At 61.0% G+C, this 115,343-nt stretch carries 82 protein-coding genes and 1 pseudogene (2 of these 83 only partly in view); 47 read left to right on the plus strand and 36 right to left on the minus strand.

Features of this window, described 5'->3' with window-relative positions:
• The 5 genes from IPJ76_04075 to rsmG form a co-directional block, all read left to right on the plus strand.
• Window positions 1-821, plus strand: the 3' portion of a protein-coding gene (locus IPJ76_04075; GenBank protein QQR87411.1) for a DUF11 domain-containing protein. 1,426 nt of this gene lie to the left of the window's left edge; the window shows 821 of its 2,247 coding nt (coding positions 1,427-2,247); its start codon lies beyond the left edge, outside the window; it ends in the stop codon at window positions 819-821.
• Window positions 822-915: 94 nt separating this feature from the next.
• Entirely contained in the window at window positions 916-2,343 is a 1,428-nt protein-coding gene (locus IPJ76_04080; protein ID QQR87412.1) for a hypothetical protein, read from the plus strand.
• 107 nt (window positions 2,344-2,450) lie between these two features.
• Window positions 2,451-3,560 carry a glycosyltransferase gene (locus IPJ76_04085; protein QQR87413.1) on the plus strand — a complete coding sequence of 370 codons (1,110 nt, stop codon included), beginning with the start codon at window positions 2,451-2,453 and terminating at the stop codon, window positions 3,558-3,560.
• Window positions 3,551-4,159 carry a sigma-70 family RNA polymerase sigma factor gene (locus IPJ76_04090; GenBank protein QQR87414.1) on the plus strand — a complete coding sequence of 203 codons (609 nt, stop codon included), beginning with the start codon at window positions 3,551-3,553 and terminating at the stop codon, window positions 4,157-4,159. Before IPJ76_04085 ends, IPJ76_04090 begins: the two co-directional genes overlap by 10 nt.
• Before the next feature lie 108 nt (window positions 4,160-4,267).
• Window positions 4,268-4,945 (plus strand): 16S rRNA (guanine(527)-N(7))-methyltransferase RsmG, encoded by a 678-nt coding sequence (rsmG, locus tag IPJ76_04095; GenBank protein ID QQR87415.1) that lies wholly within the window; start codon window positions 4,268-4,270, stop codon window positions 4,943-4,945.
• 133 nt (window positions 4,946-5,078) lie between these two features.
• Here rsmG and IPJ76_04100 read toward each other — a convergent pair whose 3' ends face one another.
• The 4 genes from IPJ76_04100 to IPJ76_04115 form a co-directional block, all read right to left on the minus strand.
• Window positions 5,079-6,941: an ATP-binding cassette domain-containing protein gene (locus tag IPJ76_04100; protein ID QQR87416.1), complete on the minus strand. Its 1,863-nt coding sequence runs from the start codon at window positions 6,939-6,941 to the stop codon at window positions 5,079-5,081.
• A 107-nt stretch (window positions 6,942-7,048) separates the two neighbouring features.
• Entirely contained in the window at window positions 7,049-7,555 is a 507-nt protein-coding gene (locus IPJ76_04105) for a gliding motility-associated C-terminal domain-containing protein (protein QQR87417.1), read from the minus strand.
• 18 nt (window positions 7,556-7,573) lie between these two features.
• A complete protein-coding gene (locus IPJ76_04110) occupies window positions 7,574-7,975 on the minus strand; it encodes an SRPBCC family protein (protein QQR87418.1) in 402 nt (133 codons plus the stop codon).
• Window positions 7,976-8,039: 64 nt separating this feature from the next.
• Complete coding sequence (locus IPJ76_04115; protein QQR87419.1) at window positions 8,040-8,696, minus strand: orotate phosphoribosyltransferase; 657 nt, start codon at window positions 8,694-8,696, stop codon at window positions 8,040-8,042.
• Between IPJ76_04115 and IPJ76_04120 the strand changes: the two genes are divergently transcribed.
• Complete coding sequence (locus IPJ76_04120) at window positions 8,695-9,348, plus strand: NUDIX domain-containing protein (GenBank protein ID QQR87420.1); 654 nt, start codon at window positions 8,695-8,697, stop codon at window positions 9,346-9,348. The genes IPJ76_04115 and IPJ76_04120 overlap by 2 nt on opposite strands.
• Window positions 9,349-9,396: 48 nt before the next feature.
• Entirely contained in the window at window positions 9,397-11,277 is a 1,881-nt protein-coding gene (locus tag IPJ76_04125) for an ABC-F family ATP-binding cassette domain-containing protein (GenBank protein QQR87421.1), read from the plus strand.
• Here IPJ76_04125 and IPJ76_04130 read toward each other — a convergent pair whose 3' ends face one another.
• The 3 genes from IPJ76_04130 to IPJ76_04140 are packed head-to-tail and all read right to left on the minus strand — an operon-like array spanning window position 11,278 to window position 18,381.
• Entirely contained in the window at window positions 11,278-12,279 is a 1,002-nt protein-coding gene (locus tag IPJ76_04130; protein ID QQR87422.1) for a type IX secretion system membrane protein PorP/SprF, read from the minus strand.
• The gene (locus IPJ76_04135) at window positions 12,269-13,864 is read right to left on the minus strand and encodes a PD40 domain-containing protein (GenBank protein QQR87423.1); all 1,596 of its coding nucleotides are present in this window, start codon (window positions 13,862-13,864) and stop codon (window positions 12,269-12,271) included. Before IPJ76_04135 ends, IPJ76_04130 begins: the two co-directional genes overlap by 11 nt.
• Window positions 13,861-18,381 (minus strand): PKD domain-containing protein, encoded by a 4,521-nt coding sequence (locus IPJ76_04140; protein ID QQR87424.1) that lies wholly within the window; start codon window positions 18,379-18,381, stop codon window positions 13,861-13,863. The genes IPJ76_04135 and IPJ76_04140 overlap by 4 nt, the downstream gene beginning before the upstream one ends.
• Before the next feature lie 139 nt (window positions 18,382-18,520).
• On the opposite strand from IPJ76_04140, the gene IPJ76_04145 reads away from it, so the two are divergent.
• Entirely contained in the window at window positions 18,521-20,002 is a 1,482-nt protein-coding gene (locus tag IPJ76_04145) for an NAD(P)/FAD-dependent oxidoreductase (GenBank protein ID QQR87425.1), read from the plus strand.
• A 6-nt stretch (window positions 20,003-20,008) separates the two neighbouring features.
• Here IPJ76_04145 and IPJ76_04150 read toward each other — a convergent pair whose 3' ends face one another.
• Genes IPJ76_04150 through IPJ76_04165 form a run of 4 tightly spaced genes read right to left on the minus strand, consistent with a single transcriptional unit; the run spans window position 20,009 to window position 23,654 of the window.
• Window positions 20,009-21,142, minus strand: coding sequence for a cytochrome-c peroxidase (locus tag IPJ76_04150; GenBank protein ID QQR87426.1), 1,134 nt, complete (start codon window positions 21,140-21,142; stop codon window positions 20,009-20,011).
• Window positions 21,139-22,149, minus strand: a complete 1,011-nt coding sequence (locus tag IPJ76_04155) for a cytochrome-c peroxidase (GenBank protein QQR87427.1) — start codon at window positions 22,147-22,149, stop codon at window positions 21,139-21,141. The genes IPJ76_04150 and IPJ76_04155 overlap by 4 nt, the downstream gene beginning before the upstream one ends.
• 3 nt (window positions 22,150-22,152) lie before the next feature.
• The gene (locus IPJ76_04160; GenBank protein ID QQR87428.1) at window positions 22,153-22,905 is read right to left on the minus strand and encodes a hypothetical protein; all 753 of its coding nucleotides are present in this window, start codon (window positions 22,903-22,905) and stop codon (window positions 22,153-22,155) included.
• Window positions 22,902-23,654: a hypothetical protein gene (locus tag IPJ76_04165; GenBank protein QQR87429.1), complete on the minus strand. Its 753-nt coding sequence runs from the start codon at window positions 23,652-23,654 to the stop codon at window positions 22,902-22,904. The genes IPJ76_04160 and IPJ76_04165 overlap by 4 nt, the downstream gene beginning before the upstream one ends.
• 235 nt (window positions 23,655-23,889) lie before the next feature.
• On the opposite strand from IPJ76_04165, the gene IPJ76_04170 reads away from it, so the two are divergent.
• Genes IPJ76_04170 through IPJ76_04180 form a run of 3 tightly spaced genes read left to right on the plus strand, consistent with a single transcriptional unit; the run spans window position 23,890 to window position 29,727 of the window.
• The gene (locus tag IPJ76_04170) at window positions 23,890-26,634 is read left to right on the plus strand and encodes a hypothetical protein (protein QQR87430.1); all 2,745 of its coding nucleotides are present in this window, start codon (window positions 23,890-23,892) and stop codon (window positions 26,632-26,634) included.
• Window positions 26,635-26,688: 54 nt separating this feature from the next.
• Window positions 26,689-28,365, plus strand: a complete 1,677-nt coding sequence (locus IPJ76_04175) for a formate--tetrahydrofolate ligase (protein ID QQR87431.1) — start codon at window positions 26,689-26,691, stop codon at window positions 28,363-28,365.
• Window positions 28,366-28,392: 27 nt separating this feature from the next.
• Window positions 28,393-29,727, plus strand: a complete 1,335-nt coding sequence (locus IPJ76_04180) for a Fic family protein (protein ID QQR87432.1) — start codon at window positions 28,393-28,395, stop codon at window positions 29,725-29,727.
• A gap of 5 nt (window positions 29,728-29,732) precedes the next feature.
• On the opposite strand, the gene IPJ76_04185 is transcribed toward IPJ76_04180, so the two are convergent.
• The 6 genes and pseudogenes from IPJ76_04185 to IPJ76_04210 all read right to left on the minus strand — a co-directional run bounded on the left by IPJ76_04185 (window position 29,733) and on the right by IPJ76_04210 (window position 34,441).
• Complete coding sequence (locus IPJ76_04185; protein ID QQR87433.1) at window positions 29,733-30,911, minus strand: hypothetical protein; 1,179 nt, start codon at window positions 30,909-30,911, stop codon at window positions 29,733-29,735.
• Window positions 30,912-31,035: 124 nt separating this feature from the next.
• Window positions 31,036-31,170 (minus strand): annotated as a pseudogene (locus IPJ76_04190) (acyl-CoA dehydrogenase).
• 39 nt (window positions 31,171-31,209) lie between these two features.
• On the minus strand, window positions 31,210-31,569 hold the full coding sequence (locus IPJ76_04195) for a hypothetical protein (GenBank protein QQR87434.1): 360 nt from the start codon (window positions 31,567-31,569) through the stop codon (window positions 31,210-31,212).
• Between the two features lie 42 nt (window positions 31,570-31,611).
• Window positions 31,612-32,727, minus strand: a complete 1,116-nt coding sequence (locus IPJ76_04200; GenBank protein ID QQR87435.1) for an acyl-CoA dehydrogenase family protein — start codon at window positions 32,725-32,727, stop codon at window positions 31,612-31,614.
• A 35-nt stretch (window positions 32,728-32,762) separates the two neighbouring features.
• Window positions 32,763-33,299, minus strand: a complete 537-nt coding sequence (locus IPJ76_04205; GenBank protein QQR87436.1) for an adenine phosphoribosyltransferase — start codon at window positions 33,297-33,299, stop codon at window positions 32,763-32,765.
• Window positions 33,300-33,412: 113 nt separating this feature from the next.
• The gene (locus IPJ76_04210) at window positions 33,413-34,441 is read right to left on the minus strand and encodes a helix-hairpin-helix domain-containing protein (protein ID QQR87437.1); all 1,029 of its coding nucleotides are present in this window, start codon (window positions 34,439-34,441) and stop codon (window positions 33,413-33,415) included.
• Between the two features lie 138 nt (window positions 34,442-34,579).
• Between IPJ76_04210 and purE the strand changes: the two genes are divergently transcribed.
• A complete protein-coding gene (purE, locus tag IPJ76_04215; GenBank protein ID QQR87438.1) occupies window positions 34,580-35,083 on the plus strand; it encodes a 5-(carboxyamino)imidazole ribonucleotide mutase in 504 nt (167 codons plus the stop codon).
• A gap of 26 nt (window positions 35,084-35,109) precedes the next feature.
• Window positions 35,110-35,499, plus strand: coding sequence for a DNA-binding protein (locus IPJ76_04220; protein ID QQR88391.1), 390 nt, complete (start codon window positions 35,110-35,112; stop codon window positions 35,497-35,499).
• 1 nt (window position 35,500) lies between these two features.
• Here IPJ76_04220 and IPJ76_04225 read toward each other — a convergent pair whose 3' ends face one another.
• The 3 genes from IPJ76_04225 to IPJ76_04235 form a co-directional block, all read right to left on the minus strand.
• The gene (locus IPJ76_04225; protein QQR87439.1) at window positions 35,501-36,010 is read right to left on the minus strand and encodes a L,D-transpeptidase family protein; all 510 of its coding nucleotides are present in this window, start codon (window positions 36,008-36,010) and stop codon (window positions 35,501-35,503) included.
• 210 nt (window positions 36,011-36,220) lie between these two features.
• Window positions 36,221-36,817, minus strand: coding sequence for a type 1 periplasmic binding fold superfamily protein (locus tag IPJ76_04230; protein ID QQR87440.1), 597 nt, complete (start codon window positions 36,815-36,817; stop codon window positions 36,221-36,223).
• A gap of 80 nt (window positions 36,818-36,897) precedes the next feature.
• Window positions 36,898-39,240: a TonB-dependent receptor gene (locus IPJ76_04235; protein ID QQR87441.1), complete on the minus strand. Its 2,343-nt coding sequence runs from the start codon at window positions 39,238-39,240 to the stop codon at window positions 36,898-36,900.
• Between the two features lie 847 nt (window positions 39,241-40,087).
• Between IPJ76_04235 and IPJ76_04240 the strand changes: the two genes are divergently transcribed.
• From IPJ76_04240 to IPJ76_04270, 7 genes are all read left to right on the plus strand, one after another.
• Window positions 40,088-40,921, plus strand: coding sequence for a hypothetical protein (locus IPJ76_04240; GenBank protein ID QQR87442.1), 834 nt, complete (start codon window positions 40,088-40,090; stop codon window positions 40,919-40,921).
• On the plus strand, window positions 40,902-41,768 hold the full coding sequence (locus tag IPJ76_04245; GenBank protein QQR87443.1) for a methyltransferase domain-containing protein: 867 nt from the start codon (window positions 40,902-40,904) through the stop codon (window positions 41,766-41,768). The genes IPJ76_04240 and IPJ76_04245 overlap by 20 nt, the downstream gene beginning before the upstream one ends.
• Entirely contained in the window at window positions 41,741-43,171 is a 1,431-nt protein-coding gene (locus tag IPJ76_04250) for a hypothetical protein (GenBank protein ID QQR87444.1), read from the plus strand. The genes IPJ76_04245 and IPJ76_04250 overlap by 28 nt, the downstream gene beginning before the upstream one ends.
• Window positions 43,168-44,670: a B12-binding domain-containing radical SAM protein gene (locus IPJ76_04255; GenBank protein QQR87445.1), complete on the plus strand. Its 1,503-nt coding sequence runs from the start codon at window positions 43,168-43,170 to the stop codon at window positions 44,668-44,670. Before IPJ76_04250 ends, IPJ76_04255 begins: the two co-directional genes overlap by 4 nt.
• A 5-nt stretch (window positions 44,671-44,675) precedes the next feature.
• Window positions 44,676-45,332 carry a methyltransferase gene (locus IPJ76_04260; GenBank protein QQR87446.1) on the plus strand — a complete coding sequence of 219 codons (657 nt, stop codon included), beginning with the start codon at window positions 44,676-44,678 and terminating at the stop codon, window positions 45,330-45,332.
• A gap of 62 nt (window positions 45,333-45,394) precedes the next feature.
• Window positions 45,395-45,790 carry a hypothetical protein gene (locus tag IPJ76_04265; GenBank protein ID QQR87447.1) on the plus strand — a complete coding sequence of 132 codons (396 nt, stop codon included), beginning with the start codon at window positions 45,395-45,397 and terminating at the stop codon, window positions 45,788-45,790.
• A gap of 62 nt (window positions 45,791-45,852) precedes the next feature.
• Window positions 45,853-47,079, plus strand: coding sequence for a hypothetical protein (locus tag IPJ76_04270; protein QQR87448.1), 1,227 nt, complete (start codon window positions 45,853-45,855; stop codon window positions 47,077-47,079).
• Between the two features lie 65 nt (window positions 47,080-47,144).
• Here IPJ76_04270 and IPJ76_04275 read toward each other — a convergent pair whose 3' ends face one another.
• Together IPJ76_04275 and IPJ76_04280 are read right to left on the minus strand one after the other, a co-directional pair.
• Complete coding sequence (locus tag IPJ76_04275; GenBank protein ID QQR87449.1) at window positions 47,145-55,151, minus strand: T9SS type A sorting domain-containing protein; 8,007 nt, start codon at window positions 55,149-55,151, stop codon at window positions 47,145-47,147.
• Between the two features lie 224 nt (window positions 55,152-55,375).
• Complete coding sequence (locus IPJ76_04280; protein ID QQR88518.1) at window positions 55,376-61,582, minus strand: thrombospondin type 3 repeat-containing protein; 6,207 nt, start codon at window positions 61,580-61,582, stop codon at window positions 55,376-55,378.
• A 266-nt stretch (window positions 61,583-61,848) separates the two neighbouring features.
• On the opposite strand from IPJ76_04280, the gene IPJ76_04285 reads away from it, so the two are divergent.
• From IPJ76_04285 to IPJ76_04295, 3 genes are read left to right on the plus strand one after another with little or no spacing between them, the layout of a single operon-like run.
• On the plus strand, window positions 61,849-68,376 hold the full coding sequence (locus IPJ76_04285) for an amino acid adenylation domain-containing protein (protein ID QQR87450.1): 6,528 nt from the start codon (window positions 61,849-61,851) through the stop codon (window positions 68,374-68,376).
• Complete coding sequence (locus tag IPJ76_04290; GenBank protein ID QQR87451.1) at window positions 68,376-72,329, plus strand: amino acid adenylation domain-containing protein; 3,954 nt, start codon at window positions 68,376-68,378, stop codon at window positions 72,327-72,329. Before IPJ76_04285 ends, IPJ76_04290 begins: the two co-directional genes overlap by 1 nt.
• A gap of 1 nt (window position 72,330) precedes the next feature.
• Window positions 72,331-73,179 carry a 4'-phosphopantetheinyl transferase superfamily protein gene (locus tag IPJ76_04295; protein ID QQR87452.1) on the plus strand — a complete coding sequence of 283 codons (849 nt, stop codon included), beginning with the start codon at window positions 72,331-72,333 and terminating at the stop codon, window positions 73,177-73,179.
• On the opposite strand, the gene IPJ76_04300 is transcribed toward IPJ76_04295, so the two are convergent.
• The gene (locus IPJ76_04300; GenBank protein QQR87453.1) at window positions 73,145-74,650 is read right to left on the minus strand and encodes an AAA family ATPase; all 1,506 of its coding nucleotides are present in this window, start codon (window positions 74,648-74,650) and stop codon (window positions 73,145-73,147) included. The two genes, IPJ76_04295 and IPJ76_04300, sit on opposite strands and share 35 nt — an antisense overlap.
• Window positions 74,651-74,704: 54 nt before the next feature.
• Here IPJ76_04300 and IPJ76_04305 point away from each other — a divergent pair, with 54 nt between their 5' ends.
• Genes IPJ76_04305 through IPJ76_04325 form a run of 5 tightly spaced genes read left to right on the plus strand, consistent with a single transcriptional unit; the run spans window position 74,705 to window position 79,637 of the window.
• Window positions 74,705-75,775 (plus strand): NAD-dependent epimerase/dehydratase family protein, encoded by a 1,071-nt coding sequence (locus tag IPJ76_04305; GenBank protein QQR87454.1) that lies wholly within the window; start codon window positions 74,705-74,707, stop codon window positions 75,773-75,775.
• Between the two features lie 10 nt (window positions 75,776-75,785).
• Window positions 75,786-76,853: an NAD-dependent epimerase/dehydratase family protein gene (locus IPJ76_04310; GenBank protein ID QQR87455.1), complete on the plus strand. Its 1,068-nt coding sequence runs from the start codon at window positions 75,786-75,788 to the stop codon at window positions 76,851-76,853.
• Window positions 76,850-77,497, plus strand: coding sequence for a class I SAM-dependent methyltransferase (locus tag IPJ76_04315; protein ID QQR87456.1), 648 nt, complete (start codon window positions 76,850-76,852; stop codon window positions 77,495-77,497). Before IPJ76_04310 ends, IPJ76_04315 begins: the two co-directional genes overlap by 4 nt.
• Complete coding sequence (locus IPJ76_04320; protein QQR87457.1) at window positions 77,494-78,228, plus strand: glycosyltransferase family 2 protein; 735 nt, start codon at window positions 77,494-77,496, stop codon at window positions 78,226-78,228. Before IPJ76_04315 ends, IPJ76_04320 begins: the two co-directional genes overlap by 4 nt.
• Window positions 78,225-79,637 carry a glycosyltransferase family 39 protein gene (locus tag IPJ76_04325; protein QQR87458.1) on the plus strand — a complete coding sequence of 471 codons (1,413 nt, stop codon included), beginning with the start codon at window positions 78,225-78,227 and terminating at the stop codon, window positions 79,635-79,637. The genes IPJ76_04320 and IPJ76_04325 overlap by 4 nt, the downstream gene beginning before the upstream one ends.
• Before the next feature lie 4 nt (window positions 79,638-79,641).
• On the opposite strand, the gene IPJ76_04330 is transcribed toward IPJ76_04325, so the two are convergent.
• Together IPJ76_04330 and rdgB are read right to left on the minus strand one after the other, a co-directional pair.
• On the minus strand, window positions 79,642-80,805 hold the full coding sequence (locus tag IPJ76_04330) for a hypothetical protein (protein QQR87459.1): 1,164 nt from the start codon (window positions 80,803-80,805) through the stop codon (window positions 79,642-79,644).
• A 40-nt stretch (window positions 80,806-80,845) separates the two neighbouring features.
• Window positions 80,846-81,427, minus strand: a complete 582-nt coding sequence (gene rdgB / locus IPJ76_04335; GenBank protein QQR87460.1) for an RdgB/HAM1 family non-canonical purine NTP pyrophosphatase — start codon at window positions 81,425-81,427, stop codon at window positions 80,846-80,848.
• A 160-nt stretch (window positions 81,428-81,587) separates the two neighbouring features.
• On the opposite strand from rdgB, the gene IPJ76_04340 reads away from it, so the two are divergent.
• From IPJ76_04340 to IPJ76_04350, 3 genes are read left to right on the plus strand one after another with little or no spacing between them, the layout of a single operon-like run.
• Entirely contained in the window at window positions 81,588-82,316 is a 729-nt protein-coding gene (locus tag IPJ76_04340; GenBank protein QQR87461.1) for a class I SAM-dependent methyltransferase, read from the plus strand.
• Window positions 82,313-83,539 carry a glycosyltransferase gene (locus IPJ76_04345; protein ID QQR87462.1) on the plus strand — a complete coding sequence of 409 codons (1,227 nt, stop codon included), beginning with the start codon at window positions 82,313-82,315 and terminating at the stop codon, window positions 83,537-83,539. The genes IPJ76_04340 and IPJ76_04345 overlap by 4 nt, the downstream gene beginning before the upstream one ends.
• Before the next feature lie 12 nt (window positions 83,540-83,551).
• Window positions 83,552-84,886, plus strand: coding sequence for a polysaccharide biosynthesis C-terminal domain-containing protein (locus IPJ76_04350; protein QQR87463.1), 1,335 nt, complete (start codon window positions 83,552-83,554; stop codon window positions 84,884-84,886).
• A 35-nt stretch (window positions 84,887-84,921) separates the two neighbouring features.
• On the opposite strand, the gene IPJ76_04355 is transcribed toward IPJ76_04350, so the two are convergent.
• Together IPJ76_04355 and IPJ76_04360 are read right to left on the minus strand one after the other, a co-directional pair.
• Entirely contained in the window at window positions 84,922-85,782 is an 861-nt protein-coding gene (locus IPJ76_04355) for a class I SAM-dependent methyltransferase (protein QQR87464.1), read from the minus strand.
• A gap of 1 nt (window position 85,783) precedes the next feature.
• Window positions 85,784-87,277: a hypothetical protein gene (locus IPJ76_04360; protein ID QQR87465.1), complete on the minus strand. Its 1,494-nt coding sequence runs from the start codon at window positions 87,275-87,277 to the stop codon at window positions 85,784-85,786.
• Between the two features lie 308 nt (window positions 87,278-87,585).
• Between IPJ76_04360 and IPJ76_04365 the strand changes: the two genes are divergently transcribed.
• The 8 genes from IPJ76_04365 to IPJ76_04400 all read left to right on the plus strand — a co-directional run bounded on the left by IPJ76_04365 (window position 87,586) and on the right by IPJ76_04400 (window position 94,653).
• The gene (locus tag IPJ76_04365) at window positions 87,586-88,545 is read left to right on the plus strand and encodes a polysaccharide deacetylase family protein (GenBank protein QQR87466.1); all 960 of its coding nucleotides are present in this window, start codon (window positions 87,586-87,588) and stop codon (window positions 88,543-88,545) included.
• A complete protein-coding gene (locus tag IPJ76_04370) occupies window positions 88,542-88,901 on the plus strand; it encodes a hypothetical protein (GenBank protein QQR87467.1) in 360 nt (119 codons plus the stop codon). Before IPJ76_04365 ends, IPJ76_04370 begins: the two co-directional genes overlap by 4 nt.
• Complete coding sequence (locus tag IPJ76_04375) at window positions 88,898-89,581, plus strand: hypothetical protein (GenBank protein QQR87468.1); 684 nt, start codon at window positions 88,898-88,900, stop codon at window positions 89,579-89,581. The genes IPJ76_04370 and IPJ76_04375 overlap by 4 nt, the downstream gene beginning before the upstream one ends.
• A 66-nt stretch (window positions 89,582-89,647) precedes the next feature.
• A complete protein-coding gene (locus tag IPJ76_04380) occupies window positions 89,648-90,955 on the plus strand; it encodes a hypothetical protein (GenBank protein QQR87469.1) in 1,308 nt (435 codons plus the stop codon).
• A 35-nt stretch (window positions 90,956-90,990) separates the two neighbouring features.
• A complete protein-coding gene (locus tag IPJ76_04385; protein ID QQR87470.1) occupies window positions 90,991-91,623 on the plus strand; it encodes a PIG-L family deacetylase in 633 nt (210 codons plus the stop codon).
• A 6-nt stretch (window positions 91,624-91,629) separates the two neighbouring features.
• Window positions 91,630-92,523: a UDP-3-O-(3-hydroxymyristoyl)glucosamine N-acyltransferase gene (locus IPJ76_04390; protein ID QQR87471.1), complete on the plus strand. Its 894-nt coding sequence runs from the start codon at window positions 91,630-91,632 to the stop codon at window positions 92,521-92,523.
• Window positions 92,524-92,662: 139 nt separating this feature from the next.
• Window positions 92,663-93,481: a glycosyltransferase family 2 protein gene (locus IPJ76_04395; protein QQR87472.1), complete on the plus strand. Its 819-nt coding sequence runs from the start codon at window positions 92,663-92,665 to the stop codon at window positions 93,479-93,481.
• A complete protein-coding gene (locus IPJ76_04400) occupies window positions 93,478-94,653 on the plus strand; it encodes a glycosyltransferase (GenBank protein QQR87473.1) in 1,176 nt (391 codons plus the stop codon). Before IPJ76_04395 ends, IPJ76_04400 begins: the two co-directional genes overlap by 4 nt.
• A 36-nt stretch (window positions 94,654-94,689) precedes the next feature.
• Here the strand turns inward: IPJ76_04400 and IPJ76_04405 are convergent, their stop codons facing one another.
• Window positions 94,690-96,111, minus strand: coding sequence for a hypothetical protein (locus IPJ76_04405; GenBank protein ID QQR87474.1), 1,422 nt, complete (start codon window positions 96,109-96,111; stop codon window positions 94,690-94,692).
• 171 nt (window positions 96,112-96,282) lie between these two features.
• On the opposite strand from IPJ76_04405, the gene IPJ76_04410 reads away from it, so the two are divergent.
• Together IPJ76_04410 and IPJ76_04415 are read left to right on the plus strand one after the other, a co-directional pair.
• Window positions 96,283-97,038 (plus strand): hypothetical protein, encoded by a 756-nt coding sequence (locus IPJ76_04410; GenBank protein QQR87475.1) that lies wholly within the window; start codon window positions 96,283-96,285, stop codon window positions 97,036-97,038.
• A 36-nt stretch (window positions 97,039-97,074) separates the two neighbouring features.
• Complete coding sequence (locus IPJ76_04415; protein ID QQR87476.1) at window positions 97,075-97,950, plus strand: class I SAM-dependent methyltransferase; 876 nt, start codon at window positions 97,075-97,077, stop codon at window positions 97,948-97,950.
• Here the strand turns inward: IPJ76_04415 and IPJ76_04420 are convergent.
• The gene (locus IPJ76_04420; GenBank protein QQR87477.1) at window positions 97,944-98,405 is read right to left on the minus strand and encodes a 23S rRNA (pseudouridine(1915)-N(3))-methyltransferase RlmH; all 462 of its coding nucleotides are present in this window, start codon (window positions 98,403-98,405) and stop codon (window positions 97,944-97,946) included. The genes IPJ76_04415 and IPJ76_04420 overlap by 7 nt on opposite strands.
• 85 nt (window positions 98,406-98,490) lie before the next feature.
• Here IPJ76_04420 and IPJ76_04425 point away from each other — a divergent pair, with 85 nt between their 5' ends.
• The 3 genes from IPJ76_04425 to IPJ76_04435 are packed head-to-tail and all read left to right on the plus strand — an operon-like array spanning window position 98,491 to window position 100,725.
• Window positions 98,491-98,892, plus strand: a complete 402-nt coding sequence (locus tag IPJ76_04425; protein ID QQR87478.1) for a DUF4783 domain-containing protein — start codon at window positions 98,491-98,493, stop codon at window positions 98,890-98,892.
• Entirely contained in the window at window positions 98,879-99,736 is an 858-nt protein-coding gene (nadC, locus tag IPJ76_04430; protein QQR87479.1) for a carboxylating nicotinate-nucleotide diphosphorylase, read from the plus strand. The genes IPJ76_04425 and nadC overlap by 14 nt, the downstream gene beginning before the upstream one ends.
• A gap of 2 nt (window positions 99,737-99,738) precedes the next feature.
• On the plus strand, window positions 99,739-100,725 hold the full coding sequence (locus IPJ76_04435) for a YihY/virulence factor BrkB family protein (GenBank protein QQR87480.1): 987 nt from the start codon (window positions 99,739-99,741) through the stop codon (window positions 100,723-100,725).
• Here the strand turns inward: IPJ76_04435 and IPJ76_04440 are convergent.
• Window positions 100,722-101,642 (minus strand): polysaccharide deacetylase family protein, encoded by a 921-nt coding sequence (locus IPJ76_04440; GenBank protein ID QQR87481.1) that lies wholly within the window; start codon window positions 101,640-101,642, stop codon window positions 100,722-100,724. The two genes, IPJ76_04435 and IPJ76_04440, sit on opposite strands and share 4 nt — an antisense overlap.
• A 56-nt stretch (window positions 101,643-101,698) precedes the next feature.
• Here IPJ76_04440 and IPJ76_04445 point away from each other — a divergent pair, with 56 nt between their 5' ends.
• From IPJ76_04445 to IPJ76_04455, 3 genes are read left to right on the plus strand one after another with little or no spacing between them, the layout of a single operon-like run.
• On the plus strand, window positions 101,699-104,896 hold the full coding sequence (locus IPJ76_04445; protein QQR87482.1) for a M1 family peptidase: 3,198 nt from the start codon (window positions 101,699-101,701) through the stop codon (window positions 104,894-104,896).
• Window positions 104,897-104,900: 4 nt separating this feature from the next.
• Window positions 104,901-105,326: a DUF2147 domain-containing protein gene (locus IPJ76_04450; protein QQR87483.1), complete on the plus strand. Its 426-nt coding sequence runs from the start codon at window positions 104,901-104,903 to the stop codon at window positions 105,324-105,326.
• 1 nt (window position 105,327) lies between these two features.
• Entirely contained in the window at window positions 105,328-106,389 is a 1,062-nt protein-coding gene (locus IPJ76_04455) for a glycosyltransferase family 4 protein (protein QQR87484.1), read from the plus strand.
• Here IPJ76_04455 and IPJ76_04460 read toward each other — a convergent pair.
• The 6 genes from IPJ76_04460 to IPJ76_04485 all read right to left on the minus strand — a co-directional run.
• The gene (locus IPJ76_04460) at window positions 106,386-107,888 is read right to left on the minus strand and encodes a polysaccharide biosynthesis protein (protein QQR87485.1); all 1,503 of its coding nucleotides are present in this window, start codon (window positions 107,886-107,888) and stop codon (window positions 106,386-106,388) included. The genes IPJ76_04455 and IPJ76_04460 overlap by 4 nt on opposite strands.
• 3 nt (window positions 107,889-107,891) lie before the next feature.
• Window positions 107,892-108,818, minus strand: a complete 927-nt coding sequence (locus tag IPJ76_04465; protein QQR87486.1) for a GNAT family N-acetyltransferase — start codon at window positions 108,816-108,818, stop codon at window positions 107,892-107,894.
• Window positions 108,819-108,827: 9 nt separating this feature from the next.
• Window positions 108,828-109,736 (minus strand): polysaccharide deacetylase family protein, encoded by a 909-nt coding sequence (locus tag IPJ76_04470; GenBank protein QQR87487.1) that lies wholly within the window; start codon window positions 109,734-109,736, stop codon window positions 108,828-108,830.
• Window positions 109,737-109,889: 153 nt separating this feature from the next.
• Entirely contained in the window at window positions 109,890-111,122 is a 1,233-nt protein-coding gene (locus IPJ76_04475) for a hypothetical protein (GenBank protein ID QQR87488.1), read from the minus strand.
• A gap of 27 nt (window positions 111,123-111,149) precedes the next feature.
• Window positions 111,150-112,412: a glycosyl transferase family 1 gene (locus IPJ76_04480; protein ID QQR87489.1), complete on the minus strand. Its 1,263-nt coding sequence runs from the start codon at window positions 112,410-112,412 to the stop codon at window positions 111,150-111,152.
• A gap of 121 nt (window positions 112,413-112,533) precedes the next feature.
• A protein-coding gene (locus IPJ76_04485) for a hypothetical protein (GenBank protein ID QQR87490.1) crosses the window boundary here: on the minus strand, window positions 112,534-115,343 show its 3' portion. It continues 4 nt past the right edge of the window; the window shows 2,810 of its 2,814 coding nt (coding positions 5-2,814); its start codon lies off the right edge, out of view — the gene reads right to left on this strand; it ends in the stop codon at window positions 112,534-112,536.

Raw genomic sequence — 115,343 nt, forward strand, 5'->3', positions numbered from 1 at the left:
TCGGCGAGCAACGGGCCATTGATCTGCTGCTCTACACCCCGGTCGGCACCCTGCTGAGCACGGTGGTTTCGCACACAGCTGTTGTCGACCCATCGCCAACCGACGAAACACCATCGAACAACAGCAGTTCTTCCGTCACCGATGTCGTCGGCAGCTACGACCCCAACGACAAGGCCGTCTCCCCGACCGCCCTCACGCCTGCCCAAGTCGCGGCAGAGGAGCGCCTCACCTACACCATCCGCTTCCAGAACACCGGCACCTGGCCGGCTACGCGCGTGGTGCTAACCGATACCCTGAGCACCGACCTGCAATGGAACACGATGCAAGAGATAGCTGCCAGCCATGCGCACACGTGGCACATCGCCGATGGTGTGCTGCACGTGGTGTTCGACAACATCATGCTGCCCGACAGCAACGCCAACGAGCCCGGGAGCCACGGCTTCTTCAAGTCCAGCATGAAGCCGGTGAGCACCCTGATGCTGGGCGATGCCGTGAGCAACATCGCCAACATCTACTTCGACTTCAACGAGCCTGTCATCACAAACGCGGCCGTCTTCACCGTGGACAACAACGTGGCCGTGGCCGAAGTGCCTCACAACGGCTTGCACCTGAGCCCCAACCCCACGAGCGATGTGCTTACCGTACGGCTGGACGAACCCGCCGACCGCGCCGCCGTGCATGTGATGGACGTGACCGGTCGCACGGTGCTGAGGGCCACCATGAGCGGCACACGATTGCTATTGGACGTGGAGACGTTGCGGGCAGGGAGCTACACCGTGCGGGTGGGGGAAGGGATGGTGGGGCGTTTCGTGAAGAGGTGAGGATGTGAATGAGCGCTTGCGGATCTTCGGACGTGTATAGAACGGCACCACGCTCGAAGAGATCCAACGCGCCTCCCCTGCTAGACTTGGCATCATGTGCAAACAACTCCGCAACATCGCTTTCGGTCTGGTATTCATGGCGGGGCATGCGGGAGTGGCGCAGTGGTCGCGCACGTACGGCACCGGGCTGGGCCTTAACGGCCTTGTGCTGCGAGCGGATACAGAGATCGTTGTGGCTGGTGCTTGGGCCCCGTACCAAGGCCCATTGCTGATGCGCCTCGATGCGCAGGGTGACACCTTGCAGACCACTGCATATCCATGGTATTGGACGCCGGGTCGTACCAGCACGCTGGTGCCCGCACCCGATGGCGGGTTGCTGCTTGCAGGCAGCATGTCCAATGCGGGCAATGACGTCACCGTTGCGCACTTTTCGCCAACGCTGGACAGCATCCGTGCCGGATACTCGAATGATGCCTGGAGCTGGCATGCCATCAACCTGACGGTTGCCCCGGACTCGACCATCTTGGTTTTCGGGGAAGCGGGGCCTGCTTGGGACTTGGGCATCCAACGCTTTTCGCAACAACTGCAGCTTCTGGCGTCGTACCGCTTTCTGAGCCCCACGAACGAGACTTGCGGCAACGGCATTACGACCTTTGAGGGTGGTTTCGCCGTGGCTGGCATACGTGTACTATCCGGGGCGGATTGGAACATGCACGTGGTGAAGTCCGACGCCCAAGGCAACATCCAGTGGGAGCGCAGCATCGGCGATGACTGGTACGAGCTCGGCGGTTTCATTGCGCAAGCACCCGACACGAACTACTACGTGGCTGGAGGCTACCGCTGGCCGAACGTGCTGTTCGCGCGCAGCACCTTGGTGCAGTTGAACAGCGCTGGTGTTCCGCTGTGGTACTGCGTGGTGCCGACCGTCGGCTCCAGCTGGTTGTTAACCAAGCCGGTCATCACCGACGATGGCCGCGTGCTGGCAGCCGGCAAGAGCATCATGAACGCTTACTACCGGGGCCAGTTGATGTGTGCCGACACGAGCGGCGCGCTGCTGTGGGAGCGCACCTACGCGACGGATACAATGGCCAACAATGCCTTCCTTGACATGCAGCAAGACCCCGACGGTGGGTTCGTTCTGGTGGGCCAAGCCACGGACCCGCTAACAGGGGACGACCGGCCGTGGGTGGTGCGTACCGATAGCGTGGGTTGTTTGGTTCCCGGCTGCGATGTGATCGATGGGATACAGGACCAGCGCACAGATCTGGGCAGCGCATTGATCATTGCACCGAATCCAGTGACCGATCACGCACTGGTCACCGTGCGACTACCGTCAGGCATCAATTATGGAGCCTTGCAACTAACACTCACAGATGGTTTAGGCCGCCGACTGCACTCGCAGTATGCCCTTAACCAGAAGACCGTGGAAGTCAGGCTCGAACATCTGACTGATGGGACCTACTATCTGCACCTCACGAATGGGCCACACTGGTTGTCGGGTGGAAAGCTCGTTAAAGAGTAATCCCCACCCCACCCCCGCTGTTCATAACTGCCCTGCCTGCACCGGCCCCGCGCAAGGCCCCCCGGTAGCTTCGCCGCAAAGCCGCCGTAGTTGGTGCGGCGTTGTGCATGTCCCTGCTGCCTATCGTCCTGTGGATCCTCGTGGGTGCCGTTGTGGTGCTCCTCTTCTTCCATGCCGCCATCTTCAGCCGCCTGGCCTTCCGCACCAAGTGGCCCGCCCCCGACCGCACACGCCCGGTGAGCGTGGTGATCTGCGCCCGCAACGAGGCCCGCAACCTGCAAGGGCTCATCGACATGCTCATGGAGCAGGAGCACGACGAGTTCGAGGTGGTGATCGTGAACGACCGCAGCGACGACGACACCCTGGAGGTGCTCAACTGGCTGAAGCCGAAATACGAGCGCCTGCGCGTGGTGAACATACAGGCCGACGAGAAGTTCAGCTACGGCAAGAAGATCGCCCTGGGCGTGGGCATCCGTGCCGCCAAGCACCCGCACATCGTCCTCACCGATGCCGATTGCGTGCCCGCCAGCCGCCAATGGCTCTCGCTCATGTGCGCGGGCTTCAAGGACGGCCGGCAGATCATCATCGGCCACAGCCCATACGCGCACACGGGCGGCCTCACCAACGTGCTGGAGCGCTACGACGGCACCACCAAGGCCATGCAGTACATCAGCTTCGCGCTGGCGGGGCTGCCGTACATGGGCGTGGGCCGCAACCTCGGCTACACGCAGGAGCTCTTTTTCAGCGCCCGCGGCCCGCGCCGCCACGCCCACATCATGAGCGGCGACGATGACCTCTTCATCAACGAAGTGGCCCGCGTGAAGAACACCACCGTGATGGCCGACCAGCGCGCCTTCATGACCACCGCCGCCACCGCCGACATGGCAACGTGGATCCGCCGCAAACGCCGTCACTTCACCACGGCGCAGTACTACCGCTTCGGCCACCAACTGCTGCTGCTGCTGCTGCCCGCCGCGCGCCTGCTCTTCTGGGCCTGCGTGGTGGCGCTGTGCGTAATGGGCCAGTGGTGGTGGGCCCTGGCCGCGCTGGGCGTGGAGCTGCTGCTCTTCTACCCCGTCGTAGCGTTGGCCCTGCACCGCCTGAAGGCCGGTGCCCTCCTCATCGTACTAACACTGCCGCTCGAATGGCTGTTCCTACTACTGGACCCGCTGCTGTACACCAGCACGCTCATCATCAAACCACGCCGATGGAAGTAAGCGAGAACCTCAGTGACAAGGCCCGGTACGACCTGGTGCTCGTGCGCCGCGCCGTGGACAAGAAAGACCAGAAGGCCTACGCCGAACTGATGAGCCGCTACCGCGACTCCATCTACTTCATGTTGTTGAAGATGATCAACAACAAGGACGACGCGGAGGATCTTACCATCGAGGCGTTCGGTAAGGCCTTCAATCGGCTGCACCAGTACACGCCGAACTACGCCTTCAGCACCTGGCTCTTCAAGATCGCGTCGAACAACTGCATCGACTGGATCCGCAAGCAGAAGAAGAAGATGCTCTCCATCGACCAGCCCTTCGGCACGGAGGACGGCGATGAGATGACCATAGAGCTGCGCGGCCACGGCCCCGATCCGGTGGACGTGGTGATCAAGGACCAGAAGGCCGAGGTGATGCGCGAAGTGGTGGACAAGCTGAAGCCGCGCTACCGCACCCTCATCGAGCTGAGGTACTACAAGGAGTACAGCTACGAGGAGATCGCCGAGGAACTGGACCTGCCGCTGGGCACCGTGAAAGCGCAGCTCTTCCGCGCACGCGAGTTCATGATGAACGTGCTGGGGGCGCGGAGGGATACTATCTGAGGGGAAAAGCAAGTGTCAAGGTCCAAGGCTCAAGTGACAAGGTCCAAGTAAGTGCTACCTGTCGGTTCTTGAATTTTGACACTTGTCACTTGGGCTTTGACACTTGGAATGGAACGCCTGCTCCACTACTTCCCTGACCTGTCCGCCCAGCAGCGCGAGCAGTTCGCGGCATTGGGCCCGCTTTACAACGAGTGGAACGCCCGCGTGAACCTCATCTCACGCAACGATATCGTGCACCTCTACGAGCGGCATGTGCTGCACTCGCTGGGCGTGGCGATGGCGTTGGAAGGGGCAACGCAGGATCGCTCGGCGTTGAAGGGTTTGTCACTTCGAGCGCAGTCGAGAAGCGACTTGAAGTTCATCGACGTCGGCACCGGCGGCGGCTTCCCCGGCGTGCCGCTGGCCATCCTCTACCCGCAGTGCACCTTCCACATGATAGACGGCATCGGAAAGAAGATCGCTGCGGTGAAGGGCGTCATTGAAGGATTGGGCCTCACCAACGCCACCGCCGAGCAGGTGCGCAGCGAGGACCACCGCCAGAAGTACGACGTGATCGTGAGCCGTGCAGTGACCACGCTGCCCGAGTTCATCAGGGCTACGAAGCATCTCGTGCCTCACCCCCAACCCCTCTCCAAAGGAGAGGGGAGCCGCATCCTCTATTTGAAGGGCGGCGAGTTGGCCGACGAGATCCTGCCGGTGAAGCAGCCCGTGCGCGTGCACGAACTGGCGTCCGTTTTCCAGGAGGAGTTCTTCGCCACGAAAAAGGTGGTGGAAGTCGCGCTGTAGCGCTACAGACTGCCGTCACACGGCAATGCTCGAACCTCACCCCTGCAATCTCCGAAGGAGAGGGAGGAATGCGTGCAAGCGACTACCGCCATGCACCTCGGCAGGAACTGTAGCGCTCGCAGCGAGCGATAGACTAGCCCAGCGCGCTCTGACCCTCTCCTTCGGAGAGGGCAGGGTGCGGTCGATCGCTCATCTGCGTGCGGCTCAGGTTGTAGTACAACCCGCCCGTGTCGGCGATGAGCTCATCGTGCGTGCCGCTGCTGGCAATGCTGCCTTTGTCGAGGACCAGGATGCGGTCGGCATTGCGCACGGTGCTCAGGCGGTGCGCGATGACGATGCTCGTGCGGCCCTTCATCAGTTCGTCCAAGGCATCCTGCACCAGCTTTTCGCCGGCGGTGTCCAGTGAACTGGTGGCCTCGTCGAGGACGAGGATGGCAGGGTCCTTCAGCACCGCACGCGCAATGGCGATGCGCTGGCGCTGACCCCCGCTCAGTTGGATGCCGCGCTCGCCGACGATGGTGTTGTAGCGCTCTGGAAATCGCTCGATGAACTCGTGCGCGTTGGCCTTGCGCGCGGCTGCCTCTACCTCGGCATCGGTGGCGCCGGGCTTGCCGTAGGCGATGTTCTCGCGGATGCTGCCACCGAACAAGAGCACCTCCTGCGGCACGATGGACATGCGATCGCGCAAGGCGCTCAGCGGGTAGTCCTGCGCATCCTTGTCGTCGATGCGGATGCAGCCTTCGTTCGGCGTGTAGAAGCGCAACAGCAGCGATGCGATGGTGCTTTTGCCCGCCCCGCTCGGGCCCACTAGCGCCACGCGTTCGCCCGGCTCGGCCACGAACGACACGTCCCGCAGCACTGGCATGTCCTCGCGCGTGGCATACCGGAAGCCGACGTGCTCGAAAGCGATCCGGCCCTTCAACGAAAGTGGCGCGTGCGACTTATCCAAGCTCACCGGTTCTGGCTTCTCTTCTTGGATGTCGAGCAGGCGCTCAGTGGCACCGATCGCTTTCAGCACCGTGCCGAACATCTCGGGGATGCTCGCGAAACCAGCGGCGATGAAGACGGTGACCATGATGAACGTGATGATCTGTCCGGGGTCGAGCGTACCGGCCTTCTTCAACAAAACAGCCTTGTACACCACCAGAACCACCGCACCGAACATGCACAGGATGATGAACGACACGAAGGCCCCACGCCAGCGGGCGCCTTTCAATGCCATACCGCGCGCAGCCTCCACGCTCTTGCCGTAGCGGACCACTTCCCACGCCTCGTTCGCGAAAGCCTTCACGTTCTGGATGCCTTGCAAGGTCTCGTCCACGATGGTGCCACTGTCGGCAATGCTGTCCTGTACCTGTTTGCCGAGTTTTTGGATGAACCGCCCGAAAAGCATGGCCACCACCGCTACCACCGGAATCACTGCGAGCATGGTGTACATGAGTTCACGACTGAGCACGAACAGCAGGATCATGCCCAGCACGATGATGATGGTCTGCCGCACCAGCTCAGCCGTCACCGTGGTGAACAGGTCCTGGAGCAGTGCCACGTCAGCACTGATGCGGCTGTTCAACTCCCCCACCCTGCGCTGCGCGAAGAAGGTCATGGGCAGCCGCAACAAATGGCTGTAGGTGTCCTTGCGCAGCTGCGTCAGCGCGTGTTCGCTCACATAACCGAAGAGGTAGATGCGCCCGAAGCCGAACAACGCTTGCAGGATGAACGACAGGCCCAGCAGCTTGGCCACCGACGAGGTGTCGGTAAGGTCGAGCAGCGTGCTGTCCATGAAGCCTGCGGTCACCGGCTTGGCGTCCATGAGCTTGCCCAACAGCACAGGGAACACCAAACTGAGCAAGCTGGTGATGACGAGGAACACGAAGCCCAGCGCGAAGTGCCCACGGTAGGGCCGCATGTAGCGGAAGATCCGCGCGGCCTTGCGCAGGGTCGTCTTGTTCAGTTTCGCCTTAGGGGCGTCGTGGTCCTTGAAGCGGCCGCGTGCCATGGTGGTTGATCGGGGCGCGAAGCTATCCGACGCTACGGTGGTGCACTACCGTTCGTGGATCCCATCATCGCAAGGGCCGCGTAGGGCCCGAAGCGATCCAGCGGCATCTACTGCACGCAGACCAAGTCGTTGGTCGCGTAAGAGATCCCGCACAAACGCGGGTCGAACTGATCGCCGAAGACGGGCACAACATCCGTGCTGAAGCAAGGGCGCTCGTGGTCCAGCACCATGTAGAACGAACGTGTGACATTGATCGTGGTCCCGTTGTCCAGTTCCGCTATCAAGTGGTAGAAATAGCGGCCGGAGAACCGACGCTGGTCCTCTGGAAGACCGGTCCTGCCATCCCAAACAGGATTGAAAACGTCGGTCTCCATCACGGAACCGCCACCAGAGGTCGTTATCTCGAAGTAGGTGATCGTGCCATTGTAGACGAACGGGTAGAACACGTCATTGATCCCGTCGCCGGTCGGTGTGAAAAGGTTGGGCACGTTCACGTTGATAGTGTCATCACAGTACAGGAACGCTGGCTCCAGGTCGATCCTGGCCGCCTTCTCCTTCTTGCATGCCGTAAGGCCAACAGCACCATTGAGGACCATGACAAGGACCAGCCGCATGGAACGAATGTAGGCTCCCTACCCGTGCACCGCCTTCATCTTGTCGGCGATGTGGTTGAAGAGGTTCGTGAGCGGCTTCTCCACCATCATTTTCAGGAAGGTGTTCAGGTCCGCCTCGAAGACTTGTCCCAGCTTGGTGAGGCCGCCCTCCTCGTTCAGGTGCACATCCAGGGTGAACGGGAACGGGCTGCGGTCCGTGGCCTTCAAGCGCACATGGTTCGGGGCTGTGCCGCCGTCGAGCATCAAGCCGATGGTCGCCGCACCCGCCACTTTGAACGAGCACGACTTCCCGTCGCTCTGCCAATCGCTGATCTTGTCCTGCGGCAACAACTGCTTGAAGTTGTTCATGTCCTGCAGGAAGTTGTAGAGGTCGGCCGCGGGCTTCGCGATCTCCACTTGCTTGCTCTCGATGCGGGTCATGGGAAAACTGGAAATAGGAACGTTGAAAGATGAAAAAGGAGAGCGGTGGCTGGGATCAGGCGTTTCAGCTTTCAGCCTTCACTTTTCCCCATGTCGCCGGGCTCTTGCGCCATTCGTTCAACGGCAGCAGGTCCTTCTCGGTGATGTAGCCGCTGTGAAGCGCTTGATCCAGCAGGATGCTGTAGTTGGTGAGCGAGAACAGCTTCACCTTGGCCGTGTCGAAGGCCTCACGTGCTTCATCGAACCCGTAGGTGAAGATGCTCACCATGCCTTTGACCTCAATGCCTTCCTCTCGCAACGCCGCGGCCGCCATCAAGCTGCTCTTGCCGGTGCTCACCAGATCCTCCACCACCACCACGTTGCGGCCGGTGCCGATGTCGCCCTCCACCTGGTTCTTCATGCCGTGCTCCTTCGCGCTGCTGCGCACGTACACGAAAGGTAGTCCCATGTCGTGCGCTACAAGTGCACCATGCGCGATACCGCCCGTCGCAACACCGGCGATCATGTCCGGACGACCGAACTCGTGCTCGATGGCCTGCACGAACTGCTGCCGGATGTAGGTGCGCACGGCGGGGTACGAAAGCGTCTTTCGGTTGTCGCAGTAGATCGGGCTCTTCCAACCACTGGCCCAAGTGAACGGTTTATTCGGGCTCAACTTCACCGCTTTGATCTGCAGCAGGAACTCGGCTACTTTCAACGCGGGATCAAGACGTGCATCCATGCAGCGAAAGTATGTGGTTTGGTCAGGAGGGCGCAGGTTGGAGTTGGTGGCTTCAGGCCACCGGGTGATGGATGTGGACAATGAGGATGCGCTCGTCGTGTCCGTGAAGAACGAGGCAGACCTGCAGGCGGCGCTCCACGGCATTGGGATGTCGTCCACGAGCAATGTTGTTCTGCATTCACCCTCACTTGACGAACTGTGGACCTGGTACCGGTCACGCTTCACCTTCGTGCAAGCCGCAGGCGGTGCAGTCACCGATGAGAACAACCGACTGCTGGTGATGCACCGCCGTAACATGTGGGACCTGCCCAAAGGCAAGGTGGACGAGGGTGAAGCGATCCCCGTGGCCGCAGTGCGCGAGGTGATGGAAGAATGCGGGTTGAAGTCTGTGCGCATCGACCCGGTGTTCAACGCGACAGGTCACGGACTACTGTGCAGTACCTGGCACACGTACGACCACAAGGGCAAGCAGTTCCTCAAGCGCACCGATTGGTTCCTGATGCGTTCCACTTCCGGGGAAAAGCTCATCGCCCAGGAAGAGGAGGACATCACCGAAGTGCGTTGGATGAGCGCCGCCGAACTGGACGCCAGCCGTGAAGGATTCTACCCCACGCTGCACGAGGTCATCGAGGCGTGGCACACGGCGCGCTGAGCCCCCTCCGGCACTGATCTACATTCGCGCGCCTTTTTCACCGGCCGCATGAACTACCTCTCCGTCGAACGTGTCAGCAAGCGCTTCGGTCCGCGCCAACTGTTCGAGGACGTGAGCTTCGGCTTGGAGCGCGGCCAGCGCATGGGCCTGCTCGCGCGGAACGGTGCCGGCAAGAGCACCCTGCTCAAGTGCATCGCCGGTGAAGACAAGCCGGACAGCGGCATCATCACCTTCCGCAAGGACATCCGCGTGGCCTACCTCAGCCAGGACATGCAGATGCACGGCACGCGTACGCTGGTGGATGAAGTGCTCGACAACAACGATCCGATCAGCACGGCCATCCGCGCATACGAACACGCCCTGGCCAAGCACAGTCCCGACTTGCAGAAGGCCATCGATCGCATGGAAGAACTTCATGCATGGGACCATGAGGCGCGCATCAAAGGCATCCTGCACCTCTTCGGCCTGCACGATCTGGAGCAGCCGGTGAACACCCTCAGCGGTGGACAACAGAAGCGCTTGGCGCTGGCCAAAACGCTGGTCACCAAACCAGACCTCGTCATCCTCGACGAGCCCACTAACCACCTCGATCTCGACATGATCGAGATGCTCGAGGACGAGCTGGACACGCCGGGCATGACGTTGCTCCTTGTCACACACGACCGTTACTTCCTTGACCGCGTGTGCGACGAGATCGTGGAACTGGAGGGCGGGTCGCTGCACCGCTTCAAGGGCAACTACAGCTACTACGTTGAGAAACGCGCACAGCTCGACGAGGTGCGCGATGCCACGCAGGACAAGCTGCGGAGCCTCATGCGCCACGAACTGGAGTGGATCCGCAAAATGCCCCGTGCACGCGGCACCAAGAGCAAGAGCCGCGTCGACGCGTTCAAGAACCTGAAGGAAGAAGCCACCCGGAAGTTCGACAAGGAGGAGGTGTCGCTGGAGATCATCGGCAACCGCCTCGGCGGCAAGGTGATCGAAGCGCGCAACCTCACCAAGAGCTTCGGGGAGAAGATCATCGTCAAGGGCTTCAGCCATTCGTTCAAGGCCGGCGACCGGTTCGGCATCGTGGGGAGCAACGGCATCGGCAAGAGCACCTTCATCGACCTGCTCATCGGGCGCCAGCAGCCCGATGCCGGCACCACCAGCATGGGCGATACGGTGGTGCTCGGCTACTTCGACCAGAAGGGCTTGCAACTGAAGGAAGACAGGCGCGTGATCGACGTAGTGCGCGACATCGCCGAGATCATCCCCATGAGCAAGGGCCGCAAGATCACGGCCAGCCAGCTGCTAGAGCGCTTCCTCTTCACCAAGGAGCAACAACAGCAATGGGCCAGCCTCCTGAGCGGCGGCGAACGACGGCGCCTGCACCTCTGCACGGTGCTCATGGCCAACCCCAACGTGCTCATCCTCGACGAGCCCACCAACGATCTCGACATCCCAACGCTCAACGCCATGGAGGACTTCCTGGCCGAGCTCAACGTATGCCTGTTGGTGGTGAGCCACGACCGCTTCTTCATGGACAAGATCTGCAGCCGCCTGCTGGTCTTCGAGGGCGAAGGCCGCATCAAGGAGTTCGTTGGCAACTACACCGAGCTGCGCGACCGCAAGCAACAGGAGAAAGCACGGCTTTCGGCCGCGCAATCGCAGCAGCGCGCCGCCGAGGCTGCCGCAACCGCAGTTGCGACTTCCACGGCCAAGGCAAAGAAGATGACCTACGCCGAGCGACTTGAGCTGGAGAAGCTGGACCAGGAAATGCCGCAGCTGGAGACACGCAAAGAACAGCTGACCGCCTCGTTCGCGGAAGCTGGCATCAGCCATGATGAAATGATGAAGCGCAGTGCCGAGCTGGAAGCGCTCATCAAGGAACTCGACGCGAAGAGCGAGCGCTGGCTGATGCTGATGGAAAAGGCGGAGAACGCCTGATCAGAACTTGGCGCACGGCACCACGCGGCGCTTGGCCATGCTCTTCTTCTTGCGCTTGTCGGCCAGTTCGTAGCTCAAGGTGAGCTCGTGCGCACCACCGGACCGGCTGGCCAGCTTGCTGATCGTCAGATCATAGCTGTAGCCGATGCGTAGATCGTTCACGGAAACGCCGAGCACGATGGCGATCGCATCGCTGTTGCCGTAGCCCGGCGCATAGGCCTTGAACAACGGCAACCCGCGGTACCACAAGCCCATGAAGAAGGGCTCGCGCTCGTAGTAGGCCCCAAGGTCGAGCTGGTCGTACTTCCCCTGCGCGCGGTAATTGAACGCAGCGATGACATACTGGTGCTTCTGCTTGATCAACCGCGTCTTCAATTTCATCCGGCGTCCACCATGCAGGCTGAACTTCCCGGGCACCGCGCTCTCGCTCTTCAGCAGCGATTGGTTCGGTCTGTTCATGTGGTGCCATGACATTCCGAGCCAGGTCTTCGGGGTGAAGTAGAGCAAGCCACTGCTGAAATCGGTCCAGTTCGCCGAACGTCCCTCCAGGCTCTCGTACGTACCCACATTGCCACCCCGCGCCAGTTGGTCACCGAACACCAAACGCCCCCAATCCACACTGTGGTTCACGTAGCCGAACTGCAGTGCAGGCCGCAAGAAGACCTTGCGCTTCAACTGTATCTCATACGCGTACTGGACGTTGACGGCGGTATAGCGCAAGGCACCGCTGCCTGCACGGTCATGCATCACGTTCACACCTATGCCGCTGTTCAGCTCGCGCAGGTAGTGGTCGAAACTTGCGAAGGCGGTCGTGAACGTTCCCGGGATCGATGGCCACTGGTCGCGGTAAGCCAGCGCAAAGCGCGTTTGCGCCGAGGTACCGGCGAAGGCGGGGCTCAAATAGGTGGGGCTCGCATAGAACTGCGTGAAATGGGCGTCTTGCGCATGCGACACACGCACACACAACCCCAACAGCAGCACCAGCGCGCCCCTACTTGCCATGCGCGGCGGGGGCCGTTTGCGCCACGGCGCGCGTCATGCGCACGTCCATCAGCAGTTCGCGTTGTCCGTTCGTCATCACCGGCTTGAACTCACCGGTGTAGGCGGTGCATCCATCACTTTCCACCAGCATGCGGTAGGTGCGGCCGGGTTCCACCACCATCAAGTAGCGACCGGTCGAAGCGTTCGTGTTGTAGATGCCGTGGGTCTCCGACCGCGACATGTCCACCAGCGTGATCCGTGCGCGGAGCGGCTCATCCAGCGGATCGGTGACCACGCCCATCACGGCAACGAACTCCAGCTGGTTTTCGGGGAACCGCACTTCGTAGATGTCCTGGGCGCCGAACCCCTCCGGCCGTTCACTGCTGAAGTAGCCCGTCCGTCCGTCGTCGCTCAAGCAGAAGTAGATGTCGTCGTTCACCGTATTGAGCGGACTGCCCATGTTCTCGGGCTCCGTCCAGGTGTTGCCCTCGGGTTCCAGCAGCGCGCTCTTGAAGATGTCGTAGCCGCCCATCGTTCCGTGGCCGTTGCTGCTGAAGAACATGGTCTGCCCATCCGCGTGCATGAACGGTGCATCCTCATCGTACGCACTGTTGATGGTCGGACCGAGGTTCAGCGGTAGGCTCCACTCACCGTTGGGCAGGCGCTTCACGCACCATATGTCACGGCCACCTTGACCACCCTCGCGATCGCTGGTGAAATAGATGCTCGTTCCGCCAGGGCCCAAACTGGCGCTGGGTTCATGGTCCCCGCTGTTCACGTGCTCGGTGAGCAGTTCGGGAACGGTCCAACCCACGGGCGTGCGGCGTGTCATGTACAGGTCGCCACCGTTCAGGTCGGCGTCGCTGCGGTAGATGATGAGCGTATCGCCGGTCGGGCTCATGCCCACTGTGGCGTCCATCGCCTCGGTGTTCAGGGGTGCACCGATGTTCTGCGCAGGCATCCAGCTGCCGTTCATGCGGTTGCTGCGCCAGATGTCCTCGTACCACTGGCCGTTCTGGTCCCGCTTTTCGCCCATGGTGCCTTCGCGCCGGCTGGTAAAGAACATCTTCGACCTGTCAGCCGTCACCAAGGGGCAGTAGTCGTGCGCCTTGCTGTTCACCGTCGCCCCGAGGTTGATGATCACTTGATCCTCGGGCGTGCGCGTTAACGTGCGGGCCACCATGCTCATGGCCGCGTGGCGGTCAACGTCGGCATCAGGTACCGAGCGCCCCTCCAGATGCTTATAGGTCGCGAAGAGTGCAAGCGCCTCTTCGAAACGCTGTTGACGATGGCGGCACAGCGCCAGCATGTAGTGCGCCTCGACACTGCCATTGCGCACCGCTTGCGCAAAATGGCCTGCCGACTGCGCCCATCGGCCCGGTAGCCTCCACTCGCACATGCCAAGGTTGTAGCTCACCTCGGCGAACGTGGTATCAATGGGCAGCAGGCGCCGGTAGATCTTCGCGGCATCCGCAAAGGCCTCGGCTTGCATGAGCAGCTCTGCTTCATCCAGCATGCGCGTCTGCGTTCGCTTGAAGCCTTCCTGTGCCACGGAAGCGTGCGCCAGGATCGTTCCTGCAAGGATCAGTGCGGTCTTCTTCATCATCGGATCAGTGTTACATCGCCGCTCTGCACGGCTTCACGCCCATCACTGAAGCGCGCGAAGGCTTTCCATGCATAGACGTCCTGTTTGGCGGGCTGCCCACGGTAGAAACCGTCCCAGCCCCTGGTGATATCGGTGGTCTCGAAAACAAGCTCGCCCCAGCGGTTGAACACTTGGAGACGATAGTCCTCCACCCCTTTGTAAAGCGGGAAGAAGAAGTCGTTGTTGAAGCTCTGCGGATCGTACGTGCCGTCCGTTGGCCCACCGCTTCCCGGCGTGAACGCGTTCGGGAACGCGAGTTCCCCAGCAGCAGTTCCAATGGCAGCAGCAGCCATCAGGAACGTATCCGGGCAGTTCCACTGGTTGTTCGCCACCAGCATCACATCGAAGGTGTCCGGATAGGTGTAGTAGTGAACGGGGTTGGTCTCCGTAGTGTTGGTGCCATCACCCAAGTCCCACCAGTAGGTCTCGGCATTGCCGCTGAGGTTGTAGAAGAACACCGGCTGATTGGGCACCACGACTTCCGTGGGCTGCGCCGTGAAGAAGGCCTGCGCCCGAGGGTGCACCACGACGATGTTCTGCTGGGTCACGGTGTTCACAGTTCCACCCACACCGAACGCGGTCATGGTCACCGTGTAGGTGCCCGGCAGGTTGTAGGTGTACAGCGGATGCTCTGCTGCGCTGGTGCCGCCATCGCCGAAATTCCACTGGTAGCTGACACCCTGCAGGCTGGTATTGGTGAACGCAACGGTCAGCGGTGCGCATCCCTCGCCACCCCCGATGAACGACGCGGTGGGGATCGGCGGGGTGATCTCCACCATCTGGACAGCAGTGTCGCTGCAGAACGCACTGCTCACCACGAGCACGACATTGAATTGTCCCCAAGTGGAATAGGTATGGTCCGCCGGGAACTGGTCCGCGCTTCCAATACCGTCGCCGAAGTCCCAGTTGTAGATCCAATTGCCTGGGCCGCTCGTGTTCGAGAAGGTTACCGTGCTCGCTGGAAACTGCTGCGTGAACGGCGTGGCAACGAAAGCCGCATTGGGTAACGGATGCACCGTCACCACCTGGCTCGTCGTATCGCTGCAACCGAAAGCACTGGTGGCGATGAGGGTGATGGTGTACTGGAGGTCCGCCGTGCCGTTGTTCACGTAGGTGTAGGCCGGCGTTGTTCCCGTGAGGACAGTGCCATCGCCCATGTCCCACATGTAGCTCACGGCCCCGATGCTCGTGTTGGTGATGTTGGTGGCCATGGGTGCGCAGCCACTGGCGGGTGTGTTGAAGCCAGCGATAATGTCGGGGAACAGCTGAACCTGCACCGTGGCGGTATCGGTGCAACCGAGCACGGTGCTGGCCACCAGCTCCACATCGTACGTGGTGAGCGCGGTGCCCGGGTTGCTGTACGTGTGCTGCACATCCCCAGGGGCTTGGGTGAGGAAGGTGAAGTCGCCGAAGTCCCAAGCGTTGCTTGCACTGCCGATGGTCAGGTCATCGAACGAAACGTCCAACGGACCACAACCAGCCAAGGTGTTGGGCACGAACTGGGCGATCGGCGCCGGATGTACCGTCACCGCACCATAAGCAGTGTCTGAGCAGCCAAAACCGTTCGTCGCCACCAGCGTCGGCACCCATGACTGGTCCGCAAGGGACTGATTGATGTACGTGTGCGACGGTGCGGGCAACGCGCTGAAGCTGCCATCACCGAAGTCCCAGAAGTAGCCCGTGGCACCCTGGCTCACGTTCGTGAAGTCGGCATCGAACGGCGAACAACCGATGGAGTCGTTCACGAAAGCCGCAGTGACGCCCGGGAATACCTGCACCGTTGCGTTCACTGTGCTGGAGCAGCCATTGTTGCGGAGCGCGGTGAGCGACACGTTGTAGGAGACCGTGCCCGGCCCCAGGTAGTTGAACCACGTGTAGCTGTGCACTGGGGCCATGGTCGTACTGGTTGTTCCATCACCGTAGTTCCAACTATAGCTGTCCGCACCAGAGCTCATGTTCTGCAGATCAGTGGTGAAAGCATGGCATCCGTCCGGATCGGCAACGAGCAGTTGGGCCACCGGAGCACCGAACACGGTAACCGTGCTGGTGGCAGTGTCGATGCAGCCGAAGGCATTCGAGGCCACAAGCGTCACGGTGAACACGGTGTCCGTGATGTTCGGATTAAGGTAGGTGTGGGATGGCGATGCGCCTTGACCGGTCGTACCATCGCCGAAATCCCAGTCGTAGCCTACCGCACCCACCACCGCAGGAATGGTCACGGTCAATGGACTGCAGCCGCTGTCGGGAAGCGCGCTGAACGTAAAATCGGCCGTTGGGTATACAAGAATGTTGGCGAAAGCGGTGTCGCTGCAACCAGCTGGCGAAGTGGCAATGAGCGATGCCGTGTTGGTGGCCAGGAAGAACGTGTTGTTCACGTACTGGTGGCTCGGGTTCGTCGCATTGCTCGTCGGGGTTCCGTCCCCGAAATCCCAGGTGTACGTGCTCGCACCAGTGCTGAGATTGGCAAAGTCCACATCGAAGGGCGCACAGCCCGGCATGCCATTGTGCGTGAACTGGGCCACGGCCGCTGGTGCAACCGTGATCGCAACCACCATCGTGTCGCTGCACCCGAAAGCGGTGCTGGCGATCAGCGTCGCTTGGAAAGTCGTGTCGGCGGGTCCGGCATTGAAGTAGGTATGCGTAGGCGCGAACGAACTGTCCACCGATCCATCACCAAAATCCCAGGCGTAGTTCACCGCACCCGAACTTGCATTGTTGAAAGTGATGGGCAAAGGGGAGCAACCCAGCGTTGTGCTCGGCATGAACAAAGCCGTCGGCTTGGCCTCCACGGTCACCATCTGCGCCCCGGTATTGCCGCAGTAGGGTGTCGTCACGGACAATGTCACGAGGTAATTGCCTGCGTTCGCATACAAGTGTGTCGGATCCTCGAGCGTGCTCGTGTTGCCGTCGCCGAAGTCCCAAGCCCATTGAATGACCGGGTTCCCGGGGGCTGTTACACTATTGTCGGTGAACTGGGCCACGTTGCCTACGCACACGTTCTGTGCTCCGATGGCTACCGTCGGCGGAGCGTACACATGCACGACGATGCTCATTGCGTTCGTGCAACCGTCGGCGTTGGTGGTGGTAAGCGTAATGGTGTAGTCGCCGACCGTCCCGTAGGTGTGCGGCGGAGGCGTAAGGCTGTTATCGGAGGTCCCATCACCGAAGTCCCACACCTGGCTCACGGCGTTCAGACTGTTGTTGGTGAAGCTCACGACAAGGCTGTTGCACGCGGCCGTGCTGTCCACACTGAAGAGCGATGTCGGCGCGGGCAGCACCACTACTGGCACGCTTGCCGTGTCCGCACAACCTGCAGTGGCTCCCTGGATGCTCGCTGCGTAGCTCGCCGTGTAGTCGCCCGCAGTGATGTAGGTATGCGCTTGGTTGCCGGCACCGGTGTTCTGCCAACCGGCGCCGTCACCGAAGTTCCACTCGTAGTAGTTGGCGCCACCGCTGTTCGTCTGGAAGAAGTTCACTGTCTCGCCAGCGCAAATGGTGTCCGGGAAGCTGGCCAGCGTGACATCCGGCGGAGGCACGATGTTGATCGTGACGTACGCCGTGTCGATACCGCAGTAGTTACTGTCCAGCAGCATCACGTTGTACGTGCCGATACCGGGGTAAGCGATCGTGCGCGGGAACGTGGGCGGCCACGGCGTCCAGTCGATGATGCTGTCCTGTCCCTGGCCCCAGTAGTTGCCGAAATTCCAATACTCGAACCGCTGGTAGATGTTGCCCTGCATCAAGCAGTTGCGGTCGGTGGTGTTCAGGAAGGTCACCACCGTGTCAGGGTAGCACAGCAACGTTGCGCTGGGCGCAATGGCCGCTTCGTCCAGGTCCCATACGCGGATGGGGTTGAACGTGGCGAAGCTGGGTCCTCCCTGCAACGTGTTGCAGTAGTTCTCTGCTTCCAGTCGCACGGTGGTCTCGCAGTTCACCGTGCCTTGCAAGTAAGTGTGCGAGATCGTCTGGCCGAGGTTGGTGTGATCGTAAACCTCTAACGGGCTTCCATCACCGAAGTCCCAGGTGAAGACCGTGTTCGGGGAAACGTTCGTGGAACTATTGATGAACTCGATGGATTGCGGCGCACAGATCTGCGTAAGGCCGCCCACGGGGATCTGGATACTGGCGCTTGTGCTCTCCTCCATCACCAGCACACCTTGCACTACACAGCCGGTAAGGGTCTCGGTGAAGGTCACGATGAACGTGTCCACCGCGGCGGTATAAACGTGGCTGATGCTGCCCGGGGGTACCAAGGCTGGGCCGTTCTGAACGGGACTGCCGTCGCCCCAATTGATGGTGTAGGCTCCGGTGGGAGCCGGTGACGCGATCAACAAGGTGTAGTTGTTGCCCGAACAGCTGTACCAATACGGCGCAGTGCCGGGCACCCCGTTGTAGTCGTACAGCTGGGGGCACTGCGCGCTCGCCCACAAGCCCGAAAGGGCGGTGAGGAACAGGAGGAGTTGCCGTAGTGAGCGCACGGGTGGGTCCGGGTCGGGCGCTCATACGTTCCGACAGGTCAAGGGGATACGTACCTGCCATGGAGCCTCCCGGAATGTCGACGGAACCCCCCGACGGCAACGCCGTATGAAGCCGTCGGGCAACTGCCCAATGCACCCAATGGAACGGTTCGATCTGTGCGTTATCGGCGGCGGGCCCGCAGGCTACGCAGCGGCCATGCGCGCCATCGACCTCGGCCTGCGCACCCTGCTCGTCGAGAAGGACCGCATCGGCGGCACGGGCATCTACAACGGCGCCCTCACCAGCAAAACGCTGTGGGAGCTTGCCCAGCGCGTGGCCAGTGCCAATGAGGTGGTGCGTGCCCGGGGCCGTGAACCCTTCCGCCTGGGTTGGGACGAGATCAACAAGACACTGAACGAAGCCGTTTTCGAGCGCAAATATCTCTACGCCTGCCACATGCAATTGCTGGAGAACGCGGGCGACCGGTTCCAGCACGAACGAGGCACGGCCTCCTTCACCGGTGCGAACACCGTGCGCATCACACGCGGACAGCATGTCACCAACATCGAAGCCGCGCATTTCGTCATTGCCACGGGCAGCCGTCCGCGGGTACCGGCGGAGATCCCCGTCGACGAGCGGAACATCCTCACCAGCGATGGCATCTTCAACATTGAAGACCTGCCCAAAAGCATCGTCATCATCGGTGCTGGTGTCATTGGCTGCGAGTTCGCGACCATCTTCACCAACTTCGGTCGCACCAAGGTGCACATCATCGACCGCGCGGCCCGCGTGCTGCCGTTCGAGGACCCCGATATCAGCCAGCTCATCAGCAGCGGGTTGGAGCGCAAGGGGGCCGTCATCCACCGCAACAGCAAACTCGAACGCATCGCCGTCGCGAACGGAAAGGTCGAGTATGAACTGACCAATGCGGATGGGCAGCGCGAGATCGTACGCGTTGACAAAGCACTGGTGTCAGTGGGCCGCATCCCGAACCTCGAAGGCCTCAACCTCGGCGGTGCAGGGATCGCGTTGGATGCCAAGACAGGCCTTCCTCAGGTGAACGACACACGTACCACGCAACCGCACATCCACATCGTGGGCGACGCGACCGGCAGCAATATGCTGGTGAACCTCGGCGAACTGGAAGGGCGGCATGCCGTGGAGCTCATCTGCGGGCAGCTGAACGCGCCATTGGCCTACAACAACATCAGCACCATCATGTTCCTCGATCCCGAGGTGGCCGGCATAGGCGCCAACGAACAGGAACTACGGAAGAACAACATCCCCTATCGCCTCGCCAAGATCAACTACGCCTGTCTCGCACGCGCCATTGCCATGCGCAAGACGAAGGGCTTCTTCAAGATCCTGGTGACCGACGATGATGAAATGCGCGTGCTCGGTATGCGCGCGGTCGGCGAGCACGCCAGCAGCGCCATCCAAGCCGTGGCCCTCATGATGCACACCGGCATGGGCATCGAGCGTCTCGCGGAAATGGTGCATCCGCACCCGAGCATCACCGAAGGCGTTCAGGAATGCGCACGCATGCTGTTGGGCAAGAGCATCTTCAAAAGCCCTGTCTTCGGCGACAAGATGCAGTGCTACCGCTGGCGCCCGAGCGCGGAGGAAGTCAAGGCGGCTTGAGGATCCCTACGGCGGCCCCGGGTCGCTGAACGCGGGGTTCGTCAGGAAGGCGGTATCCGTGAGCTGCTCCAGGAACGCTATGACCTGTGCCTTCTTCTGCGGTGTCAGCTCCATGGTCTCATCCGGATCCACGAACTTCATGAAGGCATCCACCGTCGGGGAGTCTTCACCTCCTTCGTTGTAGTGGTCGATGACTTCCTGCAACGTCGCGAAACGGCCGTCGTGCATATAAGGGCCGGTAACGGCAATGTTGCGCAACGTGGGTGTTTTGAAGTGGCCGATCTGGAAGGGGTCGCCCGTAACAGCTCCCACACCCTCATCAGTCGGGTTCGGGCCTTGGAGCGCGTTGTTGTGGAACTGCTCATCCGTAAAGAGACCTGCACCATCCGTGTGGCAGTGGAAGCAGTCAGCACCGCCCTGCCCGTTCGGGATGAAGGGCGGGAAACCGCCTTCAAGCTTGAACAGGTCGTAGCCCAGTTGGGCTTCCAGCGGGATAGTCCCTTCACCACGCTTCCAACGATCGTACGGACTGTTGGCGCTGATCATGGTGCGCAGGAACTGTGCAAGTGCCTTGGCTGCGTGAACACTGTCCAAGCTGTTGCCACCGAAGGCGGCGGTGAAGAGGTTCTGATAGGCGGAGCTTGCACTGAGCTTGGCGATCGCATCCGGCCAGGTCTCGTGCATTTCGATGGGATTGATGACCGGCTCCAGCACCTGTTTCTCCAACGATGGTGCACGCCCGTCCCAGAAGAAACTGTTGCCCCAACCGAGGTTGATGAGCGCCATGGCGTTGCGTTCGCCGGCGATGCCATCAATGCCTTCGCTGAACGCATTGCCGTTGTCCGTGAACCCGAAGATCTGCGCATGGCAGCTCGCACAGCTCATCATGTTGTCGTTGCTCAGCTTCTCCTCATAGAACAGGTGGCGGCCCAGCGCCACGCCCTCCACGGTCATGGGATTGTCCATGGGGATGAGCATGGGCGGCAGGTTGTTCGGGATATCGAGCGCGTAGGCCGTGGGTCCGCCCGTACCTCCTCCTCCGCTCGGAGGGTCGGGGTCCTCGTCCCCGCAATTGACGGCCAACAAAGCCATCGAGCCCAAGGCGATGAGAACAGTGCGGTCGTGGAGGAAGGTCTTCATGGCACTTGGTCCAAAGATCGTTCATCCGTCAACGCGTTCAAGAAGGCGACCAGATCGGCCTTCTCCTGGGCACTGAGGGTGAACGATTGCATGTGCGGGCTCAGGTTGGGCTGGTCAAGCCCACCTGTGGCGAAGTGGTCGATGACCTCCTCCAATGTGGCCAAGGAACCATCGTGCATGTAAGGTCCGGTGATGGCCACGTTGCGCAGCGTGGGGGTCTTGAACTTGCCTTCATCCTCGGGTTGCAACGTGATGCGGGCACGGCCAGCGTCGGAGGTGTGGTCCAGCGTCAGCCCGATGTTGTGATAATCTCGGTCAGTGAGATCATAGCCGGTGTGGCAGGAGGAGCAATTGGCAACGCTGCCGCTGAAGATGTTCCAACCGTTGATCTCTTGCGCGGTCAGTGCGGAACCATCACCACCGTGCATATAGCGATCGAACCGGCTCCAGCCGCTCACCAGCGTCCGCTCGTAGCTCGCGATGGCACGTGTGATCACGTAGGCGTCGAGCTGGCGGCCGTACGCCAACCGGCTCAAGCTCCTGTACGGTTCTTCGTCGCGCAGCAGAACGGCCACCGCATTGATGTCGCTGTTCATTTCGCGCGCGTCATGGATGGGAGCCAGCACTTGGTATTCGAGGTTGGGCACGCCGCCGTCCATGAACAAACGTTCCTGGTAGGCCACGTTGGCCAGCGTGGGTGAGTTACGGAAGCCCAATGCGCCGGTGGCACCGGCACTCAGCGCGACCAAGTCCGAAAAAGCGCGCCCTTCCATGTGGCAATCCGCGCAGGAAATGACCGCTGGATCGCTCAAGCGCTTCTCGAAGAAGAGCTCTTTGCCCAGTTGCACCCCGGCCTTCGTCAGTGGATTGTCTACAGGTACCGGCAAAGGGGGTGCGCCAGGTGCCAGTTCAACTTGGAACGCCGGGTTCAAGTCATCCTGAACCACTGCCTCATCGCGGCGGCACGCCACTACGAACAGGACCGTTGCCAGCAGCAGGTGACGCATGGCTCAGGGCGCGGAGATCGCGGAAACCACGCAATCGCTCAAGCGTGTGGCCAACTGGATATTGGTACCGTGCGCTTGGTTGTCGGTGGCCAGGTCCACAGTATCACTAACGGAATAAAAGAACCGGGACACGTCGATCTCCAGGACAACATCCGTTCGGCTCCCTGTTGGAACCTGCACGGGCAAGGACCCGAACTCGACGTCGCGGTAGCATGTGTCCATGCCCGTGTGGATGGAGAACAGGTCCGGCAACGCACCCACGCCGTTGGCGTCCGTGTCGAACCTTCCGTCGAACACCACGAACCGGTAACCCTCGGCCCAGGTCCAATGCATCCCATTGCTCGTGCTCAGCGGATGGTCCGCTGCGTACTGTGTCGGATCTCCGTGATTGATCGCATCGGGCACCCCTATGCCGAACCGGATGCCTGAATAATCACCGGGCGCAACGTCAAATTCCACCGTATCAGGGCCGTCGGTCAATCTCAACAGCTCGATATCGCTCAACTCCTGCGCATCACCTGTAGTGAGCAGTTCGATATCGCTGAGGTACATTTTCACCAGTTGCACTTGCACGCGGTAATCCGACACGTTGTGGTACACCGTGTACTTATCGAATGGCGCGCCATCCCACATGGGCTTCACAATGAGACGCACACCCGACGAGGGCGCGGGCGGCGGGGTGTACGGATCGGGCTCATGCTCATCGCAGCCGGTGAGGACCACCAGCATCAAGGGGAGGAAAAGCAGCTTCTTCATTCGTGGGTAATGCCAAGCACCAAGTTGTCCATGATCATCTCCGTGATCGGGCTCGGGGAGTGTTCGTTATCGTCGGCCTGAATGTCCAGGTTATTGACCAACTGGGCCATGTCAACCGTCAGGTCGATGATCAGCGTTCCGCCGGTCAGCGCGTCGGTGTGGATGTTGAAGACCGCATCACGTCGTAGGACATCGCCACCGCAATCATAGATGAACGTATTGTCAGCGTTGTCCACATCGCCATCGTTGTCGCTGTCGTAACGTCCCTCGAGCTTCAGGAAGATGTAACCGAAGGCGGGGTTCCAGTTCCAATGCATGGTCGCATCGTCCAGCGGCGCATCGTTCATCGTCGGGTCCGAATGATTGGTGGTACTGTCAACGCCGATGGTCATCTCCAACGTGTGGAGATGCCCGTTCACTTCCCCGAAGTTCTGGACCTGTCCACTGGCGGCCTTATCGGCAAGCAGGTACTTCGCCGGGAAGTCGGCCACCGTGGCCCCGCCATCGTCCTTGAAGTGGGGCTGGCCCATGAAGAACCGGACCCGGGTGAATCGGATGGGCTCGCCCAGGTTGGTCGTGTACATCTGGGCATCGTCGTAGGCATCGGCTCCCCACTTCCAGTTGTATTGGACGGCCACGATGGTATTCCCTCCGACATGGGTGTGGTCTTCCACTGTGCCTTCTTCCTTGCTGCACGATGCGCCAAGGAGCACTGCGGCCAGGCCGGTCATCATCAGTTTTCTCTTCATGGTTCCTTCAAGACGCAACATGGGACGTTTTCGTTCCCCTGGTTGCGCGCGTAAGCCCAAAAGTAGTCCTGCTGCTGGGTTGCCATCTGGTTGGCACCCTTGACTTTCGTCATCACCGGACCGTATACAACGAGGAACGGTCGTTCCGTGGGTGTCCTCGTGACCATCGGTCTGGTCCGCTGCAAGCCCCTGTCAGGTTAAAGGCAGCACCTACTTTCGGCGCAAAGCCCCGACCATGCAAGTATCACCGTTCGGACCGTCAAGTACGCTATTGCCCGCGGCCGTGCTTTTGGCCTGCTTCAGCGCCTGCCAGGATGCTCAACGCGGCGGCACGCCCATGGCCAACGGCACAGCCGATGATCCGCACGGTTTGCGGGCATGGCAGATCGAGCGCACAGCTGACCCTGCCACGGGTCTGGTACCTGCCGACATCCGGCGGAAGGAACTGGCGTTCGCGGCCAACCTGCCTCTCCGTGCTGAGGAGAAGAGCTTGAACTGGGCATGGCGCGGCCCGAGGAACCGTGGCGGCCGTACACGCGCCGTGCTGGTGGACCGCACCAACGACCAAGTGCTCATCGCTGGCAGCGTTACCGGTGGCCTTTGGCGCAGCACTGATGGTGGCATGACGTGGACGCGCACGAACCCGCTGGACGCCATGGCAGGCATCAGCAGCCTGGCGCAAGACCCGCGCACCGGGCATGAGAACGAATGGTATGCTGGCACCGGAGAGAACTATGGTGTCGCCAGTGCCACCAGCTTCAGCGCGCTGCTTCCCGGCGACGGTATGTTCAAGAGCACGGATGGGGGCCAGACCTGGACGCACCTGTCGAGCACCGTTGCCGGCGATCACCAGAACTACAACCGCACAGGCAGCTTCAAGCAGGTGAACGGCATTGCGGTGGATCCCACGCGCAACGACAGCGATGTGGTATTGGCAGCGGTGTACGGCGGTGTCTTCCGCAGCAACGATGGTGGTGCTGGCTGGCACACCGTGCTGGGGATCGATACGAACTCAGTGAACGCCTCGCTTTACACGGATATCCGAGTGACCAGCAATGGCGTGTTCTATGCCGCTGCCGGGAACAACAGCGCCATCGAAGGCTTGTGGCGCAGTGCCGACGGCTTTGCGTGGACGGAGATCACACCGGCCGGTTTCCCCGGCAACTGTGAGCGTACGGTACTGTCCATCGATCCGCAGAACGAGAACGTGGTGTACTACTTCAGCGAAACGCCGGGCACCGGAACACAGGGCCATTCGCTGTGGAAGTACCGCTACCTGAGCGGCGATGGCAGCGGCACGGGCGGCGCATGGGAGAACCGCAGCGGCAACCTTCCCAATGGATCCTGCACCGGCTACTTCACCTTCGACTTCGGGTACATCAACTCGCAGACGAGCTACGACATGAGCATCGGCGTGCATCCGGCCGACAGCACCGTGCTCTTCATCGGCGGCACCAATTTGTGGCGCAGCACCGATGCCTTCGCCAGTGCCGACAGCACCAGTTGGATCGGTGGTTACCGCTGCAACCAGAACGACCCGAAGGACTACGTCTATCCACAGCACCACCCCGATCAGCATTGGGTGTGGTTCAGCCCCACCGACCCCGATGTGCTCTATACCGGCAGCGATGGCGGCGTGCACCGCACGAACGATTGCCTGGCCGACAGTGTGCAGTGGACGGACCTCAACACGTCGTACATCACCAGCCAGTTCTATACGGTGCACGTGACGGACAACGGCACCGACGACCGTATCCTGGGCGGAACGCAGGACAACGGCATGTGGCTCTCGGTGACGGACGACATCAACGACAATTGGAAGTATGTGCACCAGGATGACGGCGCGTACGGCGCGTTGGCGCAAGGCGGTCAATGGATGCTCACCAGCAGCCAGCTCGGAAGGCTGTACAAGAAAACCATTGATGCGAACGCCAACATCACCGGCTATGAACGCATCGATCCGGACGGCGCCAGTCCGTACAACTTCATCAACCCGCTGGTGCTGGACCCTTGGAACAACGACCGCATCTACTGGCCCGCAGGCAACAAAGTGTGGACGCGCGGTGACCTCGGCAGCATTCCGGTGACGGACAACTGGTACATCGCACCAACAATGGGCTGGACGAACATCACCCAAGCACAGCTCGGCACCGGTGTGCGCATCACTTGCCTGGACATGAGCGCGGCCAAGACCAACCGGCTCTGCTACGGCACCAACAGCGGCCGCTTCTACCTCTTGGACAGCCTTGATACCGCTACGCCCGTGCGCACACAGATCGATTGGCCGCAATGGCCCGCAGCCTATGTGAGCTGTGTTGCACCGAACGACTTCGCGCCCGACGAGTGGCTGCTCACCTTCAGCAACTACGGCGTGCGCAGCATCTGGCACACCATTGATGCTGGGGCCACTTGGGCGCAAGTAGGAGGCAACTTGGAAGAGAACGTCAACGGTAGTGGCAGCGGGCCGGCGGTGTATTGGGCCGCCATCTATCCGGCCGGATCGGGCGAACCCACACGCTACTTCGTAGGCACAAGCGTGGGCCTCTTCAGGACGAACGCGTTGGACAGTATGAACACGGTATGGGAGATGGAAGGTGCCGGCACCATCGGCAATGTGCCCATCAACAGCATCGCGGTGCGCACCGCCGACGGGCTCATCGTGGTGGGCACGCACGGCAACGGTGTGTACGGCACGAAGGTGGCGCCGCTGGTTGCCGTGAACGAGCCCGCGAAAGCACAGGTGCAGCCTGCCTACCCCAATCCCGCTTCGGAGAACGTGACGTTCGGGGCTGGCAATGGCACGGGTGCGGTGGAAGTCACCGTGCTGGACCAACTGGGGCGCACGGTACTAGCGCGCCGTATCCCATCCGGAACGCCATGGACTTGGAACCTGCGCAACAACGGTGGCACACGCGTCCGCAATGGCACCTACGTCGTGCGCATCGGCAACGATCCACCACAGCGTGTTGTCGTGCAGTAACATCGCAACCCGCAGGTTCACCACAGCCCCTTACCACCTTCTACCCTACCTATCATGTCATTCCCTTCCGACCTCGAGATCGCGCAGAAAGCACAGCTGAAACCCATCGCCAACATCGCGCAGCAGCTCGGTGTGGACCCGGAGGTCATTGAGCCGTACGGCCGCACCAAGGCGAAGCTGCCGCTCACGCTCATCGACGAGAAGAAAGCCGCGAAGAGCAAGCTGATCCTCGTCACCGCCATCTCACCCACCCCGGCGGGCGAAGGCAAGACCACCACCAGCATCGGCCTGAACGAAGGCCTTAACAAGCTCGGGAAGAAAAGCATCGTGGTGCTGCGCGAACCCAGCCTCGGGCCCGTCTTCGGGATGAAGGGCGGCGCGGCCGGTGGCGGCTACGCGCAAGTGGTGCCCATGGAGGACATCAACCTGCACTTCACCGGCGACTTCAGCGCGATCGAGAAAGCGAACAACCTGCTGGCCGCACTGCTCGACAACAACCTGCAGAACCGCAAGCGTACACTGAACATCGACCCGCGCACCATCGCATGGAAGCGCGTGATGGACATGAACGACCGCGCGCTGCGCGACATCACCATCGGCCTGGGCGGCACCGGCAACGGCATCCCGCGGCAGGACGGCTTCAACATCACACCCGCGAGCGAGGTGATGGCCATCCTCTGCCTCGCCACCTCGTTCGAGGACCTGAAGAAGCGCCTCGGCGACATCTACCTCGGCCAGAAGTGGGACCGCACACCGGTGTATGCCCGCGACCTGAAGGCCGAAGGCGCCATGGCCATCCTCCTGAAGGATGCCATCAAGCCGAACCTGGTGCAAACGCTCGAAGGCAACGCCGCCATCCTGCACGGCGGTCCGTTCGCCAACATCGCACAAGGCGTGAACAGTGTGCTCGCCACGCGCATGGGCCTCAGCCTCGGCGACTATGTGGTGACGGAAGCGGGCTTCGGTGCCGACCTCGGCGCAGAGAAGTTCTTCGACATCAAGTGCCGCGCGGCGGGACTTTCACCGAGCGCCGCGGTGATCGTGGCCACGGTGCGCGCGCTGCGTTACCACGGTGGTGCCGACGTGAAAGAAACCGGCGTTGCAGCACCGGACAAGCTGAAGACAGGTCTCGCCAACCTGGGCCGCCACATCGAGAACATCGGCAAGTTCGGTGTGAAGGCGGTGGTGGCCATCAACCACTTCCCCACCGACACGGCAGAAGAGATCGACATGATCAAGGCCTACTGCAAGGAGCGCGGTGCCGAAGCGGTGCTGGCCCAAGGCTTCGCCAAAGGCGGCGCCGGCATGACGGACCTCGCCAGCGCCGTGCTGCGAGTCATCGAGGAAGGCAAGAGCGACTTCAAGCCGCTGTACGACCTCAACCTCTCCATCAAGCAGAAGATCGAGACCATCGCCCGCGAGATCTACCGCGCCGATGGCGTGGACTACAGCGGCGATGCAGAAACCGCGCTGCGCCGAATCGACAAGCTGGGCCTCAACGGCGTGCCCGTGTGCATGGCCAAAACGCAGTACAGCTTCAGCGACAACAAGGAGCTGCGGGCAGCGCCCACCGGCTTCCGCATCACCGTGCGCGACATCGAGATCAGTGCGGGAGCCCGCTTCGTGGTGCCCATCTGCGGCGAGATCATGCGTATGCCCGGCCTGCCCGAAGTGCCCGCCGCCGAGGGGATGGACATCGATGTGAACGGCGTGATCAGTGGGTTGAGCTGAGGCGATCGGCCGTAGGTTTGGAGGGCCATGTCGCAGAACGACCTGCTTTCCGCCATTGATGACCTGAAGCGCGAGCTGGAAGGCCTGTTGCCGATGCGCGCGGAGCAGGAGCGCAGGCTATGGGAGAAGCTGAACTTGGAGTGGAACTACAACAGCAACCACATCGAGGGGAACACGCTCACGTACGGTGAGACGTTCCTGCTCCTGGTGCACGGACGCGTGACCGGTGAGCACTCAGCGCGCGAGATCGATGAGATGCGCGCGCACAATGTGGCCATTGGTATTGTGCGTGAATGGGCGTCCGATCCGTCGCGCAACATCGCGGAGGCTGATGTGCGCGACCTGAACCGGGTGCTGCTCAAAGAACCGTTCTGGAAAGAAGCCATTACCGCGGACCGGCAGCGGACACGAATACAGGTGATACCCGGCCAATACAAGACCGAAGGCAACCTCGTGCTCCAACCCGACGGAACGGTCTTCCACTACGCCGCCCCCGCGGAAGTAGCACCCCTCATGCGCGAACTCATGGCGTGGTACGGCGGAACGGACAACGTGCATCCGCTCATCGTGGCGGCCTTGTTGCATCATCGATTCATCGTCATTCATCCGTTCGGCGATGGCAACGGCCGCACGGCGCGACTGCTCGTCAACTATCACCTGATGCGCAATGGCTTCATGCCGCTGATCGTGAAGAGCGTGGACAAGAACGCCTACTTGAGCGCATTGCAAAAGGCTGACGCGGGTGACCTCGCCCCGCTGATACAATTCCTTGCGTTACAGGAACAATGGAGCTTGGAGCTCGCCCTGAAGGCCGCGCTCGGTGAGGATCTGGAAGAACGGAAGGACTGGGTGAAAGAGGCTGAGGTGCTGTACAAGAGGACAGCCCAAAATGGGGCTGACATCGCACAGCGCAAGGAGGAAGAACGAGTGCTCTTTGCCAAGGTCGTGCAACGCGATGGTGCTCACATCGTGAGTGCCTTCCGTGGAACCGTTCGGGTCTTCGAGCGGTTCTATACAACAGCCAACATCACGTTGCAGTTGATCAGGCACAACGTACCAGGCCACAACACGCTCCTTTTACCGTTGGATGAGAACGGACTACTGAACATGTTCCGCGATGTGGGCATGGAGCCGTACGTTCTCTTGTACTCGAACCTTCATGAAGACGCACTTGGCACTGGTGCGAAACCGATTTGTGCCCAATTGAACTGGTTCGCCCAGAACGGAGATCAGGTCGTGGTCCTCAGCTGCGGCAGTTACAGCAAGCGCTTCCAAGCCGATATGGGGCACAGCCTGCTGCCCGAACTCAACTTGGCATTGGACGAGTTCGGAAAGGCCATGCTCAAAGAGGTTGCGGGTTGAGCTGATCACTCCACCGCAACACGGTACGTGAGCGCAGCAGTGCGCACCACGTACACTCCCGATGGCAAGGCGCCGACGTCGGCGAGCACTCCTCCTTCGGTCCGGCTCTGCGGCACCTGCACTTCACGTCCCGCCGGATCAACCCAAACCAGCGGCCCACGCACACCGGGGAAAGTCACCATGTCGTTAGCCGGTTGAGGGAAAGGAGGCAACTGCTCTGCGCTCTCCTCCGCCACGTTTGTTGCCGCGCAAGCACACGCCGAGAAATGATTCACGCAGAAGAGCGGTGTCAGCGGGGCTGAAACATCATCCAGCACAATGCTGCCCGTGGTGGTGTTCGCGCCAACCCAGGTGCCGTTGATGCCGCCCCAATAGAAGACACCCGTGGCTTGGTCCACGCACGAGCCGGTCATGGCGGGTTTCATCAAGGCATTGGACGTGTGCGCGTTCGACAGGTGCGTTACCACGCCGGTGAGCGGATCCACGGTGGAGACCCACTTGCCATCGCCGCCCTCGCTCGCCGCACCGAACGAAGTACCAAGCACATTCCCGGTGCTGCAGTCGTAGGAAAGGTGCCCGGACGACTCGCCGGGCGGGTCGATCATGGGCGTGTTGTAGAGCAATGTTCCCTGGTCGATGTCGATGCCCATGATGGAGTTGATGTTCTCGAATCCGTACACGCGGTTCACCGGGTCGATGTAGGAGCCAGCGCCCATCATGAACTGCATGTTGCCGGGCATGGTGAGCAGCGACTGGAAGGTGTTCGAGGCAAGGTCGTAGCGCGCGAAGACGATGCTGTCCGGTGGATCGTTCACGAAACCGAACAGCGAGGCCGTGCACGGATCGTACTCGATGAAGTTGAAGAAGGCCGTGCCCGCCATGGGCAGCACTACCGACGTGGTGGGCAGCAGGCCGTAGGGGTCGAGTGAGTAAAGGGTGGTGCCCGTGCAGAAGAGGAAGGTCTCCTGGTCCGTATCCACCGTGCCGCTGGCCATGCTACTGATAACGCCCATGGGCAGCGTGTCGATGTCGCTGATGACCATGGTGGACAGGTCGAGGGAGCTGAAGGCGAACACCCCCGACTGCGGGTTGTGGATCCCGTAGAGGGAGCCTGAGAGTTGGGCGTTGCTCACAAGCGCGATGGCGGAACAGAACAGTGCGAGCGGGAGGCGAGGTAATGGCATGGCGGCGGGGGTAGGTGACACTAAGATGTTCGGTAAGCACCCTTCGCTGCTTCAGCAAGAGCCAGCAAAACGGATCGGCGCCCGGACAGGTCGAAGATCCGCCGATAGAGGAGATCGCTGAACCCTACCCTTTCAACACCTCCCTCCCTATCACCAGCTTTTGGATCTCGCTGGTGCCTTCGCCGATGGTGCAGAGCTTGCTGTCGCGATAGAACTTCTCCACGGGGAAATCCTTGGTGTAGCCGTAGCCACCGAAGATCGACGTTCTCATTGCCGCACCGCGGCCAGGACTTCGACGCTACTCTCGCGGCAGTGTCCGAACGGCCACCGACTTCGCCAAGACCTCCACCACCCAATCGTAGGTAAAGACCACATAGTGCTCGCCAGCATAATTCTCCATCCTCAGCGGCTTGGTCCAGTTTGCACCGGAAACCACGAACAGCGCACCTTCCGGCCACTCGATCTTCTCCAAGAGCGTGAATGTCTGCTCCCCTGATGCGCGGTAGCAGATCACATCATCAAAAACGATTTCATACTTCACCGAAGACTTGTCCTCAACGACCAAGGTCAATCGACTTTCGTTCCACTCCGACCTGACCAATTCAAGCGATCTCTGGCCCTCAGCAGTGACCACCGTCCGCCATGGATTGATCTTCATGCCTCGAAGCTGAATTGGGTTGCGCCCCTGGGAAAATCGCCCCTACCCTTTCAACACCTCCCTGCCGATCACCAGTTTTTGGATCTCGCTGGTGCCTTCGCCGATGGTGCAGAGCTTGCTGTCGCGATAGAACTTCTCCACGGGGAAATCCTTGGTGTAGCCGTAGCCACCGAAGATCTGCACGGCCTCATTGCCGCAATGCACGCTCACTTCACTGGCGTAGAGCTTGGCCATGGCCCCGGCCTTGGTCACCTTCTGGCCGCGGTTCTTCAGGTCGCTGGCGTGGCGGATGAGCAGCTCGCTGGCTTCGATGCGCGTGGCCATGTCGGCCAGCTTGAAGCTGATGCCCTGGAAGTTGGCGATGGGCTGCCCGAACTGTTGGCGCTCCTTGGCGTACTTCACGCTGGCATCGAAGGCGCCCTTGGCTATGCCGAGGCTCAGCGCGGCAATGCTGATGCGGCCGCCGTCCAGGATCTTCATGGCCTGCTGGAAACCCTGCCCCACTTCGCCCAGTACGTTCTCTTCGGGGATGCGGCAGTCCTCGAAGATCACTTCGGCTGTTTCGCTGGCGCGCATGCCCAGCTTGTTCTCCTTCTTGCCTGCCTTGAGGCCCGGTGTGCCGCGTTCGATGACGAAGGCCGTCATGCCCTTGCTGTCCAACAGTTCGCCGGTGCGCACGATGGCCACTACCACATCGCTGCTGATGCCGTGCGTGATCCAGCACTTGGTGCCGTTGAGCACCCAATGCTTGCCGTCCTTCTTCGCCGTGCACTTCATGCGCATGGCGTCGCTGCCGGTGTTGGGCTCGGTGAGGGCCCACGCGCCCAACCATTCACCGGTGGCCAGCTTGGTGAGCCACTTCTTCTTCTGCTCGTGGTTGCCGAAGTAGTTGATGTGGCCCGTGCACAAGCTGTTGTGCGCCGCCACGCTGAGGCCGATGCTGCCGCAGATGCGCGCCACTTCAACGATGGTGTCCACGTACTCGTGGTAGCCAAGGCCCGCGCCGCCATACTCCTCAGCCACGAAAACGCCGAGCATACCGGCAGGTCCGAAATGGTCGGTGAAGAGTTTCTTGGGGAAATGCTGGCTCTCGTCCCATTCCATGACGTTGGGGCGGAGTTCGCGTTCGCACAGGTCGCGCACGGCTTGCGCGATCATCGTTTGGTTCTCGGAGGCGGTAAGCTGCATAGGGTTCAATACGTCACTAGGCGGATGATGTCCGCGGCATAGGGTTGAAGGCGCTGTGCGCCATTGAGGAACGAAAGTTCGATGAGGAAGCTGAAGCCGGCAACCGTGCCGCCCTGCATTCTTATCAGTTCGGCGGCGGCCGCTGCGGTTCCGCCGGTGGCCAGCAGGTCGTCGTGCACCAATACGTTCATGCCGGGCCGCACGGTATCCGTGTGCATCTCGATCTCAGCGCTGCCGTATTCCAGGTCGTACTTGTAGGCAACGGTCTTCCACGGCAGCTTGCCCTTCTTGCGCACCGTGATGAACGGCACACCGAGTTTCAAGGCCATGGGCATGCCATACAAGAACCCCCGGCTCTCGATCCCCGCGATCGCATCAATGCGGCGCCCGTTCAAGCCTGCAATGAGGCCATCGACCACGGCGGTGCTCAGGGCGGCGTCCTCCATCACCGGAGTGATGTCACGGAACAGGATGCCCGGCTTGGGGAAGTCGGGCACGGCGCGGATGGCCGCTTGCAAGCGCTGTTCGAGGGCGGTGGGCATGGGGAGGGCAAGTTTACGTTGCCGTGCTCACCCGGGCCTCACCCCTGCCGGTTTCCAAGGAAGAGGGGTCAGAGTGCAACGAACCGGGATCTGCGCTAACGCACCGGTGCCCATCAAGGTCCTGTGGTAAGGTAAGGCGAGAGCTTCTGGAAGAGCTCGTCGTCCACAAGAAGGCATTTCTTGATATCCTCCACGGTGGTATATGGCCCGTGCTGCGTGCGGTACGCGACAATGGCCTTGGCGATGCTCCACTTCTTCCACAGGTAAGGATGGCCGGTGAACTCTTCGGCCGTGGCGGCATTGACGTTCAGCTTTCGGGCCAGGACGGCGTCCACACGCAGCAAGCCCGCGATCTTCTGCACCGCATCAGGTTTGTCACGCAGAACGAACACTTCGTTGAGTTGTTCGATGGAAACGTAGCCGCCCAGCTGGTTGCGGTACTTGATGATGCCGCGCGCGAATGACGGACCGATGCCGGGCAATGCGGTGAGCGCGGCACTATCAGCGGCGTTGAGTTCCACCACTTCGTACACGGGTCTGTCGGGCCAGGTCTTCGTGCGCTGGGATGTATCGCGCACGGGCCACGGCTTGCGTTCCCGACGTTCCGCGGAACGCAGTCGTTCGGGCGCGCTATCGGGCAAAAGCATGAACGGTGCCAACAGCGCGAACTGCTCGGGCTTGATGCTGTACATCTTGGCCACATCGGCCTTGCTGCGGAAGCGCCCACCGCGCTCCACCCATCGTAGGATGCCACCGGCTTGTCTCTCGGTGAGACCGAGCGCCATCCAACCTGTGCGGTCGAGGGCATTGGGGTCAAAAGGAGTGAGCCCCGCTGTGTCCAAAGCGATGGCACTTGGCTCATCCTTGGCCACGAATGCAACCACTGCTGACCGCTCGACTTCCGATAATGCAACTCGCTTTTCCGGGGACCATTGCCGGTAAGCCAACCACGATGCCCACATCAGCAGCCCCGCACAGGCCATGAGCATGGCCCGACGTTCCAAGTGGTGCAGGTCGAACGCGTCAAGGAGGCCATGGCCGCTGGGGCGCATCTCCACAAGCCCCTCTTTGCGCTGCCGCTTGGGGCGGACCAAACCAAGTTTGGTCGCCAGTGACTTCAAGGTCAGTTTGCGAACGGCCATGATCCGGGACGCTGGCTTCTTGACGAGCGGGGGCCCAAGAAGTAACGCGGTGCGCCGCATTCACCCGTGACGTGTTCCTTTGTGCATCGACCCGCCGGCATCCTCTTGGGAACCGGGACCCGGGCCGGCACACATCCAATGATCGGCATCATCATGGGCAGCCGCAGCGACCTGGAGGTCATGCGGGACGCTGCGGACGTATTGAAGGAACTCGGAGTGGCGTTCGAACTCACTGTGGTGAGCGCACACCGCACCCCTGACCGCATGGTGCAGTATGCGAAGACGGCGCGTGAACGCGGGATCAAAGCCATCATTGCAGGTGCTGGCGGCGCAGCGCATCTGCCGGGTATGGTGGCCAGCATGACGTCCTTGCCGGTGATCGGTGTACCCATCAAAAGCCGCAACAGCATTGACGGATGGGACAGCCTGCTGAGCATCGTGCAGATGCCCGGTGGCGTGCCCGTGGCCACGGTGGCCGTGAACGGTGCGCAGAACGCGGGCATCCTCGCAGCGCAGATCCTCGGGGCAAGCGACGCCACCTTGGGCGCCAAGCTCGATGCCTACAAGAAGGGGCTCGCAGAAAAGGTGGGCGAGGGCATTAGCGCCTTGAGGCAGCAGTTCCCGAACGGTTTCGACAAGTGAAACAGGCGGCGGGCGCTGCAGGGCGCATCCATGTGCTGCGGCTTGAGCCGGGCGAGGAGGTCCGCGGCACTCTTCGTGACTGGATCGAACGCGTGGGTCTTCAGGCTGCTATCATCACAAGCGCCGTCGGCAGTTTGTCCACCGCGCACCTGCGCTACGCCGGCCGCGCTGATGGTGTGGTGACCAGCACCGACCTGGAGGTGCTTTCCCTAAGCGGCACGTTGAGCATTCATGGCATGCACCTGCACTTGAGCGTGGCCGATCGCGATGGCCGAATGCTGGGCGGCCACATGCTTGACGGCTGCCTTGTGCGCACAACGCTCGAGCTCGCCGTTCAGGAGGTGGATGGTGTTCGCATGCCCCGCACGAAAGACCCCGCCACGGGCTACGACGAACTGAGCCCGGAAGTACGCTAGTTCACGGCACCACGTCCATCTTGGTCTTGCCGGCCGTTATGTAAGGGTATATCTCGTCCACATCGGCGTTCTTCAGTGCAATGCAGCCCCATGTCCAGTCCTGGCCGGCATCGATCCAGTGATCGTAGCCTTCCGGCACACCGTGGATACCGATCTCGCCACCGATGTCCTTGCCTGCGGGGATGAGGCCCTGTTGATGGCGTGCCTTGTAGCGCTTCCAGCTCTCCGCGTTCGGGTAATCCACCCAGATGAACTTGTGCCAATCGTTGTGCACGCGCTTGCTGCGGAAGCTGAACGTTCCTTCGGGGGTCTTGCGATCACCTTGATGGAACTTGTCGCCGACCGGTTTCTCGCCGAGCACGCACGGGTACGTCTTCAACAGCGTATCCCGCCCGCTCGGCAGCTTGGCGTGCACTTCGAAGCGCCGCTCGCTCTTGTCCACATGGAAGCGGACCGTTGCGGCATTGATGCGCAGCGAATCAACGAGCACGCCGAGCGGACGGATGCGCACAACAACAGGTGGCGCAGCAACGTGAGGATCTTCAGCAACCGCTGGGACCACAGAGGGAGCATCCTGGCATGCGGCGAACAATGGGAACAAAAGGAACAAACACGGTGCGGCACTCTTCATCGTGGGGGGAATGATGAACGCTGAATGCAGGTCGATCCTTTCGTAACGCGGTAGCGAGCCCGGCCGCTGATCAGCGGCCGGGCTCCGCTCCTACTGTACCAAGAACGGGATCGACACCTCAATGTCCGTGTCGCCGCCCGCGTTGGTGATGTCACCATTGCTCACGCCACTGGCCGTCTTGTCCGGTTCATGACGAAGCACCACCGAGAGCGATCCGGACCCTGCACCAGCGGTTGTCCACGTGCTGGCGAGGCCGATCGGGTTACCGTTCGCATCCACATCGCCATATGCGGTCCATGAGAGCCCGCTGCCCGTGGTGGTGAAAAAGAACTGGTGCGCCTCGGCTTCATCGGCCACCTCGTTGCTGATGGTGTCCGCCGGGTTCCCGGTCTCGTTCAGGAGCAGCACCGTGGCGTTGTACACGGTACCGGTCAACAGGGTGTCGCCGGTTATGATGGGGGCATTGCCCCCGTCCCCGTCCAGGTCAAACCAATCGAACACGGCCGTGTCGCCGCCCAAAGCGGGAACCATGGTCAGTCGAACGGTGGTGATGAGCTCTTCTTCGTTCACGATGGGAGGCGCCGGGGGATCCTCATCATCGTCTTTGCAGGCTGGCAGTGCCAGGATGAGGAGCGCCAGTACGGCCGCGCCCCATTTCTTGGGATGGAATACGAATTCGGTTTTCATGGTTTTGGGGTTGAGTTCGTGTTGATCGAGTTGTGTTGTGCAGTTCGTTTTCCGTTGTGCGTTGCCGAGACCGATGGGACTCACGGCGCCCCTTGCGGTTCGTGGTCGTTGGGGCCGCCACCGAACGCGTAGGTGATCCAGAGCACGATGTCCGTTCCGCGTGCATCGGCGTAGTAGCGGAAACGGTCCGTGTAGTCGCGGTAGGCCGCGTTGAGGAGGTTGCTGCCGCGCAAGCCGAAACGCAGACTGTTGCGTCCCAGCGGTCGTTCGGCGGTGATGGTGCAGTTCAGTAGTTGGTAGGCTGGTGGCGGTTCGGCGAAGTCGAGGCCTTCGGGGATGCGCTCCTGTCGGAAGACGATGTCGGTGCCGACTTCCACCGAAATGCGCGATCGCTGGTCCGGCCCCGAACGCTTGAAGACCAGTCCGCTGCCCACGCGGTCGCTCGGCATCTGGAACAACCACTCATCGCGCACGAGGTCGCGACCGCGCACCGTGCTCGCTGCGACACGCCAACGCCAATTCCGGTGCAAGCGCAGTTCGCTGTTCAGGTCGGCGCCGCACAGCAAGGCATCGGTAGCGGTGTATTGGAAAACGGGGAACGCCCCGCGCACCGTGAGCCGCGTTCCGTTCGGTCGCAGGTAAATGAAGTCCGTGATGTGCGATGCGTGGAGGGTAACGTCAATTCGAAGCCTGCGGCCGAAGAAGCGCTCTGACAGGTCGAGCACCGCCTTCCATGCGCGTTCACTGGCCAGCTCTGCATGGCCTTCCTCGATGGCGGCGGCACCGTGGTGCAAGCCTTCGCTGTACAGTTCGCTCACATGCGGCGGGCGGAAGGCGCTGCTGATGTTGAACCGCACTTGCGCACTGTCCTTGGCCGTCCACGCAGCCCCGGCACTGAAGGCCGTGTTGGTGAAGCGATGGCCAGGCCGGACGAGCATATTGTCCGTTGTGTACTTCACCACATCGAGCCGGGTGGCTTCCAAACGCGCTCCAGCCTCCAGTTCCAGGCGTTCACCGATCGGCAAATGCTCCACCACGAACACGCCGCCGGTGGTACGGGTGTAGTCCGGGATGAGCGGACGGACACCAGTACCGGGGATGTTGTCGTTCTCTTGCAAGAGGCCGTTCACGCCGATGCGGCCGTGCATGTGCTTGCCCAGCCAGTGTTTGAGCACTGCATCCGCCGCGTGGGTGGTGAGGTAGAGGTCCAACGCAGGCTTGGCATCGCGACCAGCACGGCGGATGTCGTACTCCTGCCGATCATCCGCTTGGTATGCATAGGTGACCACGAGCCGGTCGTGTTCGGTGATGGCGTACCCGGCCTCGGCCTTCAGCAAATTGTGTTGTGCCACCTGCCGTGGCGCGTTGATGTCGTATGAGCGTTCACCGATGAACCATGGTTCGCCACGATCCAACGCGTTCTGCAGATCGGTGAGGTTCCCGATGTGCGCGGCGCGCAGGATGCCCAGTTCTCGACCGAACCAACTGTAGTACACCCCCGCGTTGAAGCGATGGTCGCGGTAGCCGAGCGCCGCCGAGCCTCCTGCCTCGCGAAGCCCGGTGTTGCTGAGCACATAGCGCCCAGCATCGCTGTCGCCGAGGTATCGCCCGCTGCCTTGCACCCGCCATCCGAAGCCACGCACGCTTCCCAAGCCCCCTTGCACCATGGCGTTCGCACCGCCGCCACGCCCGTTGTACAGCCCCAACCCGCGTACTTCGCCACTGGCACCACCGCTTCGTGGCAGCGCCACCGGTTCGGTGACAATGACGCCGCCGATCGCATCGCTGCCGTACTGCACACTCGCCGCACCCTTCACCACGGTGATGCGATCGCTGCTGAGCGGATCGAGGTTAGGGGCATGTTCCGCTCCCCATTGTTGATCTTCCTGCCGCACGCCCTGGTTCAACAACAGCACGCGATTACCGGTGAGCCCGTGCACCATGGGCTTGCTGATGTTGGGACCGCTGTTCAGCACCGAAACGCCTGGCACGGCGGCCAGCACCTCACCGAGCGATTTCCCCGAAGCCCGCTCCATGTCGGCGCGATCAACGGTGCGACCGGCCTGCCCCACATGCTCATCGGGCCGCTTGCGCTTTACCTCGGTTTCGTGCAGCTCGTGTGCATGGTGTTCGAGCTTTATCTCCAACACCTGGTCACCCTTCAGGTCTACGCGCCGCTCCACGGGATCGCACCCAACGTGGCCCACACGTAATGAGTAGGTCCCGGGGCAGAGCCCTTCCATGCGGAAGTACCCATCGGCTCCGGCCTGCACACCGCGACCTGTCCCCACAAGCTCCACCGAAGCGAAGTCGAGCGGTGTGCGGTCGTGCTCGTCCACCACGCGGCCGGAAAGCACAAGGTCGCATTGGGCTTGGACGCCCAACCAGAGGAAGGAAAAGGAAACGGAGAGGATGAACTTCATGGAATGCCCGAGGCATTCGGCCAAGGGCGGGTTTGTTGAACGAAGCACGACGCCCACCGCAATGGACGTGCGCGCTCAATGGAGCATCTGCCTTAGGCAGTCCGGTTCAACAAACTGGAGGGCCGCGCGCGCCGGGAGCTTCGAGCGGTGGCACCAACGGCACAAGAGGCGAAGACAGGATCGCTTCGCCAAGAACTGCACGACGAACGGTCAAGCAAAGTGATGCTTGTTCCTCACCGACGGGCGGCAGAGCATCGCAAACAGGGCATGGGGCATCAAGCACATCAGCACCTTCGGGGGCATCGTGATGATCATGCTCAACCACGCACGCATGCAACCAGTCGCGCGGGATCACCGCCACCGACAACACTCCCAGCAGGAGCATCGCAAGTACTCGACGGAGACGGGTGCCTGACATGGGAACAAACGTAAGCATCTTCACGCCCGTACGCCGCTGTCGGCTCACCGCCCACAACACGGCTCTTCGGCCATGCCTTCCCTCGCGCGCTCACGCTGGCAACGTTTCGGCCTGAATGCGTCCCGCTATGCGCTCGGTCCGATCGGCGGACTTGTGGTGCCCTGGTTGGTGATTCACCAGAGCGGCTCGCAAGCGGCATGGGGTGATGCGTTGCGCATCATCATACCGCTCCAGTTGTTCATTCATGTTGCGGCATGGGGAAGCCGGGATCATCTGCTCCGGTTGTTCGCCTCGACGGAGGTGCAACCCCGAACGCTTGTCGCACAAAGCATGATCACACGAGCGGCGGTTTTCCTCCCCATACTTCTGTTAATCGGTCTTTTGGGCAACGGACCGTGGCCATTCGCGGCACTTTGGGCCGGTGGCGCAATGCTTGCCAGTTCTTTCGAGGCCCTCTTCATCTGGCAGAAGCGGTTCGGCCTCATGCTGCTTATGGATGCCATGGGGTTGCTCGTCCAATGCGCAGCGCTCGTTCTCCTCGGCCCATTGAACACCAGCACGGTGCTTGTCACCTTCACGCTCGGTGCAGCCGTCAAATTGGGCATTCTCCGTGTGTGGTCATACAACCTACCACGACATGAACCATCCATTGATGTGTTCGGTGTTTCCATCCGATCACACTTCATGGACGCTTTCCCGTTCTTCCTCATCGGCTTCAGCGGCCTGCTCGCTTCACGCATCGACCTCTATACGGCCAACGCACTGCTGCCGCCCGTGGAAGTCGGGCGCTACCAGATCATTGCGTCCCTTTTCGTGCAGTGCCAGGCCCTCGCCGCGCTTGTGGTTCTGCCCCTTTCACGCGACCTGTTGAAGCTGAACGTGGAGAGCGTGGCGCGGTACGCACGTCGTGCGCGGATGTGGGCTGCTCTGGGTTTGATCCCGCTTTGCGCCATGGCCTGGGTGCTCTTTTGTTTCGGGTTCGGTTTCCGGCTGGCCTGGCACACAATGGCCGCAGCGGCGCTGATGGTGTGGCCGGTGTTCGCATACGTACCGTACATCAACACCTTGTACAAGCACGGTCGCCAACGCACCGTGATGTGGTCCAACTTCGCCGCGGCAGCAACCTCCTGCGTGCTCACCGCGCTACTCCTTCCATCGCTTGGCCCCACCGGCGGGCTGTTGGCCGCTGCCGCTGGCCAATGGCTCATGCTGGCCAGCATCACCGGTGCAATACGACGCATGCATGCTGTGCCCGGAATGTGAGGCCCTGCTTTCCGCGGAATGGACCTGTCCGAACGGTCATGCTTGGCCGCTGGTGGATGGTGTGCGCCGTTGTGTGAACGCCGAACTGTCGCGCACGCTCGATCCGTTCCTGGATGCCTTTCAAGACCATCGCGCGGTGCGCGATGAACGTATCCTCGAGCCCGCACTGTTCCCCCGGCTTCCGGAAGCCGGTGTGGAACACGATCCGGCGTTGTGGAAATTGCGCATGTACGATCTCGATCTGATCAAGCGCTTGTTGTCCGACCGCGCCCCATCCGGTGGTCTGCGCATTCTGGATGTCGGCGCATGGAACGGCTGGTTGAGCCACCGCCTCTCCGCGATGGGCCACCACGTCACGGCGACGGATGTCTTCATCGACGCGCATGACGGGCTTGGGGCGGTGCGGCACTACCCGCACAAATTCCTCGCGGTGCAGGCCGATCAAGAGAGGCTGCATCTTTTCGAGGGACCCTTCGACCTGGTGGTGGCGCAACGCTGCGCCGGCTACTTCGTTGACCTGGCCCGGAGCATCCAGCAACTGCAAGCACTTGTCGCGCCCGGCGGGGTGCTGCTCTTCACCGGGGTGAACGTTTACCACGACCCGCGAACGATCCGCAAGCAACTGGCGCAGGAGGCGCGCCACTTCGCTGAACGTTATCACTTGCCCTATTTCTTCAAACCAGTGAAGGGCTTCGTGGATGAGGATGACGCACACCTGATGGAGCGACACGGGATCGAACTGCGGTCCTATCCCCAGCTCCGCTTGAAGAACTGGCTCAGCCGCCCACTGGCGCGTAAACCCCAATACCAATACGGGATATGGACCGCAGTGCGGAACGGCGCCTGATCGCGCTGGTCTTCTTGTTGTACGCGGTCATCATCACTTGGTCGACCTGCGTGCACGGCATGTGGCTCGATGAACTGCAACCGTGGTGCGTGGCCAGGGACAGTGGTTCGCTGGTGGACCTCTACCACAATACGCGCCACGAGTTCCACCCACCGGTCTGGTACGTGCTTCTCTACTTCATCACGCGGTTCACGAGCGCTCCGTTCAGCATGCAAGTCGTGCACCTGATGATCGCGCTGAGCACGGCAGCCGTTGTGCTTTGGCGAGCACCTTTTCCGCTATGGTGGCGCGCCAGCATCCTCTTCGGTTACTTCTTCCTCTTCGAGTACAGTGTGATGGCGCGCAACTACGGTCTGGTGGTGCTGGGCTTGTTGGTGGCAGTGGACGCCAGGAAGAACCATGGCCCAGGTTGGAAATGGGCCATGGCCTTGGTCTTCGCGGCGTTGAGCCACCTCTGGGGAACTGCGCTTGCCGTTGCCATGCTGCTTGGTGAAGTGTGCTCCGGGAAGCGCGAACGCATGATCGGTCCGGCACTGTTCATCGTGATAGCATGCGGAGCAGCTGTGTTGTGGGCCTGGCCCGCATCGCATGCACCGCGGCTTTCCGTTGTGGACGAGCTGCAACTGCCCAATGCGCTTGCGCGGATCGCCACTTCAACAACACAAGGCCTGCTTCCGTGGCCGAACCTCGCCAACGATCCCGTCTGGAACCACAACGTGATCCATGACAACAGTCGCTTGGTAAGCGCGCTGCTGGGGCTGGCCCTCATAGCGCTGCTGTGGTGGTGCACACCGCGTGAAGTCAGCGCGCGCGTCTTCTTCTGGTCGGCGTTCGTGGGTTGCCTTGCTCTTCCCATAATGGGCGGCGCCTATGAAGTGCGGCACTACGGCCCTCTTTGGATCGGCTGGATCATCCTCCAATGGGGATGGGCACCCGTGGAACGGCGCGCCAAGAACTTGACCTCAGGCCTGCTGGCGGCCCAGATGGTGGGAGGTGTGCTTGCCATGGACATGACCGTAGCAGCGACACCCCTGAGCGAAGCATGCCGACTTCCGTCGGTGGTTACGCAGGCCGGGGCCGAAGATCTTCCTGTGGTCCTGGATGCGTACACGGCATCACCTTCAGTGTCCGGCTACCTTCAGAAGCCCGTGCTCCGCGCGCTCGACGGCAGTACGGGCAGCTTCTGCGATGGAAGTCTGGCACCGTATCTACAGAGCGACAGTGCAGCGCTCGCTGCGGTCGAACAACTGCCATGGGACAACTTCGTCTGGTGCACTGCCCGTCACTGGCACACGGATACCTTGGTCCAACGGCTCGGTGCTGATGTGCAGCAGATCGGCGACCTGACCCGAACGCTGGTGCCTTCAGAACGACTCACCGTTCTTCTTGTCCGCCGACCATGAGCAAAGGCATCCTCCTCTTCAACCCGCGCAGTGCCGAACACAAGTTCCGCATCCCGAACTCCATCCTGCAGGTAGGTGCCAGCGTGATGCACGAGCGTGAAGTGGCGTTCGTGGACGGGAACCGGGAACGCGATCCATGGGGCGCGATCGCAAGGCACCTTTCCTCCGGTCGCTTCCGGTTCTTCGGCAGCACGGTGATGCCCGGCCCGCAGCTACGCCAAGCCATCCCGTTCACCAAGCAGGTACGCGAGCAATTCCCCGATGTTGTCACGGTGTGGGGCGGCTACTTCGCCGCGAACCAGCACAAGGTGGCCCTCACGAGCGGCTTCGTGGACTATGTGTTCGATGGCATGGCCGACCAAGCGCTGCCTGAGCTGCTTGCGGCGATCGAGCAAGGCACTTCGCTCGATGGGATCAAGAACCTGATCCACATCCGCGATGGCGCCATTGTCCGCAATGCGCGTGCACCCATACCCGACCTGGATGCGCTTCCAGCCCTGCCGTACGAAGCGCTGGACAAGTCCTACCCGCTGGGCAACTACCTGGGCAAGACCTTCCTCGGCCTGCGCACCATCGCCTACCACAGCAGCTTCGGCTGCCCGTTCACCTGCGGCTTCTGTGCGGTCGTGCCCATCTACAACGCTCGGTGGAAAGGAATGAGCGCGCAACGCATCCATGCAGACATCGTCCGCATCAAAGACCAGTGGGGCGCGGACGCCATCGAGTTCCACGACAACAACTTCTTCGTGAGCGAGAAACGCACGGTGGAGTTCAGCAAGCTCATCGCTCCGCACAACATGCGCTGGTGGGGCGAAGGCCGGATCGATACCATCGACAAGTACACGGACGACAGTCTGGCGGTGATGCGCGACGCCGGTTGCCGCATGATCTTCTTCGGCGCGGAGAGCGGCGACGATGAACAACTGAAGCGCATGGACAAGGGCGGCACGCAGACCGGTGCGCAGATCCTGCGGTTCGCGGCGCGCATGCGGAAGTTCAACATCATACCGGAGTACAGCTTCGTGCTCGGCTTCCCGGCCAATAGCGAGGCCGATGTCCTCGCGCAGATCGACCGCGACATTGCTTTCATCAAGCAGGTGAAGGACACCAACCCGGACACGGAGATCATCATCTACGTGTACAGCCCGGTGCCAACGGAAGGCAGCGAGCTCTTCGAACGTGTGAAGGCAGCAGGCTTCAAGTTCCCCGGGCATTTGGAAGATTGGCTCGATCCCGCGTGGGAAAAGTTCGACCTGCGCAAGAACCCGCTCACACCGTGGCTCACTGCGCGCGCGGTGGACCGCATCCGCGACTTCGAGACCGTGCTGAACGGGTATTACCCCACCGTGAGCGACATCAAGCTGAGCGGTTTCCAACGGAGCGCCATGCGCGCCGTGAGCACCTTGCGCTACCGCACCGGCATCCATCGTTGGCCCTACGAGCTGAAGGCGATGCAGAAGTTCTGGAAGTACCGCCAGCCGGAGGTGGAAGGGATGTGAACGTCATGCGCAAGTTGCTTGTCCGTTTGCTGCACCCTCTTCTCCGGAAGTGGTATTCCGTGCACAATGCTGCACCACGCCACTACCGCGCGAACGGCCTCGATCTGGTGGTTCTTCCCGGTGTCTTTCACCCGGGGTTCTTCCACAGCACTGCGCTGTTGGCGGAGCACATCACCACATTGGACCTGAACGGCCAGCGCTTCCTGGAACTGGGTGCAGGCACTGGTCGGGTTGCGCTCACTGCGGCACGTGCCGGTGCGGTGGTCACGGCCAGCGACATCAACCCCAAGGCCGTTGAGAACGTACGGATCAACGCCGCGCGCAACAATCTCGCTGTGGATGCCGTGCAGAGCGATCTCTTCGACCAGCTGCCCGGCCACTTCGACCTCATTGCCATCAACCCACCCTATTACCGGCGCGATCCTGCCACAGATGCCGAACGGGCCTTCCTCGCCGGGGCTGACCATCAGTACTTCCGCCGCTTGTTCCCGGTATTGGCACCAAGGATCGATCGCGGGACCCGGGTGATGATGGTGGTGAGCGCTGACGTTGACCTTGCTCCCGTTGCCGCCATAGCCAAGCAAAGTGGGCTCCACTTCACGGAAGTCAGGCGGAAGAAACGCTGGGGTGAGGCCCAGGTCATCTTCGCCGTCCACCGGTGACCGGTTGCAACCGACCGTCACACTATCGGTCCGCTATCGGGCACTCCGCTACCTTTCGGACCGTGAAGCAGCTGTTGGTCATAGCCTTGCTCGCTCTTGCCGCATTCACGGCATGCACCGGTGCGTACGGCCAGAACACTGAAGCGCAGGTTTCGAAGCCCACCACCGTTGAAGCGCTGACCAACGAGTTGTGTGGTTGCTTCTCCGCCATCGACCTGAAACAGAGTGACGCAGTGATCGATGCGCGCGTGAAACGCTGCATGGAGGACGCCATCGTGCACAACCCCGGCGCGATCCGCTCCCTCATCCAGGACACACCGAAGCAGAACACGGTGGGCTTCGACCTGGGCCGCACGTTGGCCGCCCTGCTCGATGGACGTTGCGGGGCCTACCGGAAGGTGAAGGAGCGCTTGCGCCCGGGCCGTACCGATGCGGCTGTTCGCAACTCGCAGAGCTGACCTCCTTCGTCGTGTCCGCTGCCGGTAGTTTCGCGGTCGAACAGCACATCAAAGCACCGTACATGAACCTCCGTTACGCTTTTCCCATTGCCGTTGCCCTCCCGCTTCTCGCCACCGCCCAATGGGCTTCGTTCACCGGCGGTGGCCAGATCACGTCCATCCGCAGTATGACGCAGGACGTAACGGGCCACTACGCGGTGACCTACCCTACCGGCATCAAGAAGAGCACGAACGGAGGGACCGTTTGGGCGCCGGTGAACAACGGATTGCCGCAATCGGGCCAGAGCTACTTCGTGGAAAGCGTGTTCAACAACGGCACTTCGCTGTTCGCTGGAACGCAGAGCGGTGTGTACCGCAGCGACGACAACGGGGCATCGTGGTCAGCGGCCAATGGCACGCTCACAGCTTCGAACACGGTGTTCGCCAATAAGTGGTTCGTGAACGCCGGTGTCACCATGGCGATCTTCAATGGTGACATCGCAAGTGGCGGCGGGATCTGGCGCACCACGAACGGCGGAACGACGTGGACGATCGGCCACAGCGGCATGGGAAGCAATGCACGCGTGTACAACATCTGCCTCCACAGCAATGGCTTCCTGTACGCTTCGAGCAACGTCGGCCTGTACATCAGCAACGACGGAGGGCTTAACTGGCAGATCAGCTCCACGATGAACTATTCATGTTACGCGATCGCGAGCAACGGCGGCAATCTCATCGCGCTGACCACCTTCGGCTACAAGTACAGCAGCAACAACAATGGATCCTGGACCGACGCTACAGGCGATCCCGCTTCACCGACCGGCGGTGATATCGCGGTGTTCGATGGGAAGGTCTATGCAACTGTGGTGGCCGGCGGTGGTGGCTCCACTTCCGATATGCTCGTCAGCCTCAATTCCGGGCTTACCTGGGCGAGCGTGGCCAACGGCATTGGTGCCACCGACCTGATCTCCATGCAGGAGTTCTTCGTTTCCCCGAGCAACCTGTACATCGGCGCACTGTTGGACATCTACACGATCTCCGACAACAATGTGGGCATGCCCGAAGAAGCGTTCGAACACTTCACCATTGCGCCCAACGCTTTCGAGGCGTCGTTCATCGTAACCGGTGCGCAGGTTGTTGCCGGCGATCGTTTCGAAGTGCTCGACATGGTGGGCCGACTTGTTCTTAGCACACCTGCGTCAGGCACTTCAACGGTCATCGACCGCGGCCAGTTGCCGAGCGGCGGCTATCTGCTCCTGCATGAGCGCGACGGCGCGCGCAGCTTCGTGGGCAGGCTGACCGCGCTGTGAGCATCCTGCGGAAATAGAAAGACCCCGGTGCTCGCCGGGGCCTCTCCGTCCAACCAGAGCTCGTTCTATTGCTTCACGAGCCTGATCTGCGCCAGCGGTCTGCCGTCCGCGTTCAGCGCAATGAGGTAGTAAATGCCGGTGGCCCAGCCGTCCGTGTCGATGGTGCGTGCCGGACCTGATGTCCATACGCGCTGCCCGAGCAGTGTGTAGAGTTCGATGGCAGCGATGTCCTGAAGATCACCCGTGATCGTGAGCTGGTCCCGCACCGGGTTCGGGTACGCCGCGATCCTTGCGCTCTCGTTCTCGTCGATCCCGACACCAACGGTCTCGCAAGCATCACCGATGCCGTTACCATTGAGGTCTTCCTGCAAGGGATTGCTCACCCATGGGCAGTTGTCGCAGCCATCACCCGCGCCATCCTCGTCGAAGTCTTCCTGGTCAGGGTTCAAGGCCGTTGGGCAGTTGTCCGCGCAATCGAGCAGACCGTCACCGTCGCTATCAGGGTTCGGAACGATACCGGTGTTGCCACCAGCGCAGATACCGCAATCATCGAAGAAGGCCCCACCTCCTACCACACCTGAGCAATCGACAAGGTTATTGAAGCCCACGCACTGGCAGTTGATCGTCCAGCTATCGTTGCTCGTGTTCGGGTTGTTGTCGTTGCAGAGCGACCCGGGCATGTTGCTGCCACCTGGTACGCCCATACAATCGATGAGCAGACCCGCGCAGATGCAATCCGTGCCCCAGATGTCATTGCCGGTGGCCGCGTTACCGTCATCACAAGCAGTACCGGGCATTGCGGGACCGTTCACCTGGCCCAGGCAATCGGTGATCTGCAGCACGCCAAGACAAGCACACGAGTTGCTCCAGGTATCGTTCACCGTATTGGGGTTCCCGTCGTCGCAGGAGGTACCTGGCCAGTTCGTGCCGTTCGGTATGCCAAGGCAATCAAGCTGTTGGCCGATGCACTGGCAGTTATTGTCCCAAGTGTCATTGGCCGTGTTCGCATTGTTATCGTCACATGCTGAACCAGGTTGAGCGCTACCGTTCGGCACACCCAAGCAGTCCAGACAAGTCGAGTTGGGTACGATGCCCGTTGTGCCACCAGCGCACAAGCCGCATTGGTCAATTGCTGCCGTGCCGTTCGCCACACCAGCGCAGTCGAAGTTGATCGGCGTGCCAGCGCAAGTGCAGTTGGCACTCCAGGTATCGTTCTGCGTGTTGGCGTTGTTGTCATCACATGCAGAGCCGGGTTGAGCGCTGCCGTTCGGTACACCCAAGCAATCCAAGCAGGTCGAGTTAGGAACGATGCCCGTGGTGCCACCAGCGCACACACCGCATTGGTCAATTGCTGCCGTGCCGTTCGCCACACCAGCGCAGTCGAAGTTGATCGGCGTGCCAGCGCAAGTGCAGTTGGCACTCCAGGTATCGTTCTGAGTGTTGGCGTTGTTGTCGTCGCAAGCCGAACCTGGCTGAGCACTACCGTTCGGCACACCCAAGCAGTCCAGACAAGTCGAGTTGGGTACGATGCCCGTTGTGCCACCAGCGCACAAGCCGCATTGGTCAATTGCTGCCGTGCCGTTCGCCACACCAGCGCAGTCGAAGTTGATCGGCGTGCCAGCGCAGGTGCAGTTGGCGTTCCAGGTATCGTTCTGCGTGTTGGCATTGTTGTCATCACATGCAGAGCCGGGTTGGGCGCTGCCGTTCGGTACACCCAAGCAATCCAAGCAGGTCGAGTTCGGAACGATGCCCGTGGTGCCACCAGCACATACACCGCACTGGTCGATGGCAGCCGTACCGTTCGCTACACCAGCGCAGTCGAAGTTGATCGGCGTGCCAGCGCAGGTGCAGTTGGCGTTCCAGGTATCGTTCTGAGTGTTGGCGTTGTTGTCGTCGCAAGCCGAACCTGGCTGAGCACTACCGTTCGGAACGCCAAGGCAGTCGAGACAGGTCGAGTTCGGAACGATGCCCGTGGTGCCACCAGCACATACACCGCACTGGTCGATGGCAGCCGTACCGTTCGCTACACCAGCGCAGTCGAAGTTGATCGGCGTGCCAGCGCAAGTGCAGTTCGCGTTCCACGTGTCGTTCTGCGTGTTGGCGTTGTTGTCGTTGCAGGCGCTGCCAGGCAGAGCGCTGCCGTTCGGTACACCCAAGCAGTCGAGACAGGTCGAGTTCGGCGTGATACCCGTTGTGCCACCAGCGCACACGCCGCACTGGTCGATGGCAGCCGTACCGTTCGCTACACCAGCGCAGTCGAAGTTGATCGGCGTGCCAGCGCAGGTGCAGTTGGCGTTCCAGGTATCGTTCTGAGTGTTGGCGTTGTTGTCATCACATGCAGAGCCGGGTTGAGCGCTGCCGTTCGGTACACCCAAGCAATCCAAGCAGGTCGAGTTAGGAACGATGCCCGTGGTGCCACCGGCGCAAACGCCGCACTGGTCGATGGCTGCCGTGCCGTTCGCCACACCGGCGCAGTCGAAGTTGATCGGCGTGCCAGCGCAGGTGCAGTTGGCGTTCCAGGTGTCGTTCTGGGTGTTCGCGTTGTTGTCGTTGCAGGCGCTGCCAGGCAGAGCGCTGCCGTTCGGTACACCCAAGCAGTCGAGACAGGTCGAGTTCGGCGTGATGCCCGTGGTGCCACCAGCACACACACCGCATTGGTCGATGGCTGCCGTGCCGTTCGCCACACCAGCACAGTCGAAGTTGATCGGCGAGCCGATGCAAGTGCAGTTCGCGTTCCATGTGTCGTTCTGGGTGTTCGCGTTGTTGTCGTTGCAGGCGCTGCCAGGCAGAGCGCTGCCGTTCGGTACACCCAAGCAGTCGAGACAGGTCGAGTTCGGCGTGATGCCCGTGGTGCCACCAGCACACACACCGCATTGGTCGATGGCAGCCGTGCCGTTCGCCACACCAGCGCAGTCGAAGTTGATCGGCGTACCAGTGCAGGTGCAGTTCGCATTCCAGGTATCGTTCTGGGTGTTCGCGTTGTTGTCATCGCAGGCTGAACCCGGTTGAGCGCTACCGTTCGGTACACCAAGACAGTCGAGACAGGTCGAGTTCGGCGTGATGCCCGTGGTGCCACCGGCGCACACACCGCACTGGTCGATAGCTGCCGTACCGTTCACAACGCCCGCGCAATCGAAGTTGATCGGCGTGCCAGTGCAAGTGCAGTTCGCGTTCCACGTGTCGTTCTGCGTGTTGGCGTTGTTGTCGTTGCAGGCGCTGCCAGGCAGAGCGCTGCCGTTCGGCACACCCAAGCAGTCGAGACAGGTCGAGTTCGGAGCAATTCCCGTGGTGCCACCGGCGCACACACCGCACTGATCGATGGCGGCAGTGCCGTTCACTATTCCCGAACAGTCTGTGCAAGTCGAATTCGGAATAACACCCGTGGTGCCACCGGCGCACACGCCGCACTGGTCAATGGCTGCCGTGCCGTTCGCTACACCAGCACAGTCGAAGTTGATCGGCGTGCCAGCGCAGGTGCAGTTGGCGTTCCAGGTATCGTTCTGAGTGTTGGCGTTGTTGTCGTCGCAAGCCGAACCTGGCTGAGCACTACCGTTCGGCACACCCAAGCAGTCGAGACAGGTCGAGTTCGGCGTGATGCCCGTGGTGCCACCAGCGCAAACACCGCACTGATCAATGGCAGCAGTACCGTTCACAATGCCCGCACAATCCGTGCAAGTCGAGTTCGGCGTGATGCCCGTGGTGCCACCAGCACACACACCGCATTGGTCGATGGCAGCCGTGCCGTTCGCTACACCAGCACAGTCGAAGTTGATCGGCGAGCCGATGCAAGTGCAGTTCGCGTTCCATGTGTCGTTCTGGGTGTTCGCGTTGTTGTCGTTGCAGGCGCTGCCCGGCTGGGCACTACCGTTCGGTACACCCAAGCAGTCGAGACAGGTCGAGTTCGGCGTGATGCCCGTGGTGCCACCAGCACACACACCGCATTGGTCGATGGCAGCCGTGCCGTTCGCCACACCAGCGCAGTCGAAGTTGATCGGCGTGCCAGCGCAGGTACAGTTGGCGCTCCAGGTATCGTTCTGCGTGTTGGCATTGTTGTCATCGCATGCAGAGCCGGGTTGAGCGCTGCCGTTCGGCACACCAAGACAGTCGAGACAGGTCGAGTTCGGCGTGATGCCCGTGGTGCCACCGGCGCAAACGCCGCACTGGTCGATGGCTGCCGTGCCGTTCGCTACACCAGCACAGTCGAAGTTGATCGGCGAGCCAGCGCAGGTGCAGTTGGCGCTCCAGGTATCGTTCTGCGTGTTGGCATTGTTGTCATCACATCCAGAACCAGGTTGAGCGGCGCCGTTCGGAACTCCCAAGCAGTCCAAGCAGGTCGAGTTCGGCGTGATGCCCGTGGTGCCACCGGCGCAAACGCCGCATTGGTCAATTGCTGCCGTGCCGTTCGCCACACCAGCGCAATCGAAGTTGATCGGCGTGCCAGCGCAGGTGCAGTTGGCGCTCCAGGTATCGTTCTGCGTGTTGGCATTGCTGTCATCACATGCAGAGCCGGGTTGGGCGCTGCCGTTCGGCACACCCAAGCAGTCCAGACAAGTCGAGTTCGGCGTGATGCCCGTGGTGCCACCGGCGCATACGCCGCACTGGTCGAAGGCAGCGGTGCCGTTCGCCACACCGGCGCAGTCGAAGTTGATCGGCGTGCCAGCACAGGTGCAATTGGCAAGGATCACATCGTTGACCGTGTTCGCGTTGCCATCATTGCACGAATCTCCTATCTGACCTGGAGTATTCGGGCAATTGTCGATGGCGTTGCACAGGCCATCACCGTCGGTGTCCGCCACCGGCGTGCCGACGCATTGGCACTGGGCGTTCAGCACGTCGTTCGTCGTGCACGCGTTGTTGTCGTTGCAAGCACTTCCGATCTGGCCCGTCACGTTCGGGCAGTTGTCGATGGCGTTGCACAGACCGTCGCCGTCGGTGTCTGCCACCGGCGTGCCGACGCATTGGCACTGGGCATTCAGCACGTCGTTGGTGGTGCAGGCGTTGTTGTCGTTGCAGGCACTTCCGATCTGACCCGTCACGTTCGGGCAGTTGTCGATGGCGTTGCACAGACCGTCGCCGTCGGTGTCTGCCACCGGCGTGCCGACGCATTGGCACTGCGCGTTCAGGACATCATTCGTGGTGCAGGCGTTGTTGTCGTTGCATGCGCTTCCGATCTGACCCGTCACGTTCGGACAGTTGTCGATGGCGTTGCACAGACCGTCGCCGTCGGTGTCTGCCACCGGCGTGCCGACGCATTGGCACTGGGCATTCAGCACGTCGTTGGTGGTGCAGGCGTTGTTGTCGTTGCATGCGCTTCCGATATGGCCCGTCACGTTCGGGCAGTTGTCAATGGCGTTGCACAAGCCGTCGCCGTCGGTGTCTGCCACCGGCGTTCCCACGCACTGGCACTGCGCGTTCAGGACATCATTCGTTGTGCAGGCGTTGTTGTCGTTGCATGCGCTTCCGATCTGACCCGTCACGTTCGGGCAGTTGTCAATGGCGTTGCACAAGCCGTCGCCGTCGGTGTCTGCCACCGGCGTTCCCACGCACTGGCACTGGGCATTCAGCACGTCGTTCGTCGTGCACGCGTTGTTGTCGTTGCATGCGCTTCCGATCTGACCCGTCACGTTCGGGCAGTTGTCGATGGCGTTGCACAGACCGTCGCCGTCGGTGTCTGCCACCGGCGTTCCCACGCACTGGCACTGCGCGTTCAGGACATCATTCGTGGTGCAGGCGTTGTTGTCGTTGCAAGCGCTTCCGATCTGACCAACGACGGTAGGGCAATTGTCCAAGGCGTTGCAAACACCATCACCATCCGTATCCGCAGCCGGTGTGCCCGCGCACACGCAGCTCGCGTTCAGGACATCATTGATGGTGCACGCATTGTTGTCGTTGCACGCGCTCCCGATCTGGCCAGGCGTATTGGGGCAGTTGTCACTTGCATTCGGCACACCGTCACCGTCGCTGTCAGTTGCGGGCGTTCCTGTGCACACGCAGTTCGCGTTCCATGTATCGTTGATGGTGTTGGCATTGTTGTCGTTGCACGGTGTCCCTGCCAGTTGGGTCCCGCCGGGCACACCAGTACAGTCATACAGAATGCCCGCGCAAACACAGTTAGCATTGTACGTATCCAGTCCGGTGTACCAAAGTCCATCGTCGCAGGTGGCACCAGGTACCGCAGGTCCCCCGACCACACCCATGCAGTCGATCGGCTGGCCAATGCAAGTGCAGTTCGCGCTCCATGTATCGTTGCCAGTGTTCGCATTGCCATCGTTGCAGGCTGTGCCCGGCAGTGCCGGCCCGCCGACCACGCCCAAACAATCGGTAGGCGGTGGACCACCCGACGCTACAGCGATCGACCCCAGCGAGAGGTTCCAGTACGATCCACTGGTGGTCGTTTCGAGCTTCACGGCGCGCACCATGTATTCCCCGCCAGCCACGAAAGGCACCAAGGGTGAGTTGTAGCTGTTGCCCGCGATCATGGTCGCCACGATCCTCTGCGGCACCCCGTTCGCATCGAACTTGTAGAGGTAGTAACCAGCGGCACCGGCAGCAGGGCTCCACGAGAACGCCGCATTGCCACCACTGTTGGTCACCGACAGACCGGTCGGTGGCGCGGTCATCATCATGCGCAACGTAGGGTCGCCCATGAGGCCCATATGCACCCGGCTGAAGTTGTTGCCCTGCCAGCCGCCGTTCTGCGGGCTGTAGATGGCACCATTGTTCATGCTCTGCAGCACACTCGTACCGATGTGCTCGCCAAGGCCCATGGGATGGAACCACCAGTTGGGCGCACCCGCCCAAACGCTCGAAAGGCCCTGCCCCGCAGCGATGTACGATCGCAGGAAGTTGTTGCGGTTGTCCCAGTCGCCGAAGTAGCTGCCGAACGACATGTTGAACACGCCGCCGCTCACCGTACCACCTGCAAAATCCTGGGTGGTGGCGATGTTGTTCGCACCGTTGTAGGTGAGCACACCATTGTCGGTGGCTTGCAATCCACCACCGCTGCTGTATGTCCAGAGGTAGCTCTGGTTATTGATGTACGTTGTGTAAGGCAGCCCGTACGGATAGCAATCGGTGATGTTGGTGGGCCCCACGCAAGGTGCAATGCCTTTGTAACCGCTGCCCGCAAGCGGGTTGGCCACCCACTGCAGGTTATCGAACACCAGACCACGGGTGGTCGGGGTCCAGCCCTTCACCTTGAAGTTGTGCGCACGGTCCAGATAGTTCTTCATCAACTGCACCTCGCCCGCGCTGAACGCCGGCATATCGTACATGTCCACGCGGCCCACGGCCAGTTCGATCGCGCTGGGGAAGTCGCTCTGGTCGAATTTGCCGTCGCCGGGCGTGTTGCGGTTGGCCACGCGTTGCGCGCCACCGTTGTTCACCGATGCATCCGTCCATGAACCGTTCAGTTCGCCGTAGTAGCCGTCGCAGGGCCAAGCGCCTTGGTGTTCCGCATGCCCATCGGGGTTGATGTTGCCGCTGTACGGCACCGGCACATGACCGATGGCGTACACCGCTTTCACGTTCGTGGGATCGGCGTTGTAGGTGTTGATCACGAGCTGGCGAACGCTGCCCACGCTTGCCGTCCTGCTAACGTCATGGCGTACGATTTTCCAGCCATCCGCTTTGAGGTCGGTCTGAAGCTGCTGCAATTCGAGGTTCAGGGAGGCGGCCAATTGATTGTCCACCAACAGCACGATGATGCCCATGTAGTCCAACACCGGAGCTTCGATGCCCGCCACCACGTATCCATAGCCGGTGCCCGCACTGGCCGTTCGCGTTACGCGGTACTCGTACACGGTGCCTACGGCAACCGCATTGTCCTGGTAATTGGTGGCCGTACCCGCCAAGGTGGCCAGCGCATTGCCCCATGTGGTTGCCGTGCGCGCCTTGCGATGGACGGTGAAACCGGTGGTACTGGGCTGGCTGCTCCAGTTGAGCGTGATGCGGGCAGGGTTCGCCTGCACCGTGGCATAAGCCTGAACGCTATTGGTAACAGAGACGCTTTGCGCGCGCAGCATCATGGCAGCGCACAGGAAAGCCAAGAGAGCAACGATCCTTCGTTCCATCGGCAGATGTTGGTTGGACTACAGCCGAGGAAGACTTGCCGCGGTGAGCATTCCGCGGGACCATTGAGCAACTGGTCCCCGTGGGCGCCGCTTCTTCAGCGCGCCCTTGTACCGCGCAACCCCGGGCCGGGTTTCACAGGCCCGCAACAAGCACGTGCGGGCCACCACGACGCAGGTCTACGCCTGAGCGCCGAATGCCGCGAACCGAACGATGGAAAAAGAGTTCAGTGCCGCACTACGCGGGCCTTGGCCAATGGTGCACCATGGAGATCCACCAACAGCAACCAATAGGTCCCTTGGGACAAGGCCGACAGGTCAAGGACCTGGTCAAAGGCATGGTTCCTCACCAGCCTGCCTGTCGCATCGAACAGCCGGATACCAGCAGCGTTATGGTCGTTCCACAGTAACCGCAGTTCACCACTTGTCGGGTTCGGCATCACCTGCAACCAAGGCAGTGCCCCACCTTCATTGATGCCCACGGCGCAGGCATCACCGATCCCATCCCCATCAGAGTCCTCCTGTCCGGGGTTGAAGATCCACGGGCAGTTGTCGCACACGTTGCCGATGCTGTCCGTATCGAAGTCCGCTTGGTCGCTGTTCGGCACGGAGAGGCAGTTGTCCAGGCAATCAAGGTCACCGTCTCCATCGCCGTCAGGGTCGGGGGATATGCCGGTGTTCCCACCAGCGCATGTGCCACAGCCGTCGATGAACGCCGTACCACCGAGATCGCCGTTGCAGTCGATGAGAATGCCGACGCACGTGCAGTTCGCAGTCCAGGTGTCGTTGCCCGTTCCCGTGTTGCCGTCGTCGCATGGCGTTCCCGGCAAGGCAAGTCCACCGGGCACACCTGCACAGTCATAAGCCTGGCCGAAGCAAATGCAACCTGCGCTCCAGGTATCGAGACCGGTCATCGGGTCGTTGTCGTTGCAAGCAGTTCCCGGAAGCGCCCCACCACCTGGCACGCCGGCGCAATCGATCAGCAGGCCTGCACATTGACAGCTCGTCGTCCATGCATCAGCGCCGGTTGCGCTGTTCCCGTCGTCGCAGGCGGTCCCAGGCAACTGGCTACCACCGGGGATACCGATGCAGTCGATGACTTCACCCTCACAGGTGCAGGTGCTTTGCCACTCGTCGTTGCCGGTGTTCGCGTTGCCATCATCACACGGAGCGCCCACCAGAGCGCTTCCGCCCGGCACGCCCTGGCAATCGAGCAACAGGCCGATGCATGTGCAACTCGCCGTCCATTCATCCGCTCCGGTGGTGGTGTCGTTATCGTCGCAAGCGGAACCCGGAAGTGCAACACCTCCCGGCACTCCCTCACAATCGATCAACAGGCCGATGCAATTGCACGATGCATCCCAAGCGTCATCACCCGTGCCGGGGTCACCATCATCGCACGCGGCGCCCGACAGTGCTGTCCCGCCCGGCACACCGATGCAGTCCAGCGGAAGTCCGGCGCAGGAACAATCCGTCTGCCACGTGTCGTCGCCGGTTTGTGCATTGCCGTCGTTGCACGGCATCCCGGGCAGGCCGCTGCCACCAGGCACTCCTGCACAATCCAAAGGCAAGCCGGCGCATGTGCAATCGCTGTCGAACACATCGGCGCCAGTGAGCGGGTCATTGTCATCGCACACAGTCCCTGGCAGGGCAGGCCCGCCGGGCACATTGTTGCAATCGAGCAGCAGCCCTTCGCAGTTGCAAGCGTTGTCCCAAGTGTCATCCACTGTACCGGCCTGCCCGTCATCGCAAGGCGTTCCCGGTTGCGCAGGTCCATTGTGCATGCCTTGGCAATCGGGGTTGAAGACGGCATAGCTGATGCACAGCTCTGCAGCCTTTGCTGGATCCTGGTCCCACGACCAAGCGCTGCGCCCACCTGTGCCGGAGACAAGGATCAGCATTGCATTGCCCGATTGCCATCCTGCGCGATCAACGAGTTCCTGCACCACGGCCGACAAGTCAGGGCTTCGTTGTGCGGCACCACGATCGTTCGCCGCCAACCACGGCGCGGGCTCCCATGCCACACTTGCAGCGGTGCGTGTTCGCGCCGACAGGTCGTTCACCGTCCAACCGATGGGCGCGGCGTTATCAGCATCGTGGGCTTGCAGCAAGAGCGAGCAGGTATCCACATTGATCGCACTGCGCGCAGTGAACTGGATGTGCGCATCCACGATCACTGCGTTCGGTGGCAGGGCAACGTTCTGAAAGCGCAACCCGGTCAACTGGTTGCCTCGCCAGAACGGCGGCGAACTGTCGAACACGAGATCGAGGGCGCCGGTGTTCACGTACATATTGCCGTTGGTGGCTTCTTCGGCATCGGGGTTGAATGCTCCGCCCAGCGTGACGCAGATCGTATTGTCGATGCAAGCGTTGTTGCCACCGCAAACGCCGCAGGCATCAACCAATGCGCCGCCTCCCGGCACACCGTTGCAATCGATGAGCAAGCCTGCGCACACGCAATCGTTGCCCCATGTGTCTTGAACGGTCAGGGTGTGGCCATCGTCGCACGGCACGCCAGGGAGCTGGCTCCCTTGTGCTGTGCCTTCGCAATCCACTGCCGTTCCGGCGCAAACGCATGCACTGTCGATCACATCGTTCACCGTGAGGAAGTCGCCATCGTCGCAGCTTGATCCGATGAGCACAGGGCCACCGGGCACACCGTTGCAGTCAATGAGCTGGCCTGCACAAACGCAGTCTACGCTCCAGACATCATTCCCTGTTGCCGCATCACCATCATCGCATGGCGTTCCCGGCAGATCAGTTCCACCGGGCACGTTCTGGCAATCGAGCACCTGGCCAACGCACTGGCAGTTGGCCTGGTAGGTATCGTTCACCGTTGATGCATTGCCGTCATCACAAGGCGTGCCCGGTAGCGCAGGACCGTTCGGCATGCCGAAGCAGTCGAACACGGTGCCCGCGGGGAACCATGCGATGCACAGTTCTGCTGCCTTGGCCGTGTCCTGCTCGCTCTGGTAAGCACTGCGCCCGCCCGTACCGGTGATGCGCACCAGCATGGCGTTGCCGCTCTGCCAACCAGCACGGTTCACCACTTGGCCAACGATGGAGGCCAGCTGCGGCGTGCGTTGTTCAAGACCGTTCTCATCCAAGGCATCCCAAACACCAGGCGACCAGCTGACGGCATTGGTAACAGGCCGGCCGCTCAGGTTGAAGGGAACTGCATTGATCGGCGCAGCGTCGTCGCTGTTCTCCAAGCGCACTTCCACCGAAGTGGGCGCCGTGTTGTCCGTGGCGCTGGTGGTGAACTGCACATAGGCCGTTGCGATGAGCGCACCCTGTGGCACGTCCACACCATCGAACCAGAGGCCAACGGTCTGATCGCCGCGCCAGTTGCCCGTGTCGCTGTCCAGCACCAGATCAAGGGTCCCCGCATTGTGGAAGACGTCTCCATCGTCGCTTTCTTCGGCATCGCCATCGGGCACGGCGCTCACACGCACGCATACGGTATTGGCACCGAGCAAGCATGCATTGGTGCCGTTGCAGATGCCGCAATCATCGTACACCGCTGTGCCGCCGATCACGCCCGCGCAGTCGATGAGGATGCCTTGGCAATTGCAGTTGGCATCCCAAGTGTCGTTGCCGGTGTTAGTTGAACCATCGTTGCACGGTGTTCCGGGCAAAGCGTTCCCGCCGGGCGTGCCTGCGCAATCCACGGGCAATCCCGCGCAGGTGCAGCCAACGGACCAGGAATCACTCCCGGTGAGCGGGTCACCATCATCGCAGGGCATGCCAGGCATGGCGTTCCCGCCTGCAACACCAAGGCAATCGAAGGGCTGGCCTTCGCATTGGCAAGACAAGTCGTACTGATCATTGCCGGTGTTCGCATTGCCGTCATCACATGGCGTTCCCGGCAAGGCCGGCCCACCGAACACGCCTTCGCAGTCAACAAGGGTACCGGCACATTGGCAAACAACCGACCACTGATCCCCGAAGGTGTTCGGGTTGCCATCGTTGCAAGCGGTGCCAGGCAAAGCAGTTCCACCCGGCACACCGAGGCAATCGATGAGCTGGCCGGTGCAGGTGCAGTTGGCTTGCCACAGATCGTTGCCGGTCGCGGCATTGCCATCGTTGCAAGCAGTGCCGGGTTGAGCACTTCCGCCGGGCACGCCCAAACAATCGATGAGGAAGCCGACGCACGTGCAGTTCGCCGTCCAAGTATCCAGGCCGGTGTTCGGGTTCCCGTCGTCGCAGGCGGTCCAAGGTTGGGCCGGACCTCCGGGCACCCCTTGACAGTCCACAGCCACCCCAACGCACTGGCATTGGTTGTTCCACGTGTCGTTCTGCGTCAGCGCATTGCCATCATCGCACGGATTGCCGGGCCATGCATTCCCGCCCGCCACGCCCTGGCAATCGAACGGCAGGCCAACGCATGTGCAGTTGGCTTGCCAAGTGTCATTACCGGTGGAAAAGTTCCCATCGTTGCACGCGCTTCCCGGAACTGCACTTCCTCCGGGAACACCCGAACAATCCAACGGCTGACCAACGCAGGTGCAGTTGGCCTGCCACGTGTCGTTGCCCGTGAGCGCATTGCCATCGTTGCACGGTGCTCCTTGGACAGCGGGACCTCCCGGCACGCCCAGACAATCCAACACTTGACCGATGCACAGGCACAACGCATTCCACGTATCGTTCACAGTAATGGCCAGACCATCGTTGCAAGCGGTGCCCGGCATGGCCGGTCCGTTCACCACACCGAGGCAATCGACCGTAACACCGCTCATGGTGAACTGGCCGCGCGACCCGAGGCTCAGGTTCCAGTATGAGCCGCTGAACGTTGTCTCCAACTTCAGTGCCCGCACCATGTATTTCACCTGGCCGGTCAAGCCGGTGACATCATCCGTGAACGTCAGCCCGGTCACCGCGTTCGGCGTGCGCCGCACCCAGGTTTGCGTGCTGTTCTGCCAGCGATAGACGTGGTAGCCGGCAACGACGTCCGGGCTTGCGTTCCACGTGATCACGCTGTTGGTCGCACCGCTCTGAACGGCCACCACGTTGCTCGGGGGGGCAACGATCGTTTGCCGCAACGTGGGATCGCCCAACAAGCTCACGTGGATCCTGCCGGAATTGAAGCCTGCGACCTCGTAGTGGCCGTTGCCGTTGTTCTGGGTGAGCGTGGTCGCGTAGCCGATCGTCTCGCCCATGCCCATGTGGTGGAAAAACCAATTGGGATAGCCCGCCCAGAAGTTGGTGAGCGTGCGACCGCTCGCCAGCGCGGCGCGCAGGAAGTTGTCGGACGAATCCCAATCGCCGAAGTAGCTGCCGAACAGGATAGTGAAGACCGCCTGCGGGTTGCCATTGGCGAAATCCTGCGTGGTCCCAACGCCGTTCGACCCCGTCTGCCAACCACCACCACAACCATAGCTCCACAAGTAGCTTCCGTTGTTCAAGCTGGTGAAGTAGTCTGCCACGAACGTGTTGTTCGGCCCCACCAGCGGCGCGAAACCACGCCAGCCGTTCTGGCTGAAGGCATCGCTGTAGCCTTGGAAATTATCGTCCACCAATGCGCGGACCTGGGCCGTCCACGCCTTCACCTTCCAATCGTGCAACTTGTTCAGGTAGTTGCCCAGCAGTGTGGTCTCGCTCTGGCTGAACATGTACATCTCGTTCATGTCGATGCGGCCGACCGCCAGTTCCACGGAACTGGGAATGGTGGTCTGATCGAACTTGCCGTCGCCGATGAAGTTCCAGTTGACCGGGTTGCTCGCACTGGTGGTGATGAGCGAATTGTCGGTCCATGTACCGTTCACATCGCCGTAGTACACATCGGCCACCCAGGATCCGAAGTGATCCCCGTGACCGTCCGGGGCCAGGTTCCCGCTGCGGGGTACGGGTACGTGGCCGATGAGCAGAACCGCCTTCACGTTGGTGGGGTCCGCGTTGTAGTCGGCCACGATCAGCGGCTTTATGGCGCTCGGCAGGGCAGAGCGGCTCACATCATGCCGGATCACCTTCCAGCCGTCGTTTTCCAGGTCGGTCTGCGTGGTGGTGAGCTGCACGGCCAGCGGCACCGCCATCGTATTGTCCACCAGCATGATCACCGTGCCCCGATACTCCACCATGGCCAGTTGGATGCCCGAGTTCACGTAACCATAGCCCATGCCCAGATTGCTGGTGGTGCGCACGATCTTGTATTCATAGTTCGTGTTCACCAGCGCTGTAGCATCCGTCCATGTAGTGGCGGCCGCTCCCAGAGAGGCCATGGCCGCACCCCAACTCGAGCCCCCTTTCAGCTTGCGGTAGATGGTGTAGCCGGTGACGTTGGAATGCGTGAGCCACGAAAGGGTGATGCTCGGCGGGTTCAACTGAACAGTGGCGCTAACCCGCACGCTCCGGTCGTGGCCAAGTGTCTGGCCACGCACACCCTGCGCCCCGACCAGAGCGAACAAGACCAGGAAAAGCACCGTGAACTTCCTCATTTTCAAAAGGGCGCCAAAGCTAGCCTGTCGGTCGCGCGCGCCCAGGCCCGTAATTGACCGGTCGCGGGCCCATAAACACCTGCACCACGGCCCGGTTCGACAAATCCACAAAGACCAGCGACGGACGTGGATAAATACCCGGAGAAACCCGAGGGGCACACGATGGACCCTGTTACTTCGTGGTGCCGGTGCGTGCCGTTGGAACCCATGCCCGGTTACATCGTTGAACCCGCCCGCCGACCCCACCGGCAGCTTTGAATTTTTCCATGGATCAAACGCCCCGCAAGTCCACCGTCCTCGACCTCCTGCTCCACACGGCCAACACGCGCCCGAACGACATAGCGCTGATCGACGGCGACCGGACCTTCACGTACGGCGCACTGCTCGCTGAGGTGGACCATTGGGCCGCGCGCGTGTTGAGCGCCGGGGTGCAGCCCAACAGCCTGGTGGCTATCGCGGTTGACCGGTCGTCAGACCTCGTTGTTGCGGTATTGGCGGCTTTGCGGGCCGGCGCTGGATATGTCCCGTTCGATACTTCCTACCCCGCTGACCGCATCGCCCTGATGTTGGAGGATGCTCGCCCGTCGGCGGTCATCGCGCAACGGCAGCATGTCGGACTGTTCATCTCCTCGGAAGCGCCAAAGCTCATCGTTGATGACCTGAAGCAGACCGTTGCAAAGCCCCCGACCGCATTTCCGCGCAGCGAGGCGTCCGATCTCTGCTACGTGCTCTTCACCAGTGGAAGCACCGGCCGGCCCAAGGGCGTGGCCATGCACCACGCACCGTTGCTGAACTTGATCGAGTGGCAACTGCGCACTTCGGTGGTGAAGGAAGGTGATCGCACTCTGCAGTTCGCCCCCATCAGCTTCGACGTCAGCTTCCAGGAACTCTTCACCACGTTCGCCCAAGGAGGAACACTGGTGTTGATCACTGATGAGGACCGACTGAACAGTACCCAGCTACTGCGCAAGATCATCGCACAGAAGATCAACCGCATCATTGTGCCGTTTGTGGCTCTTCAGTACTTGGCCGAAGCCGTTGAACGCACCGGAGAAGTACCTACTTCACTGAAGGAAGTCTTCACGAGCGGAGAGCAACTGAAGATCACGCCAGCCATTGCGAACCTCTTCAAGCAGCTTCCGGGCTGTCGCTTCTGCAACCAATACGGGCCGACAGAGGGCCACGTGGTGAGCGAACTTGAACTGAAAGGAGATCCTTCCACCTGGCCTGCGCTGCCTAACATCGGCAAGGCCATCGACAACGTGAAGCTCTACGTGCTCGATGAGCAGATGAAGCCGGTGAAGAAGGGTGAGGAAGGAGAACTCTATCTCGGCGGCGCGTGTGTGGCCAAAGGCTACATCGGTCGCGATGACCTCACGGCCGAACGTTTCCTCGCGGATCCGTTCATTCCCGGTGGTCGGCTGTACAAGACCGGCGATCGCGCTGCTGAACTACCCAATGGCGAGATCGACTATAAAGGCCGCATCGATGGCCAGGTGAAGGTGCGTGGATACCGCATCGAACTCGGTGAAGTGGAAGTGGCCATGGAGAAGCATCCCGCGGTGGAGCAAGCCGTGGCCAACGTGCGCGAAGACCGTCCGGGGCTGAAGCGCCTGATCGGCTACTACGTCGCGAAAAGCGAACTGAGCACCAACGAGCTGCGCAAGCACCTCGCCTCCCTCCTGCCCGACTATATGCAGCCTTCCGCCTTTGTGGCCGTGAAGGAATTACCGCGCACGCCGAGCGGCAAGATCGATCGCAAGGCCTTGCCTGCGCCAGATGTGAAACGTCCGGACCTGGACGTCGCCTACGCCGCTCCTTCGACCAGCGCCCAAAAGACCCTCGCCAACGTGTGGGCCGATCTGCTCGGCATTGACCGCGTGGGCATCGACGACAACTTCTTTGACCTCGGTGGCAACTCGCTGCTGAGCATCCAGTGCGTGGCGCAGTTGGAAGGCCACGGCCTGAAGCTGCCGATCGTGAAGCTTTACCAACACCCCACCGTGCGCGCTTGTGCCGCGTACCTGGAAGGTGATGCAGGTGCCATCGATCCATCTGAAATGGCCAAGGCCCGCAAGGCCGCCGCAGGTGGTTCCGAAAAGGGTGACGTTGCGATCATCGGCATGAGCGGTCGTTTCCCTGGTGCGGAGAACGTGGAGCAGCTGTGGAAGAACCTGCTCGAGAAGAAGAACAGCATCAGCACGTGGACGGTGGACGAACTCGACCCGAGCATCCCCGCCGAGCTGCGCAACGACCCCGACTACGTGAAGGCGCGCGGCGTCATAACCGATGCCGACAAGTTCGACCATGGCTTCTTCGGCGTGAACCCCAAGGTGGCGGCGCTGATGGACCCGCAGCAACGGGTGTTCCTGGAAACGGCCTGGGCCGCGCTGGAAGATGCCGCCTATGATCCGGCACAGTTCGCTGGACTGATCGGCGTGTACGCCGGCATGGGCAACAACACCTACTTCACGCGCAATGTCATCGGCCATCCCGAGCTCATCGAACAGGTCGGCGACTTCGCGGTGATGACGGCCAACGAGAAGGACTACATCGCCACGCGTCTCGCATTCGAGTTCGATCTCCGTGGACCGGCGTTGAGTATCCACACGGCGTGCAGCACCTCGCTCGTTGCGATCGCACAAGCATTCAAGGCGCTGCGCGATGGCGAATGCGACATGGCGCTGGCAGGTGGCATCGCGCTCACGGTGCCCTTCAACAGCGGCATCGTGTACAACGAGGGCGGCATGTACAGCCCTGACGGCAGCACGCGCACCTTCGACGCAAACGGAAAGGGCACCAGCTTCAGCGACGGTACAGGCATCATCGTACTGAAACGTCTCGAAGATGCCATCCGTGACAACGACCAGATCTACGCCACCATCAAAGGCGCCGCGCTGAACAACGACGGTAGCGAAAAAGCCAGCTTCACCGCACCCAGCGTGCGTGGACAAGCTGAGGTGATCGCCATGGCTCAGGCCGATGGGGGCGTGAGCCCGAGCGAGATCACCTATGTGGAAACACATGGTACCGCGACACCGCTCGGCGACCCGATAGAGGTGGAAGCATTGACGCTCGCGTTCGGAGGCAAGACCAACGGGCACCACTGCGTGATCGGCTCCATCAAGAGCAATATCGGTCACTTGACGCCGGCAGCTGGTGCTGCGGGCGTGATCAAGACCGCTCTGGCGCTGCGCGAGGAAGTGATCCCGGCGAACGTGGGCTTCGAGACACCGAACCCAGCCATCGACTTCGCCAATTCACCGTTCCGCGTGGCCAACGAGAACATCGCTTGGCCGCGCACAGGAACTCCGCGCATCGCAGGCGTTTCCTCTTTCGGTGTGGGTGGAACGAACGCGCACGTGATCCTCGCGGAGCCGCCAGTGGCCAAGGCTTCGAGCGCTTCACGTAGCAAACAACTCCTCCTGCTCAGCGCGAAGAGCAAGGCCAGCCTCGATGCCATGACGGACAACCTCCGCAACTGGCTCGAAACGCATCCGAAGTCTTCCCTGGCCGATGCGGCCTACACGCTTCAGATCGGACGTCGTCACTTCAAGCACCGCCGCTTGATCGTGGGTGGAAGTCATGGCGAGTTGATGGAAGCCATCGCCAACAAAGACACCAACCTGATCGGCACGCGCGAATTGCACGAAGCCGCGCCTGGCGTGGTGTTCATGTTCCCCGGCCAGGGTTCGCAATACGTGAACATGGGCCGGGATCTCTGCGAGAGCGAACCCGTCTTCAAAGACCACTTCGACCGTTGCTGCGACCTCTTCTCGAAGGAGTTTGGCACTTCACTCCGCGACATCATCTTCCCGAAGGCCGGTGAAGAGGCCACCTCTGCTGAAGCTACGGCGGCCGAGGAGAAGGCCGCAGAACAACTGAAACAGACCATCTACACACAGGCCTCGCTGTTCACCATGCACTACAGCCTCGCGAAGCTGTGGATGCATTGGGGCATCACGCCGGATGCGATGATGGGCCACAGCATCGGTGAATTCGCCGCAGGCTGCCTGGCCGGTGTGTTCTCGCTGGAAGATGCCGTGAAGCTGGTGGCCAACCGCGGCCGCATGATGCAGGAACTGCCCGGTGGCAGCATGCTCAGCATCCGCACGGCGGAAGAGGACGTGGTGAAGCGCCTACCGGAAGGATGCAGCATCGCCGCGAACAACGGTCCGCAATTGTGCGTGGCCAGTGGTCCGCACGAAGCCATCTCCAAGTTCCAAACTGAGCTGGAGGAGGAAGGCATCACATGCAAATTGCTCGTGACCAGCCACGCCTTCCACAGCCCCATGATGGATGCCATCGTAGAGCCTTACAAGAAGGTTGTGGAAAGCGTAAAGCTGAGCGCACCGCGCATCCCCATCGTCAGCACCGTGACCGCGGAGTGGCTGAAGGACGACGAGGCGACCTCATCGAAGTACTGGAGCGATCACCTGCGTGCCACCGTGCGTTTCGCGCAAGCTGTGAAACTCGCGTGGAGCGATGCCGACCGCGTGATGCTCGAAGTGGGCCCTCGCACGACCGCAACGACACTCGCCCGCCAACAAAGCAGCGACAGCAAGAAACAAGCTGCGGTCCCTTCTCTGGGTGATTCCGCAGGCAACGGCAACGAGTTGACGCAATTGCTGAAGGCCGTGGGTGGTCTATGGCAGAGCGGTGTGCTGATCGACCGGAACAAGTTCTACGAGCGCGAGGAGCGTTGCCGCATCTCGATGCCGACCTATGCCTTCGAGCGGATCCGCCACTGGGTGGATCCGGTTGCTGTTCAAGCCGCACATGGACGGGATGGACGCGATAACGCGTCCATCCCGTCCATGCAAACTGCCTCGGATGCGGACCCCAGCCTAAGCCCAAAGGACCAACTGGTCCAACAGATCAAGAACCTCTTGGAAGAGAGCTCCGGCCTTGAACTTGCCGAAGCGAGCAACGAGGAGACCTTCCTGGAGATGGGCCTCGATTCACTCTTCCTCACGCAGGTCGCCACCTCGTTGAGCAAGAAGTTCGGGGTGAAGATCTCGTTCCGGCAACTGAACGAAGACCTAGCTAACCTCGACAAGCTCGCTGACCACATCCTTCCGCATTGGTCCCAAGGTCCAACCGGTGTCCTCGGTGGTGGTGCGCAAAAGACCGCTGGGGGTGCAGGAAAAACCACCGGCGAGGACGCCGGTGGGACCCTGAACGCCGTGGAAGACGCCCCCGAGCTGAAGAAGGTCTTCGGCGCACAGGCGCGCATCGTGAAGGAGAAGGTGGACGACTTCACGCCTGAGCAACGGGCTTGGTACAACGACTTCGTTGAACGGTACGTGGCCAAGACACCGAAGAGCAAGGCCTTCACCCAAGCGCATCGCAGAACGATGGCCGATCCGCGCGTGGTGACCGGCTTCAAACCACAGCTGAAGGAACTCGTGTACCAAGTGGTGGTGGACCGCAGCAAAGGCTGCCACCTGTGGGACATCGATGGCAACGAGTACATCGACATCCTCAGCGGTTTCGGGTCGAGCATGTTCGGCTACATGCCGGACTTCATCCGGCAGGCCACGCACCTGCAATTGGACCGCAGCATCGAGATCGGTCCCATGCATCCGCTGGCCGCCGAAGTGAGCGACCTGCTGTGCGAACTGAGCGGGCTGGAGCGCGCTGCCGTCTGCAACACAGGGAGCGAGGCCGTGCTCGGCGCCATGCGCATGGCGCGCACTGTGACCGGTCGCAGCCTCATCATCTCCTTCGCCGGTAGCTACCACGGTATCAACGACGAAGTGATCATCCGCGGATCGAAGAGCAAGAAGAGCTACCCGGCCGCTCCTGGCATCATGCCCGAGGCCGTGCAGAACATGCTCGTGCTCGACTATGGCACGCCGGAAAGCCTGGAGATCATCCGCCAGCGCTGCCATGAAGCCGCCGCCGTTCTGGTGGAGCCGGTGCAGAGCCGCCGCATGGAATTCCGTCCGGTGGATTTCCTGCGCGAGGTGCGCGAGATCACGAAACAGCACGGAGCCGCGTTGATCTTCGACGAAGTGATCACCGGCTTCCGCACTCATCCTGGTGGCGCTCAAGCGCTCTTCGGCATCAAAGCAGACATCGCCACCTATGGCAAGGTCATCGGTGGCGGAATGCCCATTGGTGCGATGATGGGCAGCAGCCACTGGATGGACGCGCTCGATGGCGGGCACTGGCAGTTCGGCGATGACAGCGTTCCGGAGGCGGGCGTCACCTACTTCGCAGGCACCTTCGTGCGGCACCCGCTTACCCTGGCTGCAGCGAAGGCGGTGCTGCTGCACATGAAGGAACAGGGACCGGCCCTGCAGGAACGATTGAACGAAATGACGGAAGACCTCGTGCGCCGCGCGAACGCGGTCTTCGAACGGGAACAGGTGCCCTTCTGGTACGTGAACTTCGGCAGCGCCTTCAAGGTGAAGTACGACGAGAGCGTGAGCTACACCGAACTGTACTTCATGCTGATGCGCTACCACGGCGTGCACGTGCTCGACTTCCCCAGCTTCATCACCACTGCGCATACCGAGGAGGACATCGACCACATCATCGAAGCCATTGAGAAGACGTGCGCTGATCTGCGTGCTTCGGGATTCATGCCGCACCGTACCTACCCCATCGCCACGGTGAACCGCACCTTGAGCGAGGGTTTGGCCGCGCGCCGCGAACGCGTGGTGCATGCCAATGAACCACCGGTGCAGGGCGCGCGCCTGGGCCGGTCCGCCAAGGGCGAAGCCGCGTGGTTCGTGCCGGACCCGCAGCGCAAAGGGAAATACCTGATGATCGAAGAGGAAGCCTGATGGAGAAGTTCACCACCGATACACGCTACGTCCCTGTGGAGCACGACCCGTTCGCGGGCCCGTCCATCACGCATACCGTGCCCACGACCGAAGCGCAACGCGAGGTCTTTGCGGCGAGCCTGATGGGCGACGATGCCAGCTGTGCCTACAACGAAAGCGTCAGCCTGCGCCTGGAGGGACATTTGAACGTTGGAGCGATCACCGGGGCCGTGCAGGCCCTTGCTGCAAGGCACGAGGGGTTGCGCGCCGTGTGCGACGCTTCCGGGCTTCGCATGATCGTGATGGCGGAAACGACCATCGATGTGACGTTCATCGACCTTGCAGATGCTGGGGAAGGCGCCGAAACTGAGCTGAAGCGCTTGGCGGATGAGGACATGACTAAGCCGTTCGACCTGATGAACGGCCCATTGTTCCGCGCTTCCCTCGTGCGGCTGGCCTCAGACCAGCACCTACTTCGTCTCACGGGCCACCATGTCATATGCGACGGCTGGAGCCTCGGCATCATCATGGCCGACGTGGCCGCGCTCTACAGCGCCCGGGCGCAAGGCACGGCTCCTGACCTTGCCGAGGCCGTGCCTTTCAGTGCGTACGCTCTCGCGCAGCTCGAATTCCAGCGCAGCGCGGAACATGCCGCAACGGAGAAGTTCTGGCTCGACGCGTACAAGGGCACAGTGCCGCGCATGGAACTGCCCACGGATCGTCCACGCCCGAGGCAGAAGACTTACAAAGGCAACCGCGTGGACCTCGAACTGCGGCCCGAACTGGTGCGCGGACTGAAGGAAGTCGCGGTCCGCAATGGCAGCAGTTTCGTGACCACCCTGCTCACCACTTTCGAAACGTTGCTGTACAAGCTCACCGGCGATGGTGACGTGGTGTGCGGCCTGCCCGCCGCGGGCCAGAGCGACCTCGGCATGAAGCACCTGGTCGGTCATTGCGTCAATCTGCTCGCACTGCGGAGCCGCATCGCGGATGAAACACCGTTCAACGAGCATCTGCGCAAACGCCGCACGGCGGTCCTCGACGCGTTCGAGAACCAGCGCTACACCTTCGGCACGCTGGTGCGCAAACTGAACGTTCCCCGCGAACCAGGGCGCATTCCCCTTGTTCCGGTCGTGTTCAACATCGACATGAACATGGACGACGGTGTTGCGTTCCATGGGCTCTCGCACCGCTTCATCAGCAATCCGCGCCGCTTCGAGAACTTCGAGCTCTTCCTTAACGCCACGGGCAATGAGGAACGCCTGGTACTGGAATGGAGCTACAACACGGACCTGTTCGATGCCTCCACTGTGCGCGGCTGGATGGCCGAGCTGGAGATCATCATTGCCAGGGTGAGCAAGGAACCGACCGTGCTCATCGGTCAGCTCATCGATATCGACGCCGCGCAGCCCGATGGCCCATTACCTCCAAATGAATGGGTCGGCCGGTCATCGGGCGCCCAACGCAGCATCACCGCTTTGTTCGATGATACCGTGCGCGCCCACGGTAACAAGACTGCGGTACAGCTCGGATCCGAACGGTTCTCCTATCGCGACCTGGCCGCCCGGGCCGATGTGTTCGCTGCCCATTTGTCCAGCCTCGGTGTGAAACCTGGTGAACCCGTTGGGCTCTGTACCGACCGCAGCTTCGACATGGTGGCGGCCATGATCGGCATCCTCCGCGCCGGCGGCTGTTTCGTCCCCTTCGACCCGGCCTATCCCGAAGACAGGTTGCAGTACATGCTTGAGGACACACAAGTCCGCGTGCTCTTCACGCAGCGTCACCTTCGCGATCAGCTACCGGGCAAAGGCGCGTCCATCCTGGTGATGGAGGATCTTACGGGCAGTGCGGCAGCGGCGGCGACCGTCGCCGTGAGCGCCGATGATGCCGCGTACATCATGTACACCAGCGGCAGCACGGGCAAACCGAAAGGCGTAGTGGTTCCGCACCGGGCGGTTTCGCGCTTGGTGCGCGACCAGAATTTCCTTCCGTTCGGTCCGCACCAGGTGTTCCTGCAGCTCAGCAACATCAGCTTTGACGCCAGTACGTTGGAGATCTGGGGCGCTTTGCTGAACGGCGGCAAACTCGTGTTGCAACCACAGCAGAAGCCAACGCTCACGGAAGTCACGGAGTGCATCAAAGAGCACAATATCACGGCCGTTTGGTTCACGGCTGGGCTCTTCAACCTGCTCGTGGACGACCATCTGGACGGACTGCGTGGGCTGAAGCACATCCTCACGGGCGGGGACGTGCTCAGTGTGCCTCACGTAAAGCGTGCGTTGAAGGTGCTCGGCCCCGGCGTGCTCATCAACGGGTATGGACCGACGGAGAACACCACCTTCACCTGTTGCCATGCCATTGACGACGAGAAGGCGATCGGTAACAGCGTACCCATCGGGAAACCGATCAACGAAACGCGGGTCCACGTCCTTAACGACGCCATGCAGCCTGTGGCCATCGGCCAGAAGGGGGAGTTGTACGCCGGTGGCGAAGGCGTGGCGCTGGGCTACTGGAACAAGCCCGAACTGACGGTCGAGAAATTCGTGCACGACCCGTTCGGCGACGGCAATAACGCCAAGCTCTATCGCACGGGCGACATCGTGCGTTGGCTGCCGGACGGCACCATCGAGTTCATTGGGCGCGCCGACGGACAAGTGAAAGTGCGCGGCTTCCGCATCGAACTAGGCGAGATCGAAGCAGCCATGGACGGCCATGCGCAAGTGAAGGACCGTGTGGTGATCTGCCGCACCGACATGCCTGGCGAGAAGCAGCTGGTCGCATACATCGTTCCGCAGGGCGGACCCGATCTCCTCTCGGACAACATGGCGCAGGAGAAGCTATTGGCCGAGCTCCGCGAACAACTGCACGACCGTTTGCCCGAGCACATGCTGCCCAGCGCGTTCGTTGTGATGCCTGAGTTACCCTTGAACCCGAACGGCAAAGTGGACAAGAAGGCGCTTCCTGCACCCACCTTCCGCACGCAGACCATGCGCGCACAGCACGTGGCACCCCGCGACCATGTAGAGCGCATGCTGGCGGACGTGTGGAACGAATTGCTAGGCGTGGAGAACATCGGCGTTCACGACAACTTCTTCGACCTCGGCGGCCACTCGCTCATCGGCATCCAACTCCTGGCCAAAGTGGAACAGCAGCACGGCAAGGGCATGTCGCTGAAGGCGCTCTTCCAGGCGCCCACCATCGCGGGCATGGCCAAGCTGCTGCAGGATGGTGGGACCACCGTTCCTTGGACCAACCTCAGCGCTATACAGCCCAACGGCAATGCGATCCCGTTCTTCTGTGTGCACGGGGACGAGGCGAACCACTTTCTGCCGCGCTATCTCGGGAACGACCAACCGTTCTACGCGTTCTTCCACCAGGGCGAGGACGGCAAACCGATCCGCTTCACCAAAGTGCCGGACATCGCGTCGCACTTCATCAATGAACTGCGCACGGTGCGGCCCAATGGCCCCTATTTGCTGGGCGGTTACAGCTTCGGGGGCATCGTGGCGTACGAGATGGCGCAACAGCTGCGGAAGTCCGGGGAGGAAGTAGCTCTGCTTGCACTGTTCGACACGTACGACCCGATGGAGTTCATGAAGGTGATGCAGCAGGAGGCCAAACCATGGGACGGTATCCGCAAGGCCTTCATGCGCCGCGCCGTGCGCTTCTACCAGCGCCAGGGCAAACTGCTGCCGCCGAAGCTCCGCCACTTCTACATCATCGATACGTACGACGAAGCCATCCGCGACTATCGTGCGCAGCCCTACGATGGCACCATCACCATCTTCAAGGCCAAGGACAGCATCGGTGCGCAGGACATGGGGTGGAAGCAGTGGAGCAAGCACGTGGACATCCGCAACGTGCCGGGCGACCACTACAGCATGATCAAGGAACCCGACGTGCGGGCATTGAGCGCGGAGCTCGGCAGTGCCATCGATCTGGTGGTGAGCAAGCGGGCCGTGGAGGCCGTGTAGGATGGCGCGCAAGCTGGTGCTCCATTGCCGCGGTATTGATGCGCCCCCGAGCGGTTCCCCAAGCAACGGCATCACGCTCCACTTCGCGACGCTGGAGGACTTGTCACAGAGGCAACATGAACTGGAAGCCCTGCTCGACCGGCACGAACGCGACCGAGCCGCCCGTTTCGTGCACGACAAGGACCGGCTGCGCTATGTGCTCGGGCACGGGTTCATGCGTGAGGTATTGTCAGCTGCTTCCGGGGTTCCTGCCACCAGCATTGACTTCACACGTGGACCGTTCGGCAAACCTTCCATGAACGGCGCGGACTTCCACTTCAACTTCAGCGACACGAAAGACGCCGTGCTGATCGGCATCGGACCGGAGGAACTGGGCGTGGACCTGGAAACCATGGAGCGCCGGGTGGACCATGAGCGCGTTGCGGAGCATTACTTCACGCCGGAGGAAGTGCGGGAGATGGAGAGGGCAAGTGACAAGGCCCAAGTGTCAAGTGCCAAGGTTCAAGAACCAAGCTTCAAGGCCCAAGCTTCAAACTTCAAGCTTCAAAGGGCGGAACGCGCGGCTAAGGGAGAAGATGCCGGGAAACGGCGCTTTCTGGAGTTCTGGACGAGGAAAGAGGCCGTTCTTAAGGCCAGCGGCGTGGGCATCATGGACGACTTGAAAGTGCTGCGCGTGCAGGACGGCATGCACGAGATCCACATTGCCCACGAAGAGTTCATCCGGATGGCGGCGGCGCAATACCACATCAGCACGTTCGCACTAGGCACATCGCATGTGATCAGTGTGGCTTCTTCCATCGAACGACCGCTTGCCCTCATTCCTCCCCGAAGAACCGGGGATGGAAATTGAGCAGGTAGAGCTTTTCGCTGGCTCGGGTGACTGCGGTGTACAACCAACGCACGTACTCCGCATTGATCATCTCCTCGGTCACGTAGCCCTGGTCCACGAAGACGGTTGGCCACTGGCCTCCCTGCGCTTTGTGACAGGTCACTGCATAGGCGTACTTCACCTGTAGTGCGTTCACGTAAGGATCATCCTGCAAGGCCTTGAAACGCTCACGACGGTTGCGCGACACGATGTTCATCAGCACGGCATTGGCCAGTTCCTTCATGCGAGGTGAAGGCAATGCCGGCGTTTCCGCAGTGAGCACGTCAAGCAGCACCATCACTTCCAGTTCGCGGCGCTCTTGCCCGTTCTGCCACGCGATGTCCAATCGCGCGAAGCGGAAGCCGTGTTTCTCTTCGAGCCCCTTCACCGCAAGCACTTCCACGGTTTCCCCGTTGGCAATGAGCTCGGGCTTGCCTTTGCCGTTGGCCGGTGTGGCCCAGTAGTAGTTGTTCTTCACCACCATGAGGCGGTCGCCTGCGCAGAGTTCTTCCTCGTACCCTTGGATACGCGCACGCACCTGCTGATTGAACAGGTAAGCCCGCTTGTTGCTACGGCAGATGAGGCACACGCTGTCAACACCACCACGACCGTATGCGCTCTCCAACGCGTCCTGGAGATCATGCCCCTCAACCCGCACTACATCCTCGAAGAGCACCGCCCGATTGAAGCTTGAAGTTTGAGCCTTGTCACTTGGAGCTTCGTTCAACTGGAACACCGGCACCACCTTCTCCTCCCCTTCGTTGTACCGGGCTAGCACACCGCGCAGTGCCGTTGCATTCACCAGGATCCCACTCGCATCGGCTTGGCGTACTACTTCCGTGAGCTCGACACTGCCTGCCGTGAGGTCGTGCACTTCATGGAGCAACTCCACGTCCAGCGCCGGGCTGCGCTCGTCGCCCACGGGGGGCAACTGCGCCGGGTCGCCGATGAGAAGCAGCTTATTGCCGCGCCCCACGAACACATGATCGGCCAGGTCCTGCAAAAGGTTGCGGTCGCCGAAAAGCCGATCGCCACCACCTGTGGTGCCGATCATACTGGCCTCATCCACCACGAACAGCGTGTCGGTGTCCTTATTGCGGGCAACGGCCAAGGCCAGATAGCCATCGTCCTCGCCTTCGGTCTTGTACACACGCCGGTGGATGGTGCTCGCGGGAGCCTGCGCGTAGCTGCTCAGTACGTTGGCAGCTCGACCGGTCGGGGCCAGCAGCACGGCGGGATGGCCTCGTTCCCGCAACACCTTCACAAGCGCACCCACCAAGGTGGTCTTCCCTGTTCCGGCGTAGCCCTTCAGGACCAAGGTGCTGCGCGGCCGTGTGCTGTTGAGGAGCCGCTCCAGCGCCTCAATGGCCTTGCGCTGGCCTGACGTTGGCGGATGGCCCAGGCGTTCGATCAGCGGTGCGGCGATGAGCATGACGGCGCGAAGGTGTTGCATGCGGGAGCGTTGTGGCCCATTGTGGGTTGGGCCGCTAGGGTACATTCGCGCGCCATGTCCACCACCCCCTGCTATCTCGTCACCGGCGGTGCGGGCTTCGTGGGCAGCAGCATAGCGCTGCGCCTCAAGACCGAGGAGCCCAAGGCACGCGTGATCGCGCTGGACAACCTCAAGCGAAGAGGCAGCGAACTGAACCTGCCTCGCCTGCGGGCTGCCGGTGTTGAATTCGTGCACGGCGACGTACGCGTGCAGAGCGATCTGCTGGGCCTCCCGCGGATTGACGCCTTGATGGAATGCAGTGCCGAACCCAGCGTTCTGGCAGGCTATCAAGGTGGTGCGCAGTACGTGCAGGACACTAATCTTGTCGGCACGCTCAACTGTCTGGCCTTGGTGGCCCGCGACAAGGCCAAGCTCATCTTCCTGAGCACAAGCCGGGTCTATCCGGTGGCGCCCATCAACGCCATGTGCGCTGAAACCACGGACCGTTTTGCCGTGGACATAGCGCTGGCGCCACAGGGCGCAAGTGCAAAGGGTATTGCCGAGGACTTCCCGCTCCAAGGCGTGCGCACGCTCTACGGCGCCACCAAGCTGGCGAGCGAACTCATGGTGGAGGAGCATGCGGCCATGCACGGGTTCGACAGCGCGATCTTCCGCTGCGGTGTGATCGCAGGACCTTGGCAAATGGGGAAAACAGACCAAGGCTTCGTGCTGTTGTGGTTGGCACGGCACCACTGGCAACAGCCGCTCGGCTACATCGGCTTCGGTGGCGCGGGCAAGCAGGTGCGCGATGTGCTGCACATCGACGACCTGTGCGACCTGGTATGCCTGAGCCTGCGCGATATGAGGGCGGTGAGCAACCGAGTGCTCAATGCAGGTGGTGGTGCATCGAACGCCATCACGTTGAAGGAGTGCACCGACCTCTGCACAGCGATCACCGGCAAACGCATCACCATGGGCAGCGATGCGCAGGACCGGCCGGGCGATATCAAGCTTTACATCACGGACAACACGCGCGTAACAGCGGCCACCGGCTGGGCCCCGCGCCGCAGTGTGCAAACGCTCCTCGAGGATTCTTATGCCTGGCTGAGGCAACACGAAGAGCAACTGCGCGTCATCATCGGCTGAGCAATAGAGCATGAGCGTTGCATTGATAACCGGGAGCGGTGGCCTGATCGGGAGCGCCGCAGTGGACCACTTCGCACCGGGTTTCCAGAAGATCATCGGCATCGACAACGACATGCGCAGCGTGTTCTTCGGTGCCGAAGCGAGCACCAAGTGGAACACGCAGCAACTGATGGAGCGCACGCCCAACCTGGTGCAGCTCAACATCGACATCCGCGATCACGCCGCGTTGGAAAAGGTGTTCAAGGAGCACGGTACGTCCATTAGCCTCATCGTGCACACGGCGGCCCAACCCAGCCATGACAAGGCCGCCCAGATACCCTTCTTGGACTTCGAGGTGAACGCCAACGGCACGTTGAACCTGTTGGAGCTTACAAGGCAACACTGTCCCGAGGCCACCTTCATCTTCACCAGCACCAACAAGGTGTACGGCGACAACCCCAACCTACTGCCGCTGGTGGAGCTGGAAACGCGATGGGAACTGCAGGAGCCGCACCCCTATGCCGCCGAAGGCATCGACGAGCGCATGAGCATCGACCACACCAAGCACTCGCTCTTCGGGGCCAGCAAGGTGGCCGCCGATGTGATGGTGCAGGAATACGGGCGCTACTTCGGCATGCGCACCGGGACTTTCCGCGGCGGCTGCTTGACGGGACCCCGGCACAGCGGCGCGCAGCTGCACGGCTTCCTGAGCTACCTGATGAAGTGCGCGATCACCAAGCAGCACTACACCATCTTCGGCTACAAGGGGAAACAGGTGCGCGACAACATCCACTGCGACGACCTGGTGATGATGTTCGACCACTTCCACCGCGCGCCCCGCTCGGGCGAGGTGTACAACGCGGGCGGTGGCCGCTTCGCCAACTGCAGCATGATGGAGGCCATGGCCCTGTGCGAGGAGATCACCGGCAACAAGATGAACGTCACGTACAGTGACCTAGCCCGCAGCGGCGACCACATCTGGTACGTCAGCGACCTGCGCCGCTTCAAGGAGCACTACCCCGGCTGGGACCACCGGTACGACCTGCGGACCACGTTGGTGCAGATCCACGACGAAATGATCAGCCGCGCACGCTCATGAACCTCGACCGGATCTACGAGCACCGCTTCCGCAATGTCACGCCGGAGTCGCGGCAGGTGGTGTGGAACGAGATCGCGCAGTACATGCATGAGCGGCTGGGCCAACCCCAGGTGTTACTGGATCCCGCGGCCGGGTTGTGCGAGTACATCAACCACGCGCCAAGTCCCGAGCGTTGGGCCCAGGACATGAACCGGGCATTCTTGGAGAAACACGCCGGAAAGGGTATTCAGCTCGTGGTGGGCGATGCACTGAAAGCGGAACTTCCCGCCACGCACTTCGACGGGGTCTTCGTGAGCAACTTCCTCGAGCACCTGAACTCCCAGTACGAGGTGGCCGACTTCCTGGGCAAGATGCACGGCCACATGAAGCCCGGAGGACGCATCGCCATCATGGGCCCCAACTTCAAGTACGTTTTCAAGAACTACTTCGACTTCGCTGACCATACCGTGGTGCTGACGGAAGAAGCAGTTGTGGAACACCTTATTGGTGCTGGGTTCACCGTGGAGCATGTGCACCCACGGTTCCTGCCGTTCTCGTTCAAAGGACGCTTACCTGTTTCCCGTTGGTTGGTGCGCACCTTCCTGCGCACACCGCTGGCATGGCGGTTCCTGGGCAAGCAATTCCTCCTCATAGCGCGCAAGTGATGCTCAGTGTAGTGATCCCCGCGCACAACGAGGAGGGCAGCATTTCGCCCACCCTCGAAGCGCTTTACACCAAGCTCAGCGCCGAAGGGATCGCGCACGAACTGCTCGTGGTGAACGACCATAGCCGCGACCGAACGGCCGAAGTGCTCACGGAACTGCAACGCACCATCACCACCCTGCGCGTGGTGGAGAACCACGGGCCCGGCGGATACGGGTACGCGGTGCGGTGCGGCCTGGCCAACTTCAAAGGCGATCGTGTGGCCGTGGTGATGGCCGACCTGAGCGACTCGCCGGACGATCTGGTGAGGTTCAACCGGAAGATGGACGAGGGGTTCGACTGTGTGTTCGGCACCCGCTGGAGCATGGGCGGCAAGGTGTACGACTATCCCTTGGTCAAGCGGTGGATCAACCGTATGGCGAACAACTTGGTGCGCATCACCTTCGGACTGAAGTACAACGATTGCACCAATGCCTTCAAACTGTACAAGCGCGAAACCATCGAGGGTCTGCAACCGCTCATGTCGCCGCATTTCAACCTCACGCTCGAACTGCCGCTGAAGGCCATCGTGCGTGGCTACACGTACACGGTGCTGCCCAATAGCTGGCACAACCGGAAAGCGGGCGAAAGCAAGTTGAAGATCAAGGAAATGGGCAGCCGGTACTTTTTCATCCTGCTTTACTGCCTCATCGAAAAGCACTTTTCGAGGGGCGACTTCCGCAAGAAGCCATGAAAGCGGGGTTCATCGCTTTGGGTCGACATCCGCTGCTGATCCCAGCGTTGGTCGTCCTGAACATCCTGGCCGTCGTGGGCATGTTCATCGCCTATCGCGAACCGCACGGCGGCGACCTGTACACCTACCAGGCCTTGGCCGATGGGCTGCTGCACGGCGAGTACTCCATGTGGTGGCAACTGCCCGTGGATGTGCCCGACACGTTGCGCAACCCAGGCTATCCGGTCTTCCTGGCCTTGTTCCGGATCTTCTCCAAGAGCTTGGTGCCTGTTCAGATCGTTCAAACGCTGCTCTATTGTTTGTCCGTGTTCTGGACGGTGAAACTGATCCAACGCCTTGGTGGTAGCCGTGCGGCAGTGACGGTGTTCCTGCTGCTGCTGTTGCCGAGCATCAACATCGCGTTCTACAACACCAGTTTGTTCGCGGAGACGCTCACCCTCTTCTTCGTCACTGCGTTCATGCATGTGGCCACAGCAGGGCAGCTTGGGCCGGGCCGCGCGGTGCTCATGGGCCTGCTGTTGGGCGCTGCGTTCCAATGCCGTAGCCCCTTGCTCTACCTGCCCTTCGTCTGGGCCGCGGTGGTTTGGTGGTCCGATCGGCGCCGTGCGGTGCTGGCACCATTGGCCGTGTTCCTTGTCACCTTTGTTGCGACCACGGTACCCTATGGTCTTTGGAGCCTGCGGAACCACGGTGTCTACAGCGTTACGCCCATCGAAGGCGGCGCGGGTGTGCTGCACTTCGGATGGTGGACAGGGCGCATCCCTGGACACACGGAGAACTGGTACTGGGGCAACTTCGCCAGCGTGGAAATGGTGGACTTCGTTCCACCGGAGCAGGTACCTGCGGAAGTCGAGGCGTTTGATGCGGAATGGCGCACCATCGACAGTGCGGTAGCCCCGCTGATGAACTCCACCGACACGCTCATGCTGGCTGCGCGGGAGGAGAACCGCAACCTCTTCAAGTCGTTCAACTCGCGCTATACGCTTGAGCGCGAGCGCTTGCTGAAGGAAGCCACTCTGCGCAACGTGAAGGAGAAACCCGGATACACGTTCCTGCACTCAGCGTACACCGCTGTGCGCATGTGGGTGACGGGAGTGCAAATGGACAAGTTCCAAGGGGCATCGATGGTAGGCAAGGTGGCGCAGCTGTATCCGTTCCTGCTCACGCTGGTCATGTTCCTAATGGCCGTGTTACTGGTGCCTTGGGCATTGCTCCGTGACAAGGGCCTTTGGAAGAAGTGGCTCACCCCCTTGTTGCTGTGCGTCTATTTCGGGCTCATCCACATCCCTGCGCACATCCAATCGCGCTACACCATACCCGTTCGCATGCTGATGATGGCACTGATCGCCTTGGCACTGGTGAAATGGTTTGCTCGTCGGAACAGCGCGGCCTCGACCGGTCGGCCCTGAATGTTCACTTGAGCATCATCTCCAGTACATGGAGCGCCCGGATGGGCACAGGGTCCACAGGAATGACGATGGCATCGCCGAACGTGAAGTACATCGGATGGATCAGGCAAACAGCCAACGCGAAGAACAGGATCACGCGCGTGCGGCGTATACCGATCAATGTGGCCAGCGTGAAGACCGCGGGATACAACAGGATGAAGCCGAAGGCCATGCTCCGCGTGACATCCCACACGGCGATGGCCGCCGCTGCAACCAGTCCGAAGGTCGCCGAGTAGCCGATCGAGAGCATACGGTGACCCGTGGCCCACAGCGCGACGAAGAAGGCCGCGATGAGCAACCACGCTCCCTCGAACCCTGACCAGACGCCCCAGGCCACTTGGTCCAATTGGCTCAGGAAAGGCAAAAGGCCCAAGTGCTTTTGGCCGGTGACAAAACCACCCCACCGCACCAGCGCGAGCCTTGCGCCGACGTAGGCCACCATGCCGGCAATGCACGCCAAAGATCTCATGCCGGGGTTCAAGCGGAACCCTCCGGAGGCCGAGGGGACCGTAGCATGGTACATGGCACCGACCAACAACGCCAGGCACGCGCGTTCGTCGGTGAACGCCGCCAGGAAAGCACACACTGCGATCAGCCACGCACGTTCGGCGAAGAGCACCCAGAACAGCAGGAAATAGCCGTAACAATCCAGCATGCCCCACAGGTCGAAAAAGAACGCCGCACCCGCATAGCTGAACACCAGCAGCCCACTGAACATCAGCGCTGAAAGCCGATCGCCGGTCCGGCGGGCAACAAGGCCCATCGTGGCCCAGACCAGGACCAGGCCAAGGATGTTCTGCAGCACGAACAAACCCAATGGCCCCAGGCCGGTGAAGTATGACAGCGCCGGCACCGTCAAGCGGAATGCGATCTTCTCCAAGTGCGAGGTCGGATCGTCCTCGAACCGGTGGAAGGTGAGCGGCGCCGTGGCCTGCTCCATGATCGCATCCCACCTTGGGTTGATCTCCGTGCCCGAAAGGTGCCCCGCCAGGTAGTTGTAGTGCGGAAAGTGGCAGAACAAGGCCAGCCCGAAGAGGATGAAAGTCCACTTCAACCGCCAACGCTCACCGCTCACTGAGCGCTCCATCGCTTGCCGCCACCTACTGAGGGTCACATCGAACTCGATCATGAGTACAGGACTTCGGCCAAAGGAAGTCATTCGGCCCGTGTCAGGGGCTTTCCGAGAGCGCCTGGGCCAATCTCCAAACCGCTTGGGCCCGATGGCTGATCGCGTTCTTCTTTTCGATGGGCAGCTCGGCGAAGGTGAGGTCGCTCATATGGGGCAGGAACACAGGGTCGTAACCGAAGCCACCGGTGCCCCGCGGTTCAGTTGTGATGGTTCCGCGGACTTCTCCTTCGAACGTGCGTTCGGCACCGCCGATACCTATGTAGGCGATGCACGTGCGGAACCGTGCACCTCGATCGGTCCTTTCGCCAAGCTCCTTGAGCAGTTTGTGCATGTTCGCGATGGCATCGCGCGCTGGACCGGCGTACCGTGCGCTGAACACACCGGGCGCACCGTCCAGCGCATCCACCTCAAGACCGGTATCGTCAGCGACGCAGGCCACACCGGTGCGCTCGTGCACGTACCTCGCTTTTTGCAACGCGTTCGCCTCCAAGGTGAGCCCGGTTTCCGGCACTTCCTCCATGATGCCCGCTTCGGGGAGGGTCAAAAGCGTGAAGGTCCCTGGCAGTAGGGCGCGCAGTTCGGCCAGCTTCCCGGCATTGTTCGTGCAAACAATGAGTTCCATTTGGGTGGGCAAGCTAATCGGCGAGTACGTGGCCCCTCCGTTGAGCAGCACGGTGACTATACTTGCCTCGGAACCGGAAGCCCGGCATTCGGCAACCTTTGCTCCCCGGATCGTCCACTATTTTGATGTTGCCTGCCGGGCGTCCTGAACGGTTCGATCGATGAGCGAAAGTGTCCGCGATTTCTACGATGAATATGCCGAGCGCCAGGTGCGGCATGGCATCAACCATCGTCACATGCGTATCATGGACTGGTTGCTGCAGTTCGGGATGGGCAACACCTCGCAGGTGCTGGAGATCGGATGCGGCGTGGGTACGCAGACCGAACTCATCGCTGCTGCCGTACAGAGGGGCCGCATCGTGGCGAACGACATCAGTCCGCGGAGCGTGGACCTGGCCAAAAAGCGCTTGGCCAATGCCCCCAACGTGGAATTCCTGTTGGGCGACATCATCAGCCTGCCCGTTGCCGGCGTGTTCGATGTGATCGTACTGCCCGATGTGCTGGAGCACATCCCCATGGAAAGCCATGGGGTGCTGTTCGGGAAGATCGCGCAGTTGCTGGCGCCGGACGGTTGCGTGGTGATCAACATACCCTCGGCGCAATACCTGGAATGGAACCATCGCCATCGTCCCGACCTGCTCCAGGTGATCGATCAACCCTTGCACTTGGCCGCTGTGGCCCAACATGTCGGGAACGCCGGGCTCTATTTGCATCATGTGCAGCACTACAGCCTTTGGACCAACGGACCCGATGCCGCAGTGCTGGTGGCCAAGCACTACCGCAACGATCTGCCCTTCACCCCCGTGCATGCCCCGGCAGGCTGGGCATTGAGGCTTCGACGCCGCATAGCGAAGCTCCGTGGGCGCGTTGTTGACCCGGGCGCAGCATGAGCGTAACGCCGGTCACCGACCGATCGGGCATGAGGCGTGGCCCAGCGCAGAATGCAGTGTTCGTTGCTGCGGGCTGGTGGCCGGGGATCCACCACCCATCCGATGGCATCTTCGTTCGGGAGCACGCGGTGGCAGTAGGCAAGTTGCGGCCCAGCGCCGTGGTGCATCTGACCTTCACACGCCGCATCGCGCCGTTCAGCATCCGTTTCGACGAGTCGGTGCAGGATGGCATCGTCGTGCTCACCGGTCATATCACGGCTCCCGTGCGACGTTTCGGCGTTCACGACAGGCTGGTGCGCATGGCCTACCGCAGGGCCATCACGCGGTTGAGCGACCGGTTCACGTTCAGCGTGGCGCACATCCATGTACACACGCCCATGACGGGGAACCTGCTACCGGTCGCACGCGAGAACAAGTGGCCTGTGGTGGTCACGGAGCACAGCACGTTCTACCACAACGGTGCGGCTTTCTGGGGCGAGGCGGAACAAACGAAGTTCCGGCACCGCATGCGCCGCTGGTTCGCCGATCCTTCCATCAAGGCGGTCCTGCCCGTATCGCGCGATCTTGCGAAGACCCTTGTTGAAGGTTATGGCGTGCCACCGGGCGATATCAGCGTTGTGCCCAATATCTCGGCTCCCTGCTTCCGACCACGCGCGGTGGCAACGTCGCCGCCGTTCCGCATTGTTCTGGCAGCCTACTGGTCGGGCAACAAAGACCCGGGGCTGTTCCTTGCCGCCCTTCATCTCTTGCCGGACGATGTGAAAGCACGGTTGCGCATCGATTGGATCGGGGATGGTGACCTGATCGAACCGGTGCGGAACGCCGCTGCGCGGTTCGTTGCACAGGGGATCATGCACTTCCATGGGCGTCTTCCGAAACCCGGGCTTGCGGAATTCCTTGCGCAGGCGCACTTGCTCGTTCACCCCACCAAAGCGGAGAACCTGCCGTGCATCATACTTGAAAGCCTGTGCTGCGGCACTCCTGTGCTGAGCCATGCTGTGAACGGCGTTCCCGAACTGGTCGATGACAGCAACGGCGTGCTTTGCCCGCCAAGCGATCCGAAGGCCTTTGCGGAAGCGCTGCTGAACATCATGGAGCATCCCGGGCGTTTCGACAGGGCAAGCATCGCCGCGCGTGCCGAAGAGCGGTTCAGCGGTCCCAGTGTGGCGCAGCGGATCATCGCCGTGTATGATAGCATTGCACCTGCGCCGCTCGGCGCATGATCGAGCACTGCCATGTCGTTGAAACGGGGGATCTTCTACACCTTCCTTACGCAGGCCCCCACCCTCGTGCTCTTTTTCGGTGCCAGCTTGGCCATGACACGCCTGTTGGGCGATGTCGGCCGCGGCGAATACGCGTTGCTCACCAACAATGCAGCGCTGCTCACCATGCTGTTCGGCCTCAATCTGGGCTTCGCGATCATCTACTACACCTCCAGGTCCGACACGGAGGCGCGCGCCAGCATCGGCACGGCAGCGAGCCTTCTGCTTTTGAACATGGGCCTGGTACCCATCGTGCTACTGATCGTTTCAGGATCTTCGGAACTGAGCCCGTTCCTCCTGCCCGACGGTCGCACGCACTGGGGCTATTTGGGGTACATCTACCTCACCGTGATGCTGGGCTTGGTGAACATCGCCATTTCCTCCGTCCTGCTCGGACTGAAGAAGTTCAAGGCACTGAACGGATTGAGCCTGTTGAACGCTGGCCTCAGTGCGACGGGCTTCGCGCTGCTCTACTGGTTCCGCCACAAGGTGGCGCCGACGGATATGCTGCCCACCGTGCTGTTCGTGACCAGCGCCGCGCTGGTGTTGCAGTCATGCGTCTCCATTGGGCTCTACGTTCATCACGTACGGATCGCTCCATGGCCAGTGCGGTCCTGGACCACGCTCCGGCCCATCCTCGCATTTTCGTTGGTGGCCCACCTGAGCCATTTGGTGAACCTGATCAACTACCGCTTCGATGTATGGGTAGTGGACAACTACCACGGCGCCGCTGAGCTCGGCTTGTACGCCGTGGCCGTGGGCGTGGCCCAGTTGCTCTTCTACATCCCCGAGCCGCTCACGCGCGTGGTGCAGCCCTTCCTGTTCGGACAGGTGAAAGACGAAATGCTATCGCGGTACAAGGCCATCGCCAGGCTCAACTTCACTGCGGTGCTGCTGCTTTCCCTCCTGCTGTGCGCGACGGCCTATTGGGTCGTTCCGCTGCTGTTCGGCGAAGTGTTCCGAGGATCCGTGTTGGCCTTGCAGCTGCTGCTCCCCGGCATTGTGTGCAGCGCTTCCGCCAAATTGCTCAGCACTTTGGTGGTGCATGGTGGCTTGCAACGCTTCAGCCTTTACGCCACGATCGTGGGCGCGGTGCTCACCATCACCTTCGATCTCCTGCTCATTCCCCGTTGGGGCATCGCGGGAGCCGCTCTGGCCAGCACCGTTTCCTATGCTTCCATACTCGTGGTCGTGCTGCTGGTGATCCGCTTCCGGCTCAGCATTCCTGTGCACGATCTCTTCCTGCCGAAGGCCGATGACATCCGGCTCCTCAGGAACTACGCATCGTGGAAGTCAGGTGCGCAATAGGCCTGGGCTATCGGCGCCTGAGACTGGACCGCCCTCTACTTGAACGTGACCTTCCTGAAGTGCTGCGCATTGGAAACGCCGATCGGCTTGGTGCCGGAGACCTTCGCATCGGGCCATAACCTGGCCAAGCGATCCATCACACGCACCAACAAACCGCGGCTGTCGGGGCCAATGGTCGCATGTCCGTCCTTCCAAAGCATGTTCTGGTAATCGCTCTGTTGTGGCGCTACAGCGAAGATCTGCTTCGCCGCCGTTCGCCGGGCCATGACGAACAGATAGGATGGATGTCCGTTGACCAACGTAACGCGCTCCCGCACCTCGTCCGCGTCCTTCACTTCGTACCAATCGGCCCCGGGCCTATCGATGAAGAAAAGCAGCCTGGTCATTTCGAACCCGTTCTCCTTGGAGAACACCCTGTAGTAAAGCTCGGGGCTGAACTGGTAGAACCCGTGCCCGAAGAAGTTGTTGGCGGGTGTTATGCCGAGGTAGTGGCCACCGACCTTCAGCAGTTCCATGCAGTTCCGGATGGCGACCGGGAAATTGAAAATGTGCTCCAGTGAGCCGCCATCTATGACCGTATCGAACGCACCCTTGTGCTCGCCGTCCATCGGCAGGTTCATGTCATGGATGATACTTGCCTGCTCGTAGGGTGAAGCATCCAACGAGTCCACCGCGGTTGCGCCCAAGGCTTTCAGGAACGGCTCGGCGTATCCTTTCTCGCCCGTGATGATCTCCTCAGCATTCAGATGGCCCAAGCCGAAGTCATCGAGGTTGCGTTGAAGCACCTCCGCGCTCAGGTGCAATCCCTGCCTTCCGATCATCACCGTCCTGCCGAAGGACAGTCCCTTCGCCTTCGCATGGATCAGCAGCTTGGTGCCAGTGTGATTGAATCCCATGCTATTTCCCTGCTCGTACGGAGTGCGTTGCCTTGCGTGATCTATTGCTGAACCTCGCCCACAACGCATGAGCCGCCAGCACGGCCACCGTTAGCGTGAGCGGGAACGTGGGCACCAAGTAACGCATCTCGCACAGGCGCATGGCGATGGAGTGGATCAGGACACCGTACACCACCGTGCCCACCAGCATCAGGTAGGCCGTATCGCGGCGGTTGAACCACAACAGTACGAGCCCGCCGATCATGCCCAGCGCAACCGCGAACACGTACAACCCGCTCTGGTAAAGCTTGATACCGCGTTCCCACCAAGCCATCTCGGGCCAGGCCTTCTGGAAGATGAGCGAACTGCCTGAGTGGTTGAGCAAGTGGCCCACGAGAACGACCCGCGACCAGACGTGGTACCGGAAAGGATGCTCTTCCACGAAGGCCGCCCGGTATCGCATGGCCCGCTCCCACACCAAGGCCCGCAGGCTGTCCTGCTTCACCTGGGGATAAGCAGTGTCGTAACGGTGCTCGAACAGCGGACGGAACAACAGCAGGCTGTCGCGGTTGTACTCCGAGGTGTAGATGTATTCCGGCGGCTCCTTGTCCACCCGCGGCAACGGTGCCATGCCGGGCGGGCGCTGTTCGTACAAACCGTAGAAGCGTAGGTCGCTCTGCGGATCCCAGTAGTTGTTGTTGCCGCCGTACGCCGTCACGAACTGCAGCATGGCGTAATAGGAACCTTTCAGGAACGTCGGATTGTACAACCCGTTCGTCAGCGGCCGAACCTCGCCGTACACCTTGTAATTGCGCACCACCCAGGCACCATCGATGACCAGCCATGGTAGGACGAACAGCAGCACATGGCCTAACCTCAGGCGCCAGGTATGGCCTTTGCGCAACAACAACAACAAGCCCAAGCAAGGGAAGAGAAGAGCGTAGATGGGCCGCAGGAAGATGGCCCATGTGAGCATGAGGCCCGCAACCCACAACCATGCTCTGCGACCGGAGCGCAAGTGCGCCAACAAACTGAACACCGCCAGCGTGGTGGCGGAAGCGCAAAAGCTGTCCGTCATCAGTTGCAGCTCATAGCGCGAATGGAACATGGCCGTGCACGAGATGACGAAGGCCAGTGCCGTCCACAGCTTGGATCGCGTGAGCCACAGCACGATCACTGTACAGGCCCAAGCTGCCAGGCACCCGAAGACGAGTTGGAGCAGCACCATGGCATCGTGCGCGGCCAAGCGCGGCAGCACCGCTCGGAACACAAGCAACGGCGGTGCATAGCCCGGCATGCGGTGATCGTCGAACACTTGGCCGTGCTCCAGGAGTTCATCCACCGGTCCCACGTACCCCGGGCTATCGTCCATCCACTGGGCGAAGTGCCCGTCAGGCATCAAGCCACCGAAGTCGATGATGAAATAGATGAAGATGAGGCCCTTGATGAGCAACGTGGCCAAAAGGCCAAGGGTGTGGAAACGCCAATTGTGCTGCACAGTACCGGATACGACCATCACGACGGCGATGCCCGGTGTGGGTTGCGCGACGGGCGGGCAAATAAACGATGCGCACGGACGCGCTCTCAGGGTATCGGCCCTAAGTAGTGATCGAGCAACTCGGCGATCGATCGATCGTCACTGCGCTGGTCCATGGTCCAGTGACCGCACAACCGAACAATCGCGGCACAGCTTGGATAAAGTGTCCCTATTCAGCACCATCTTTCCACCATGACTTCCGCAGCGGCATTGCTGGACTTGTACTCTGGAGCTTGGGAAAGACTTGTTGGCCAACGCGATGCATGGGACCGAACGCCACTAGGTGCATGGGACGGACCGGATACGCAAGTCCCCACATCTCCAAACTACTGTTCGAACGCGGCTTCCGGCCTTCGTACCCGAACGGCGGCAAGTTCGCCGTGTGCCTAAGCCACGATGTGGACCTATTGCACACCACCAGGCGCGAATTGTTCGGCACCATGCGGCGTGGCCATCGACCAATGGACGGAAAGAACCTCAGGGCTCTACTGAGCGGAGGAGTGGATCCCGTCCATGCGCTGAACCCACTGCTGGAGATCGAGTCGCGTATGGACGTGACCTCAACGTTCTACTTCCTTGCCTTGAAGCCCGGTGACGAAGACTTCAACTTCGACTTGTCCTACGCAGCCGGTGAAATTGGTGCGGTTCTCCGCGCGGGGTGTGAGGTTGGCCTGCATGGTGGACACAAGGCCTATGCGAGCGCTGCCGTGCTTTCTGAAGAAATGGGCCGATTGAAGACCGCGCTGGGAGGCAAGGCCGTTGCCGGATATCGAGGCCACTACTTGCGCTTCAGGGTGCCGGATACGTGGCATCTTCTTGAGCAAGCAGGGTTCACCTATGACACTAGGCTCGGTTGGTCCGAATCCATTGGATTCAGGAGCGGCTTGTGCTACCCCTACCACCCGTTCAACCAAACAACGGGAAAACGGACCGGCATCGCCGAACTTCCCCTGGCTGTAATGGAGAGGTCCTTGTTCGAGTACATGCGCTTGCCTTATGAGCAGGCGCTATCAACCTTTTGGCGGTTGGTGGATGAAGTGGAAAGCTGCCAGGGTGTTCTCACGTTGCTCTGGCACAACGGGTTTCCGCTTGTTCCGTACTCCACCTACGCCGAACTCGTCAGGAAACTCAAGGACAGAGGGGCATGGTTCGCCACAGGCACCCAGTTGTTGGAGCATTGGATCTCGGCAGGTTACTTCGGCCAGATGGAAGGACTCCTGGATGAACTTTTGGCAGAACGGTCATGAGCGTTGCCATCGCGCGGATCGATCCGCTCAAAGACCAGGACAGCCTCCTGCCGTTCCTGATCGCGAACGTGAACGACAGGATGAACCCTGACGGCTACCGTTGGCAATTCGAGGGCATACCCCAACCTGCGATCTTCATAACCGGCCAAGAACTGGAGGAAATAGTCTGCACCCAGAGCTTCTTGCCGCATGGTTTGATGGTGAACGGAGCAATAGTGCCCACGGTCAAGAGCGAGCACAGTTTCCTGGTTCCTGCCAAACGGGGCACGAGCGTTTTCACGGACTCCTATGCGCTTGGCCTGGACCTATGCGCGAAGGCTGGGACACATACTTGCTGGGGATTCACCCCTGCGTGAAAGTCTGGCGCAACCGGCTCGGCTTCCAGGTCTTCGAGGACGATATGGTTGAAACCACCTCGATGCTGTACCGGCCCTCGGTGCAGAGCGTACGTTCGCTGCGCTCCGCCGCGCGATTTCTGCGGTCCTACCTGGCCTACTTGCCGTTCGCTTTCAAGCGGCACGAAACCCGGAAGGACATCAAGTGGGAGAACAGCTTGCCGTCGGATGCCGAGATCACACAGCTCTTTCGGCATGTCGCAGGCCCCCGATGTATCCACTTGCACCTCTCGGTCCAGTTCCGGGCCTGGCGCATGGACACGAACCCGAACATCGGATACGGCTACATAGCGATGCGTGGTGGGTCCGGAGACCTATTGGGATTCGCGGTGATCGGCAAGGACCATCGTGACCCGAGCACTGTTCACTTGGCGGAAGCAATTGCTTCTGACACCGGATCGTTGAAGGCGCTGCTGGACAAGATCGCTTTGGAGCACAAGGCGCCGGGGCGTGTGCTTCGCGCCTTCGCGAACAAGCAGGATCCACTCTTCGAACGTCTGTGGGCGGCATTGAGCGATCGTTTCGCTTCCAAGGTCACCGTCAACCCGGGAATGGCGTTCGTTCTGAAGACCGATATCCCGGATGCAACCATTGACCGCTGGCACATCGGCGCGTTGTGGACGCAAGGATTCCATCGGTAGATGCCGGTCGAAAAAGACCGTTGCCCGTGTTCGGCGGACCGTCGGTAGCATGATTACTTGCAGCCCGTGGCGCCGCCCAGCATCCTCATCCTCTGCTACCAGTTCCCGCCGGTGAACGGCACGGGCGCCCGAAGGCCCTACTACTTGGCGCGGGCGTTGGCCGATGATGGCCACCGCGTAGGCGTCCTTACCACCGACATCGGCGAAGCGCAGCCATGGCTGCCCGACACAAGCGGCATAGAGGTCTATCGCACGCCCAAAACCACCGTGCAGCGCGACTTGTCCGCATGGCAACGCTGGTTGGCCAAGCTCTACTGGAGCCACCAAGGCAAGCCGGGGCACGGTCTGGTGCGCATCGCCGCCGATCTACTGTTGCCCGAGGGCCATATCGACCGGTGGGACATCCTGCCGGAGGAAGTGGAGCAGCATCTGGGGCGTTACGACATCGTATTGGCCACTTGCCCCAGCTGGTATCCGTTCAGGTTGGCGGCCAAGCTGGTCGATCGCTGGAGCGCCCTCTTCGTCGCCGACTACCGCGACCCCTGGACGCTGCGCATACCCACGTTGCACCTGCAAGGCTTCACGCAGTTCGGCACCGGACTGAGCGGGTGGCTGCGCAAGCGGAAGATGGAACGCGCCGAGCGTCGCTGGCCGGGACGGGCCTTCGCACTTACGGCCATCAGTGCCCCGCTGCTCGACAACGCAAGGCTCACCACCGGCGTGCAACGAGGGGCGGTTTTCCATGGCGGATTCGACCCGTTGTTGCGCCCGCAGCCTTATCTACGGCGGGAGCAGTTCAACATCGTTTACACAGGGCGTGTGTACGCCCAGCAGGATTGGTACGGAGTGATGCGGGCATTGGACCTTGTCCGCGAGCGCGATCCATCGCTGGCAAAGCACCTGTGCATTTCATTGTACGGGGCGGTGAGCGAGAGCGACGCGCTGCTCGGGGACCTTAAGACCTTCGGTGAGCGGACCGGCATGATCCGCTTGCTGCCGCGCTTGGGCCGCGATGAAACCATGCTGGCACAGCAAACCGCCGACGCCGTGCTGCACATCTCACCGGACGACCACCAAGGCGGCCTGCCCGTGAAGTTCCTGGAGTACCTCGGTTGCGGAAGACCGATCCTGTTGTTCATCAAGAAGGCCGACCTGGAATCGGAAGCTGTTGCCACGACACGCACCGGCGCGATCGCGAACAACGTTGAAGCCCTGGCCGACATCCTGCACCACCGCGCAACGCAATGGCAGCAAGGCCTTATGTGGACCATCGAGCCCAACCCTACCGAACTGCAGCGCTTCGACTACGGCCGCAACATGAAAGCCATGGCGGCCCAACTGAGGGCCTGGCACGCGGAGTTCAATACCAAGTGACCCACCGCGCGTTCGAAGCGCCATATTCGCATCCGATGATCGCCAACAAACGCGTGCTGGTACTGGCCCCGCATACCGATGATGGGGAGTTCGGGTGCGGTGGCACCATGGCCAAGCTCATCGAGCAAGGCAACGACGTGCATTGCGCCGCTTTCTCGGCCTGCCAACAGAGCGTTCTGCCAACGCTCCCGTCGGACATCCTCATCACCGAAGTGAAGGCGGCATCGAAGGTGCTGGGCTTGGCAGCTGATCGGTTGATCCTCTTCGATTATCAGGTACGCACGTTCAACTACCACCGCCAGGACATCCTGGAGAAGCTCATTGCGTTGCGGGCGGACATCAAACCGGACATCGTACTGATGCCATCCTTGAACGACATCCACCAGGACCACCACACGATCGCCCAAGAAGGCATCCGCGCGTTCAAGCACTGCAGCATCCTGGCCTACGAAGTGCCATGGAACAACCTCACGTTCAACAGCTCGTCTTTCTGCCTGTTGAACGAAGAGCATGTGGAACGCAAGGTGCGCGCCCTGGCCGAGTACAAGAGCCAGGCCCACAGGCCCTATGCGAACGAGGAGTTCATCCGGGCGTTGGCACGCACCCGCGGCGTACAGATCGGCGCGCAATACGCGGAGTGCTTCGACGTGGTGCGTTGGCTGATCTGAAGTACCATGACCATCCGCGAACTGCTGGGCAAGCTGGTGCACGAGGAGCTGATCGGTGATCCCGATGCGGTCATCAATGCTGCGGTTCCCCTGGATCCCGGCAATACGCGCCCTGACGTGATCAGTTGGTGCAACATGGCGAACGTTCCGAAGTTGGCCTCATTGAAGGCAGGGGCGGTCATCGTTCCTGCGGACGCTGCGCCTTTGCCGAGTGGAGACCTTGTGCACTTCATCCGTTGCAAGGATCCGCGGGGGGCCTTCCGTGACGTGTTCAACCTGCTGCATCCACCACGGCCGCGCGTGGCGTTCAGATCGCCCAGTGCCATCGTTCATCCTTCCGCCACCATCGGCCGCGACGTGCACATAGGGCACAACGTGGTGGTGGATGAAGGCTGTGCGATCGGCGATGGATCCATCATCGGGCACAATTCCGTTCTGCTGAACGCGGTGCAGGTCGGCAAACGGGTGGTGATCGGGTGCAACTGCACCATCGGCGGCACCGGGTTCGGCTACCAGCCCGATGCGAACGGGGACCAGGTGCTGATGCCGCACATGGGCAGCGTTGTGCTCGGCGATGATGTGGAGATCGGGAACAACACCTGCATTGACCGCGGAGGCTTGGGCAACACCGTGCTGGAGCGCAACGTGAAGGTGGACAACCTGGTGCACATCGCGCACAATGCCGTCATCGGGGAAAACTCCCTGGTGATCGCCCATGCCATGGTGGCGGGCAGTTGCAAGGTTGGCCGCAACGCATGGATCGCACCCAACGCCGCCATCCGCAACAAGGTGAACGTGGGCGACAACGCCACGGTGGGCCTGGGAGCCGTGGTGGTGAAGGATGTGGCCGATGGGACTGTCGTGGCGGGCAATCCGGCAAGGCCAATGCAAGGCCGATGAACAGTCAACCGGCCGACCATTCCAGTGCACGAGCGCTGGCCGTTGTCACCGCACGGACCGTCATTGGTCCTTGCCAAATGCACCTGATACCGGATATGTTGCGGGGATGGGGCAGGCTCCGCAACCCATCAACACCGGCATGATCAGCGTTATCATGCCCGCCTTCAATGCCGAGCGCTACATCGGCAACGCCATCGCTTCCGTGCTGGCGCAGGACCATCGCGACCTGGAACTGCTCGTGGTGGACAACAACAGCACCGACGGCACTTCGGCGGTGGTCCGGTCGTTCAACGATGATCGCGTCCGGTTGCTGCACCAGCCGCGGCAGGGCGTTAGCGCGGCTCGCAACAAGGCCTTGGAGCAGATGCGCGGCCAGTTCTTCTGCTTCATGGATGCTGACGATGCCATGCCTGCGGGCAGCATTTCGGCGCGCTTCCATGAGCTATTGGCCGATCCGGGGATCAGCTTCGTGGACGGGACGGTGCAAGTGACCGACGCCCATATGAGCACCATTGTCGCCGAGTGGCGGCCCACCTACCGTGGTGTCCCCTATGCGCCATTGCTCCAACTGAGCTCATCCTGCTTCTTCGCCACCACATGGCTCATACGCCGGGTGCCCGGCCGGGAATACCATTTCGATGAGCGCCTCACCCATGCCGAGGACCTGCTCTTCCTGATCAGCATTGCGCGCGACGGCCGCTACACGTACACGGACAACCCGGTCCTGAAATACCGCAAAGGCCACACCTCGGCCATGAACGACCTTGGAGGGCTGCACCGCGGCTATCGAGGACTGGTGAGTGCTGTGCCCAACCTCCCCGACCCGCCAGAACAACGCGTTGTGGATGCCATGTGGCAGAAGATCAAGCGCATCATGTGGCGTTCTTACCTGAAGAGGGCGCAACCACTGAACGCTTTGAAGGTCCGGTTGGAGCATCGACCTGCGCCGTTCGCATGAGGATCCTCTACATCAGTTACTGGAGCCTGAGCGATCCGCTCACCGCTGCCGCCATCTATCCGTACCTGCCCATCATGGTGCAGGAAAAAGGAGCGGAAGTGGTGCTCTACACCTTCGAGACCTCAAGAGACCGGTTGGAAGAGCGACCGTTCAGCATGCCGGGGGTGGAGCACAGGCCGCTCCATCCGCGGCAGTGGCTCAACAACACCCTGGCCAAAGTGGAACTGATCGTGCGTGGCCGGAGGGAACTGATCCGGGAAGCACGCAACGGCGGCTACGATCTGGTGTTCGCAAAAGGCTCCATGGCCGGGGCTTTCGCGCACATGGTCCATACGGCCACCGGGCTTCCCTACGTGGTCGAATCCTTCGAACCGCACAGCGAATACATGGCCGAATGCGGTGTATGGCCCAAAGGCGGTCTGCGGTACCGCTATTTCGGGCATTATGAGAGGCTGCAAGTACAACACGCACAGCGCGTCATCACCGTAACCCACAACCATCGCAACGACCTCATTGCATCCGGGGTGGACGCGCAGCGCGTCTCCGTCATTCCCAGCATTACCGACTTGGAACGGTTCCGGTTCAACGCGACCGATCGAGCGCGGCGCCGTGCCGAACTGGGCATACCCGAGCATGCGTGCGTGGGCATCTATGTGGGCAAGTTCGGCGGGCTCTATTTCGATCAAGAGGCTTTCGTCATCTTCAAGCGGGCCATGGAGCGGCTGAACGGAACGCACATCATCGTGCTCTCGCCGATGGCCAGGGAGTGGATCAATGGGCGGGCGCGCGCCGCAGGCATCGACTTATCGCGGTTCCATGTCCTGAGCGTGCAGCACCAGGATGTCCCCTCTTACCTGTCGGCCGGCGATATCGCCTTCAGCCCCATTAAACCGGCACCCATCAAACTCTACCAATGCCCGGTGAAGAACGGCGAGTACTGGGCGAACGGGCTTCCGATCCTGATGACCGACCTCGTGGCCGACGACCACCGCCTTCTGCGGCAAGGCATCGGCGGCAGCGTTCATGGTCCGGCCTTGGAGCGTTTGGACGAGGCGTTGCAGGTGCTCGATCGCATTGTGATGGACCCCGCATACCGCACGAAAATGGCCGAACTGGCCCGGCAGTACAAATCGTTGGACCTGGCCCGCGAAGTCTACTGGACGCTCTTCTGAAGTGCCGTACGGTCGCGCCGCTCCGGCACCTGGCCATCAGGCCGATCGTCTCCCTCCCATAAGGACCCGCACGGCACCACGCTGCCGCTCGGCCTTTGCCCGCTGGGCCTTCGGCACCGCGTAGAGCTTGATGGCTATGTAAAGCCCCGACAGGAAGAACGGCAGCATGGGGATCTTGAACCGTACCAGGGAACCAAAGTTGGACGTGGTGAAGCCGATCATGAAGCCGAAGCACAGCGAGAAAAGAATGCAGAATGCAACGAGGGGGTCGCGGAAGATGGCATAGCCCAAGCGTATGAGCTTGGTGCGCCACAACAACTGCAGCACCAACACCATGAGGAACGTGTTCTCCAATGCACTGAAAAGCATAACGATGTTGTTCACGTCCCACAAGTAGGGCCTGAACAGGCCGGCAAGCGTTGCCGGTACCACTTTGCTCAGGGCACCCTGCCACGTTGGGTCGAATTCGCCGATGTTGAAGCTGTTGCCGCCGACCATATCGCTGCGCAAATAGGTCGAGGTGGTGGCCGCCGTTTGGAGCGCTTCGTCCAAGGAGAACTTACCCAAGGTGCCGCCCAGACGGTTCAGCACGTAAAGGCTGCCCGTGATGAAGCCCACCGTAGCCCCGGGCAGCACGACGAATTTGACGAGCAGGTTGCGGATCCGCCGGATGCGGTCGTTGAACACCCAATACATGGTGCCTGGGAACAGCAACATGAAGATGTACGGCTTGAGCGAAAGCAACAACCACACTGCGATCAGAGCCCCTGCCACGGCCCGCAGCTTGAAGTTGCGCCGAACGAGCACGATATCAACGTACGAAACGTACCAACCGGTGGCGGCAAGTGTGAAGGGATCCTTCATGATGCCGCTGCCCCAGAAAACGGTACTGGGAATGAACAGTACACCGATGGCCAGTGGCCTCATCAAGGCCGGATAGTACCGTACGAACATCAAGTACAGCCGCCACACCCCTTCGTAGGAAACATAGGCCACGAGTATGGTTGTGAGGAAGTAGCTCCGGAACGCGATGATCATCAACGGGCTGATCAAGCGCACCACCATGTAGGAACGCGGGTCCTCGTAGAACCAGCCCACGACCCACCCGGTGCTGTAACCGAAGGTCTCATTGTAGAGATCCCAATCCATGGGGCCCAGCACGAGCTTGAAATAGGCGATGGGATCGTCATAGAAAACGTTGACAAGCGCACGGGCACTCTCAAAGTAGCTCACCGTATCACCGTAACCGTAGTAGTAGAGGTAGATGATCCCGAACATGAGACCTCCGACGACCTTGGCATACATGCCGAACAGGTAATACGCGTACTCCGGCTGCCGCTTGATGTGCCGGTTCTTGCGGCTACTTGCGATCATGTACAGGACCAACAGGTAGACCGGAATGAGCACATACTCCCACGCTTGGATCGCAATGAATCCTTGGTAATCGGTACGGATCATGCGTGTCGCGCGGATTCTGGGCCTGGCGCGTTCAAGCGTTCCAGCAATGGCGAAGGAACGGCGATCGCGGCGAACGCACGCCCTGATCGCTTACGCTTGTGCCCTGTAATGGCCGTAGCCGCACCCATTATCGTCGTTCCGCGAAGCGGCCTGTGCAATCGTATGCGGGCAATGGACTCGGCCATGGTCCTGGGCAAAATGCTGCACCGGCCAGTACAGGTGCTATGGGCGCCCGAACCGGGCCTGGCCGCGCGCTTCCATGATCTTTTCGAACCGGTCCCCGGAGTGCGCATGTCCGACCACCTCGGTATCGCCGCCTCTGCCCTGCTGCGTTGGGGCCGGCATCCGATGCTGCGCTCGGCGTGGCGCAGGCTTACCGGTGGGGCCTACTACCACTTCGATATGCACGAGGAATTGGTGAAGGACATCGGGATGGACGGTGCAGGACTGGCCCACGGCCCGGTGCGCATTGCCAATGTGAGCCGGTTCTTCGGAACGGCACCGCGCTACGCACAGTTCTTGCCTGTGGCGCGGCTGCGTCAGCGGATCGAGGAGGTGGCGGACCGGTTCACCAACACCACCATCGGGGTTCACATCAGGCGCACGGACAATGTGGAGTCCATCGCGGTAAGCACCGATGAGCGCTTCGTGGCGCATATGCTAGCGGCCGTGGAGGCCGATCCGGCCACCACCTTCTACCTGGCGAGCGACAGCCACGCGTCAAAGCGTTCGATGCTGGACCGGTTCGGCGACCGCGTGGTCACGGACATGAGGCCTACGGAGCGCGGCACGCTGGCCGGCATGGAGGAAGCCGTGGTGCAGCTCTATGCATTGGCACGCACTCGAAAGGTGCTCGGATCGTATTGGAGTTCCTTCTCGCACACGGCTGCCCACATCGGGGGCATCGACGAAGTGATCGTGCGCTGAAAACCCGGCCCGTTGCCCCGCGCCTATCTTGGCCGAATGCCCGACCACCACTCGGCGTGTCCTCTGTGCAACGCCGGCCACTTCGAACGATCGCAACTGTACGCTGCCCACCACCTCGTGCAGTGCAGGGCCTGCGGCTTCTGGTTCAGTCATCGAGTACCTACCGACGCGGAGCTCTTGGCTTTCTACGGCAACTACACCATGATCCGGGACCTGTCACCGGTGACCCGAATACGGTACGTTGAACTGTTGGACCGGTTCGAAGCGTATCGGTCCACCGGTGTGTTGTGCGACGTCGGCGCTGGTGGTGGGCTGTTCCTCGACCAGGCCAAAGCGGCCGGTTGGCAATGCCGCGGAACGGAGTTCGATCAGGCCATTGTGGAAGAATGCCGTGCGCGCGGGATCGATATGCATTGCGGGCCGCTCCTTGATCATACTTGGCCAAAGGGGTCCGTTGACGTGGTGGTGTCCATCGAAGTGATCGAGCACCTGCGATGGCCCCAGCAGGACCTGCGTGCCATGGTGGACCTGTTGCGTCCTGGCGGAGCACTGTACCTGACCACGCCCAATTTCAATTCCATCAGCAAATGGCTGAACCGCGGGACTTGGAACGTGGTCAACTACCCCGAGCACATTTCGTTCTTCACTCCGGCCACCCTGCACCGGGCGTTGGCGGGGTTGGGGCTGCGCCGGGTGTCCCTCCGCACCACGGGGCTGAGCATTACCCGGTTGAAAAGGTCGCACGGCGGCACGGGCCAAGCCGCCAGCGGCCTCAGCAGTGATGAACAACTGCGGCGGACCATAGAAGGCAAGCCGTGGTTGCGCGTTGCGAAGAAGGCCGCGGACGGACTGCTCGATCTGACCGGAACTGGCGATTCCCTGAAAGCGCTCTACGTGAAACCGGTTCAGTGATGGTAGGGGCTGCCTTTTAGGATGGCAAGTCCCCTGTAGAGTTGCTCCGCGAAGAGCACACGGACGAGTTGATGCGGAAACGTCATCGTTGACACCGCGAGCACGAGATCGGCCCTGGACCGCACTTCGTCGGTCAATCCGTACGCACCACCAATGATGAACGCTATGCGGTGCCTGCCTGCATCGCGCCACCTGCCCAAGTGCGACGCGAAGGCAGGCGACGAAAGCAGCTTGCCGCGTTCGTCCAATGCCACCACAACCTCACCCGGTTGCAACTCGGCCAGTATACGCTCTCCTTCCCACCGGCTCTTGAACGCGGCATCGCCCTTACCGGCCTCCGGCAGGTGCACCATGCTGAACTGCACCGAATGAGCAATGCGCCGGGCATAGTGCGCCAGTCCGTCCGCCACGAAGCCGCGCTCGGTTCTGCCTACCATGACCAAGCGGATCTGCATGCTCTTGCGTGTTGACAACTTCGGCCCTGCACCACCCACCGGGTGGCCCGGTCTTTGCCGAACTTGGCGCCAAACCTACCGCGCGATGCTCCGCAACGTGCTTTGTACGATCCTCATCACCCTTTTTCCGCTGGTCTCCTTCGGGCAGGCCACGGTGAAAGACCAAGTGGTGCAAGCCCTCAAGACCGGCAACAGCAAGCTGCTCGCACAGCACTTCATCGCCAACATCGACCTCACTACGCCCAGTGGCAGCGAGATCTACAGCAAGACCCAGGCGGAGCAGATCCTGCGGAAGTTCTTCGACGAGCAGCAACCCGTGGACATGGTGATCGAGCACAGCGGCGAAAGCAAGCAAGGGGACAAGTACCACATCGGCATCTTGCGCACGGCCAAAGGCTACTTCCGTGTGACGTTCTTCCTGAAGAAGACCGGCGAGGTGCTACAGGTGAAGCAATTGCGCATCGAAACCGGGAATGACGGCTTCTGACGTGCTGCCACCGGGGACCGAAGAGCTCGTGGAGCGCGCACTGGCCGAGGACATCGGCGAGGGTGACCACACTTCGCTGGGCACCATTCCTGCTTCGGCCCGTGGTAGCGCACGCCTTCTGGTGAAAGGATCCGGCGTGCTTGCCGGGGTTGAACTCGCCCAACACATCATCGGGCACGTGGATTCGGACCTGCACATGCGCACCCTCATTACCGACGGGGCCCTGGTCACACCCGGCGATGTGGCCTTCACATTGAGCGGACCGGCACGGAGCATTGTGATAGCCGAACGCACAGTGCTCAATTTCATGCAGCGCATGAGCGGCATCGCCACCCTCACACGCAAGTTCGTGGAGGCCGTGGAGGGCACCGGCTGCAATGTCCTCGATACCCGCAAGACCACACCCGGCCTCAGGCACATCGAGAAGTGGGCCGTGCGGTTGGGCGGCGGCATGAACCACCGCACCGGTCTGTACGACATGGTGATGATCAAGGACAACCACGTCGATATGGCGGGAGGGATCGCACAGGCCATTGCGAGCGTCAAGGAATACATGGCACAGCGTTCCTTGGCCTTGCCCATCGAAGTGGAAACGCGCAACCTGAAGGAGGTGCAGCAGGTGATCGATGCCGGCGGTGTGCAGCGCATCATGCTCGACAACTACGACTTCCCCACGTTGCGGGCAGCCGTGCAGCTGATCGCCAAGCGGTACGAAACGGAAGCCAGCGGCGGTATCACCCTTGCCAACGCACGCCAGTACGCCGAATGCGGGGTGGACTTCATTTCCGTGGGTGCCCTCACGCACTCCGTCCCCAGCCTCGACCTCAGCCTGAAAGCCATGTGACGATGTGGCCCAAACTGCGGCGACGATTGCTCTATTCGCGGGCCAACCGGCGCGTGATCGACTGGTCACAGCGCCGCATCCTCTGGGGCTTCGACGGGTTCAGCCTCTACTCGGTGAGCAAGTTCTTCTTCGCCGCGTTGAGCGAAGGTCACTTGATCACGCGAGCAAGCGCGATCAGTTTCAAGCTGTTCCTGGCCTTCTTCCCGGCGCTGATCATGCTGCTCACGCTGATCCCGTTCATCCCGGTCGAGAACTTCCAGGAGAAGTTGATGCTCACCTTCATGGACCTTCTGCCGTGGGAAGTGTACACCTTCATCGAAGCGCAGCTCACCGACCTTGTGGTGAAGAAGCACGCCACGTTGCTGTCCATCAGTTTCCTCTCCGGGCTGTATTTCGCGAGCAACAGCATGGACGCCATCCTGGCGGGCTTCAGCGGGAGCAGCAACCTCAGCACATGGCACAGCCCCATGAAACAGCGCATCCTCAGTTTGGTGCTGTTGTTGTTGTTCGTGCTCTTGATGGTGGTGGCCATGGCCGTGCTCACGCTCAGCTCCGGTGGGATCCAGTGGTTGAACGCCAAGGGCATTGTCACGGGGTGGTTGCAGACCGGGGCTTTGGTCGTGGTGAAATGGGCCCTTCCCTTGCTGCTGCTGCTCTCGGGCATCGCCATGCTGTACAGCGCCGGTGACCCTACGCGCACGCGTTTCCGCTTGATCAGCCCGGGATCGGTGCTGGCCACATTGCTGGTGATCGTGGTCGCGAAAGTGCTCGCGTTGGTCTTCGGGAAGTTCACGGACTACAACGCGCTGTACGGGTCCATCGGCGCGATCCTGGCCGTGCAGCTGTGGATCTACCTCAACATGATCGCGCTGCTGGTCGGCTTCGAGCTGAACACGAGCATTGCCAAGGCACGGCGTGAGCGAACGGACAAGTTGCGCGTGGTGCCTGAACGCAGCACACCACCTGAACAGCAAAGGCCGACCGACTAGAGATCGATGCGGCGCACCAGGGTACGGTTGATCAGGAACGCCAATTGAGGCACGGTTTCGTTCTGCACGATGATCCTTGGTACGAGCATGCCCGGTGCCGAACTCCGCACGCGGTCCGGGTTCGATGAATGCACGGTACATCCACCGGGACCCATGAGCCTGCCGATGATGCTTCTGTCATAGTGCTCCTTCTTGCCGAAAGGGATCGCGAAATGCCGGGGCGGGCGGCCCGTGATGTCCTCGATGAGCACTCGGGTGGCCGTGATCTCCTCCGTCAGTGTGGCCTCGTCAGATCGCGAAAGCACGGTGTGCGACCAACCATGGTCTTCGATCGGCACGCCTCGCCGGTGCAATGCAAGCAGTTCGTCGCTGTTCAGGAAAACACGTTCCGTGTTCCGCGGGTGCGGGCGCATCGCCCAGCGTTGGCCGAACCGCCCCGAGGCCATGATGAGCGCGATCGCATCCGTGGCCATGGCCGGGTCGCACTCGGCGGCCATGACCGTCTCCCGCACGAAGGCCGTGCCACCGGAGTGCAGCACCAGATCGGTCACCCAATTCCGGTCGTGCAGCACCGCATCGCCATTGACGAACACCGTGAACGGCATGCGATGGTGCTCCAGGACCGGCAGTGCATCGGAGAGCACGCTGCGGAAACCGTCGTCGAAGGTGATGGCCGCCGAAGCCCGACCGGTCGGGCCGCTTCCCGCCAGCAGATCGTCGAGGGGCAGTATCCGGAAACGCGCGGCCAGGTATGCCAGTTGGGAGGCGAAGCGGGCGGGCGTGGTGGAATAGCGCGAAGAGTGGTGCCTCGCTCCGTCGGGGCTTACATCATGGAAACAGAACACATACCGGCCACGATCGAACCACTCCCACGGATGGCGCCAGGACAAACACTCCTCGTAGATGTTCCTTACCACGCCACCAAGTAACGAGGTGCCTGCCGATGCCGCGATATATTCGGTGCCGACCCCTGATGCGCCCGAGCTACCTCCTTCCGGTTATCCTCGCTTGTTGGTCATCCTTCGCTTGCGCGCAGCGCTTCGACCCGTTGCGGCCGCCCAACACCTTCCGCAACGCCGACAATCCACACTACTGGCGGAACCGGCCGCCCTTCGAGGGGTATTGGCAGCAGGATGTGCACTACACCATTGAGGCGCGCATGGACGATTCGCGCAACGTGTTGAACGCCACCGAACGGCTGGTGTACTTCAACAACAGCCCGGATACGCTGCACTTCGTGTTCTTCCACCTGTACCAAGAGGCCTACAACAAGGGCAGCTATGCGTTCCAGCAACGGCAGGCTGAAGGCTGGGACCTGCGCGGCGCCGACAGGTTGCCCTATGCAGGCACACGAGTGCACGAGTGGAAGAGCAATGGCACCGACCTGAAGACCGAGCAGGACAACACCGTGGTGAAGGTGTGGTTGAACGAGCCGCTACCTCCCGGTGGCAAGGTGGCGTTCGACATCCGCTTCAGCACGTTCTGGGCTTTCGGTGTGCCGCGCAGGATGAAGCTCGTGGATGCATGGGGGCACAAGCATTTCGACGGCACGCACTGGTACCCGCGCATTGCCGTGCACGACCGCGCAATGGGATGGGACACGCAACAGCACTTGGGCAATGAACTGTACGGCGACTTCGGCTGCTTCGACGTATCGCTCGACTTCCCTGCGGACTATGTGATCGAAGCCACGGGCTGGCTGCAGAACCCCGAGCAGGTGTTGCCTGATGATCTCCGGCGGAAACTCGACATCGGCAACTTCAAGGACAAGGAATGGGACAGTGCACCAAGCGAGATCACACCGCACGATACCCTGGTGCGGAAGGTGTGGCGCTACCACGCCGAGAACGTGCACGACTTTGCCTTCACGGCCGACCCGACCTACCGGATCGGAGAGGCGCAATGGAACGGGGTGCGCTGCGTGGCTTTGGCCCAAGAACCCCATTGCAGCGGCTGGCAGAATGCTGCTGAGTACACGGCCAAGGTCATCAAAGCGCACAGCGAGTGGTTCGGCATGTACGGCTACCCTAAAATGGTGGTCGCCGATGCGCAGGACGGCATGGAATACCCGATGCTGACGCTCGACGGCGGTAGCGACCCGGATTATCGGGGCCTCTTCGTTCATGAGATCGGCCACAACTGGTTCTACGGCATGATCGGGAACAATGAGACGTACAGGGCCATGCTCGATGAGGGCTTCACGCAGTTCCTCACGGGATGGGGGTTGAGCGTGATCGACGGAGACACCCTGGTGGCCGACACGCCGAAGACCGCCTACGAGCGCCGTTGGACGAAGCCGGAGATCGCCCACGAGAGCGAAGTGTACAGCGGCTACATGCGCGATGCCGTGCGCAATGGAGTGCCGCCCATCGATACGCACAGCGACGAGTACCAGTATTACGAGGACCAGCACATGGGCGGCGGCGGGCACAACTACTTCAAGACCGCCACCATGCTCTACAACCTGAAGTACGTGCTCGGCGACAGTCTATTCTGGCACGGTATGCGGCACTATTTCAACCAATGGAAATTCTGCCACCCCTACCCGGAGGACATGCGCAACAGCTTCACACAAGCCACGCACGTCGATCTAACCTGGTTCTTCGATGCATGGATCGGCACGGACAAGACCATCGACCATGCCGTTCGCGGCGTGCAACACAACCGGCGCAAGGGCAAACAACGGATCGTGCTGGAACGCAAGGGCATGCAAATGCCCATTGATCTCCAAGTGCTAGCGCGCGATGGGAAGACGTACGACTTCCACATACCGAACACATGGCACACGAAGGCCACCACGGCCACTGTGCTACCACGCTGGATCGGCTGGGACAAACTGCAAGAGCGCTACGTGGCGCACGTGGACATACCGAGCGGGATAGCCGATGTGCGCATCGACACCAGCGGGATGATGGCCGACCGCAACATGCTGAACAATGCCCTGCGCAAGCCGATCGACATCGGCTTCGACCACCACATCCGCAATCGTACGGACCGCCACAACTATGAAGGCTTCGTGCGGCCCGACGCCTGGTTCAACGGTTACGACGGCGTGAAGGTGGGCGCGCACTTCAACGGCTCTTACATGCGGCACAAGCACCGCATCCACGCCAGCGCATGGATCAACACAGGCTTCGGGCAAGCGCTCCCGGACGGTGGCGTGGACACGCGGCACGACGCGTTGAGCTTCAACGTGCGCTATGACAATGCGACCGACTTCGTGCTGCGCGGCAGCGGCTACCACTTGAGAGCGCGTGTGCTGGACGGGCTCCAATTGTACGGCGGTGGGTTGCGCTGGAACCTGCCCGGCCGGGCGACCACGGTTTCACTCGATGCCAAGTACATGCTGCGCGCCGACAGCAGCGATCTCACCTACCTGCAATACCCCGATCAGTGGGAACCGAACGCTTGGAACGGTATTGCCACCGCGCAACTATGGGACCGGTTCACGCACCGCGGTGGTGACCTGACGGTGCTGTTGCGTGCGCGCAGCAGCGCCATCGGCTCGGCGAGTTACTTCGGTTCCATCAGCGCCACTGCCGTGGAGGTCAAACAACTCGGTCCATTGCAGCTCCGCCTCCGCGTTCACGGGCAGTACGGCGAAGGGGATGTGCCACGTGAGAGCGCGTTGTATCTGGCCGGTGCATCGCCCGAAGAGATGATGGAGGACAAGTACGTGCGCAGCATCGGCTTCGTGCCGTACGACTGGCTGGGCTACGGTGCTGGAACGAACCACTTCCAGCACGGCGGCGGGTTGAACCTGCGCGGTTATGCCGGCTACCTGGCACCGGAGCGGCTGGGTGAGGCGCCGTCCATCGTGTACAGCTACTTCGGCAACAGCGGCTACGCGCTCAACGGCGAATTGGACATCGACGGCCTGTTCCCATTGCGGCCTTCGTTCACGCGACGCTGGCTGCACATCGACGCCTATCTCTTCGGCGACATCGGGAGCATCACCTACCTCAACACAAGCAACAACCAAGTGCTCGCTGATCCACGCGCCGATGCAGGTGCAGGTGTTTGCCTCAGCATCAAACGCTGGTGGCGCTTCACCGACCTGAAACCGCTCACGCTCCGCTTCGACATGCCACTCTTCCTCAGCGCCGTTCCTGCCGCGGAAGAGGACCACTTCGGCTTCCGTTACGTTGTGGGCATAGGCCGCACCTTCTGAACCAATGACCATGCGCGCAACCTTCCTGACCTTCCTGCTCTGCATTTCTTCCGCGTTGCTCGGACAAGTCACCGGCCGCTGGGTGACCATTGACGACGAAACAGGCAAGAAGCGCAGCGTGGTGGAGATCACCGAGCGCGATGGCAAGCTCTACGGCACTGTGGTGAAGCTGTTCCGCGAACCGAACGAGGAGCAGGACCCGGTATGCAAGGAATGCGACAAGAAGGACGACCGCTACAACAAGAAGGTGATCGGCATGGAGATCATACGAGGTCTCGTGCGGGATGGAGAAGAATGGAGCGACGGCACCATCCTGGACCCGAAGAACGGGAGTGTATACGACTGCAAGATCTGGCTGGAGGATGGAAAGCTCCAATTGCGGGGCTACGTGGCCTTTTTCTTCAGGACGCAGACGTGGGTGAGGGAATAGCATGGCCGCACTGAAGCCTGTCCTACTGTATCTGTACCCGAAGAACTCCACGTTCATCGCGCGCGACGTGCGGGAGCTCGGGGCGCAGTTCGATGTCCGCACCCACGAACTTCTCCGGGGGCCGAAATGGCTGCTACCATGGCGCCTGTTGTTGCAGTTCGCATGGCTCTTGCGCAATGGAGCGATGCGAACACCCTGCATCTGCCACTTCAGCGGTTACCATGCCGTTCTGCCGTCGCTGCTCGCCAAGCGCTGTTCCATCATCCTGGCCGGGGCGGATTGCACTTCGATACCAGCGATCGGATATGGGAATTTCAACAGAACGCTCCTCGGTTGGGCCACTGGTTTTGCAGCACGCCACGCCTACCGCCTGTTACCCATCAGTGAACACCTGATCGAAAGCGTGCAGACCTACGACCCGTCATCACCGGCCCGGCAAGGGATCGCAACGCACGTCCCCGGTCTTACAACGCCACATACCGAGGTGCCCTACGGCTTCGACCCAACGCATTGGCCGGAGGCATCTCCCTCTCCGCGCCTCGAGCGGTGTGTAGTGAGCATAACGGGACCGGCCGCACCCGGGAATGCCGTGCACCAGCTGAAGGGTGTGGACCTGCTTCTGGCCGCAGCACGGGAAATGCCTGAATGGACGTTCATCATCATCGGCGTACGCGACCCGGCAGCCTATGGTGGCGCGCCGGCCAACGTGGAATTCGTCGCGTGGTCCACTCCGGATGAACTGAGGAAGCGCCTGTCCTCCGCGCGGTACTACGCGCAGCTCTCCATGAGCGAGGGGTTCGGCAACGCATTGTGCGAAGCGATGCTGTGCGGGTGCATTCCGATCGTGAGCAACGTGGGTGCCATGCCGCGCATCTGTGGAACCGTCGGCGGTGTGGTCATGAAGAGGGATGCAGGAAGTGTGATAGCTGCGCTGCAAGGGCTCGATGCGCTTTCGTTGGAACAGCGGACGGAAAGGTCCAAGGCTGCACGGCAACGCATCATCACCGGATATCCACTTGAAGCACGCACCCGGCAACTGGTGGAAGTGGTTTTGGGCAACTAGGCGCGACCTGTCCAGCGGCGCGCGAATCGGACCCCGCGATCGGTGATGTCGGGCGCAAGGCGCGCCCAATGGACCAAAGGCCAGAACACAACCGTAGCGATCGTGGTGATGAGCACCATATCGATCAAGGCAGAACCCGTGGAAGGCAGCATGTGCAATGGCGTCCCGACCCCCACGATGAGGACCGGCACCAGCAACGTTCGCCATGTGAACGGCCACAGGTCGAACTTCTTCTTCAAGTACGCAACGCGGATGATGAGCACTACGGCCAGCGAAACGAAGGAACTCCACGCCGCCCCTTCGATGCCCCATCGGCGGATGAAGAACCAGTTGAGCACCACGTTGAGCACGAGCAGCAAGGCGCTGGTGATGCTGTCCACGCGGTAGTGGCGGCTCATAGTAATTATCCCTGCGTTCAGCCCGACGGCCATGTTCATGAGACTGGTGGCCGAGATCACCAAGGCCGCGCCATATCCCGCCATGAACTCCGGCCTTAATAACGTGAACAGACCGGACAAGTCGACCCAAATGACCAGAAACAAGAACCCTCCTACCGTGAATTGCGCGGCAGCGGATCGCACATAGATGACCTGGATGGCATCGTGATCCTTTTTCTTCCATGCATCGGCGAGGATGGGGATCGCGAGTTGGGAAAGTGCACGCATCGGGGCCGAGACCACCGCTCCGAAATTGAACGCCACCGCGTAATAGCCAACGTATCGGAGTGCCTCGGCCCCAAGCAGCGCGCCGATCATCATTTGATCCAAACTGCCCAATACCACGCTTGCAACGCTCGCCGCCACGGTCCAGAAACTGAACACGACCATGCTCCGCTTCAACCTGGATGGAAGACGGATATCACGAAGCGGCACCAATCGCTCACCACTCCGCCAGAGATCGAATGCGAGAAAACCGGTACACAGTAAAAAGGTCAACGCGAACAACAACATGAAGGCCGTGAACGGCAGCCCAACAACGATGTGGACACAGATCAGGGCCGTTTGGAGTACCCGAAGGAGGAACTCGCGCAGGAACATCGGTACAACAGTCCGACGAAGCGACCGGCTGTAGCTCCTCATTGCAAGAAAGAAAACCTCTGCCACGAGCAGAGGCATGGCGAACAACCCTTGCTCCTTGTACAGACCGTTCCGATCACTGAACACCTCCGTGAACCAAGGATGCAAGAGACCGATGCACAACATTGCTACACAAGCACCCAGGGAGGCAACCAACAAAATGACCGAAAGCAGGCCCTTGTTCCGTGAAGACGGATCCCTGAAGTACGGGAAGTAGCGGACAATCGTATTGTCGAGGCCGAATTGCGCCATAGCCCCTCCAATAGTGGCCACGCTCACCAAAAGCCGTGTCAACCCGAACTCATCATCAGGAAGGAACCTCGGGTACAAGACGGCCACATTGACGAAGCCCAAGACCAGTCCGGCATAGGTAAGTCCCGTGTTCAACACGGTCTGCCGGGCCAGTTGAGCTGAAGCCTTCACCCTTTAGAAGGTATCAAGGTCTACTCTGGAGAACACAATACCGCCAACAGGTGCCCTTGTGTTCAAGGCTAAATAGCCGATGGGCAGGCTCTTGACCGGATCAGCCACAGCCCTGAGCAAGCCTGATCGTGGATGATTCCCTGAGAGAGTTACAACGACCTGCCGGGCAAGGAACCGACGGCCCAAACGCCGAAGATCCCGACCCAGTTCCGCAATGCTGTAGTCCTCGGGGAAATCCAATTCGCCGACATACACGTGCACTCTTGCATGAACAAAGGCTTTCAATCGACCTATCCGGGCCCACTGACCACCGTTCAAGGTCTTGTACGAATAGAAGTATTGGTCGCGCACCTGATGGGGAGCACCCTCTGGTAGGTTCCGAACCTCCTGAAGTGGAACCACCTCTCGCAGCGACTTCGCGTAGAGTTCATAGGCGTGACGCAACCATCTTGCCTTGCTCGCAATTTCACAAAAAGGAGGTGCTCCTGTTCGGAAGCGGTAGTCGTACAAGTAATCGTCAAATGTCCATCCGAGCTTATCCCTGAATCCCGGCAATGAGTTCTCGTTCGGGAAACCGAAAACGAAATCCACCTGTTCCCTTTGTGCCAGTTCATAGGTGGCTCTGGCCAACCGTACGAAAAGACCTTTGCGCTGATGGTCCGGGGCAGTCATCGTGTCTCCGCTTTGAGCAACTGTACGGACAACGCCTTGGTACTGCACTTTGGTCGCGAAGACCCCATAGTACGCAGCAGCAGATCCATCCGCGCTCAACGCCAAATAACCCAGGTCTCTTGCACCGAAGCTGGAAGTGTCGTACTTGTTCTTGATCTCAGAAAGTGAAAGGCGAACACCAAAACACCGGGCGTAGAGCTCCACCAGCTTGGGGTAGTGCTTTTCGGAGAGACGGACAGTTGTATACTGATCTTCCATGAGCGCTGCTCACAACATGCCGGTCACGGCGAACGCACGGTTCAAATGGAGCATTGCTGATGCCGTAGTGGTCGTACAGGAAACGCCGAACCGTGCCTGTATCCTTTGGTCGGTGGGATCGTCGACCCCTGAAAACGTAACGGCCAGCTGACGTTTGAACCCAAGCGACATTGCCAGGTCCTTGACCACTTGCGAATAGCTCCCGTCCGGAAAGGCGATGCTTTGCACTGGTCGATCCAACAAGGCCTCCAACACTTCCTTGGATCGTTTCATATCCGCCAATGCATCCGCGGGAGAAATAAGCCCCAGGTTATAGTGGCCGTACGCATGCGAACCTATCTCGACGTACCGGGATTCGCTCAACCTTTTCAGTTCACCGGGGTCCATTAACTTCCATATCTCAGAAGGCACGTGCTCCAACTCCCGCGACAAGGAGAATCGTGCATCCAATTCCGCGAGCGCTTCATCCCTTCCAGCAGCCGACATTCTTTTCAAGTCGTCCGAGAGCGAAGTCCCGGTTCGTATGTTCTTGGTCCCGGCATACTGCTCGCTACCTAGGCGGAATTGCCCAACATCCATGCGACCGAGCACGGCGATAAGATCAGGCCATGCTACCCTAGGCTCTCCGTCCACCGCACAGGTACCGAGGACGAAGAAGGTAACGGGGACCCGGTACTTCTCGATGATCGGCAGCGCGACCTCAAGATTGTTCAGGTAGCCGTCGTCGAAAGACAATGAAATGGTCGGCCTATTCAACCTCTCCTTCCCCTTTCGCTGCCTGAACATCTCCTCACTGGAGATCACATCGAACCGTTGCGTCAAATAAGATAGCTGCTTGTCGAACTCAACCTTCGTTAGGTGCCTCGGTGAGAACCAGGTCGAATCCGAAGACACAACGCCATGGTACATGACGTTCAAGGCTGAACGGCCGGAAAGGATCCTTAACAGGCGCCCTCCTCCAGCAGTCAAGACGGTCGGGGCAACGACATGGCGAAAAAGTCGGCGCAGCATCAAAGCACAACTAGCGATACCACAATGGTACGCCACTAACCTATCTGCGCCGGTGCCGCATCAATGCGGAAGTATGCTCATTCGACTGAACAAGCTCTCACCTGACCGAAGGCGCACCAGCACTCCGTAGATTCCTGGGGCTACGTCGGGCACGGGGAAAAAATCGCCGACTCGATGTGGTGTTGATCGCACCATCTGACCCGAATGCGACACAACATCGACACTCACTACCGTCTGCGGTGGAACGCTCAACCCGAAAGTAAAGACCACTTCCCCGCCTGCCATGCAAGGATTGGGAAACACCTGGAACAGCGAATTGTCGGCCAACACCTCATCCGTACTCTCAACTGAGCCCTTAATAAGCTCCCACCAGTCGTTGTAGTCATTCCCATCGGCAAGAGTGTAGCCAAGCCCCCCAAAGGACCTGCCATTAATGGCCATGGTAGCCCCAACCCACCCCGACTCCCCGGGATAATCAGGAATCGCAGCCCAAGAGTTATTCGAAGGCCAATAGCGGAAGCCGTCATAGATGTTCTGACCAGCACCGCTTTTCCCTGCAACGATCGCCCCCTCAGAGGAGTAACTGAACGCCATGGCATATGTACGTGTTGAACCCGGTAATGGAGCGCGTAGCGTCCAGCTATCACTCAAAGCATCATACTCATAGATGTCTCCAGTATGTTGTTGGTTGGACATAAGCCCTCCAAACACAAAAGCATGACCCATGGCAGTGATGGTGGACGTGCCATATCGGGCAAGCCCGGGTAAAGCCGATTTGGACACCCATGTATTGGAGACGGGGTCGTATGCATACATGTCGCTGACGTACGGTCCCAGTGCGCTCCCGGAATTCCCGCTCCCCACGTAACCATGCCCACCTAATGCAAAGTGGTGCGTTCCATAGCGCGGCACTCCGGGAAAGTCTGCCTTGCTGCTCCATGTATCCGAGATAGGGTCGTACTCCCACAGGTCATCCCTATGCTGACCACCCAGAATGCCACATGCCACATATCCCTTCCCATTTATCGCAAATCCAGCAGCGTACCGGCGTGGGATCGGAATTGGGGCTTTCGGCACCCATGCATCCAGAATAGGGTCATACATCCATGTGTTCGTTACATCCGTTCCATTCGTCATCCCAGCCACAACGTATCCATGTCCATCAATGACGAAGGAGGTTGGTCCCCACAAACCCGATGTAGGGAGATCTGCTCGCTGCTCCCAGTAGTACTGGGCTAGCACAGGAGCCATTGCACCGAAGAGCGCCATCAACAGTGAGCCGATCCTGAGCATGATTATGGGTTTTGCTGGGCAAACTAATCACCCCAGCACCTCCCCCATCATTCTCGCCCCGTCCACTCGCGAGGCGGCCTGACCGGTCACGGGGCCGCGCTGATCGAACAAGGCCCGCACCGCTGCTAGGTCAATCGATCCGCTCTGGCGATCGACCAGCAGGTGCGGTGGCGCAAGCACGCGGGCAATGTCACCGTCATTGGGCCCCACGCCAAGGATCGGCCGCCCTACGCTCAGGTACTCGAACACCTTGCTCGTGAGCACACCCTTGGCATTGGCGGTATCGTTCACGCTGAGCAGCAGCACGCGCGCACGCTGCATGGCTCGCATGGCCTCGGCGTGATCCACGCTGCCCGTGCGCTCAACCATCCCACTGAGGCCTTGCTTCTCCAGTGAGGCCAGCACGCCATGGTCCACGGCACCGATGAAGCGGATGCGCAACTTCGATGCGAACACTGCATCACTGGCGCAAAGCTCCTTCAGCGCCTGCCACACCTGCGGCACATCGCGCGTGGCGGTCATACTACCCACGTGCACCAAGCTGAACTCATCATCGACCGGTTCGGGAGGACTGGGCACATCGGCCGGGTCATATCCGTTGGTGATGACATGCGTGCTCCGTGAACCAAGGGCACGTAGCTCTTCGGCCATCGTCCAACCGACGGCCACGTTTGCATCGGCCGTCCGCACAACTTCCCGTTCCAGCCGGTGGTGCTTGCGATCAGCCCATCCCGTCAACTTCAACTGATCGTAGAAGTCGATGTTGGTCCATGGGTCGCGCCAGTCGGCCACCCATCGCAACGAAGGGAACTTCTTCTTCAACCCGAGCGCGATGAGGTGCATGCTGTGCGGAGGTCCGGTGCTGACGATAGCGTCCACGGGGTGTTCTTCCAAATAGCTCATCAAGAACTTGACCGACGCTCCCACCCACCATACGCGTGCGTCAGGGATGAAGGCGTTGCCCCGGATCCACACGGCCAGGTCTTCGCGCCAGCTCTTCTTCTTCTCTTCCTTGAGGAAACCCAGATGGACCTTGTCATCGGCATTTCGGCCTGTGAGGCGTTTGTAGAAGGTGTATGGCTCGGTGATCGGCCGCTTCACGACTTCCACAAGCGACGGCACCTCCTTCCCCAAGGTGGGATCGGCCGTGATGATCTCGGGGTTGCTGGGCGTGTACACCACAGGCTGCCAGCCGAACTGCGGCAGGTACTTGGCCATCTTCAGCCATCGCTGCACACCTGCACCCCCGTTCGGCGGCCAGTAGTAGGTGATGATGAGGACGCGCTTCATATTGAAACCTCACGCAGAGCCGCGGAGTTCGCGGAGAGATACCGACGACCATGCACATATCGCGACAAGCGGAGCATCCCCCCGTCGCCGCTCTCCCCGCGCCTCCGCGTGAGGTCCATTGTCAAACCCGCTTCCGCTTCGCCTCCATGAACACCGCACCGCCCACCAGCAGCAACACCAAGAGTGACCCGATGGTGCTGGCCATGCCCCCTGCCTCATACGTGCGGCTCTTCACTTGGAAGACGACCGAATGCTCGCCAGCAGGCACGTTCATGGCGCGCAAGATGTAGTTGGCGCGCGCATAGCCCGCGGGCTGACCATCAATGGTGGCCACCCAGTCGGGACCATACCAAACTTCGCTGAACACCACCACGCCGCCTTGAGCGCTCCGCACGGTGTATTCAAGGCGATCGGTCGCATAGGACTTCAGTTGCACGGTCGCCGAAGGATCGTACACCGCCGGTTGCGGCAGTTCGGCCCGGTAGCGTTCATCCACCACCACCACGCTGTCGGCATCCAACCCACGCACGGCCATGATCTCCTCGTCCGCGTTCTTCACCCATTTCACGTTCTTCACGAACCACCCGGGGCCCATGGCGTTGAGATTGCGGATGGGTGGGCGTTTGGGGTCGTAGATCAGGTAGCGCACATTGAGCATGTTCAACATCGACTGGGGTGCCAGTGCATCATTGACCGCTTGCACTGTGGCGCTTCCTTGCAGTGACGACACGAAGTCGTTGAGCTCCGGCATCAAATGGAACTCAATGGTCTCCTGGTAGCGCTTGAGCTTGGCGCCATGGTAGCCACCGATGCTCTTGTGCAGGAAGCTCACGCTGGCATCGTTGAACGGATCGCCCAAACGGGCCACGCGGTAGTGATCAGCGCGGCGCAACGCGGCAAAACGCGCCATGAGCTCCTCGTCCTTCGCGTTGCGCCCGCGTCCTTTGCCCGCGGCTTTCAGGCGCCCTATGATGGCATCGTACTCTGCCTTGAAGGCAGGGCCCTGCGACCCCTCCTGGAGAATGGCCATATCGGCAGGCATCGGTTCGAACGGCACAACGTTCTCTTCGGCGCTCTCCCACTGCACCTTGCCGTTCTTCTTCTTCGTGTCCGAGTTGATGAAACGCCGGTCAATGGTCCACTGGTCGAGCAGGAACAACAAACCGAGCCCGGAAACCACCACCCATTTGTTCGCCTTCCCCAAGCCGAACACGAAGAGCAATACGCCTGCGGCAACGATGAACGCGAAGCTGCGCCATGCATCGGCGCTGAACACGCCCGCCCGGTATTCCTCCAACTTGTCGGCATAAGCGAATGCGTTGGCACCTTCTTCGCCTCCTGCGTCCGCCTGCATCTGCATCTCGGCAACTTCACGATCGCTCATGAGGTTGAAGAAGGTGCCCGGGGAAATGGCGAGCACGGCCACAACGACCGCTACCGCGCCGGAAGCGATGAGGAACCGCTTCTGCTGGGACTTGTCCCAAGCGCCCGACTTCAGCAAGCGGTCCAGGTAAACGATGCCGAGCACCGGCGCAGCCAGTTCAACGATCACAAGGATGATCGTCACCGCGCGGAACTTGTCGTAGCCCGGCACATGATCCAGGAAGAAGTCGGTGAGCGGCATGAAGTTCTTGCCCCAAGAGAGCATAAGGGTGAGCAGGAACGCACTGAAAAGCGCATACGCAAGCGTGTCTTTCCAGAAGAAAAGGCCCGCGAGCAAATAGGCCAGCAGGATCCCACCGACCAGCACCGGGCCACCGATGCCGTTGTTCACCAAATAGATGAGCAAGGCCACAATGCCAAGGCTGCCCAAGGCCCACCAACGCGCCATGCCCTCGGCGTTGACGAGCGCCAAAAGCATCAGCAAGACCACGATGGCCCCGAGGTAAACGGGGCCGCTTGTTCCGCCCTGATCACCCCAATACGCGTTGATGTAGCCGTTCTGGTACTTCTCGCTCACCATCCGTTTCCACTCCTGGTCCTTGATGGCATCGAAGTCCTTGCGGTCATTGATGATGCTTGCGCTTGCACCGCCCTTCGCGTTCGGGACCACCAACGTGAAGCTCTCCTGCTTGCCGTAGCTCCAGGCCGTCACGTAATCACGGTCCAGGCCCGCTGTCTGGTTCGCCACGGCCGGTGAACCATCGGGCTCGATGGTGAGCTCGCTCTTGCCACGCGTGGTGTACTTGCCGTATTCGTACGTGCTCCACAGAAGACCAGCATTGCACAGCAACGCGAGCGCAGCGGCCACACCTGCGATCACGCTCCGGCGGATGAACGGCAGGATGCTCTTCTCCCGCACGGCCTTCACGCCTTCCGCAAGCGCGAAGAACACGAGCACGATACCGAGATAATAGGTGATCTGCACGTGGTTCTGCATCACCTGCAACGCGAGGAAAAGCGCGAGCAACGTGCCGCCCAACCACTCGCGGCCACGGTAGAGCAGAACAAAAGCACCCAGCACCGGTGGCATCCACCCGATGGCGTTGGCCTTGCTGTTGTGGCCCGCATCGAGTATGACGATGAAGTAGCTGCTGAACGCGAACGCGAACGCACCGATCAGTGCTGTCCACTTCTCTACGCCAAGGCAGATCAGCAGGATGTACATGCCCAGCAGGTACAGGAAGAGAAAGCTCGCGGGCCGGGGCAGCCACAGGTGGAAGGCATCATCGACGAACTGCAGCACATTGCCTTTCCACAGCACACTGATCTGATAGGCTGGCATGCCGCTGAACATGCTCCCCGTCCACAAGGGCTCCTGGCCGGTGGCATCGCGATGCTCCACGATCTCGCGGCTCATGCCAACGTGCTGCTGGATGTCGTGCTGGGCGAGGCGCTTGCCATCGAGCACCGGACTGAAATAGGCGAGGCTGAGGGCCCCGAAAACTGCAATGGCCACCCCCACGGGCAGCAGTTTCTTCCAGTCGATGC

It is taken from the genome of Flavobacteriales bacterium (assembly GCA_016699575.1).
In the GTDB taxonomy this organism is placed as follows: domain Bacteria; phylum Bacteroidota; class Bacteroidia; order Flavobacteriales_F; family PHOS-HE28; genus PHOS-HE28.

Bases quoted from the DNA above. Each gene is read 5' to 3' on its own strand.
- IPJ76_04080 (QQR87412.1), top strand. From the start codon at position 916: ATGTGCAAACAACTCCGCAACATCGCTTTCGGTCTGGTATTCATGGCG.
- IPJ76_04085 (QQR87413.1), top strand. From the start codon at position 2,451: ATGTCCCTGCTGCCTATCGTCCTGTGGATCCTCGTGGGTGCCGTTGTG.
- IPJ76_04090 (QQR87414.1), top strand. From the start codon at position 3,551: ATGGAAGTAAGCGAGAACCTCAGTGACAAGGCCCGGTACGACCTGGTG.
- rsmG (QQR87415.1), top strand. From the start codon at position 4,268: ATGGAACGCCTGCTCCACTACTTCCCTGACCTGTCCGCCCAGCAGCGC.
- IPJ76_04100 (QQR87416.1), bottom strand. From the start codon at position 6,941: ATGGCACGCGGCCGCTTCAAGGACCACGACGCCCCTAAGGCGAAACTG.
- IPJ76_04105 (QQR87417.1), bottom strand. From the start codon at position 7,555: ATGCGGCTGGTCCTTGTCATGGTCCTCAATGGTGCTGTTGGCCTTACG.
- IPJ76_04110 (QQR87418.1), bottom strand. From the start codon at position 7,975: ATGACCCGCATCGAGAGCAAGCAAGTGGAGATCGCGAAGCCCGCGGCC.
- IPJ76_04120 (QQR87420.1), top strand. From the start codon at position 8,695: ATGCAGCGAAAGTATGTGGTTTGGTCAGGAGGGCGCAGGTTGGAGTTG.
- IPJ76_04115 (QQR87419.1), bottom strand. From the start codon at position 8,696: ATGGATGCACGTCTTGATCCCGCGTTGAAAGTAGCCGAGTTCCTGCTG.
- IPJ76_04125 (QQR87421.1), top strand. From the start codon at position 9,397: ATGAACTACCTCTCCGTCGAACGTGTCAGCAAGCGCTTCGGTCCGCGC.
- IPJ76_04130 (QQR87422.1), bottom strand. From the start codon at position 12,279: ATGGCAAGTAGGGGCGCGCTGGTGCTGCTGTTGGGGTTGTGTGTGCGT.
- IPJ76_04135 (QQR87423.1), bottom strand. From the start codon at position 13,864: ATGATGAAGAAGACCGCACTGATCCTTGCAGGAACGATCCTGGCGCAC.
- IPJ76_04145 (QQR87425.1), top strand. From the start codon at position 18,521: ATGGAACGGTTCGATCTGTGCGTTATCGGCGGCGGGCCCGCAGGCTAC.
- IPJ76_04150 (QQR87426.1), bottom strand. From the start codon at position 21,142: ATGAAGACCTTCCTCCACGACCGCACTGTTCTCATCGCCTTGGGCTCG.
- IPJ76_04155 (QQR87427.1), bottom strand. From the start codon at position 22,149: ATGCGTCACCTGCTGCTGGCAACGGTCCTGTTCGTAGTGGCGTGCCGC.
- IPJ76_04160 (QQR87428.1), bottom strand. From the start codon at position 22,905: ATGAAGAAGCTGCTTTTCCTCCCCTTGATGCTGGTGGTCCTCACCGGC.
- IPJ76_04165 (QQR87429.1), bottom strand. From the start codon at position 23,654: ATGAAGAGAAAACTGATGATGACCGGCCTGGCCGCAGTGCTCCTTGGC.
- IPJ76_04170 (QQR87430.1), top strand. From the start codon at position 23,890: ATGCAAGTATCACCGTTCGGACCGTCAAGTACGCTATTGCCCGCGGCC.
- IPJ76_04175 (QQR87431.1), top strand. From the start codon at position 26,689: ATGTCATTCCCTTCCGACCTCGAGATCGCGCAGAAAGCACAGCTGAAA.
- IPJ76_04180 (QQR87432.1), top strand. From the start codon at position 28,393: ATGTCGCAGAACGACCTGCTTTCCGCCATTGATGACCTGAAGCGCGAG.
- IPJ76_04185 (QQR87433.1), bottom strand. From the start codon at position 30,911: ATGCCATTACCTCGCCTCCCGCTCGCACTGTTCTGTTCCGCCATCGCG.
- IPJ76_04195 (QQR87434.1), bottom strand. From the start codon at position 31,569: ATGAAGATCAATCCATGGCGGACGGTGGTCACTGCTGAGGGCCAGAGA.
- IPJ76_04200 (QQR87435.1), bottom strand. From the start codon at position 32,727: ATGATCGCGCAAGCCGTGCGCGACCTGTGCGAACGCGAACTCCGCCCC.
- IPJ76_04205 (QQR87436.1), bottom strand. From the start codon at position 33,299: ATGCCCACCGCCCTCGAACAGCGCTTGCAAGCGGCCATCCGCGCCGTG.
- IPJ76_04210 (QQR87437.1), bottom strand. From the start codon at position 34,441: ATGGCCGTTCGCAAACTGACCTTGAAGTCACTGGCGACCAAACTTGGT.
- purE (QQR87438.1), top strand. From the start codon at position 34,580: ATGATCGGCATCATCATGGGCAGCCGCAGCGACCTGGAGGTCATGCGG.
- IPJ76_04230 (QQR87440.1), bottom strand. From the start codon at position 36,817: ATGAAAACCGAATTCGTATTCCATCCCAAGAAATGGGGCGCGGCCGTA.
- IPJ76_04235 (QQR87441.1), bottom strand. From the start codon at position 39,240: ATGAAGTTCATCCTCTCCGTTTCCTTTTCCTTCCTCTGGTTGGGCGTC.
- IPJ76_04240 (QQR87442.1), top strand. From the start codon at position 40,088: ATGCTTGCCAGTTCTTTCGAGGCCCTCTTCATCTGGCAGAAGCGGTTC.
- IPJ76_04245 (QQR87443.1), top strand. From the start codon at position 40,902: ATGCTGTGCCCGGAATGTGAGGCCCTGCTTTCCGCGGAATGGACCTGT.
- IPJ76_04250 (QQR87444.1), top strand. From the start codon at position 41,741: ATGGACCGCAGTGCGGAACGGCGCCTGATCGCGCTGGTCTTCTTGTTG.
- IPJ76_04255 (QQR87445.1), top strand. From the start codon at position 43,168: ATGAGCAAAGGCATCCTCCTCTTCAACCCGCGCAGTGCCGAACACAAG.
- IPJ76_04260 (QQR87446.1), top strand. From the start codon at position 44,676: ATGCGCAAGTTGCTTGTCCGTTTGCTGCACCCTCTTCTCCGGAAGTGG.
- IPJ76_04270 (QQR87448.1), top strand. From the start codon at position 45,853: ATGAACCTCCGTTACGCTTTTCCCATTGCCGTTGCCCTCCCGCTTCTC.
- IPJ76_04275 (QQR87449.1), bottom strand. From the start codon at position 55,151: ATGGAACGAAGGATCGTTGCTCTCTTGGCTTTCCTGTGCGCTGCCATG.
- IPJ76_04280 (QQR88518.1), bottom strand. From the start codon at position 61,582: ATGAGGAAGTTCACGGTGCTTTTCCTGGTCTTGTTCGCTCTGGTCGGG.
- IPJ76_04285 (QQR87450.1), top strand. From the start codon at position 61,849: ATGGATCAAACGCCCCGCAAGTCCACCGTCCTCGACCTCCTGCTCCAC.
- IPJ76_04290 (QQR87451.1), top strand. From the start codon at position 68,376: ATGGAGAAGTTCACCACCGATACACGCTACGTCCCTGTGGAGCACGAC.
- IPJ76_04295 (QQR87452.1), top strand. From the start codon at position 72,331: ATGGCGCGCAAGCTGGTGCTCCATTGCCGCGGTATTGATGCGCCCCCG.
- IPJ76_04300 (QQR87453.1), bottom strand. From the start codon at position 74,650: ATGCAACACCTTCGCGCCGTCATGCTCATCGCCGCACCGCTGATCGAA.
- IPJ76_04305 (QQR87454.1), top strand. From the start codon at position 74,705: ATGTCCACCACCCCCTGCTATCTCGTCACCGGCGGTGCGGGCTTCGTG.
- IPJ76_04310 (QQR87455.1), top strand. From the start codon at position 75,786: ATGAGCGTTGCATTGATAACCGGGAGCGGTGGCCTGATCGGGAGCGCC.
- IPJ76_04315 (QQR87456.1), top strand. From the start codon at position 76,850: ATGAACCTCGACCGGATCTACGAGCACCGCTTCCGCAATGTCACGCCG.
- IPJ76_04325 (QQR87458.1), top strand. From the start codon at position 78,225: ATGAAAGCGGGGTTCATCGCTTTGGGTCGACATCCGCTGCTGATCCCA.
- IPJ76_04330 (QQR87459.1), bottom strand. From the start codon at position 80,805: ATGATCGAGTTCGATGTGACCCTCAGTAGGTGGCGGCAAGCGATGGAG.
- rdgB (QQR87460.1), bottom strand. From the start codon at position 81,427: ATGGAACTCATTGTTTGCACGAACAATGCCGGGAAGCTGGCCGAACTG.
- IPJ76_04340 (QQR87461.1), top strand. From the start codon at position 81,588: ATGAGCGAAAGTGTCCGCGATTTCTACGATGAATATGCCGAGCGCCAG.
- IPJ76_04345 (QQR87462.1), top strand. From the start codon at position 82,313: ATGAGCGTAACGCCGGTCACCGACCGATCGGGCATGAGGCGTGGCCCA.
- IPJ76_04350 (QQR87463.1), top strand. From the start codon at position 83,552: ATGTCGTTGAAACGGGGGATCTTCTACACCTTCCTTACGCAGGCCCCC.
- IPJ76_04355 (QQR87464.1), bottom strand. From the start codon at position 85,782: ATGGGATTCAATCACACTGGCACCAAGCTGCTGATCCATGCGAAGGCG.
- IPJ76_04360 (QQR87465.1), bottom strand. From the start codon at position 87,277: ATGGTCGTATCCGGTACTGTGCAGCACAATTGGCGTTTCCACACCCTT.
- IPJ76_04365 (QQR87466.1), top strand. From the start codon at position 87,586: ATGGGACGGACCGGATACGCAAGTCCCCACATCTCCAAACTACTGTTC.
- IPJ76_04370 (QQR87467.1), top strand. From the start codon at position 88,542: ATGAGCGTTGCCATCGCGCGGATCGATCCGCTCAAAGACCAGGACAGC.
- IPJ76_04385 (QQR87470.1), top strand. From the start codon at position 90,991: ATGATCGCCAACAAACGCGTGCTGGTACTGGCCCCGCATACCGATGAT.
- IPJ76_04390 (QQR87471.1), top strand. From the start codon at position 91,630: ATGACCATCCGCGAACTGCTGGGCAAGCTGGTGCACGAGGAGCTGATC.
- IPJ76_04395 (QQR87472.1), top strand. From the start codon at position 92,663: ATGATCAGCGTTATCATGCCCGCCTTCAATGCCGAGCGCTACATCGGC.
- IPJ76_04400 (QQR87473.1), top strand. From the start codon at position 93,478: ATGAGGATCCTCTACATCAGTTACTGGAGCCTGAGCGATCCGCTCACC.
- IPJ76_04405 (QQR87474.1), bottom strand. From the start codon at position 96,111: ATGATCCGTACCGATTACCAAGGATTCATTGCGATCCAAGCGTGGGAG.
- IPJ76_04410 (QQR87475.1), top strand. From the start codon at position 96,283: ATGGACTCGGCCATGGTCCTGGGCAAAATGCTGCACCGGCCAGTACAG.
- IPJ76_04415 (QQR87476.1), top strand. From the start codon at position 97,075: ATGCCCGACCACCACTCGGCGTGTCCTCTGTGCAACGCCGGCCACTTC.
- IPJ76_04420 (QQR87477.1), bottom strand. From the start codon at position 98,405: ATGCAGATCCGCTTGGTCATGGTAGGCAGAACCGAGCGCGGCTTCGTG.
- IPJ76_04425 (QQR87478.1), top strand. From the start codon at position 98,491: ATGCTCCGCAACGTGCTTTGTACGATCCTCATCACCCTTTTTCCGCTG.
- nadC (QQR87479.1), top strand. From the start codon at position 98,879: ATGACGGCTTCTGACGTGCTGCCACCGGGGACCGAAGAGCTCGTGGAG.
- IPJ76_04435 (QQR87480.1), top strand. From the start codon at position 99,739: ATGTGGCCCAAACTGCGGCGACGATTGCTCTATTCGCGGGCCAACCGG.
- IPJ76_04445 (QQR87482.1), top strand. From the start codon at position 101,699: ATGCGCCCGAGCTACCTCCTTCCGGTTATCCTCGCTTGTTGGTCATCC.
- IPJ76_04450 (QQR87483.1), top strand. From the start codon at position 104,901: ATGACCATGCGCGCAACCTTCCTGACCTTCCTGCTCTGCATTTCTTCC.
- IPJ76_04455 (QQR87484.1), top strand. From the start codon at position 105,328: ATGGCCGCACTGAAGCCTGTCCTACTGTATCTGTACCCGAAGAACTCC.
- IPJ76_04465 (QQR87486.1), bottom strand. From the start codon at position 108,818: ATGGAAGATCAGTATACAACTGTCCGTCTCTCCGAAAAGCACTACCCC.
- IPJ76_04475 (QQR87488.1), bottom strand. From the start codon at position 111,122: ATGCTCAGGATCGGCTCACTGTTGATGGCGCTCTTCGGTGCAATGGCT.
- IPJ76_04480 (QQR87489.1), bottom strand. From the start codon at position 112,412: ATGAAGCGCGTCCTCATCATCACCTACTACTGGCCGCCGAACGGGGGT.